At 74.4% G+C, this 115,343-nt stretch carries 82 protein-coding genes, 2 tRNA genes and 5 pseudogenes (2 of these 89 only partly in view); 42 read left to right on the plus strand and 47 right to left on the minus strand.

Translation table 11 applies throughout. The features are described from left to right. Both VSR01_RS11915 and proB read right to left on the minus strand, forming a co-directional pair. Nucleotides 1-498, minus strand: partial view of a hypothetical protein gene (locus VSR01_RS11915; protein ID WP_326449228.1) — the 5' portion only. 15 nt of this gene lie to the left of the window's left edge; 498 of the gene's 513 nt are visible here — the first part of the coding sequence; the start codon lies at nt 496-498; the stop codon falls past the left edge of the window. Between the two features lie 181 nt (nt 499-679). Then, nucleotides 680-1,780, minus strand: coding sequence for a glutamate 5-kinase (gene proB / locus VSR01_RS11920; protein ID WP_326453605.1), 1,101 nt, complete (start codon nt 1,778-1,780; stop codon nt 680-682). 425 nt (nt 1,781-2,205) lie between these two features. Here proB and VSR01_RS11925 point away from each other — a divergent pair, with 425 nt between their 5' ends. Further along, nucleotides 2,206-3,138 (plus strand): UTP--glucose-1-phosphate uridylyltransferase, encoded by a 933-nt coding sequence (locus VSR01_RS11925; protein WP_326449229.1) that lies wholly within the window; start codon nt 2,206-2,208, stop codon nt 3,136-3,138. 68 nt (nt 3,139-3,206) lie between these two features. Here the strand turns inward: VSR01_RS11925 and galE are convergent, their stop codons facing one another. Further along, nucleotides 3,207-4,169 (minus strand): UDP-glucose 4-epimerase GalE, encoded by a 963-nt coding sequence (gene galE, locus VSR01_RS11930; protein WP_326449230.1) that lies wholly within the window; start codon nt 4,167-4,169, stop codon nt 3,207-3,209. Nucleotides 4,170-4,441: 272 nt separating this feature from the next. Between galE and VSR01_RS11935 the strand changes: the two genes are divergently transcribed. Together VSR01_RS11935 and VSR01_RS11940 are read left to right on the plus strand one after the other, a co-directional pair. Continuing rightward, nucleotides 4,442-7,339 carry a bifunctional glycosyltransferase/CDP-glycerol:glycerophosphate glycerophosphotransferase gene (locus VSR01_RS11935; RefSeq protein WP_326449231.1) on the plus strand — a complete coding sequence of 966 codons (2,898 nt, stop codon included), beginning with the start codon at nt 4,442-4,444 and terminating at the stop codon, nt 7,337-7,339. After that, entirely contained in the window at nt 7,336-8,484 is a 1,149-nt protein-coding gene (locus VSR01_RS11940) for a glycosyltransferase family 4 protein (RefSeq protein WP_326449232.1), read from the plus strand. Before VSR01_RS11935 ends, VSR01_RS11940 begins: the two co-directional genes overlap by 4 nt. 91 nt (nt 8,485-8,575) lie before the next feature. On the opposite strand, the gene VSR01_RS11945 is transcribed toward VSR01_RS11940, so the two are convergent. Both VSR01_RS11945 and VSR01_RS11950 read right to left on the minus strand, forming a co-directional pair. Then, nucleotides 8,576-9,766 (minus strand): acyltransferase family protein, encoded by a 1,191-nt coding sequence (locus tag VSR01_RS11945; protein WP_326449233.1) that lies wholly within the window; start codon nt 9,764-9,766, stop codon nt 8,576-8,578. 243 nt (nt 9,767-10,009) lie between these two features. Continuing rightward, nucleotides 10,010-11,596 (minus strand): glycosyltransferase family 2 protein, encoded by a 1,587-nt coding sequence (locus VSR01_RS11950; protein WP_326449234.1) that lies wholly within the window; start codon nt 11,594-11,596, stop codon nt 10,010-10,012. Nucleotides 11,597-11,854: 258 nt separating this feature from the next. Here VSR01_RS11950 and VSR01_RS11955 point away from each other — a divergent pair, with 258 nt between their 5' ends. Both VSR01_RS11955 and VSR01_RS11960 read left to right on the plus strand, forming a co-directional pair. Further along, entirely contained in the window at nt 11,855-12,910 is a 1,056-nt protein-coding gene (locus VSR01_RS11955) for a glycosyltransferase family 2 protein (protein ID WP_326449235.1), read from the plus strand. A gap of 80 nt (nt 12,911-12,990) precedes the next feature. Further along, complete coding sequence (locus VSR01_RS11960) at nt 12,991-13,350, plus strand: GtrA family protein (protein ID WP_326453606.1); 360 nt, start codon at nt 12,991-12,993, stop codon at nt 13,348-13,350. A 34-nt stretch (nt 13,351-13,384) separates the two neighbouring features. On the opposite strand, the gene obgE is transcribed toward VSR01_RS11960, so the two are convergent. The 8 genes and pseudogenes from obgE to VSR01_RS12005 all read right to left on the minus strand — a co-directional run bounded on the left by obgE (nt 13,385) and on the right by VSR01_RS12005 (nt 23,943). Next, on the minus strand, nt 13,385-14,827 hold the full coding sequence (obgE, locus tag VSR01_RS11965) for a GTPase ObgE (protein WP_326449236.1): 1,443 nt from the start codon (nt 14,825-14,827) through the stop codon (nt 13,385-13,387). Between the two features lie 114 nt (nt 14,828-14,941). Further along, the gene (gene rpmA / locus VSR01_RS11970; protein ID WP_031514533.1) at nt 14,942-15,196 is read right to left on the minus strand and encodes a 50S ribosomal protein L27; all 255 of its coding nucleotides are present in this window, start codon (nt 15,194-15,196) and stop codon (nt 14,942-14,944) included. A 22-nt stretch (nt 15,197-15,218) separates the two neighbouring features. Next, a complete protein-coding gene (rplU, locus tag VSR01_RS11975; protein ID WP_326449237.1) occupies nt 15,219-15,539 on the minus strand; it encodes a 50S ribosomal protein L21 in 321 nt (106 codons plus the stop codon). A 292-nt stretch (nt 15,540-15,831) separates the two neighbouring features. Further along, nucleotides 15,832-19,771 (minus strand): annotated as a pseudogene (locus VSR01_RS37720) (Rne/Rng family ribonuclease). 808 nt (nt 19,772-20,579) lie between these two features. After that, nucleotides 20,580-21,404, minus strand: a complete 825-nt coding sequence (locus tag VSR01_RS11990; RefSeq protein WP_326449239.1) for a TIGR03936 family radical SAM-associated protein — start codon at nt 21,402-21,404, stop codon at nt 20,580-20,582. A gap of 363 nt (nt 21,405-21,767) precedes the next feature. Then, nucleotides 21,768-22,502 carry a hypothetical protein gene (locus VSR01_RS11995; protein WP_326449240.1) on the minus strand — a complete coding sequence of 245 codons (735 nt, stop codon included), beginning with the start codon at nt 22,500-22,502 and terminating at the stop codon, nt 21,768-21,770. A gap of 164 nt (nt 22,503-22,666) precedes the next feature. Further along, complete coding sequence (locus tag VSR01_RS12000; RefSeq protein WP_326449241.1) at nt 22,667-23,089, minus strand: hypothetical protein; 423 nt, start codon at nt 23,087-23,089, stop codon at nt 22,667-22,669. Between the two features lie 113 nt (nt 23,090-23,202). Further along, the gene (locus VSR01_RS12005; RefSeq protein WP_326449242.1) at nt 23,203-23,943 is read right to left on the minus strand and encodes a TetR/AcrR family transcriptional regulator; all 741 of its coding nucleotides are present in this window, start codon (nt 23,941-23,943) and stop codon (nt 23,203-23,205) included. 85 nt (nt 23,944-24,028) lie between these two features. Here VSR01_RS12005 and VSR01_RS12010 point away from each other — a divergent pair, with 85 nt between their 5' ends. Beyond that, entirely contained in the window at nt 24,029-24,496 is a 468-nt protein-coding gene (locus tag VSR01_RS12010; protein WP_326449243.1) for an SRPBCC family protein, read from the plus strand. Nucleotides 24,497-24,617: 121 nt separating this feature from the next. Here the strand turns inward: VSR01_RS12010 and VSR01_RS12015 are convergent, their stop codons facing one another. Together VSR01_RS12015 and VSR01_RS12020 are read right to left on the minus strand one after the other, a co-directional pair. After that, a complete protein-coding gene (locus tag VSR01_RS12015; RefSeq protein WP_326449244.1) occupies nt 24,618-25,127 on the minus strand; it encodes an arsenate reductase ArsC in 510 nt (169 codons plus the stop codon). Next, nucleotides 25,124-25,597, minus strand: a complete 474-nt coding sequence (locus VSR01_RS12020; protein ID WP_326449245.1) for an ArsR/SmtB family transcription factor — start codon at nt 25,595-25,597, stop codon at nt 25,124-25,126. Before VSR01_RS12020 ends, VSR01_RS12015 begins: the two co-directional genes overlap by 4 nt. 45 nt (nt 25,598-25,642) lie before the next feature. On the opposite strand from VSR01_RS12020, the gene arsM reads away from it, so the two are divergent. After that, the gene (gene arsM / locus VSR01_RS12025; protein WP_326449246.1) at nt 25,643-26,479 is read left to right on the plus strand and encodes an arsenite methyltransferase; all 837 of its coding nucleotides are present in this window, start codon (nt 25,643-25,645) and stop codon (nt 26,477-26,479) included. Between the two features lie 165 nt (nt 26,480-26,644). On the opposite strand, the gene VSR01_RS12030 is transcribed toward arsM, so the two are convergent. Both VSR01_RS12030 and VSR01_RS12035 read right to left on the minus strand, forming a co-directional pair. Continuing rightward, on the minus strand, nt 26,645-27,187 hold the full coding sequence (locus tag VSR01_RS12030) for a carboxymuconolactone decarboxylase family protein (RefSeq protein ID WP_326449247.1): 543 nt from the start codon (nt 27,185-27,187) through the stop codon (nt 26,645-26,647). 239 nt (nt 27,188-27,426) lie between these two features. Next, the gene (locus tag VSR01_RS12035; RefSeq protein ID WP_326449248.1) at nt 27,427-27,828 is read right to left on the minus strand and encodes a winged helix-turn-helix transcriptional regulator; all 402 of its coding nucleotides are present in this window, start codon (nt 27,826-27,828) and stop codon (nt 27,427-27,429) included. 122 nt (nt 27,829-27,950) lie between these two features. On the opposite strand from VSR01_RS12035, the gene VSR01_RS12040 reads away from it, so the two are divergent. Both VSR01_RS12040 and VSR01_RS12045 read left to right on the plus strand, forming a co-directional pair. Beyond that, nucleotides 27,951-28,838, plus strand: a complete 888-nt coding sequence (locus tag VSR01_RS12040) for an NmrA family NAD(P)-binding protein (protein WP_326449249.1) — start codon at nt 27,951-27,953, stop codon at nt 28,836-28,838. Nucleotides 28,839-29,033: 195 nt separating this feature from the next. Continuing rightward, the gene (locus VSR01_RS12045) at nt 29,034-30,518 is read left to right on the plus strand and encodes a recombinase family protein (protein WP_326449250.1); all 1,485 of its coding nucleotides are present in this window, start codon (nt 29,034-29,036) and stop codon (nt 30,516-30,518) included. Nucleotides 30,519-30,554: 36 nt separating this feature from the next. On the opposite strand, the gene VSR01_RS12050 is transcribed toward VSR01_RS12045, so the two are convergent. From VSR01_RS12050 to VSR01_RS12100, 11 genes are all read right to left on the minus strand, one after another. Continuing rightward, nucleotides 30,555-32,501 carry a TIGR03960 family B12-binding radical SAM protein gene (locus VSR01_RS12050; RefSeq protein ID WP_326449251.1) on the minus strand — a complete coding sequence of 649 codons (1,947 nt, stop codon included), beginning with the start codon at nt 32,499-32,501 and terminating at the stop codon, nt 30,555-30,557. A 127-nt stretch (nt 32,502-32,628) separates the two neighbouring features. Beyond that, nucleotides 32,629-34,341 (minus strand): CYTH and CHAD domain-containing protein, encoded by a 1,713-nt coding sequence (locus VSR01_RS12055; RefSeq protein ID WP_326449252.1) that lies wholly within the window; start codon nt 34,339-34,341, stop codon nt 32,629-32,631. 110 nt (nt 34,342-34,451) lie between these two features. Further along, complete coding sequence (gene rodA / locus VSR01_RS12060) at nt 34,452-35,648, minus strand: rod shape-determining protein RodA (protein WP_326449253.1); 1,197 nt, start codon at nt 35,646-35,648, stop codon at nt 34,452-34,454. After that, a complete protein-coding gene (mrdA, locus tag VSR01_RS12065) occupies nt 35,645-37,885 on the minus strand; it encodes a penicillin-binding protein 2 (RefSeq protein ID WP_326449254.1) in 2,241 nt (746 codons plus the stop codon). Before mrdA ends, rodA begins: the two co-directional genes overlap by 4 nt. Before the next feature lie 22 nt (nt 37,886-37,907). Beyond that, nucleotides 37,908-38,687, minus strand: a complete 780-nt coding sequence (gene mreD / locus VSR01_RS12070) for a rod shape-determining protein MreD (protein WP_326449255.1) — start codon at nt 38,685-38,687, stop codon at nt 37,908-37,910. Between the two features lie 5 nt (nt 38,688-38,692). Beyond that, nucleotides 38,693-39,784 (minus strand): rod shape-determining protein MreC, encoded by a 1,092-nt coding sequence (gene mreC / locus VSR01_RS12075; RefSeq protein ID WP_326449256.1) that lies wholly within the window; start codon nt 39,782-39,784, stop codon nt 38,693-38,695. Between the two features lie 118 nt (nt 39,785-39,902). Beyond that, the gene (locus VSR01_RS12080; RefSeq protein WP_326453607.1) at nt 39,903-40,925 is read right to left on the minus strand and encodes a rod shape-determining protein; all 1,023 of its coding nucleotides are present in this window, start codon (nt 40,923-40,925) and stop codon (nt 39,903-39,905) included. A 174-nt stretch (nt 40,926-41,099) separates the two neighbouring features. Further along, nucleotides 41,100-41,513, minus strand: a complete 414-nt coding sequence (gene ndk, locus VSR01_RS12085) for a nucleoside-diphosphate kinase (RefSeq protein ID WP_326449257.1) — start codon at nt 41,511-41,513, stop codon at nt 41,100-41,102. Nucleotides 41,514-41,673: 160 nt separating this feature from the next. Further along, nucleotides 41,674-42,009, minus strand: a complete 336-nt coding sequence (locus tag VSR01_RS12090; RefSeq protein WP_326449258.1) for a DUF4233 domain-containing protein — start codon at nt 42,007-42,009, stop codon at nt 41,674-41,676. Nucleotides 42,010-42,038: 29 nt separating this feature from the next. Next, nucleotides 42,039-43,673: a bifunctional tetrahydrofolate synthase/dihydrofolate synthase gene (gene folC, locus VSR01_RS12095; RefSeq protein ID WP_442785440.1), complete on the minus strand. Its 1,635-nt coding sequence runs from the start codon at nt 43,671-43,673 to the stop codon at nt 42,039-42,041. A gap of 90 nt (nt 43,674-43,763) precedes the next feature. Further along, on the minus strand, nt 43,764-46,430 hold the full coding sequence (locus VSR01_RS12100; protein ID WP_326449259.1) for a valine--tRNA ligase: 2,667 nt from the start codon (nt 46,428-46,430) through the stop codon (nt 43,764-43,766). A gap of 282 nt (nt 46,431-46,712) precedes the next feature. Here VSR01_RS12100 and VSR01_RS12105 point away from each other — a divergent pair, with 282 nt between their 5' ends. From VSR01_RS12105 to VSR01_RS12120, 4 genes are all read left to right on the plus strand, one after another. Next, nucleotides 46,713-47,126: a sortase-dependent protein gene (locus tag VSR01_RS12105; RefSeq protein WP_326449260.1), complete on the plus strand. Its 414-nt coding sequence runs from the start codon at nt 46,713-46,715 to the stop codon at nt 47,124-47,126. A 238-nt stretch (nt 47,127-47,364) separates the two neighbouring features. Further along, on the plus strand, nt 47,365-47,853 hold the full coding sequence (locus tag VSR01_RS12110) for an RNA polymerase sigma factor (RefSeq protein ID WP_326449261.1): 489 nt from the start codon (nt 47,365-47,367) through the stop codon (nt 47,851-47,853). Then, the gene (locus VSR01_RS12115; RefSeq protein ID WP_326449262.1) at nt 47,837-48,562 is read left to right on the plus strand and encodes a hypothetical protein; all 726 of its coding nucleotides are present in this window, start codon (nt 47,837-47,839) and stop codon (nt 48,560-48,562) included. The genes VSR01_RS12110 and VSR01_RS12115 overlap by 17 nt, the downstream gene beginning before the upstream one ends. 250 nt (nt 48,563-48,812) lie before the next feature. Further along, nucleotides 48,813-49,778, plus strand: coding sequence for a hypothetical protein (locus tag VSR01_RS12120; protein WP_326449263.1), 966 nt, complete (start codon nt 48,813-48,815; stop codon nt 49,776-49,778). 96 nt (nt 49,779-49,874) lie between these two features. Here VSR01_RS12120 and clpX read toward each other — a convergent pair whose 3' ends face one another. The 5 genes from clpX to VSR01_RS12145 all read right to left on the minus strand — a co-directional run bounded on the left by clpX (nt 49,875) and on the right by VSR01_RS12145 (nt 54,744). Continuing rightward, nucleotides 49,875-51,158, minus strand: coding sequence for an ATP-dependent Clp protease ATP-binding subunit ClpX (gene clpX / locus VSR01_RS12125; RefSeq protein ID WP_326449264.1), 1,284 nt, complete (start codon nt 51,156-51,158; stop codon nt 49,875-49,877). A gap of 163 nt (nt 51,159-51,321) precedes the next feature. Then, complete coding sequence (locus tag VSR01_RS12130) at nt 51,322-52,005, minus strand: ATP-dependent Clp protease proteolytic subunit (RefSeq protein WP_326449265.1); 684 nt, start codon at nt 52,003-52,005, stop codon at nt 51,322-51,324. Between the two features lie 103 nt (nt 52,006-52,108). Then, nucleotides 52,109-52,729 (minus strand): ATP-dependent Clp protease proteolytic subunit, encoded by a 621-nt coding sequence (locus tag VSR01_RS12135; protein ID WP_326453609.1) that lies wholly within the window; start codon nt 52,727-52,729, stop codon nt 52,109-52,111. Between the two features lie 366 nt (nt 52,730-53,095). After that, on the minus strand, nt 53,096-54,517 hold the full coding sequence (gene tig, locus VSR01_RS12140) for a trigger factor (protein ID WP_326449266.1): 1,422 nt from the start codon (nt 54,515-54,517) through the stop codon (nt 53,096-53,098). 150 nt (nt 54,518-54,667) lie between these two features. After that, a tRNA-Pro gene (locus VSR01_RS12145) sits at nt 54,668-54,744 on the minus strand. A gap of 111 nt (nt 54,745-54,855) precedes the next feature. On the opposite strand from VSR01_RS12145, the gene VSR01_RS12150 reads away from it, so the two are divergent. Next, nucleotides 54,856-54,926, plus strand: a tRNA-Gly gene (locus tag VSR01_RS12150). Between the two features lie 121 nt (nt 54,927-55,047). On the opposite strand, the gene VSR01_RS12155 is transcribed toward VSR01_RS12150, so the two are convergent. Beyond that, nucleotides 55,048-55,500, minus strand: coding sequence for an Lrp/AsnC family transcriptional regulator (locus tag VSR01_RS12155; RefSeq protein ID WP_326449267.1), 453 nt, complete (start codon nt 55,498-55,500; stop codon nt 55,048-55,050). A gap of 131 nt (nt 55,501-55,631) precedes the next feature. On the opposite strand from VSR01_RS12155, the gene VSR01_RS12160 reads away from it, so the two are divergent. Continuing rightward, nucleotides 55,632-56,798, plus strand: coding sequence for an asparaginase (locus tag VSR01_RS12160; protein ID WP_326449268.1), 1,167 nt, complete (start codon nt 55,632-55,634; stop codon nt 56,796-56,798). Here the strand turns inward: VSR01_RS12160 and VSR01_RS12165 are convergent. Beyond that, nucleotides 56,763-56,957 (minus strand): hypothetical protein, encoded by a 195-nt coding sequence (locus tag VSR01_RS12165; RefSeq protein WP_326449269.1) that lies wholly within the window; start codon nt 56,955-56,957, stop codon nt 56,763-56,765. The genes VSR01_RS12160 and VSR01_RS12165 overlap by 36 nt on opposite strands. A gap of 135 nt (nt 56,958-57,092) precedes the next feature. Next, nucleotides 57,093-58,234: pseudogene (locus VSR01_RS12170) on the minus strand (PP2C family protein-serine/threonine phosphatase). A gap of 119 nt (nt 58,235-58,353) precedes the next feature. Between VSR01_RS12170 and VSR01_RS12175 the strand changes: the two are divergent. After that, nucleotides 58,354-59,579: pseudogene (locus VSR01_RS12175) on the plus strand (GNAT family N-acetyltransferase). On the opposite strand, the gene VSR01_RS12180 reads toward VSR01_RS12175, so the two are convergent. The 3 genes and pseudogenes from VSR01_RS12180 to pepN (VSR01_RS12190) all read right to left on the minus strand — a co-directional run bounded on the left by VSR01_RS12180 (nt 59,542) and on the right by pepN (VSR01_RS12190) (nt 63,625). Beyond that, nucleotides 59,542-60,399, minus strand: coding sequence for an Fpg/Nei family DNA glycosylase (locus VSR01_RS12180; RefSeq protein WP_326449270.1), 858 nt, complete (start codon nt 60,397-60,399; stop codon nt 59,542-59,544). The pseudogene VSR01_RS12175 and the gene VSR01_RS12180 overlap by 38 nt on opposite strands. An 8-nt stretch (nt 60,400-60,407) precedes the next feature. Next, nucleotides 60,408-60,895: pseudogene (locus tag VSR01_RS12185) on the minus strand (ribose-5-phosphate isomerase). Between the two features lie 135 nt (nt 60,896-61,030). Further along, nucleotides 61,031-63,625: an aminopeptidase N gene (pepN, locus tag VSR01_RS12190; RefSeq protein WP_326449271.1), complete on the minus strand. Its 2,595-nt coding sequence runs from the start codon at nt 63,623-63,625 to the stop codon at nt 61,031-61,033. Nucleotides 63,626-63,882: 257 nt separating this feature from the next. Between pepN (VSR01_RS12190) and VSR01_RS12195 the strand changes: the two genes are divergently transcribed. Both VSR01_RS12195 and VSR01_RS12200 read left to right on the plus strand, forming a co-directional pair. Then, on the plus strand, nt 63,883-64,572 hold the full coding sequence (locus VSR01_RS12195; RefSeq protein WP_326449272.1) for a mycothiol-dependent nitroreductase Rv2466c family protein: 690 nt from the start codon (nt 63,883-63,885) through the stop codon (nt 64,570-64,572). Nucleotides 64,573-65,053: 481 nt separating this feature from the next. Next, nucleotides 65,054-65,641, plus strand: coding sequence for a biotin transporter BioY (locus VSR01_RS12200; protein ID WP_326449273.1), 588 nt, complete (start codon nt 65,054-65,056; stop codon nt 65,639-65,641). Between the two features lie 150 nt (nt 65,642-65,791). Here VSR01_RS12200 and VSR01_RS12205 read toward each other — a convergent pair whose 3' ends face one another. Together VSR01_RS12205 and VSR01_RS12210 are read right to left on the minus strand one after the other, a co-directional pair. Continuing rightward, on the minus strand, nt 65,792-66,592 hold the full coding sequence (locus VSR01_RS12205; RefSeq protein ID WP_326449274.1) for a zinc-dependent metalloprotease: 801 nt from the start codon (nt 66,590-66,592) through the stop codon (nt 65,792-65,794). A gap of 7 nt (nt 66,593-66,599) precedes the next feature. Continuing rightward, nucleotides 66,600-67,013 carry an ATP-binding protein gene (locus tag VSR01_RS12210; protein WP_326449275.1) on the minus strand — a complete coding sequence of 138 codons (414 nt, stop codon included), beginning with the start codon at nt 67,011-67,013 and terminating at the stop codon, nt 66,600-66,602. A 305-nt stretch (nt 67,014-67,318) separates the two neighbouring features. On the opposite strand from VSR01_RS12210, the gene VSR01_RS12215 reads away from it, so the two are divergent. The 3 genes and pseudogenes from VSR01_RS12215 to VSR01_RS12225 all read left to right on the plus strand — a co-directional run bounded on the left by VSR01_RS12215 (nt 67,319) and on the right by VSR01_RS12225 (nt 72,907). Further along, complete coding sequence (locus VSR01_RS12215; protein ID WP_326449276.1) at nt 67,319-68,086, plus strand: helix-turn-helix domain-containing protein; 768 nt, start codon at nt 67,319-67,321, stop codon at nt 68,084-68,086. 198 nt (nt 68,087-68,284) lie between these two features. Then, nucleotides 68,285-69,286: a hypothetical protein gene (locus VSR01_RS12220; RefSeq protein ID WP_442785666.1), complete on the plus strand. Its 1,002-nt coding sequence runs from the start codon at nt 68,285-68,287 to the stop codon at nt 69,284-69,286. Between the two features lie 208 nt (nt 69,287-69,494). Beyond that, nucleotides 69,495-72,907: pseudogene (locus tag VSR01_RS12225) on the plus strand (S8 family serine peptidase). A 114-nt stretch (nt 72,908-73,021) separates the two neighbouring features. Here VSR01_RS12225 and VSR01_RS12230 read toward each other — a convergent pair. Together VSR01_RS12230 and VSR01_RS12235 are read right to left on the minus strand one after the other, a co-directional pair. Further along, nucleotides 73,022-75,964, minus strand: coding sequence for an ABC transporter permease (locus VSR01_RS12230; RefSeq protein ID WP_326449278.1), 2,943 nt, complete (start codon nt 75,962-75,964; stop codon nt 73,022-73,024). After that, entirely contained in the window at nt 75,961-76,713 is a 753-nt protein-coding gene (locus tag VSR01_RS12235; protein ID WP_326449279.1) for an ABC transporter ATP-binding protein, read from the minus strand. The genes VSR01_RS12230 and VSR01_RS12235 overlap by 4 nt, the downstream gene beginning before the upstream one ends. Before the next feature lie 267 nt (nt 76,714-76,980). Between VSR01_RS12235 and malQ the strand changes: the two genes are divergently transcribed. Then, a complete protein-coding gene (gene malQ, locus VSR01_RS12240; RefSeq protein WP_326449280.1) occupies nt 76,981-79,077 on the plus strand; it encodes a 4-alpha-glucanotransferase in 2,097 nt (698 codons plus the stop codon). 128 nt (nt 79,078-79,205) lie between these two features. Beyond that, nucleotides 79,206-79,445, plus strand: coding sequence for a hypothetical protein (locus tag VSR01_RS12245; protein ID WP_326449281.1), 240 nt, complete (start codon nt 79,206-79,208; stop codon nt 79,443-79,445). Between the two features lie 81 nt (nt 79,446-79,526). On the opposite strand, the gene VSR01_RS12250 is transcribed toward VSR01_RS12245, so the two are convergent. Together VSR01_RS12250 and pepN (VSR01_RS12255) are read right to left on the minus strand one after the other, a co-directional pair. Then, the gene (locus VSR01_RS12250) at nt 79,527-80,954 is read right to left on the minus strand and encodes an alkaline phosphatase family protein (protein ID WP_326449282.1); all 1,428 of its coding nucleotides are present in this window, start codon (nt 80,952-80,954) and stop codon (nt 79,527-79,529) included. A 122-nt stretch (nt 80,955-81,076) separates the two neighbouring features. Continuing rightward, nucleotides 81,077-83,653 carry an aminopeptidase N gene (gene pepN, locus VSR01_RS12255; RefSeq protein ID WP_326449283.1) on the minus strand — a complete coding sequence of 859 codons (2,577 nt, stop codon included), beginning with the start codon at nt 83,651-83,653 and terminating at the stop codon, nt 81,077-81,079. 229 nt (nt 83,654-83,882) lie between these two features. Between pepN (VSR01_RS12255) and VSR01_RS12260 the strand changes: the two genes are divergently transcribed. After that, nucleotides 83,883-87,668, plus strand: a complete 3,786-nt coding sequence (locus VSR01_RS12260; protein ID WP_326449284.1) for a beta-N-acetylglucosaminidase domain-containing protein — start codon at nt 83,883-83,885, stop codon at nt 87,666-87,668. A 168-nt stretch (nt 87,669-87,836) separates the two neighbouring features. On the opposite strand, the gene VSR01_RS12265 is transcribed toward VSR01_RS12260, so the two are convergent. Next, on the minus strand, nt 87,837-88,373 hold the full coding sequence (locus VSR01_RS12265) for an HNH endonuclease (RefSeq protein WP_093785391.1): 537 nt from the start codon (nt 88,371-88,373) through the stop codon (nt 87,837-87,839). Nucleotides 88,374-88,644: 271 nt separating this feature from the next. On the opposite strand from VSR01_RS12265, the gene VSR01_RS12270 reads away from it, so the two are divergent. The 15 genes from VSR01_RS12270 (at nt 88,645) to VSR01_RS12340 (ending at nt 109,156) form a co-directional block, all read left to right on the plus strand. Further along, nucleotides 88,645-89,847, plus strand: a complete 1,203-nt coding sequence (locus VSR01_RS12270; protein ID WP_326449285.1) for a mechanosensitive ion channel family protein — start codon at nt 88,645-88,647, stop codon at nt 89,845-89,847. A 104-nt stretch (nt 89,848-89,951) separates the two neighbouring features. After that, entirely contained in the window at nt 89,952-91,241 is a 1,290-nt protein-coding gene (locus VSR01_RS12275) for an ROK family transcriptional regulator (protein WP_326449286.1), read from the plus strand. A gap of 230 nt (nt 91,242-91,471) precedes the next feature. Continuing rightward, nucleotides 91,472-92,803: an ABC transporter substrate-binding protein gene (locus VSR01_RS12280; protein WP_326449287.1), complete on the plus strand. Its 1,332-nt coding sequence runs from the start codon at nt 91,472-91,474 to the stop codon at nt 92,801-92,803. Next, nucleotides 92,803-93,753 (plus strand): carbohydrate ABC transporter permease, encoded by a 951-nt coding sequence (locus tag VSR01_RS12285; protein ID WP_326449288.1) that lies wholly within the window; start codon nt 92,803-92,805, stop codon nt 93,751-93,753. The genes VSR01_RS12280 and VSR01_RS12285 overlap by 1 nt, the downstream gene beginning before the upstream one ends. A 5-nt stretch (nt 93,754-93,758) precedes the next feature. Then, nucleotides 93,759-94,667 (plus strand): carbohydrate ABC transporter permease, encoded by a 909-nt coding sequence (locus VSR01_RS12290; RefSeq protein WP_326449289.1) that lies wholly within the window; start codon nt 93,759-93,761, stop codon nt 94,665-94,667. Next, complete coding sequence (locus VSR01_RS12295; RefSeq protein WP_326449290.1) at nt 94,664-95,941, plus strand: 6-phospho-beta-glucosidase; 1,278 nt, start codon at nt 94,664-94,666, stop codon at nt 95,939-95,941. Before VSR01_RS12290 ends, VSR01_RS12295 begins: the two co-directional genes overlap by 4 nt. Beyond that, the gene (locus tag VSR01_RS12300) at nt 95,938-96,975 is read left to right on the plus strand and encodes an N-acetylglucosamine kinase (RefSeq protein WP_326453610.1); all 1,038 of its coding nucleotides are present in this window, start codon (nt 95,938-95,940) and stop codon (nt 96,973-96,975) included. Before VSR01_RS12295 ends, VSR01_RS12300 begins: the two co-directional genes overlap by 4 nt. Before the next feature lie 177 nt (nt 96,976-97,152). Further along, complete coding sequence (locus VSR01_RS12305; protein ID WP_326449291.1) at nt 97,153-98,616, plus strand: hypothetical protein; 1,464 nt, start codon at nt 97,153-97,155, stop codon at nt 98,614-98,616. After that, nucleotides 98,613-99,791, plus strand: a complete 1,179-nt coding sequence (locus tag VSR01_RS12310; protein WP_326449292.1) for a glutamate ABC transporter substrate-binding protein — start codon at nt 98,613-98,615, stop codon at nt 99,789-99,791. The genes VSR01_RS12305 and VSR01_RS12310 overlap by 4 nt, the downstream gene beginning before the upstream one ends. Nucleotides 99,792-99,852: 61 nt before the next feature. After that, nucleotides 99,853-101,139 carry a hypothetical protein gene (locus VSR01_RS12315; protein ID WP_326449293.1) on the plus strand — a complete coding sequence of 429 codons (1,287 nt, stop codon included), beginning with the start codon at nt 99,853-99,855 and terminating at the stop codon, nt 101,137-101,139. Nucleotides 101,140-101,283: 144 nt separating this feature from the next. Beyond that, nucleotides 101,284-103,872: a serine/threonine-protein kinase gene (locus VSR01_RS12320; RefSeq protein ID WP_326453611.1), complete on the plus strand. Its 2,589-nt coding sequence runs from the start codon at nt 101,284-101,286 to the stop codon at nt 103,870-103,872. A 710-nt stretch (nt 103,873-104,582) separates the two neighbouring features. Then, nucleotides 104,583-105,467 (plus strand): PP2C family protein-serine/threonine phosphatase, encoded by an 885-nt coding sequence (locus VSR01_RS12325; RefSeq protein WP_326449294.1) that lies wholly within the window; start codon nt 104,583-104,585, stop codon nt 105,465-105,467. A gap of 93 nt (nt 105,468-105,560) precedes the next feature. Further along, the gene (locus VSR01_RS12330) at nt 105,561-106,910 is read left to right on the plus strand and encodes a vWA domain-containing protein (RefSeq protein ID WP_326449295.1); all 1,350 of its coding nucleotides are present in this window, start codon (nt 105,561-105,563) and stop codon (nt 106,908-106,910) included. A 657-nt stretch (nt 106,911-107,567) separates the two neighbouring features. Next, nucleotides 107,568-108,335, plus strand: coding sequence for an FHA domain-containing protein (locus tag VSR01_RS12335; RefSeq protein WP_326449296.1), 768 nt, complete (start codon nt 107,568-107,570; stop codon nt 108,333-108,335). Nucleotides 108,336-108,475: 140 nt separating this feature from the next. Then, on the plus strand, nt 108,476-109,156 hold the full coding sequence (locus VSR01_RS12340) for an MBL fold metallo-hydrolase (protein ID WP_442785667.1): 681 nt from the start codon (nt 108,476-108,478) through the stop codon (nt 109,154-109,156). Nucleotides 109,157-109,195: 39 nt separating this feature from the next. Here VSR01_RS12340 and VSR01_RS12345 read toward each other — a convergent pair whose 3' ends face one another. Next, entirely contained in the window at nt 109,196-110,290 is a 1,095-nt protein-coding gene (locus VSR01_RS12345; RefSeq protein WP_442785441.1) for a methyltransferase domain-containing protein, read from the minus strand. 73 nt (nt 110,291-110,363) lie between these two features. Between VSR01_RS12345 and VSR01_RS12350 the strand changes: the two genes are divergently transcribed. The 3 genes from VSR01_RS12350 to VSR01_RS12360 all read left to right on the plus strand — a co-directional run. Further along, nucleotides 110,364-110,768 (plus strand): globin, encoded by a 405-nt coding sequence (locus VSR01_RS12350; protein ID WP_326449297.1) that lies wholly within the window; start codon nt 110,364-110,366, stop codon nt 110,766-110,768. A 285-nt stretch (nt 110,769-111,053) separates the two neighbouring features. Next, on the plus strand, nt 111,054-114,485 hold the full coding sequence (locus VSR01_RS12355) for an ABC transporter permease (protein ID WP_326449298.1): 3,432 nt from the start codon (nt 111,054-111,056) through the stop codon (nt 114,483-114,485). 46 nt (nt 114,486-114,531) lie between these two features. Beyond that, on the plus strand, nt 114,532-115,343 hold the start of the coding sequence (locus tag VSR01_RS12360) for a hypothetical protein (RefSeq protein ID WP_326449299.1). It continues 1,156 nt past the right edge of the window; the window shows 812 of its 1,968 coding nt (coding positions 1-812); it begins with the start codon at nt 114,532-114,534; the stop codon falls past the right edge of the window.

A 115,343-nucleotide genomic window follows, 5' to 3' on the forward strand; every position in this document is an offset into this window, starting at 1 on the left:
GCCCACCGGGACCGCGGGCGGCGGGCCGTATCCCTCGGCGAGGCGCTGGTGGTACGTCGCCCGGTCGATGACCTCCAGGCCGACCGTCTCCCACGGCGGCAGTCCCGCGGTCGAGCGGTGCTCGCCCCACAGCCGCAGTGCGAGCGCCGCCGCGTCGTGCAGGTCGCGGGCCTCCTCCCAGTACCGGATCTCGGCGTGGTCGGTGGCGTATCTGCTGGTCAGCAGGAAGGGGTGGTCGTGGGCGAGCTGTTCGAGGCCGCGTCTGACCTCGGCCAGCGGGGCGCGGCCGCCGGAGACGCTGAGGGTGACGTGCCAGAGCCGGGCGCCCGGCTCCTCATGGCTCGTGTCGCGCGGCCCTTCCTGTCCCCTGACCTGTCCCGCGGCCTGGCCGCCGGCCGGTCCCCCGGCCTCGGTCGTCCGCTCGGTGCCGCTGTCGACGCTGACCAGCGTGCGCTCGGCACGTTCGCCGGTCAGCGACCCGGGGCGCCCTCGTTTCACCGGTGGCCTCCCTGTGGGTGGTGGTCCGTTGCGCCGCCCGCGGCCTCCGGTCCGGGACGGCCCCCCGCGTTTCGCGTCCTCCCCAGTTGACCAGGATCGGGCGTGCGGCGGGGGCGTTTTCCACAAGAAGCACCGTAAGTGCACGTCCGGCACACCCGCCGGACCGGGCCGGCCGGGCGGCTCAGGGGCGCAGCAGCACCAGGTCGTCCCGGTGCACGACCTCGCGCTCGTAGGCCGGGCCCAGCTCCCTGGCCAGGTCGCGGGTGGAGCGGCCGAGCAGCCGCGGCAGCTCGGTGGCGTCGAAGTTGACCAGGCCGCGGGCCACCGCGTGGCCCGACTCGTCCACCAGGTCGACGGGGTCGCCGGCCACGAAGGCGCCCTCGACCGCGGTGAGCCCGGCGGGCAGCAGCGAGCTGCCGCGCTCGGTGACCGCGCGGACCGCGCCCGCGTCCAGCCGCAGCGCGCCGCGCGGAGTGGAGGCGTGCGCCAGCCACAGCAGCCGGTCGGCGCCGCGCTTGCCGGTGCGGTGGAAGTAGGTGCCGGTGGGGCGTCCGGCGAGCGCGTCCGCGGCGTGCACGGCGGAGGTCAGCACCACGGGCACGCCCGCGCCCGCGGCGATCCCCGCGGCCTCGACCTTGGTGACCATGCCGCCGGTGCCGACGCCGGCCCGCCCGGCGCTGCCGATCGACACCCCGTCCAGGTCGGCCGGGCCCCTGACCTCGGCGATCCGGCGGGCGCCGGGGGTGCGCGGGTCGCCGTCGTACAGGCCGTCGACGTCGGAGAGCAGCACCAGCAGGTCGGCGCGGACCAGGTGGGCGACGAGGGCGGCGAGGCGGTCGTTGTCGCCGAAGCGGATCTCGTCGGTGGCCACCGTGTCGTTCTCGTTGACCACCGGCAGCGCGCCCATCGACAGCAGCTGGTCCAGGGTGCGGTAGGCGTTGCGGTAGTGGGCGCGGCGGCTGACGTCGTCGGAGGTGAGCAGCACCTGGCCGACGCGGATGCCGTAGCGGGCGAAGGAGGCGGTGTAGCGGGCCACCAGCAGGCCCTGGCCGACGCTGGCGGCGGCCTGCTGCCTGGCCAGGTCCCGGGGCCTGCGGTCCAGGCCGAGCGGGGCGAGTCCGGCGGCGATGGCGCCGGAGGAAACGAGCACGACCTCGCGGGCGCCGCGGGCCTTGGCCAGCACGTCGACCAGGGCGTCCACCCGGTCCGCGTCGAGGCCGCCGGCCGCCGTGGTCAGCGAGGAGGAGCCGACCTTGACCACGACGCGGCGGGCCGCGACCACGTCGGGGCGCGAGTCGTCCCCGGGGGCGGACGGCGCCTCGCCCCGGTCCGAGCCCCTGTCCGCACCCCGGACCCGGTCCGGGTGCCGATCCCGGTCCGCGTCCCCTGCCGCGTCCTGCCGTGCCGCCGCTGCCACCGCGCTCGTCTCGTCCCCTCGCGTCGCGTCCCGGCGCGCGCCCCGGGCGCGGCCGTCCCTCTGCGCCCGAATCTACGCGACGTCGCGGGGCCGCCGCCGCGCCGTCCACAGTGCGGTCGGCGCGAGGACGGTGCTCAGGGCGCGCGGGACGCCGCTGCGCGGCGGGCGGCGGGCGGCGGACCCGCGTCCACGACACGGACGGCCCCGTGCTCAGGGGGCGATTCGCCCGCTCACACGTGCGCGCGGTAGCGTCCAGACGCCCGCGCCGCGCCGTCCCACGAGGAAGCCCCATGTCACAGCAGTCCCAGCCGCCCCAGCGTCCCACCCCTGGGCGGATTTCGAAGGCGGTCATTCCCGCGGCGGGGTTGGGGACCCGGTTCCTGCCGGCGACGAAGGCCACGCCCAAGGAGATGCTGCCGGTGGTCGACAAACCGGCCATCCAGTACGTCGTGGAGGAAGCCGTCGCCGCGGGCCTGACCGACGTCCTCATGGTCACCGGCCGCAACAAACGCCCCCTGGAAGACCACTTCGACCGCAACTACGAACTCGAAGAAGCCCTCTCCCGCAAAGGCGACGCCTCCCGCCTGGCCCGCGTCCGCGAATCCTCCGACCTGGCCACCATGCACTACGTCCGCCAGGGCGACCCCCGCGGCCTGGGCCACGCCGTCCTGTGCGCCCAACCCCACATCGGCGACCAGCCCTTCGCCGTCCTGCTCGGCGACGACCTCATCGACCCCCGCGACCCCCTCCTGACCCGCATGACCACCGTCCAGCACCACCACGGCGGCAGCGTCATCGCCCTCATGGAAGTCGACCCCGCCCACATCCACCTCTACGGCAGCGCCGCCATACAACCCACCGACGAACCCGACGTCGTCCGCGTCACCGGCCTGGTCGAAAAACCCGAACCCGGCCAGGCCCCCTCCCACTACGCCGTCATCGGCCGCTACGTCCTCGACCCCGCCGTCTTCACCGTCCTGGCCCACACCCCACCCGGACGCGGCAACGAGATCCAGCTCACCGACGCCCTCAAAACCCTCGCCACCCCCGACCACCCCGGCGGACCCGTCCACGGCGTCGTCTTCACCGGACGCCGCTACGACACCGGCGACCGCGCCGACTACCTCCGCGCCATCGTCCGCCTCGCCTGCGAACGCGACGACCTCGGCCCCGACTTCCGCACCTGGCTGAAGGCGTACGTGAACGGGGAGATGGACCAGTAGACGAACGGGGAGACCGGCGGGGAGACCGGCGCCTGAACCCCCGGCGCCGAACCCCCCGCCCCGGCCCGTCAGTGGCGCAGCCGCCAGCCCTCCCACGCCGAGGCGACCATCTCCTCCAGGTCGTAACGGGCGGTCCAGCCCAGCTCCTTGGTGATCAGCTCGGCGGAGGCCACCACGCGGGCCGGGTCGCCGGGGCGGCGGGCCACGACCTCCGGCGCGATGTCCCGGCCGGTGACCCGGCGGATCGTGTCGATGACCTCGGTGACCGACGCGCCCTGCCCGGTGCCGATGTTGAGCACCAGACGGGCCTGCGGGTCGGCGGTCAGCCGGCGGGCGGCGGCCAGGTGCGCGGAGGCGATGTCGGCGACGTGGATGTAGTCGCGGACGCAGGTGCCGTCGGGCGTGGGGTAGTCGTCGCCGAAGACGCGCGGCGGCTGCCCGGCCTCCAGCCGCTCGAAGACCATCGGGACGAGGTTGAACACGCCGGGGTCGCCCAGTTCGGGGGCGGCGGCGCCGGCCACGTTGAAGTACCGCAGCGCGGCGGTGGCCATGCCGTGCGCCCGGCCGGCCGCGGCGACCAGCCACTCGCCGGCCAGCTTGGTCTCGCCGTACGGGCTCATCGGCGCGCAGGGGGTCTGCTCGGTGACCAGGTCGACGTCCGGCATGCCGTAGACGGAGGCCGAGGAGGAGAAGAGGAACTGCCGCACCCCGGTGGCCGCGGCGGCCTCCAGCACACTGCGCAGGCCGTCGAGGTTCTCCCGGTAGTAGTACAGGGGGCGCTCCACGGACTCGCCGACCTGCTTCTTGGCCGCGATGTGCAGCACGCCCGTGACGTGGTGGCGGCGCAGCACGTCCTCGACGAACGGCCCGTCGAGCACGGTGCCGCGCTCCAGCGGGACGCCCTCGGGCAGCCGGGAGGGGTCACCGGTGCTCAGGTCGTCGAGCACGACCACCTGCTCGCCGCCGCCGACCAGTTCCCTGGTCACATGTGAACCGATGTATCCCGCACCGCCGGTGATCAACCACGTCATGGCGGTCATCGTACCCAAGGCCCCCGCGCGCCCCGGTCCGCGCGGGCGGGCCCCCGCGGGCCCCGCGCGACGCGGCCCCCGGTCCGCACACCCCGCGCCACCCCGCCGCGTCCCGCCGCGTCCCGCCGCGTCCCGCTCCGGCCCTACGCACACCCGTGCGGCCGTTCGCTGAACAAGCTGTGACAGGCTCCCGAACGGGCCGTGACAGCACATGAGATAAGCTGTGCAGTCATCGCAGACCGTAATGTCGACCAGAGGTGGCTGTGTCAAGAATGACCAACGCGGCTGAGGAGGTGTCCGGCTCCACTCCGGACATCAGCGTTGTCGTTATCGTGTACAACGACGCGGCCCGACTTCCGACGGCGGTCCAGTCGGTCCTCGACCAGTCACTGCGCAATGTGGAGGTCGTCGTCGCCGACGACTGCTCCACCGACGACTCCTTCCAGGTCGCCCAGCGGCTCGCGGCCGCCGAACCGGAGCGGGTGCGCGCGATCCGGCTGCCGGAGAACAGCGGCGGCTGCGGCGAACCCCGCAACCAGGGCATCAAGGTGGCCCGCGGCCGGTACGTGATGTTCCTCGACAGCGACGACGTGCTGGACCCGCACGCCTGCCGCAACATGCTGGAGGCGGCCGACCGCACCGGCGCCGACCTGGTGTCGGGCAAGTGCGTGCGGGTGCACGTGGACAACCGCAACAAAAAGCGGGCCGACTGGTACCCGTGGCTCTACCGCTCCACCCGGACGCTGGACAGCATCGCGGAACTCCCCGACCTCTTCGTCTTCGACACCCTTTCCACCAACAAATGCTATCGGCGTGAATTCCTCGCGGAAAAGGAGCTGACCTTTCCGCGCGGCATTCATTACGAGGACCTGCTCTTCTCGGCGCAGGCATATCTCGCGGCGGAGAAGATCACGCTGATTCCGCAGACGGTCTACCACTGGAACGTGGTGGAGAAGGCCGAGGCGAAGTCGATCAGCAACCGGCGGCACGAGATCAACAACTTCGCCGACCGGCTGGAGATCCACCGCAGGGTCGACGCGATCCTCAAGCAGCGCGGCCTGGAGGACCTGCGGCTGCACAAAAACATCAAGTTCCTCAAGCACGACCTGGTCCTCTACCTGCGCGACCTGCCGTTCCTCGACGACGACTACCGGCACCGCTTCGCCGAGATGGCCAACGAGTACACCAAGGAGTTCCCGGCCGAGGCGTTCGACTCGCTGGACCCGATCCACGCGATCTGCGCCTACCTCCTGCTCAAGGAGGACTGGACCAACCTCATGCCGGCGATCGACACCCTGATCAACCGGAACAAGGTGTCCTCGCCGCTGGCGGAGGTCGACGGCCGGGTCTACTGGTGCGCGGACCACCTGGACGACCCGCGCGCCCGGGCCATACTCGACGTCACCGACCGCGGCTACCACAGCGCCCCGCTCAACGCGCTGCACCTGCGCCACCAGCTCACCGGCTACCAGGAGGACCCGTCCGGCGTGGTGCTGGACGGCCGGACGGTCAACCCGCTGGGCGTGGTGCGGCCGGACGCCTCGATCAAGGCCGAGCTGGAGATCAAGGCCCGCCGCAAGTCGCTGCGCACCTACCGGCTGCCGGTGCAGCAGCTGCGGCACGACGGCGAGTGGCTGACCTGGCACGCGGAGCTGCCGCTGCGCCAGGAGCTGCGGCCGCTGGGCGTCATCGACGAGGTGTGGGACATCCGGCTGCGGCTGACCGCGGACGGGAAGACCACCGCGGGCAAGATCACCACCGGCAACACGGACCTGGAGGACACCGGCGCGATCGTGGTCCGCCCGATGCTGACCCGGGCCACCGCGGACCGGCTGAAGCCGGAGGTGTCCGCCAAGGGCCACCTGGCCTTCGTGCTCTCCCAGCACAGCAAAACCGCGCAGGTCGGCCACGCGCTGATCGAGCGGAACCTCCAGGGCCCGCCGGCCCGCGCCGCCAAGTCGGTGCTGAAGAAGGCCCGCGACGCGCGCCGCCGGCTGGACTCCGGGCCGCGCAAGATCCAGGGCTACCACCAGATGATCAAGGTGCTGCCGGTCCGCAAGGGCACCGTGGTCTTCGAGAGCCACCTGGGCAAGCAGTACAGCGACAGCCCGCGGGCGATCTACGAGGAGCTGCGCCGCCGCGGCGCCCCGATCCACGCGATCTGGTCCCACGAGGGCAAGAACCCGCCGAAGGACTACCCGGAGGGCGTGGAGCTGGTCCAGCGGTGGTCGTGGAAGTATCTGCGGGCGCTGGCGCAGGCGGAGTTCTGGATCGACAACCAGGGCTACCCGCTGAAGCTGTCCAAGCGGCCGGAGACCACGTACATCCAGACCTGGCACGGCTCGGCGCTGAAGCGGATGGGCTTCGACGAGCCGAAGTACCGGGTGATGTCCGAGGGCGACCAGGAGAACTACCAGAAGGCGCTGGACCGCTGGGACCACTTCGTGGTGCGCTCCGAGCACGACGTGCGCACGCTGGCCCGCGCCTACCGGCTGCCGGAGGAGAAGCTGCTGCGGGTGGGCTACCCGCGCAACGACGCGCTGGTGCGGGCCCGCGACAGCGCCGAGCGGCCGGCCGCGGCCCGCGAGCTGGCCGAGCAGCTGGGGCTGCGCCCGGAGCTGCCGGTGGTGCTCTACGCGCCGACCTTCCGGGCCGGCGCGGACGGCCGGGTGCGCGGCTTCGAGGCGCCGTTCGACGTGGACGCGTTCGCCGACCGGTTCGGCGAACGCTTCACGCTGCTGGTGCGCTCGCACTACCTGAACAAGGTGACGCTGCCGCCGTCGGTGGCGGGCCGGATCGTCGACGTCACGAGCGTCCCGGACATCACCCCGCTGCTGCTGCTCGCCGACGCGCTGGTCACGGACTACTCGTCGGTGATGTTCGACTACGCGCTGACCCACCGGCCGATCGTCTTCTACGCCTACGACTGGGAGGAGTACGCGCACGACATCCGCGGCACGTACTTCAACCTCCTGGAGGAGGCCCCCGGCCCGGTCGCGCGGACCGAGGAGGAACTCCTCTCGACGCTCTCCGACCTCGACGCCGTGCGGGCCAAGTACGGCGACCAGGTCAAGGACTTCGTGGCCAGATACGGGGAGTACGACCGCGGTGACGCGGCGGCCCGGATCGCGGACCGCTTCTTCGGCCCGGTAGGGGGAACCACCCGATGAGCAAGCAGCGCGACGTCTTCTTCGTCGCCAACGAGGTGAACGAGCTGGGCGGCGTGGCCCGCTGGCAGGCGCAGATGGCCGGCCTGCTGGCCGAGCGCGGCCACAAGGTGACCATCGTCGGCATCGCGCCGCCCGAGGTGCCGATGGACCTGGGCGCCAACCCGCCGTTCGACACGGTCACGCTCTACGAGGTGCGGCCGCCCGGCAAGTGGCGGCCGAAGGGGCTGCTGGACCGGGCCAACCTGGCCGCGCGGCGCCAGGAGTCCTCCCGCGACAAGGGCGTGCGGCGCAGCACCGAGAAGCTGTCCGCGCTGTTCCGGGCGGCCCGGCCGGGCGCGATGATCGTCGTCACCCAGGTGTGGGCGATGGAGTGGGTGGCGCTGGCCGACACCGCGGGCCACCCGGTGATCGGGATGAGCCACGAGTCGTACGAGTACTCCAAGCAGTCCTCGCGCTTCCAGCGGGTGGAGAAGTTCTACAAGGACGTGGACCGGCTGCTGCTGCTGACGCAGGAGGACGCCGACCTGTGGGCCGGGCGGGGCCTGAACAACGTCGGCTTCATGCCCAACCCGCTGCCGATGATGCCCGAGACGCCGTCGCCGCGGACCGAGAAGGTCGTCGCCAGCGTGGGCCGGCTCAGCCACCAGAAGGGCATCGACATGCTGCTGGACGCCTGGGCGGAGGCCGCGCCGCGGCAGCCCGGGTGGCGGCTGAAGATCTACGGCGCGGGTGAGCTGGAGGCGCCGCTGAAGGCGCAGTGCACCGCGCTGGGCCTGGACGACTCGGTGGAGTGGGTCGGGCAGACCTCGGACGTGCCGGCGGCGCTGCGCGGCGCCTCGGTGTTCGTGCAGTCCTCGCGCGGCGAGGGCTTCCCGCTGGCGCTGCTGGAGGCGATGGCGTGCGGGCTGCCGTGCGCGGCCTTCGACTGCGCGCCGGGCGTGCACGAGATCATCGACGACGGCGTGGACGGCCTGCTGGCCCGCCCCGGCAACACCTCGGAGCTGGCCCGGCAGCTGGTGAAGCTGATGGCGGACGCGGAACTGCGCGACCGGATGGGCGACTTGGCGCGGGAGAACGTGCAGCGCTACACGCCGGAGTCCATCACGCGGCGCTGGGAGGACCTCTTCGACTTCCTGGAGCGCTGAGCCTCCTCGGGGAGCGCCGAGCCTCCTCGGAGCGCTGAACGAACGTAAGGCCCGCCCTCCTGGAGGGCGGGCCTTACGCGTTGTCGGGGTGTCAGCCCGGGATGCTCTCGGTCTCCGGCCGGCGCGGCGCGGGTATGGTCACCGCGGGCTTCTCACCGCGGTTCAGCCAGCGCTTGGGGGTGCGCTTGCGCCACCACTTCTCGGCCGGCTCCTCGACGAAGGTGAACAGCGCCCACGCCATCACGTTGACCACCACGCCGAACCCGAGCAGCGTGAACAGCACGCCGTTGTTGTCGGGCATCCGGCCCCACTGGTAGATCGCGATGCGGGTGATCGAGTGGTGGAGCAGGTAGAAGCAGTACGACCACAGGCCGAGCAGCACCAGTGGCTTGGTGTTGAGCAGGCCGCGCAGACCGCGCACCTCGCGCTGCACGAACGCCAGGATCACCAGCGCGGACAGGATCGCGACGATCGGCCGCACGGTGTAGTCGAGTTGGGCCACCGTCGGGGCGGACAGCCGCGCCCTGCCCTGGTAGTAGCAGTAGACGTAGGCGGCCAGCAGGGCGATCGGGACCACCGGGCGCAGCGGCAGCCGCCAGCCGCGCTTGATGGCCAGCGCCATCGTCATGCCGAGCATGAACTGCGGCAGGTAGACCGCCGGGTGGCGCATCACCCAGCCGGCGTGCGCCGGCGAGTAGTGCGCGGTGGCGAACCAGTCGACCGCCCACATGCCGGCCAGGCCGACCGCGGTGGCCGCGGCGAGCCAGCGGGTGCGCAGCCGCACCGCGATCCGGCCGAGCAGCGGGAACAGCGCGTAGAAGAGCAGCTCGACGCTGAGCGTCCAGGTGACCTCGTTGCCCGGCAGCGTCGGGGTGACGTTCGGCGACCAGGTCTGCACCAGGAAGGCCGAGGCGATCAGGCTCGGCCAGTTGATCTTCAGGTGGGCGGCGATGTAGTAGGCGTAGATGCCCAGCACCAGCGCCACCAGGTGCGCGGGCCAGATGCGCCCGACGCGGCGCCAGTAGAAGACGCCGGGGTGCTCCTTGGGCTTGAACACCCACATCATCAGGAAGCCCGAGAGCACGAAGAAGAAGGTGACGCCGTGGCCGCCGATCATCGAGTACGGGTAGATCAGCGGGGAGCGCCCGAGCCCGGTCTTGCCGCCGAACCCCGTGAAGTGGTGGGTGAACACCGCGAACGCCGCGAAGAACCTCAGGCTGGTGAGGGAGTCCAGGCGCTTCGGCAGGGTGGTCACACCGGACCGGATGCCTCGTATGGCCATGAGTATGCGATCAACTTCTCAGAGAAAACGGACAGACGTCGTGCGATCGTCCGATGAACACTAGGTGAACCGCACACCCACTGTCCAGATCGATCAGATCATCTCATCTGCCGTTCATATGCATAGCTGTTGCACAGCTTCGCTCAGGTCCCGCCGGACCCCGCGCGGGCCCCGCGACGGCCTCCCACGGGCTGTTGAGGGGCCGCGCGGGAGCCGCCGGGCTCCGGGCCGGGGCCCGGCGGTTCAGCGGCCGAGCAGCCGGCGCAGCCGTCCGCCGGCGACCCTGCGGGCCCCCTGCACGCCGTCGGCCACGCGCAGGATCAGCGCGCGGCCCGCGGTGATGTGCGTCTGCACCAGCAGCACCTGCCCGGTGGGCCGGACCACGGCGCTGCGCCGGGCCTCCTGGCCGTCCGCGGCGCGCACTTCGACCGGGGTGCGCTGCGCGGTGCCGGCGTAGCGGATCTCGGCCCGCACGTGCCACACCGCGAGCCGCCCGCCGCGGGCCAGGTCGGCGGTGCGCAGCCGCAGCGCGGCGGTCCAGCCGGCGCCGCCCTCGTCCACCAGCGGTGTGTCCATGCTGACGCCGGGTCCCGCGGTGCCGCGCTCGGTGAGCGTGACCCGCAGGCCCACCGGGTGCAGCGCGGCCAGCCGCCCGTACAGGTCGTGCACCCGCAGGGCCAGGCGGGTGGTGCTGCCGGTCTGCACCCGGGCCTCGACGGCGACCGGCAGCTCGCGCGGCTCGAGTTCGGCCAGCTCCAGCGGCGCGGTGTCGCCGTAGGGCGGGATCAGCCGCGGCGGCCGGGCGGCCAGCTCCACCAGGCGGCCCAGGCCCGCCGCGCCCGGCTCCGGCTCGTCCGCGCCCGGCGCGGTCAGCGCCCGCACCGTCCAGCGGGCCGGCACGCTCGCCAGCGCGAGGCCCTCGCGGTCGAAGCCGGCCACGTAGTCGCGGGTGACGCGCCACCAGTCGGCGACGTACCCGGCCGGGCGCTGCGGCAGTTCGCGCACGTACATCGGCAGGTCGTAGTCGAGGAACTTCGCCTGCGCGGCCTCGGCCAGGCCGAAGGCGCCGGCGTCCCGGAAGGTGTCGACGACGCCGCGGTGGGCGGCGATGCGGTGCCGCCAGTTGGCGATGTCCGCGCGGCGCAGCGAGATCGACAGCCGGGCCGCCTGCCGGCGCACGTTCCAGACGTAGACCGGCGCGTCGGTGAAGGCGATCCGCGGCCGGGCGGCGTACAGCCGGGCGGTGAAGACGAAGTCCTCGTAGTGGAAGGCGCCGTCGGGGAAGGTCAGCCGCCGGTCGCGCAGGAAGGCCGTGCGGTAGAGCTTGTTGACCGACAGGGTGTCCCAGAGCAGCTCGGGGTGCTCGGCGACGCCCTGCACGACGGCGCCGGGCAGGGTGGCGCCGGCGGCGGTGTCGTAGATGCGCGGCGCCCACACGGTCTCCCGGCCCTCGGGCAGTTCGCGGCGGACCGCCCGCCCGGCGGTGACGTCCGCGTCGTGCTTGTCGGCCAGCGGCAGCAGCGCGTCGACCGCGCCCGGCGCCAGCACGTCGTCGCTGTCGAGGAAGAGCAGGTACGGGAAGGAGGCGGCGGCGACGCCGTCGTTGCGCGGGGTGCCGCAGCCGCCGCTGTTGGTGGTGCGCGGCAGCAGTCGCAGCCGCGGCTCCTGCTCGGCGAGCGCCTGGAGGACCTGCGCGGTGTCGTCGGTGGAGCAGTCGTCGACCACCAGCACCTCGCCGACCTCGTCGCCCTGCGCCAGCGCCGACCGCACGGCCGCGGTCACGTGCGCCGCGTCGTTGTACGTGATCACGACGACGCTGACGCGTGCCATCGATGCCCTCGTTTCTCGGTTGTTTTCCGCTCGCACCACACTGATCCACTTCCGGGCCAGAGTAGTATTTGCCGCTTTGGGTTGCCTACACCAGGGTTAATTCTCAAGGGTCCCGTTCGGACGGCTTGCTGAACTTTCCCGCATCCGGCGGCAGGCTCCCCGGAAGCCGGGATTCCGCGTCCTACGCTGACCGAAGAGCTGCGGTACGTGCCCGACACCGTACGCTCCGTCCCCGCGTACGGCGCCGGAAGTGACCAGATGCGATTGTCGATCGTAGTGCCCTGCTTCAACGAGGAGGCCGTCATCGGCCTCTTCGACCAGCGGATCCGCGAGACCCTGGACGCCCTGACCGTCGACTACGAGCTGTGCTACGTCGACGACGGCAGCGCCGACGGCACCCTGGACGCGCTGCGCGCGCTGGCCCGCGGCCGGGAGGCGAGCACCCGCTACGTCTCCTTCAGCCGCAACTTCGGCAAGGAGGCCGGCATCCTGGCCGGTCTGAAGGAGGCCACCGGGGACGCGGTGGTCGTCATGGACGCGGACCTCCAGCACCCGCCGGAGCTGCTCGGGCGGATGCTGGAGCTGTTCCGGGCCGGCCACGACCAGGTGATCGCCCGCCGCACCCGGGAGGGCGACCGGCCGCTGCGCAGCGCGCTGAGCCGGTTGTACTACCGGGTGGTGAACAACTGGGTGGACGTCGAACTCACCGACGGCGTAGGGGACTTCCGGCTGCTGTCGCGGCGGGCGGTGGACGCGCTGCTGGCCATGCCGGAGTACAACCGCTTCTCCAAGGGCCTGTTCTCCTGGATCGGCTTCGACACGGTCACCTTCGACTACCGCAACGCCGCGCGGGAGGCCGGCGAGACCAAGTGGCGGTTCGGCGCGCTGGTCAACTACGGCATCGACGGGCTGATCTCCTTCAACGACCGGCCGCTGCGGCTGGCGATCTACCTCGGCATGACGATGGCCGCGGTCGCCGCGGTGTACGCGGTGGTGGTCACCGTGCTGGCGATGATCGAGGGGCCGGACGTGCCCGGCTATGTGACGCTGATGGTGGCGGTGGTCGGGCTCGGCGGGCTGCAGATGCTGATGCTGGGGCTGATCGGCGAGTACATCGGGCGGATCTACTACGAGACCAAGCGGCGGCCGCACTTCCTGGTCAAGGAGACGAACGCGGCGCGGGCCTTCGCGGTGGCCCGGCAGGGCGGCGTGCCGGCTGCCGCCGGGGCGGGCGGTCCCGTGGTGGCCGGGCCCGGCGCGGCGAGCGCGCAGGCGGAGGCAGCCGCGCCGGCGACCCGGCCCGCGGTCCGTTGAGCGCGCCGGACGCCGCGCGCGGGACGGGCGGCCCCGCGCGGGCGGCGCGCGGGGCGTGGCCGCAGGTCGCGCGGTTCGCGATGGTCGGCGTGGTCAACACCGGGACCTTCTACGGCTGCTACCTGGCGCTGCGGCCCTGGCTGCCGTACTTCGCCGCGTACACCGCGGCGTTCGTGCTGAGCATGACCGGGTCGTTCTTCCTCAACACCTACTTCACCTACCGCACCCGGCCGACCTGGCGGAAGTTCCTGCTCTTCCCGCTGACCAACCTCACCAACTACGTGGTGACCGGCGCGGGCGTCTACGTGCTGGTGGAGTGGGCGCACGTGAACGACCGCGTCGCCCCGCTGGCCGCGGCGGTCGCCGCGATCCCCTTCACCTACGTCCTCTCCCGCCGCATCCTGACCCGGCCGGGCCCGCAGCCCGAGCCGTCCGCGTGAGCCGCGGCCGGCCGGATCCCCGGGCCCGGACGGCTCACGCGAACGGGTCGAACCCGCGGTATTCCTGCTCGGCCTCGTCGCGCTCGGCCTGGCGGTCGCGGCGACGGGTGACGGCCGGGCGGGGCGCCTCGAAACGGTGGTCCTCGCCGCGTCGGCCGAGCATCTCCGCGCCGGCGGCGATCGTGGGCTCCCAGTCGAAGACGACCGCGTCGTCCTCGGGGCCGATGGCGACGCCGTCGCCGGGGCGGGCGCCGGCCTTGAGGAGCTCGTCCTCGACGCCCAGGCGGTTGAGCCGGTCGGCGAGGTAGCCGACCGCCTCGTCGTTGGAGAAGTCGGTCTGCACCACCCAGCGTTCGGGCTTCTCGCCGCGCACCCGGTACAGGCTGTCGCCCTCGCGGGTGACGGTGAACCCGGCGTCGTCGACCGCCTGCGGGCGGATCACCACGCGGGTGGGCTCCTCCGCGGGCTGCGCCGCGCGGGTGTCGGCGACGATCCTGGCCAGCGCGAACGACAGCTCCCGCAGCCCCTCGTGGGAGACCGCGGAGACCTCGAAGACCTGGTAGCCGCGGGCCTGGAGGTCCGGGCGGATCATCTCGGCCAGCTCCCGGCCGTCGGGCACGTCCACCTTGTTGAGCACCACGACGCGCGGCCGGTCCTCCAGGCCCGCGCCGTAGGCCCGCAGCTCCTCCTCGATCACGTCGAGGTCGGTGGCCGGGTCGCGGTCGGACTCCAGCGTCGCGGTGTCCAGCACGTGCACCAGCACCGAGCAGCGCTCGACGTGCCGCAGGAACTCCAGGCCCAGGCCGCGCCCCTGGCTCGCGCCGGGGATCAGGCCCGGCACGTCGGCGATGGTGTAGACGGTCGCGCCCGCGGTGACCACGCCGAGGTTGGGCACCAGCGTGGTGAAGGGGTAGTCGGCGATCTTCGGCTTGGCCGCGGACAGCACCGAGATGAGCGAGGACTTGCCAGCGCTGGGATAGCCGACCAGCGCCACGTCGGCGACCGTCTTCAGCTCCAGCACGATGTCCTGGGCCGTGCCGGGCTCGCCGAGCAGCGCGAAGCCGGGGGCCTTGCGGCGGGCCGAGGCCAGCGCCGCGTTGCCCAGGCCGCCGCGGCCGCCCTGGCCGGCCACGAACCGGGTGCCCTGGCCGACCAGGTCGGCCAGCACGTTGCCGTCCCGGTCCAGCACCACGGTGCCGTCGGGCACCGGCAGCACCAGGTCCGTGCCGTCCTTGCCGGAGCGGTGGCCGCCCTCGCCGGGCTTGCCGTTGGTGGCCTTGCGGTGCGGGCTGTGGTGGTAGTCCAGCAGCGTCGTGACGTCCTGGTCGACCACCAGGACGACATCGCCGCCGCGGCCGCCGTTGCCGCCGTCCGGGCCGCCCAGCGGCTTGAACTTCTCCCGGTGCACGGAGGCGCAGCCGTGGCCTCCGTTACCCGCGGCGACATGCAGCTCGACGCGGTCCACGAAGGTGGTCATGGTGCTTCCTCCATCTGCGTGACGGTTCTTCGAACAGACCGAGGGCGGCCCCGCGTCCCGTTGCCGGGAGCGGAGTCCGCCCTCGAAGATCCTCGGCTGTGCCCGACCCGGGGGTCAGGCCGCCGGGACGATGTTCACGACGCGACGGCCGCGCTTCGTGCCGAACTCGACCGCACCGGCGGACAGCGCGAACAGCGTGTCGTCCTTGCCGATGCCGACGCCGGAGCCCGGGTGGAAGTGGGTGCCGCGCTGGCGGACGATGATCTCACCGGCGTTGACGACCTGGCCGCCGAAGCGCTTGACGCCGAGCCGCTGAGCGTTGGAGTCGCGGCCGTTCCGGGTGGACGACGCGCCCTTCTTGTGTGCCATCTCGAAAGTCTCCTGTAGTCCGTTACTTCGCGGCCGCGGGGATGCCGGTGATCTTCAGCGCCGTGTACTGCTGGCGGTGACCCTGACGGCGGCGGTAGCCGGTCTTGTTCTTGTAGCGCAGGATGTCGATCTTCTGGCCCTTGTGGTGATCGACGATCTCGGCCTCGACCTTGATGCCGGCCAGCACCCAGGGGTCGCTCGTGACGGCCTCGCCGTCCACGACGAGCAGCGTCGACAGCTCGACGGCGTCGCCGACCTTGCCGGTGGGAATCTTGTCGACCTCGACGATGTCGCCGACGGCCACCTTGTGCTGGCGGCCACCGCTACGCACGATCGCGTACACGCGGAACTCACTCTCTGCTCGATGCGGACCCCTGATGCCAGCGCCCGCTTCGTGTGCGGTGCCGCACATGACCGGGGGCCTCTCCCGTCCGACTCCGCCGCTCGGGCCGCGGTCTGCGGGAGGAAGGTGCTCAGGCGTATAGGCGCACAAACGCCGGAGGTCAAGACTACGGACTGCGTCCACCCCCGGTCAAATCGCCCGGGAGCGGCACGGGGAGGCCGCCGCGGGCGCCGCGTCCGATGTTGTCGGGCGCGGCGCCCGCCGCGGGATCACCGCGCGGCCTGGCGCCGGGTCACTCCGCGGGGGCGGCGGACTTCTGCGCCGCGGCCTTCTTCGTCGTGGCCTTCTTGGCGGTCTTCTTCGCGGTCGTCTTCTTGGCCGCGACCTTCTTCGCGGCGACCTTCTTGGCCGCCGTCTTCTTCGCGGTCTTGCGCGCGGCCCGCTTGGCGGCCGGGGCCGCCTCGGCCTCGGAACCCTCGGAACCCTCGGAACCCTCGGTGCCCTCGGACGCGGCCGGGCCCTCGGCGGCCGTGGAGCCGTCGGCCGCGGGCGCGGCCGGGACGACCACGACGGCCGGCTCGTCCGCGGCGGGGGCCGCGACCTCGCGGGTGACGCGGCGGCGGGCCCGGACCGGCGGCTCGGTGGAGACCGCGGCCGCGGGCGCGGCGACGTCGGGGACCGGGGTGGCGGGCGCGTCGGCCGGGACGACGACGACCGCGGCTTCCTGCGCGGCCGGCGGCGATCCGGCGGGGGCGGTCGCCTTGCGGGTCGCGCGCCGCCGGGTGCGGGCGGGCGGCTCCGAGGAGACCGCGGGCGCCGCCGGCGCCGCGACCGGCTCGGCCGGCTCCGCCGCCACGGTCGCCTCGCCCGCCTCGACGTCCGGCTCGCTGACCGGCACGACCACCACGGCGGGCTCGGGCTCGCGGCCAGGCCGGCGGCGCCGGCCGGTGCGGTGGCCTTGCGGGCGCCGCGGCGCCGGCCGCGGCCCCGCGCGGTCGCGGCGGCCTCGGCCTCCGCGGCACTGCCGAACCACTCCTCCTCCGGGTCGCCCACCGACGGCACCAGGTCGGACTCGCCGACCTCGATCGGCTCCAGCTCGGGCAGCTGCTCGACCTCCGGCACCTCGGCCGCCGCGGGCTCGGCGGCCTCGACCGCCTCCGCGGGGGCGGCCTCCACGTGCTCGTGGCCCTCGGCGCCGCCGCCCCGGCCGCCGCGCCGCTTGCGCTTGCCGCCGCCGCCGGACGTCGTCGCCTGGTCCATGTGGACGATCACGCCGCGCCCGTTGCAGTGCACGCAGGTCTCGGAGAAGGACTCCAGCAGGCCCTGGCCGACCCGCTTGCGGGTCATCTGCACCAGGCCGAGCGAGGTCACCTCGGCCACCTGGTGCTTGGTCCGGTCCCGGCCCAGGCACTCCAGCAGCCGGCGCATCACCAGGTCGCGGTTGGACTCCAGCACCATGTCGATGAAGTCGATCACGACGATGCCGCCGAGGTCCCGCAGCCGCAGCTGGCGGACGATCTCCTCGGCCGCCTCCAGGTTGTTGCGGGTGACCGTCTCCTCCAGGTTGCCGCCCTGGCCGGTGAACTTGCCGGTGTTGACGTCGATGACCACCATGGCCTCGGTCTTGTCGATCACCAGCGAGCCGCCGGACGGCAGCCACACCTTGCGGTCCAGCGCCTTCAGCAGCTGCTCGTCGATCCGGTACGACGCGAAGACGTCCACCTCGGAGGTCCACCGCGACAGCCGCTCCACCAGGTCGGGCGCGACGTGCGAGACGTACTCGTGGATGGTCTGCCAGGCCTCGTCGCCGCTGACAATGACCTTGGAGAAGTCCTCGTTGAAGATGTCCCGGACCACCCGCACGGTCATGTCGGGCTCGCCGTAGAGCAGCGTGGGGGCGTTGCCGCTGCCGTTCTTGGACTTCTTCCTGATGTCCTCCCACTGCGCCTGCAGCCGGGCCACGTCGCGGCGCAGCTCGTCCTCGCTGGCGCCCTCGGCGGCGGTGCGCACGATGACGCCCGCGTCCTCGGGGACGATCTTCTTCAGGATGGTCTTCAGCCGGGCCCGCTCGGTGTCCGGCAGCTTGCGGCTGATGCCGGTCATCGAGCCCTCGGGCACGTAGACCAGATAGCGGCCGGGCAGTGAGACCTGGCTGGTCAGGCGGGCGCCCTTGTGGCCGATCGGGTCCTTGGTGACCTGGACGAGCACCGGCTGGCCGGACTTGAGCGCGGACTCGATGCGGCGCGGGCCGCCGGAGACGCCCAGCGCCTCGAAGTTGACCTCGCCGGCGTACAGGACCGCGTTGCGACCCTTGCCGATGTCGACGAACGCCGCCTCCATGGAGGGCAGCACGTTCTGCACCTTGCCCAGGTAGACGTTGCCGACGTAGGAGGTGGACTGCTCCTTGTTGACGTAGTGCTCGACGAGGACGCCGTCCTCCAGCACGCCGATCTGGGTGCGCTCGCCGTTCTGCCGGACCACCATCACGCGCTCGACGGCCTCGCGACGGGCCAGGAACTCGGCCTCGGTGATGATCGGCACCCGGCGGCGGCCCTGCTCGCGGCCCTCGCGGCGGCGCTGCTTCTTGGCCTCCAGCCGGGTGGAGCCCTTGATGGACTGCACCTCGTCGGCGCCGGTGCCCTCGGACTTCGGACGCGGCTCGCGGACCTTGGTGACGGTGCGCTCGGGGTCGTCCGCGGCGCTGTCGTCGGAGCCGGCGTCGGAACCGCGGCGACGGCGGCGGCGCCGGCGCCTGCTGCTGGAGCTGGAGCCGGAGGGGCCGTTGCCGTCCTCGGCGTCCTCGCCGTCCTGGTCCCGGTCGTCCTCGTCGCGGGTCTCGTCCTCGTCCTCGGCGGACTCGTCCTGCTCGTGGTCGGCGGACTCGCCCCGGCGGCGGCGACGGCCGCCGCGGCGACGGCGGCGCGACGGGCGCTCGTCGCCGGACTCCTCGGTGTCGTCCTGGCCGTCGTGTCCGTCCTGATCCTCGTGCTCGGCGCTGTCGTCGGCGTCGGCGGTCTCGACCTCGGGCTCGTCGGCGGCAGCAGCGGCCTGCTCGGGCGCCGCGCCGCGACGGCGGCGACGGCGGCGCGAGCCGCGGCCCTCCTCCGCCTGGGCCTCGTCGCCGTCGGGGCCGTCGGGGCCGTCGTGCTGCTGGTCGCGGTCCTGCTGGTCCTGGGCGTGGTCCTGCTCGCCGGCGGCGTCCGCGGCGGCGGGCCGACCGGGCTCGGGGGCCTGGAAGACCGGCGGCTGGAAGACGGCGACCGCGGGGCGGGTGGCCCGGCGGCGGCCGCGCGCCGGGCGGGGCTCCTCCTCCGCGCCCTCGGTGCGCACGTCGAGCCGGACGGAGGCGGCGGGCACGCCGAACGCGTCGGCGATCGCGGTCACCGCCTCGGCGGTCGCGTCCTCCGGCGTCTCGCCGTAGCCGCGGATCTCGTACGCGTCGTCGATCTCGACGCCCCAGCCGTCGCCGTCCCGGAAGGCGCGGCCGGTGTACGTGCGCTCCTCCTCGGCCGCGGCGTCCGTGTCGCCGGTGTCGCCGGTGTCGTCCTTGGGCGCGAGGGAGCCGGGGCGCAGGCGGCGCGAGCCGTCCCCCGCGGAGAACGTCGGGATCGCTGCGCCCCTGCGGCTGCGGCCGCGCCGCGAGCCGGACCCGGTCTCCTCGGCGGCGGACTCGGCCTGCCGGCTCTGCCGCGGCTGCCTGGTCTGCTTGGTCTCCTCGGCCGCGGTACGGCCGCGGGCCGGGGCGTCGGCCTCGGCGGCGGGGCCGGCGCGGGCGTCTCCTGCGCGGCGGGCGCCGGGGCTCCGGCGGGCGCGGTCGCCTTGCGCGTCGCGCGACGGCGCTTCGGCGCGGCCGGCTCGGCGGCCTCCGCGACGGGCTCGGCGGGCGCGACGTCGGGGGTCGCGGGCGCCTCGGCGGCGGGCTGCGCGGGCGTCTCCTGCGCGGCGGGCGCCGGTGCTCCGGCGGGCGCGGTCGCCTTACGGGTCGCACGACGGCGCTTCGGCGCGGCCGGCTCGGCGGTCTCCGCGACGGGCTCGACGGGCTCGGCGGGCGCGACGCTCTCGGCGGCGCCGCCGGTCTCCACCACGACCTCGGCGGCCTCGGCGGCAGCCGGTGAACCGGCCGGCGCGGTCGCCTTGCGCGTGGCGCGACGGCGCTTCGGCGCGGCCGGCTCCGCGGCCTCGGAGGCATCGCCGGCGGGTGCGACCTCGGCGGGCGCGGCGCTCTCGCTCACGGCGGCGGATTCGACGACGACCTCGGCGGCCTCCGCCGCGGCCGGCGAACCGGCGGGCGCGGTGGCCTTACGGGTGGCGCGGCGACGCTTCGGCGCGGCCGGCTCCGCGGCCTCGGTGGCCGCGTCCGCGCTCTCCGCGGCGACCGGCTGCGACTCGGGGGCCGACGCGGCGGTCTTGCGGGTCGCGCGGCGCCGGGGCGCGGGCGCCGGGGCCTGCTCGGCGGCCTCCGCGTCCGGCGCGGGAACGGCCTCGGCGGCGGGCGCGGTCGCCTTGCGCGTCGCCCGGCGACGGGTGGGCGCGGCGGGCTCCTCCGGCGTCTCCGCGGTCACGGCGGCGTCGGCGGCTTCCGCGGCCGGCGCGGCGGTCTTGCGGGTCGCGCGGCGACGCTTCGGCGCTGCGGCCTCGGGCTCGGCCCCGGCGGCCTCGGTCTCGGCCGCGGTGCTCGGCGCGGCGTCGGCCGCGGTCTCCGCGGGGGAGCCGGCCGGGCGGGAAGCGGCCCGCCGCCTGCGGCGCGGGGCCGCGGAGTCCTCGGCGGCGTTCTGCTGGGTGTTCGGTTCGGTGGGGGTGTCGGTGGGTTCGGTCTGGTCCGGCATTCGGGCAGTGCTCCCGTCGTGCTCCCGGGCGCCGCGCCCTGTTCGGGCCGGCAGCCGCTTGGGTCGCGGGGCCGGCCTCCGGGGCGCGGGCGCCGCACGGGAGCTTGTCGTGTCGCTCGCCGGCCCGCCCGCAGGGGCCGGCGAAAGTCTCATGTGGTCAGCGCCGCCGGCCCCGGGTGGCTCCCGGTCCCTCGGCGACGCGTCGACGCCGTACCTAGGCGGAACCGGCAGGCACCGCCACGGCGTCGCGATCGGGCGCGAGCGGGTCGGTGACCGTGCCGGACTCCTCGTCGAGCGGCCCCTGCGCCAGCCTGGTCACCGCTGCGGGGACCGGCGGCGCGAGGTCGGCCGCCGCGCGGAGGCCGGACAGTACGTCGTCGGGCCGTACGGCAGGTGTCAGATGCCGCACAACCAGCCGCAGTATCGCACAAGCAGCGCGCCCGGGCCCATCGGCACCCGTTTCCGGTGCGTCGGCGGCCCCGCCGGCGACTCCGGCGGCGGGCACGCCGGCGCCGGCGCCGACCGCGTCCACCGCCTGCTCCGGGTCGTCATCGACCCACAGGCGGGTGACGGCGGTGCGGCAGTCGAAGGCGCGGACACCGTTCTTCGTGGTGCGCGTGACCTCGACGGCGTCCGCGGCCATGAACACCGCGACCGCTCGCCGGGCCTCCTCGGGGGCGACGCCGTCCAGCCTCAGCTGCCACACCGACGCCTCCAGGCGCTCGGCGAGCCCGGAGGTCCGGGCCTCGACCGCCTCGATCACGTCCAGGCCGGGCGGCAGCGACTCGTCCAGCGCGCGCCGCAGTTCCTCGGGGTCGCGGAACCGGGCGAGGGCGATCTCCAGATACTCGGCCTCGCTGCCGACGCCGGTGGGAGCGGCGTTGGCGTACGACACCTTCGGGTGCGGGGTGAAGCCCGCCGAGTACGCCATGGGCACCTCGGCGCGGCGCAGGGCCCGCTCGAATGCGCGCTGGAAGTCGCGATGGCTGGTGAACCGGAGGCGGCCGCGCTTGGTGTAGCGCAGGCGGATGCGCTGCACCGCCGGTGCCGGCGGCGGGCCTTCGGGCTGTCGCTTGCCCAGTGTCGTTCAGTCCCTCGGTCGTGCCTCTGTCCGGGGCGTCCGTGCGCGGCGCACGGCTGCTCGTCTTCGGCCTTCTTCTGTCGTCGTCTTCTCTTCGCCGTCGCGGTCCCGGGGACGTCGTGCGAGTGGCTGGTGCCACCCTCCGGTGCCGCATGCGCCGGCGTCGCGCGGGCGGTGGCTCACCGGATGTGGGCCCTACCGCCGCGTCATGTCCAAGGTTACGCCGCCTCGCGTGTCGTACGGGACGCCGCGTTGCCAGCCTGTGGAAAACTCCCCCGGCCCAGTCGCGCGTCGGGTTCCGCGGTCCTCCCCGGACGTTCCTCAGCGTCCGAACAGCGCGCGCCGCGCGTCCGCGAGCGCGGCTCGCACGGGGTGCAGGACCTCCCGCCGCACCCAGCGCAGCGCGACGCCGAGCGCGCGGAAGAAGGGGGCGCCGGTGTACCGCCAGACGAACGCCACCGGGACCGCGACCAGCACCCGGAACAGCCGCGCGAGACCGCGCCCGACCGCCCGGCTCACCGCGGCGCCGACCCGCCACGCCGCCGCGACCGCCGCTGCCGCCTCACGCAGCACCGGCAGCAGCGCCCTGCGCCACAGGAACCGCAGCGGCACCACGACCACCGCGTTCAGCAGCAGGCCGAGCCCGCGGACCAGCGGCCTCAGCACGTGCTCCCACAGCGCGGCGAGCGGCCGGACCAGCAGCCACCGGGCCAGGAAGCCGGCCGCCGCGCCGATCCCGCGCAGCACCGGACGCAGCACGTACCGCCAGAGCCAGACCGCCGGTACGACGATCAGCACGCGACCGGCGGGCGCGAGGACGTACCGCCACAGCGCGGTGAGCAGCCGGTCCAGCGCACGCAGCAGCGGCAGCAGCACGTATCGGCCGATCAGCCGCGCGACGGCGACCAGCGCGTCCCAGAGCAGCCGCAACGGCAGCACGACCGCGAACGCCACAATGCGGACGGGTACGCGTACGACGGCGACCAGGCAGCCGTCGCCGCCCGCGCCCGGGCCGCCGCCCGCCCCCTTCGGCCCTTGCGGCCACCCACCAGCCATGGACCGAGAACCTAGCGGAGCAGCGTCTCACCCCGCGCCGGGGGACCCGCGCCGAGGGCTCCGGGGCGGCCGGGACGCGAGCAGCCGACCCAGCTCAGCCCCGGCTCAACACCGGCCAGCGCCGGCTCAGCCCGCGGCGGGCGCCGCAGCCGACGCCGGGAACCTCACTCCTCGCCGCAGCCGGACACGATCCCGTCCACCACGAGCCCGATGCCGATGCCGAGCATCCAGGAGTCCTTGGCGATCGCGGTGCCCTCCTGCGTGGGCCACACGCTGCCGGGCTCGCGCATGCCCGGGGTGCGGGCGTAGAGGCCGAGGAGTCCGCCGGAGAAACCGGTGAGGGCCGCGCCCGCGAGGGCGCCCGGCACGACCGGGGTGAGCAGCAGCGCGCCGAGGGTGATCTCGCCGGCCGCGAGCAGCCGCAGGAACTGCCGCGGCTGGAGCTTCTTCAGGAACGGGTACGCGCCCGCGGCGAACCCGTGCATCATCTGCGCGGTCGCCTCGTCGCCCTTCCACTTCTGCAGCCCCGAGTGCAGGATGAACGCCCCCGTAGCGGCCCGGGGCGGGACTTCGCGCAACTTCATCATGACCGGCTCCTCACCGTCCGAGTGCGGTGTCCCCCTCGCTCAGCATGCCTGCCCGCGTCCGGCCGCGCCCACTCACCGCCGCCGAACGCGCACGCACGCCGCCGCGCCCCCGGTCACGCGCCCCCGCCGAAGGACGCGAGGCCCGCGTCGAGGAGCCGGGCGGCCCGGCGGACGTCGGCGGTCACGGCCGCGTGCACCTCGTCGGGCGCGCGGACGCCGTCGAGGTGCCTGCCCAGGCTCTGGAACTGCACCGGCCACAGCCCGAGCAGCGCGCTCGCGGCGATCTGCGGCTCGGGGTCGCCCGGCTCCATGCCCGCGCGGGCGGCCAGCGTCTGCGCGGCGGCGGCGACGAGCCGGTCGGTCATGTCGCGGTGGTACGCGCGCAGGGACGGCGTGGAGCGGGTCAGCGCGCCGAAGCGGCGGACCCGTTCGGCGGCCGCGGCGGGGTCCTCCTGTGCGGCGATCCACGAGGTCAGCGCGCCCAACTCGGCGGACAGGATGCGCAAGGCCGCCTCCACCGGGCTGCGGCCGGGGTCGGCGAGGCCCTCGACCAGGGCGGCCCTCGTGGCGTCGCCGAGGTCGAGGACGAGGGCCTCCTTGGTCGGGAAGTAGTTGAAGACCGTCTTCTCCGAGACCCTGCAGGCGCGCGCGATCTCCGCGACGCGCACGGCGTCGAAGCCGCGTTCCAGGAACATCTCGGTCGCCGTGTCCGACAGGCGCTGCCGCGTCTCCCGCTTCTTGCGCTCCCGCAGCCCTTCGCCGGCCCCGGCGGGGTCCGCGCCGGGGGCCGCCCCGGGCTCCGCCGCGGCTTGCGCGCCGCGCAGCCGCCACGCCGACCAGTCCACCGTGCTCATGCGGGCCAGCGTAGCCGGACCGAGAGAAAGTTACTGCTACAGTAATTTTTCAGTGACAGTATTTTTCTCCAGCCCGGGAGCCCTCATGAGCGCCATCCACATCGTCTGCGACTATCCGCACCCGCCCGCCGAGGTGTGGCGCGCGGTCACCGATCCGGAGCTGGTCCCGCGGTGGACGGCGACCGGCGCCGGGGCGCGGCCGGAGGGGTTCGCCCCCGTCACCGGGACCCGGTTCCGGTTCGTCGCCAGGCCCAGGCCGGGCTGGAGCGGCATCGTCGACTGCGTCGTCCTGGAGGTCGACGCGCCGCGCCTGCTGCGCTACTCGTGGACCGACCACGGCGGCGGCGCGACCACCGAGGTCACATACCGCGTCGAGCCCCTGGACGCCCTCCCGGGCGGCGGCAGCGGCACCCGGTTCACCTACGACCACACCGGGTTCACCGGAGCGTCGGGCCTGTTCATGGCGCGGTTCCTCGGCCGGGTACGCCGCAGGATGCTGCGCGACGGGCTGCCGGCCCTGCTGGACGAACTCGCCGCGCGGGGCCGGGCGTAGGACAGGACGTAGGGCAGGACGTAGGGCAGGGCGCACGACAGCACGCAGGGCAGGACGCGGCGCACCGCGCGGAGTACGGCCGGGACCCCGGGCCGGGCCCCGGCCCGGAGGGGCCCGCAGGTCAGCTCGGAGCGATCTCCGCGACGAGCGCGCGGACGAGGCGCTCGATCCGGTCGCGGATCGGGCGGACCGCGTCGATGCCGCGCCCGGCGGGGTCGGGCAGCTGCCAGTCGCGGTACGCCGTGCCCGGGAAGACCGGGCAGGCGTCGCCGCAGCCCATGGTGACCACGACGTCGGCCGCCCGCACGGCCTCGGCGGTGAGGCGCTCGGGCACCGCGGCGGAGATGTCGACGCCGATCTCGGCCATCGCCGCGACGACCGCGGGGTTGACCCGCTCGGCGGGCTCCGAGCCGGCCGAGCGGACGTCGACCCGGTCGCCGGCCAGCCGGGCGAGGAAGGCCGCGGCCATCTGGGAGCGCCCGGCGTTGTGCACGCAGACGAACAAGACGGACGGAACGGAGGGGACGGAGGCAGCGGAGGGGACGCCGGCAGCGGGCTCCGGCGCCTCGGCTGCGGGCCCGGGGCGCGCGGACGCGTCCGCGACGCTGCCGTCCGCAGGGCCGCCGGTCATGCCGTCACCCCGGCGCGCCGCGGCGCCCCGGCGCGCGGGACCCGATCCGGCGGCGCGCCGAGCACCGACGCGAGCCGTTCCAGCGCCGCGGGCAGCGCCCAGTAGTACACCCACGTGCCACGCCGCTCGCAGTCGATCAGGCCGGCCTGGCGCAGCAGTTTGAGGTGGTGGGAGATCGTCGGCTGCGCCAGGTCGAAGGCCGGCGTCAGCTCGCACACGCACACCTCGCCGCCCTCGCGCGAGGCGATCATCGACAGCAGCCGCAGCCGCACCGGGTCGCCCAGCGCCTTGAAGACCTTCGCGAGGTCCGCGGCCCGCTCCTCGTCCAGCGGCGCGGAGGCGATCGCGGGGCAGCACGCGGCGGTCCCGCCTCCCCCGCCTCCCTCGTCGTCCGCACCGAGCAGCGGAAGCGTCCGCGGCGGCTTCGCGGACGCACCCGGGCGGACGGTCCGGCTCTGCTGATTCGACATACGTCTATCTTGACGTTCTTCGATACAGGACGCAAGGTTGCATTCATGAATATCGATACAGCCGGGCACGACCCGGCGGACCTACGGGAAGCCGTCCGCAGCAGGTACGCGGCGGCGGCGCTGAAGGCGGCCGCGGGCGGCGGAGGTTGCTGCGGGCCTGCGGACGACGACGGCTGCTGCGGAGGCGGTTCGGGCGCCGCCGGCACGGCCGGCACGGCCGGCGCGGATGCCGTGGACGCCGTGGACGAGACCTTCGGCGCCGCCCTCTACGCCGCCGACGAACGCGACGCGCTGCCCGCCGCGGCCGTCGCCGCCTCGCTGGGCTGCGGCAACCCCACCGCCGTCGCCGAACTGCGCGCGGGCGAGCGCGTCCTGGACCTCGGCTCGGGCGGCGGCATCGACGTCCTGCTGTCGGCGCGCCGGGTCGGCCCGACCGGCCGGGCGTACGGCCTGGACATGACCGACGAGATGCTCGCGCTCGCCCGGGAGAACCAGCGCAAGGCGGGGGCAGACAACGTCGAGTTCCTCAAAGGGACGATCGAGGCGATCCCGCTGCCCGCGGAGGCGGTCGACGTCGTCATCTCCAACTGCGTGATCAATCTGTCCACCGACAAGGCGGCGGTGTTCGCGGAGACGTACCGCGTCCTGGCGCCCGGCGGGCGCGTCGGCGTCTCCGACGTGGTGGCCGACGACGCGCTCACGCCCGAACAGCGCGCCGAGCGCGGCGCGTGGGCCGGCTGCATCGCCGGGGCGCTGTCGTTCACCGAGTACCGGGAGGCGCTGACGGCGGCGGGGTTCACGGGCGTCGAGATCACGGCCACGCATCCCGTGGCGGACGGGCTGCACGCGGCTGTCGTGCGGGCCGTCAAACCGGCCGGATAGACGGGGCGGAGCGGGCGCGCCCTCGGGTGGAGGCCGCCCGAGCGGGCGGGCGCTCCGGCGGGCCGCGCGGCCCGGGAGGGGTGGGCCGCGCGGCCGGCGAGCCGTCGTCGTGGAGGTGCGGGGAGGCCCAAGAGGCCCTGGAGGCTCCGGAGGCTCCGGAGGCGATCAGGTGAGCGTCGCGGCGTAGCCCTTGCCGAGGATGCCCTTGGCGGCGTGCTCGTAGTAGCCGGGCGACTCGGGCAGGTCGGTGTCCAGGCAGGTCACGTAGCGGTTGATCATGCAGAACGCCGCCGCGACCAGCACCGTGTCGTGGATCTCGGCGTCATCGGCGCCGGCCTCGCGCGCCGCGGCGACCACGTCGTCCGGGAGGACGGCCACCGGGCCCTGCACCTCCGCCGCGATCCGGATCAGCGCCCGCAGCCGCGGCGTGAGCGGCGCGGTCCAAGGGTCCACCAGCACCGCCTGGACGAGCTCCTTGCCGCCGTCGAGCTGCGCGGCGGCGAACGCGCTGTGCGAATTCGCGCAGAACGGCGTCTCGTTGCGCTCCGAGGTGTACGCGGCGATCAGCTCGCGCTCCCCCGGCGTGAGCGACAGCGGCCCGCGGAGCAGGGCGTCCGCCATCGTGTTGATCAACGCCCCGGTGTCGGGACGCTGCCGGATGAGTCCGGCGATGCCGGGCAGGTCGTTGTCGAGCTGGATGTGAGGCACGTGGAGGGTCCTTCCCCGTGAGGATGCGACAGCGTGCGGTCGCCCTCAGCCTGTGCCACCCGCCGCGCCCGGCGTTTCTCCCAGGTTGCCTGGCCCCCCGGTCCCGGGAATTCGGCGGAATCCGATCCCCGCCGGGCTGCGCGGCCGGGAGGACGGCGTCGCGCCGGTCACGCGTCGTGCAGAGGTCACGCGTCGCGCGCCGCGCGCGCGCCGTGCGGAGGGCCGGCGTCGTAAGGCGGTCACACGTCGTGCGGAGCACCGGCGTCGTAAGGCGGACGCGCGTCGTACGCCGCGCGGGACGCGTGGACGCGGGAGGCGTTGACCTTGGACCAGTCCGCGATCGCCGTGGTGAGCGCGCCGGCCTCGCGCCCCAGCGCGGTGAGGCGGTACTCGACGCGCGGCGGGATCGTCGGGTGGACGGTACGGCCGACCAGCCCGTCGCGCTCCAGATTGCGGAGCGCCTGCGTGAGGGACTTCTGCGTCACGCCCTCGACGTGGCGGCGCAGTTCGGTGAAGCGCAGCGGCCGCTCGTACCGCCGCAGCACGGCCAGGACGTAGAGCGTCCACTTGTTGGCCAGCACGCTGAGCACCGTACGCGACGGGCAGTCCTTCGCGTACGCGATCGGAGAGTCGGTATCCATACGGTACCTATATACCCGATCGGTGCCTTCTTCCTCTTCGATACCGCCGACGGGCAGGCTGGTTGCCGAGACGGCGCCCGGCGGCCTGGCCGGGCGCGCGCACCACCCGGAGGAAGACCGTCATGATCCTGGTCACCGGCGCGACCGGCACCATCGGCTCGGCGACCGTCGCGCGACTGGCCGCGCGCGGCGTGCCCACGCGGGCCCTGGTCCGCGACCCGTCACGCGCGCCCGGCGCAACCCCCGTACCCGCCGCACCCGGTGCACCCGCCGCACCCGATCGGCCCGGGACCGAGATCGCCGTCGGCGACTTCGACCGGCCGGAGACGCTCGACGCCGCCCTGCGCGGCATCGACACCGTCGTGCTCATCAGCCCCGCCGTGCCGGCCCAGGAGATCGCGGTCGTCGACAGCGCGGTACGCCAGGGCGTCCGGCACATCGTGAAGATCACCAACCACAAGGCCACGCCGGACTCGCCGGTCGACCGGCGGCGCGACCACGCCCGCGTCGAGGCGCACCTGCGGGCCAGCGGACTCGCGTACACCCTCCTCGCCCCGAACCTGCTGATGCAGAATCTCCTCTTCGCCGCGCCCTCAATCCGGCGGACGCGGAGCTTCACGATGTCCGCGGGCGACGGCCGGTTCGGCATGGTCGACGCGCACGACGTCGCCGCGTCGGCCGCGGCGGTCGCCGCCGCGCCCTCGCCCCACGCGGGCCGCGGCTACCTGCTGACCGGCCCGGAGCTGATCAGCTACGCCGATGTCGCCCGCGAACTGACCCGCGTCCTCGGCCACCCGGTCGCCTACCGCCGGCTCTCCCCCGCCGACCACCGCGCGGCGATGATCGAGGAGGGCGTCCCCGAGCCCGTGGCGACGTCCAACGCCCAGGTCTTCGACCTCATCGCCCACGGCGACGCGGCCTGGCTCTCCGCCGACGTCGAAGCCCTCACCGCCGAGCCGCCCCGGCCTCTCGCGGCCTTCCTCACCGCCCACGCGTCGGCGTTCGCGTGACCGCGGGGCGACCGAAAGCGCCGTCCACGAAGCCGCCGCCCGAGCCGCCGCCCCTCACTCAGGAGGAGGCGCCGCCCGGAGAAGCGGAGCCGACCACGGACAGCGGCAGCAGCTTGCGCCCGGTGGGTCCGACCTGGATGTGCGTGCCCGACTACAGACGGAGTGGACACGGACACAACCGGTAACCTGCCGGTCATGGCGACGACGATCAAGCGAGCAAGAGCAGCCGCGCGGGGCGCACACGACGTCGGGGTCGAATGGGCACCGGCGGACCTGGCCCTACTGGAGGAGTTGAAGAAGGCAGAGGCCCTGCTCCCCGAGGACGCCCCCCGAGCCCTGCTCTCGGTCCGCCTGTCCGTGTTCACCGACGACACGACGTCGCACGTTCGGCAGGAGCTCGATCTCCGCCTACACGCCAGAGAGAAGGGGTACCGGGTCGTCGGGGTCGCATCGGACCTGAACGTCTCCGCAACGAAGGTTCCGCCGTGGAAGCGCAAGAGTCTCGGCGAGTGGCTGAACGACCGAGCACCGGAGTTCGATGCTCTGCTTTTCTGGAAGCTGGACCGCCTCATCCGCAACATGTCTGACCTCTCGGTCATGATCCAGTGGGCGGAACGGTACGGGAAGAACCTCGTGTCGAAGAACGACCCGATCGACCTGTCCACGGCCCTCGGCACGTTTCTCGTCACGGTCATCGGTGGTATCGCGGAGATCGAGGCGCGCAACACGTCGACTCGTGTCAAGTCCCTGTGGGAGTACACCAAGGCTCAGGATGCGTGGCTCGTCGGCAAGCCCGCGTATGGCTACGTCACGGAAGAGGGAAGGGATGGGCGCCCCCGGCTGGCCGTCGACCCCGACGCGCGCACGGCCCTGCGCTGGGCTCGGCGCATGGCTCTGCGCGGTCGGTCGGCTCGCTTCATGGTCAGGTGCATGATTCGTTCGGGACTCATGGGCGAGGGGCTTACGACGACGACTCTCCTCCGCCGTCTCCGCAACCCCGCCACGCTCGGCTACCGCACCGAGGAGCACAAGAACGGAGGAGTGCGCCGCTCTCGGTTGGTGCTCGACAGGCGGGGCAAGCCGATACCGGTCGCTCCGCAGATCTTCACCCAGGAGGAGTTCGACTCTCTTCAGGCGGTGCTCGACGCCCGGTCGAGGAAACAGCCGACGCGGCGGCCGGGAGGGGCGACCCGCTTCCTGGGAGTCATCGTGTGCGCGGACTGCAAAGGGCACATGCTGGTCAAGAAGACCTCGAACAAGGGGCGCTCGTACTCCTACATGCGGTGCACCGCATGTAGGAGCGGAGGGCTCGGCATCCCAGCCCCCGATGCCCTCTACCTCGCTGTCTCGCAACGTCTTCTGAAGGCACTCGGCAGCTTCCCCGTGCAGGTACGCGAGTACACCGGGGCGTCGCGGGCGCGGTCGGATGCCGTCGACCCTGCGACCCTTCAGGACAGATGGGAGAACGTCCACAACGGCGAGACGTGGCGCGAGCGCTGGGAGTCGGGAGGGCTCCAAGCGCTGGAGGAGGACACCCGTCGAGTCGGCATCAAGTGCGAGGTGACCCGCACGAAGGTGGAGGGGCAGCGTGCCCCGGACGTGAGCCTTCGAATCCTCCTCCCCAAGGATGCGCGAGACCGGCTCGTCATCAAGCAGGACGCGTTCACCACAGGTCTGTGAGGCTCTGGCGCCGAGGCAGCGGCCTCTCTGGCCGGCTTACTTCCCTTCCCTGCCGGTGTTGATGGGGGTGAGCGGGAGCAGACTCTTGCCGGCCGTGGGGCTCAGTTGCGGCCATGTGTCGAACTGCGGGCAGACCCCACAGTCGAAGCACGGCGTCCAGCGGCAGTCGTCCACCTCGGTCTCGTCGAGGGCGTCCTGCCAGTCGTCCCAGAGCCAGTCCTTGTCCAGGCCGGAGTCGAGGTGGTCCCAGGGCAGGACCTCCTCGACCGTGCGCTCGCGGGTGGTGTACCAGGCGAGGTCGACGCCCTGGGCGGGCAGCACGCGCTCGCACTGGGTGATCCAGCGGTCGTAGGAGAAGTGCTCGCGCCAGCCGTCGAACCGGCCGCCGTCCTCGTAGACCGCGCGGATCACCGCGCCGACCCTGCGGTCGCCGCGGGAGAGCAGGCCCTCGATGATGCCGGGCTTGCCGTCGTGGTAGCGGAAGCCGATGTTGCGGGCGTACTTGCGGTCGCCGCGGATCGCGTCGCGCAGCTTCTCCAGCCGCGCGTCGGTCTCCTCGACGCCCAGCTGCGGCGCCCACTGGAACGGCGTGTGCGGCTTGGGCACGAACCCGCCGATGGAGACCGTGCAGCGGATGTCGTTCTGGCCGGTGACCTCGCGGCCCTTGGCGATGACGCGCTTGGCCATCTCGGCGATCTGCAGCACGTCCTCGTCGGTCTCGGTGGGCAGGCCGCACATGAAGTACAGCTTCACCTGCCGCCAGCCGTTGCCGTAGGCGGTGGCGACGGTACGGATCAGGTCCTCTTCGGAGACCATCTTGTTGATGACCTTGCGGATGCGCTCGGAGCCGCCCTCGGGGGCGAAGGTCAGGCCGGAGCGGCGGCCGTTGCGGGTCAGCTCGTCGGCCAGGTCGATGTTGAACGCGTCCACGCGGGTGGACGGCAGCGACAGGCCGATCTTGTCGTCCTCGTAGCGGTCGGCGAGGCCCTTGGCGATGTCGGCGATCTCGCTGTGGTCGGCCGAGGACAGCGACAGCAGGCCGACCTCCTCGAAGCCGGTGGCCTTCAGGCCCTTGTCGACCATCTCGCCGATGCCGGTGATGGAGCGCTCGCGAACCGGGCGGGTGATCATGCCGGCCTGGCAGAACCGGCAGCCGCGGGTGCAGCCGCGGAAGATCTCCACCGACATCCGCTCGTGCACGGTCTCGGCGAGCGGGACCAGCGGCTGCTTGGGGTACGGCCACTCGTCGAGGTCCATGACGGTGTGCTTGGACACCCGCCAGGGCACGCCGGAGCGGTTGGGCACCACGCGCGCGATCCGGCCGTCGGGGAGGTACTCCACGTCGTAGAAGCGCGGCACGTACACCCCGCCGGTGCGCGCCAGGCGCAGCAGCACCTCGTCCCGGCCGCCGGGGCGGCCCTCGGCCTTCCAGGCGCGGACGACCTCGGTGATCTCCAGGACGGCCTGCTCGCCGTCGCCGATCACCGCGGCGTCGATGAACTCGGCGATCGGCTCGGGGTTGAACGCGGCGTGGCCGCCGGCCAGCACGATCGGGTCGTCCAGGGTGCGGTCGGCGGCGGACAGCGGGATGCCGGCCAGGTCGAGCGCGGCGAGCATGTTGGTGTAGCCCAGTTCGGTGGAGAAGCTGAGGCCGAACAGGTCGAAGGCGCGGACCGGGCGGTGGCTGTCCACGGTGAACTGCGGCACGCCGTGTTCGCGCATCAGCGCTTCGAGGTCCGGCCAGACGCTGTAGGTGCGCTCGGCGAGGACGCCCTCGCGTTCGTTGAGCACCTCGTAGAGGATCATGACGCCCTGGTTGGGCAGGCCCACCTCGTACGCGTCGGGGTACATCAGCGCCCATCGCACGTCGGCGCCGTCCCAGTCCTTGACGGTGGAGTTCAGCTCACCGCCGACGTACTGGATGGGCTTCTGGACATGCGGGAGAAGTGCTTCCAGGCGGGGGAAGACCGTCTCGACAGGCATCTCGGGGACTCTCATCAACGGGTGCGAGGGAAGGTGACCCTCAAGGGTACCCGAGCCGCCGCGGAGCCCGGGGCGGCGGCGGGGGCGGGCGGCTCGGGGGCGGCAGGGGGCGGCGGGCGCGTCCGGCTCAGGGCGCCTGGCGCGCGGCTTGCCAGACCTCGGGCAGGCGGGCCTCGGCGTCGGCCGCGAGCGCGCGTTCGCGGCGGATGATCGCGTCGTACGGCGCCGGGTCCTCCCCCGCCGCGACGGCGGCGGCGCGCAGGGCGGCGACGGCGGTGCGGCACATCACGCTGTCCTGGTGCTCGCCGAGGAGTTGCTGCACCTGCTTCATCCGGGTGGTGTGGGCGGCGGCTTCGGCGCCGAGCACGGCCTCGGCGGCCTCGGCGGAGTACCGCGCGCGCTTGGCCTCCTTGCGGGCTTCGTGCAGCGCGGTGTCGCGCGCGTCGCCCGGGTCCGTCGCGAGGGCTTCCTCGACGCCGAGCCGCAGCCGCGCGTGGTCGCGCCGCAGGACGGCCGCGGCGGCGGGCGCGGCGGGTGCCGCGGCGGCGCGCAGGTAGGGCGGGGCGGCGAGCAGCGCCTGGAAGGCGTCGAGCAGGGCGAAGTAGCGGGCGCCGGCCATCTCGGGCGGTGCGCCGGCGGTGGCGCTCGCGTTCGCGTTCGCGCGAGGCGTGCGGGCGGGGGCCGTACGGTCCGGCGTCGCGTACGTGCCGATACGGCGGCGGGCGGCGTCGGCGGCAGCGGCCGTGAGCGGCGAGGACTGTGAGTCGGATTCGGCGTGGGGTCCGGCGTGGGGTCCGGCGTGGGGTCCGGCGTCGGATGCGGCGTGCAGTTCGGCGTCGAGTTCGGCGAGCCTGCGGTGCAGGCGCTCGGCGAGGACCTCGCGGTCGCGTTCGCCGCCGAGCGCGGCGGCGCACCACTTCAGCTCGGCGCCCAGCGGGTTCGTGGCGGTGCGGTCCAGTTCCCGGCGGAAGCTCTTGAGCGCGCTGCGGGCGCGGCGGGTGGCGACGCGCATGCGGTGCACCGCGTCCTCCTCGGCGCGGCGCACCGCGGGGTCGAGGGCGAGCAGCGCGGCGTACTGGGCGTGCAGGTACGCGAGCGCGACGTCGCCGGCGGTCCGCAGGGCGCGCGGCGGGCGCGGGGCCGGGGTGACGCGGTCGCCGAGGGCGCGGGCGAGTTTGGAGCGGGACGCGGAGGGGCGGGCGCCGGCGGCGAGCAGGCGTTCCTCGATCGCGTCGAGCAACGCGGGGTCGCCGCGGCCGAGTTCGACCTCGATCTCGGCCCAGCGCTGGGCGCCGGGGTCAGCGGTGACCTCGTCGTAGGCGATCTCGGCGAGGGCGCCCGCTCCGGCGCCGGCGTCGATATCGGCGGCGATGTCGGCGCTGCTGCCGGCGCTGGCGCTCGCGTCGAGGAGGAGGACCCGGCGGCGGGTGGTGCGCAGGCGGACGACGGGGGTCAGGGGGCGGCCCCTGATCAGCGCGGCGACCTCCGCGCGGAGTTCGGCGGGCGGGGCGTCGGGGTCGCCGGCCCCGTCCGCTTCCGCGTCCCCGAGCGGGGCGTGCACCTCGGTGCGGGCGTCGGCGGTCGCGGTGGGGAGCTTCAGGTGCCAGCCGGCGTCGTCTCCGCCGGTCCGGCGGCGCAGGGTGACGCGGTGGGCGGCGAGGTCCAGCGCGGGCGTGTCGTAGTACACGGCGTCCAGCCGGACGGGGGCTTCCTCGCGGGTGTCCGCGACGCCGGCCAGATCCAGCCGCTCGTACGTCGCGTCGGCGTCCGCGACATCCGCGACATCCGCGGCGTCCGCGATGTCGTACTTCCGTTCCGTCTCCGTGAACCTGCGGCCCATGCTCGACCGTAACACCTCCCCCTCCCCCTGACGCCGGGCGTGACCTGCTCAGGGGCGCGGGGAACCGCGCGAGCGACCGCGGCGCGGGGCCGGTTGCCGCGCGGGAGGCGTCACGCCGACATGGGCCGCTGCATCTTCACCGACTGCAGCAGCCCTATGGCGATGCAGTTCGCGAACATGGAGGACCCTCCGTAGGAGACGAAGGGCAAGGGGATGCCGGTGACCGGCATGATGCCGAGGGTCATGCCGATGTTCTCGAAGGACTGGAACGCGAACCACGCCACCACCCCGGCGGCGACGATCGTGCCGTAGAGGTCCGTCGCGTTGCGCGCGATCGCGCAGCCGCGCCAGAGGATGACGCCGATCAGCGCGATGATGAACACCGCGCCGACGAAGCCGAGTTCCTCGCCGGCCACGGAGAACACGAAGTCCGTCTGCTGCTCGGGCACGAACTGCCCGGTGGTCTGGCTGCCGTGGAACAGTCCCTTGCCGAGCAGCCCGCCGGAGCCGATCGCGATCCGCGCCTGGCTGGTGTTGTAGCCGACGCCCGAGGGGTCCAGCGCCGGGTTGGCGAACGCGGCGAACCGGTCGATCTGGTACTTGTCGAGGATGCCGAGCTGCCAGACCAGCAGCGACCCGACGATGCCCGCGCCGATGAGGCCGAACACCCAGCGGTTGGACGCGCCGGAGGCGAGCAGCACGCCGAGGATGATGACGGCGAGCACCATCACCGAGCCGAGGTCCGGCATCATCAGGATGATCACCACCGGCACCGCGGCCAGGCCCAGCGCCTGGAGCACCGTGCGGTGGTCGGGGTGCGCCTTGTCGCCCGCGTCGACCCGCGCCGAGAGCACCATCGCCATGCCGATGATCAGCGAGACCTTCACGAACTCCGAGGGCTGCAGGGAGAAGCCGCCGCCGATGACGATCCAGGAGTGGGCGCCGTTGACGGTGGAGCCCAGCGGGCTGAGCACGGCGAGCAGGCCCAGCAGCGAGAGCCCGTAGAGGAACGGCACGATGCTGCGCATCCGCCGGTGCCCTATGGCGACCGCGCCGGCGCCCAGGCCCAGGCCGATGCCGGCGTTCATCAGGTGCCGGATCAGGAAGTAGTACTGGTCGCCGTGGGTGAGGCTGGTGCGGTTGCGGGTCGCGGAGTAGACCAGCAGCGTGCCGATGCCGCACAGCACCAGGGACGCGAACAGCAGCAGCCAGTCCATCCGGCGCACCAGGGAGTCGCGCGCGAACAGCTTGCCGAGCGCGGACTTCTCCGGCGAGAACCGGCGGACGGAGTAGGTGTGCGCGCTCATGCCGTGTACTTCCTGCCGTACAGCAGCTTCTCGGTGCGGGTCGGGGTGAGCGCGGCGAGGGCCGGCCCGGCGTCGCCCGCGGTGTGCTGCGGGGCGTCGGGCAGCAGCACCAGCGGCGGGGCGGGCAGGGCGGCGGAGGCGTGTTCGACGACGCCGTCGCCGGAGATCTTCGGCAGCGAGGTGACCGGCTTGGGCATCAGGCCCTTGCTCGGGTCGATCTCGCCGGTGTCCTTCTTGATGCCGTACATCGCCTCGTAGATGCGGCGCACGGCCTCGCCGGAGCCGCCGGAGCCGGTGCCGCCCTGGGAGATCGTCATGACGATCGTGTAGTCCTTGGTGTAGGTGTCGAACCAGGACGTGGTCTGCTTGCCGGCGACCTCGGCGGTGCCGGTCTTGGCGTGCAGCGGGATCTTGTCCTGCGGCCAGCCGCCGAACTTCCAGTCGGCGGTGCCCTCGGTGACCACGCCGGCCAGCGCCTTGTCGATGTACTTCAGGGTGGACTTGCTGTCCGGGAGCTTGCCCGACACCTTCGGCTTGATGGGGGTGACGGTCTTGCCGTCGGCGCTTATCACGGCCTTGCCGATGCTGGGCTGGTAGAGGGTGCCGCCGTTGGCCAGCGCGGCGTAGATGCGGGCCATCTGGACGGGGGTGACCAGGGTGTCGCCCTGGCCGATGGCGTAGTTGACCGAGTCACCGGCGCGGACGACGTAGCCGTCGGGGCAGTTCTCGACGGCGATCTGGACGTCGAGGCTGGGGTCCTTGTCGTTCTTGTGGGCCTTGGCGGTACGGCACCAGTAGTCCTTCATCTGGTCGTAGTACTCGCGCTTCCACTTGCGGTCCGGGACCCGGCCGGTGACCTCGCCGGGCAGGTCGATGCCGGTCTTGGCGCCGAGGCCGAACTGGTGGGCGGTCTTGAAGAACCAGTCCTTGGGGTGCTTGGGGTCGGTGCCGCCGTCCTTCTTCCACTGGTCGTAGGCGATGCCGTAGAAGACGGTGTCGCAGGAGACCTCCAGGGCCCGGCCGAGCGAGATGTCGCCGAAGCTCTCGTTCTCGAAGTTCTTGAAGACGCGGTTGCCGATGGTCATCGAGGAGGTGCAGGGGTAGCCGCCGTCCTCGGGGTAGCCGGCGTTGATCGCGGCCGAGGTGGAGATCACCTTGAAGGTGGAGCCGGGCGCGGACTGGCCCTGGATGGCCCGGTTGAGCAGCGGGTAGTCCGACTTGGTGTCGGTGAGCGCCGCGTAGTCCTTGGCGGAGATGCCGCCGACCCACTCGTTGGGGTCGTAGGTGGGCAGGCTCGCCATGGCGATGATCTGACCGGTGTGGTTGTCCATCACGACCGCGGCGCCGGAGTCGGCCTTGTAGTTCTCGCCGCTGACGGTGTCGAAGGTCTTGCGGGCGGCCACCATCGCGTCGTTCAGCTCTTTCTCGGTCACCGCCTGGACGCGGGCGTCGATGCTGGTGACGAGGTTGCTGCCGGGCTGCGCGGGGGTGTCGCCGGCGGAGCCGATGACCCGGCCGAGGTTGTCGACCTGGTAGCGGGTGACACCGGCCTTGCCGCGCAGTTGCCGGTCGTAGACGCTCTCCAGGCCGGAGCGGCCGATCTGGTCGGCGCGCAGCAGCGGGGTGTCGGTCTTCTCCGACGCGGCGACCTCCTCGTCGGTGACCGGGCCGAGGTAGCCGAGGACCTGCGCGGTATTGGACTTGTCGGGGCCGGGGTAGCGGCGGACCGCGGTGGGTTCGGCGGTGATGCCGGGGAAGTCCTCGCGGCGCTCCATGATCTGCAGCGCCTGCTGGGTGGTGGCGGCGTCGGTGATCGGGATGGGCTGGTACGGGGAACCGTTCCAGCACGGCTTGGGGGTCTTGGCGTCGCACAGCCGGACCTTGTCCAGCACGTCCTGCGGCTTCATGCCGAGCACGCCGGCCAGCCGGGTGAGCACGGCCTTGCCGTCGTCGGCCTGCTTGAGCAGGTCGGTGCGGCTGGCCGAGACCACCAGGCGGGTCTCGTTGTCGGCGAGCGGCACGCCGTGGTCGTCGAAGATCGCGCCGCGCACGGCGGGGGTGACGACCTGCTGGATGTGGTTGCTCGCGGCCTTCTCGTCGTACTCCTGGCCGTTGCGGATCTGGAGGTACCACAGCCGGCCGCCGAGGGTGAGCAGCAGCGAGACGACCAGGACCTGGAGGATGACCAGCCGGATGGTGACGCGGGTGGTGCGCCCGGTCTCCGGGATGTTGCTCACCGTCGTGCTCCCTTGGGCATCGTCACCGGCTTGGCCGACCGGCCGAACATGCCGCGCGGCGCGGCGACCCCGTCGGAGCCGCGCAGCCGGCCCCGCTCCGGCCGGCGCCGGCGGTCCGGCCGAACCGGCCCGCCCGTCCGAGCCGTCCGACGCCCACGGGTCCGCCGCCCAGGCGTCCCCCGCCCAGCCGTCCGCTGCCGAGCCGGCTGCCGCCGCTCCTGCCGCCGAAGCGCCCGCCCCGGCCGCCGCGTCCGCCCCGGCTGCCGCCGAAGCCGCCGGCGGCGTCCTCGGCGAGCGGGTCGTGGTCGAACCTGCGGGCCAGCGCCATCACCAGCGGCACCACGAAGGGCGCGAGCAGCAGGTCGTAGAGCGCGGCGGTGAAGACCAGCTTGGCCAGGCCCACATGGGCGCCGGCGGTGTCGCCGACCAGGCTGCCGACGCCGGCGTAGAGCAGGGTGGTGCCGATCGCGGCGCCGATGACGACCATCATCGGTCCGGCGGCGGTGCGCAGTTGGCCGCTCTCGGGCTTGGCGAGGCCGGCCGCGTAGCCGATCACGCAGAGCACCAGGGCGTAGCGGCCCACGGCGTGGTCGGCCGGCGGGGCGATGTCGGCGAGCAGTCCGGCGAAGAAGCCGACCAGGCTGCCGCCGACGTGGCCGTAGGCGATGGCCAGGCCGAGCACGGTGAGCAGCAGCAGGTCGGGCACCGCGCCGGGCAGGTGCAGCCGGGCCAGCACGCTGACCTGGACGACCATGGCGATGACCACCAGGACGGTGGACAGGACGATTCGGTTGAGGCGCATGGGTTTCAGTCCCCGCTGCTGTTCGTCGGGGTGGGTTCGAGGCCGGGGGTGGTCCCCTGCCCGGCGGCGTCCGGTTGCTCGCCGTCCTGCTGGGTGCCGGGCTGGTTGCCGCCGGTCGCTGAGGTGTCGCCGGTCGCTGAGGTGTCGCCGGTCGGCGTGGCGCCGCCGCTGGGCGTGGCGCCGCCGCTGGGCGTGGCGCCGCCGGTCGGCTTGGGCTTGGCCGGCGGCGGGGTGGTCGGCCGCGGCGGCAGGACGCTGTCGCGCGGGTCGGTGCGCGGCCCGACCACGACGACGCCCACCACGTCCAGCCGGGTGAAGCCGACGAACGGCTGCACCTGCACGGTCTTGGTGAGGTTGCCCGCGGACGGCTGGATGCCGATCACCTTGCCGACCGGCACGCCGGGCACGAACGGCTTGTCCGCCTCGGAGCCGAAGGTGACCAGGCGGTCGCCCTTGTGCACGTCGGCCTTGCCGTTGAGCAGCTGGACCTGCATCGGCCGGTTGCCCTGGCCGGTGGCGAAGCCCAGCTCCATGGACTTCTCCAGCCGGGTGCCGACGGTGAAGTCGGGGTCGTTGGCCAGCAGCACGGTGGAGGTGGCGGGACCGACGGTGGTGACGCGGCCGACCAGGCCGTCGCCGTTGATGACCGTCATGTCGCGGCTGATGCCGTCGTGGCTGCCCGCGTCGATGGTGACGGTCCAGGAGAAGCCCTGGGCCGCTCCTATGGCGATGACCTGCGCGGCCTTGATGGTGTACTGCCCGGCGCCGGCGGTCTTCAGCAGCTTGTCCAGCTCCTGGGCCCGGTTGCGGGTGACGTCCTTGCTGCCGAGCTGCTGCTTGAGCGCCTCGTTCTCCCGCTGGAGCCGGGTGATGGTGCTGCTGCGGTCGCCGGAGTCGCGTACCGCGTCTATGGCGTTGCCGACCGGGTCGACCGCGCCGGCCACCGAGTTCTCCACCGGGCCGAAGACGGACTGCGCCGCTTGCCGGGGACGGTCCATCGGCGAGTTCTCCCCGCCGCGGATGTCCACGGTGATCAGCGCGAACGCCACCACCACCAGCAGCACCAGCAGAAGCCGGCTCTCCTTTGTGTCCCTCACGGGCGCCAGTCCGTGCCTTCCTGTCGGACCCGCCGCCGCTGAGGGCCGCGGCCGGTCGGAGCTACTGTGCGGGGTGCTGCGGGGTGTCGCGGGGCGTCGCCGGCGGCTGCCGGTGCGGTCATCTGCGGGGCGCGGCGTCGAGGACCTGCTGCAGCGCCTCGAACTCCTCGACGCACTTGCCGGCGCCGAGGGCGACGCAGTCCAGCGGCGTCTCCGCGATGTGGATGGGCATGCCCGTCTCGTCCTTGAGCCGCTCGTCCAGGCCGCGCAGCAGCGCGCCGCCGCCGGCCAGGACGATGCCGCGGTCCATGATGTCGCCGGACAGCTCGGGCGGGCACTTGTCGAGCGTGGTCTTCACCGCGTCCACGATCGCGTTGACGGGCTCCTCGATGGCCTTGCGGACCTCGCCCGCGGAGATCACCACGGTCTTGGGCAGTCCGCTGACCAGGTCGCGGCCGCGGATCTCGGTGTGCTCGTCGTCGCCCTTGGAGGCGAACGCCGAGCCGATGGTCAGCTTGATCTGCTCGGCGGTGCGCTCGCCGAGCAGCAGGCTGTACTCCTTCTTGACGTGCTGGATGATCGCGTTGTCCAGCTCGTCGCCGGCCACCCGGATGGACTGCGCGGTGACAATGCCGCCGAGGCTGATGACGGCGACCTCGGTGGTGCCGCCGCCGATGTCGACCACCATGTTGCCGGTGGCCTCGTGCACCGGGAGCCCGGCGCCGATCGCGGCGGCCATCGGCTCCTCGATGATGTGCACGGTGCGCGCGCCGGCCTGCGTCGCGGCCTCGATGACCGCGCGGCGCTCCACGCCGGTGATGCCCGAGGGCACGCAGATCACCACACGCGGGCGGACCATGTAGCGGCGGCGGTGGATCTTGAGGATGAAGTACCGCAGCATCCGCTCGGTGATCTCGAAGTCGGCGATGACGCCGTCCTTCAGCGGACGCACCGCGACGATGTTGCCGGGGGTGCGGCCGATCATCTTCTTGGCCTCGGCGCCGACCGCGAGAATGCCGCCGGTGTTGGTGTTGACCGCCACGACCGACGGCTCGTTCAGTACGATCCCGCGGCCCCTGACGTACACCAGCGTGTTGGCGGTCCCGAGGTCGACAGCCATGTCACGGCCGATGAACGACATGTTGTTAGCCATGGGGATACGTCTGGCCTTCCCGAGCGTGAGCGGAGGTTCCATCGTAGTCGCGCCCGGACGGACGCGGTGTCGGGGTTCCGACGCCATTGTCATCAGAACACACAGCGGACCTCAGTAATGGTGACGCCGTGTCGGTGTGTTTGGTTCCCGAAGCACGCGTCGTTACGCCAGTCCGGGGAAGAAGATCTTGATCTCGCGCTCGGCGGACTCCTCGGAGTCCGAGGCGTGGATGAGGTTCTCCCGCACGATGGTGCCGAAGTCGCCGCGCACCGATCCGGGCGGCGCGGCGATCGGGTCGGTCGGGCCGGCCAGCGTGCGCACGCCCTCGATCACCCGCTCGCCCTCGACCACCAGGGCGACGGACGGGCCGGAGGACATGAACTCCATCAGCGGCTCGTAGAACGGGCGGCCGACGTGCTCGGCGTAGTGCTGCTCCAAGGTGGCGCGGTCCAGGGTGCGCAGCTCCAGTGCACTCACCGTCCAGCCGGCCTTGCGCTCGATCCGGCCGAGGACCTCGCCGATCAGGCCGCGTCGCACGGCGTCGGGCTTGAGGAGGACAAGGGTGCGCTGGGACACGGTACGGCTCCAGGGTGTCTGCGGTGCGTGGAAGCGGTGGAAGCTCTGAGGAGGTGAAGCTGAGGAGTGAAGCGGCGGTGCTCGGGATCGCTCTCGCGGAATTCCCCGGACGGCGTCCAGAACCGCCCGGGAAAAGTACGAAGAGCCTACAAGAATCGCTTTACGCGGCCGACGCCGCGTCACGCGCCTTGATCTCGTCGACCTTGCGCCCGTAGTGGATGGACGCCCACCACAGCGCGGCGAAGACGACTCCGAGGAAGAACATCGTACCGACGACGAATCCGCTGGCGATCAGGCCCGCCTGGAGCACCCAGCCCAGTGCGAGGCCGCCGGGGCGCGAGAGCATCCCGCACAGCAGCACGCACACCGCCATGGCGATGCCGCACACGGTCCACACCGTGCCCATCGTCAGGTCGGGGTGCTTCATCGCGACCAGCCCGGCGAAGCCGATGACGAAGAACTCGCCGATCAGCGTGCTCGAACACAGCGTCCGCATGGCCCGGTACCCCTCAGTCCCTCAAGTCCTCAAGCGTTCTTCTTGCCCTGCGGCCCGAGCAGCAGCCGGGCCTCCCCGACGGTGATGACCGATCCGGTGACGAGTACGCCGGCGCCGGCGTACTCCCCCTCCTCCTCGGCCAGCGCGACGGCCGCCTCCAGCGCGTCGTCCAGCCGCGGCTCCACCTGCACCCGCTCCTCGCCGAACACCTCGACGGCCAGCGCCGCCAGCTCGTCCACGTCCATCGCCCGGGTGGTGGAGTTGCGGGTCACCACGACCTCGGCGAAGACCGGCTCGAACGCCTCCAGCAGGCCGCGCACGTCCTTGTCGCCGCTGGGCCCGACCACGCCGACCAGCCGGCTGAAGCCGAACGCCTCGCCGAGCGCCGCCGCGGTGACCTGCGCGCCGGCCGGGTTGTGCGCGGCGTCCAGCACCACGGTCGGGCTGCGCCTGACCACTTCGAGCCGGCCGGGCGAGGTGACCGCGGCGAACGCGGCGCGCACCGTGTCCTGGTCCAGGGTGCGCAGGTGCAGGCTGCCGATGCCGAAGAACGCCTCGACCGCGGCGAGCGCGACCGCCGCGTTGCTCGCCTGGTGGGCGCCGTGCAGCGGCAGGAACACCTGCTCGTACTCACCGCCCAGGCCCTTGAGGGTGAGCAGCTGCCCGCCGACCGCCACTTCGCGGTGCACCACGCCGAACTCCGCGCCCTCGCGGGCGACCGTCGCGCCGGTGTCGGCGGCGCGCGCCAGCAGGGTGCGGGCGGCGTCGGCGGGCTGGGCGGCGAGCACCGCGGTGGCGTCCTTCTTGATGATCCCGGACTTCTCGACCGCGATCTCGCCGGGCGTGCCGCCGAGCCGGTCGGTGTGGTCCAGGGCGATCGGGGTGACCACGGCGACCTGGCCGTCCACCACGTTCGTCGCGTCCCAGCCGCCGCCCATGCCGACCTCGACCACGGCGACGTCCACCGGCGCGTCGGCGAACGCCGCGTAGGCCATGCCGGTGAGCACCTCGAAGAACGACATCCGGTGCGGCTGCGCGGCGTCGACCATGGCGATGTACGGCTGAAGGTCGCGGTAGGTCTCGACGAACCGCTCCGGGGCGATCGGCCGGCCGTCCAGGCTGATCCGCTCGGTCATCGACTGCACGTGCGGGCTGGTGTAGCGGCCGGTGCGCAGCTCGAAGGCGAGCAGCAGCCGCTCGATCATCCGGGCGGTGCTGGTCTTGCCGTTGGTGCCGGTGATGTGGATCGCCGGGTAGGTGCGCTGCGGCTCGCCGAGGATGTCCATCAGCGCGGTCATCCGGTCCAGCGAGGGTTCCAGCCGGGTCTCGGGCCAGCGGCCGAGCAGCTCCTCCTCGACCGCGCGCAGCGCGCGGTCGACCTCCGGGTCGGCCGGGCGGGCCGGGACGTCGTCCTCGGGCGCGGGCGGGGCGACGTCGGCGCGCAGGGTCCGGCTGCCGGCCTCGATCACCGCCATGTCCACGTCGCGGATCTCGCGGTCGCGGGTCCCCCGGCCCGCGTCGTCGCCGCCGTCGCCGTCGACACCGCCGTCGAAGCTCTCGCCGTCGAAGCTCTCGCCGTCGAACGGGTCGCGGCCGTAGGAGTCGCCGTCGCCGGCCGGGTCGTCGACGGGGTCGCGGGGGTCGTGCGGGGGAACCTGGCTCACGGCGTCCAGTCTACGCAGCGGGCCGGGGCCTTCCGGCCCCGGCCCGCTGTGTGCGCGGCGCCCCCGGCGGCGGCGCCGCGGGCGTCCGCGCTACGCCTGCGGCAGCCCGGCGAGCTGCGCGGTGATGCGGGCGATGTCCGCCTCGGCCGCCGCCAGACGGGTGCGGATCTTGGCGACGACCGGCTCGGGCGCCTTGGCGAGGAACGCCTCGTTGCCGAGCTTCTTCGTGGTGTCCGCCTTCTCCTTCTCGGCCGCCGCGAGGTCCTTGGCCAGCCGCTTGCGCTCGGCGGCCACGTCGATGGTGCCGGACAGGTCCAGCTCGACGCTCGCGCCGGCCACCGGCAGCGTCGCGGTGGCGTGGAAGCCCTCGCCGGCCGGCTGGAGCCGCAGCAGCTGCCGGATGGCGTCCTCGTGCGGGGCCAGGCCGGTGCCGTCCAGGGTGAGCCGGGCCGGCACCCGCTGGCCCGGCTGCAGGCCCTGGTCGGAGCGGAACCTGCGGACCTCGGTGACCACCCGTTGCACCTCGGCGATCTCCGCCTCGGCCGCCGCGTCGCGGAAGCCGCCCGCCCGGGCGCCCTCCTCCCCCGCACCGGGGACCACCGCCGCCCGCGGCCAGTCGGCGATCACCACGGACTCGCCGCCGGTCAGCGCGGTCCACAGCGTCTCGGTGACGAACGGCACGACCGGGTGCAGCAGCCGCAGCGTCACGTCGAGGACCTCGCCGAGCACCCGGCCGGAGACCCGCGCGGCCTCGCCGCCGGCCTGGAAGACGGTCTTGGACAGCTCGACGTACCAGTCGAAGACCTCGTCCCAGGCGAAGTGGTACAGCGCGTCGGACAGCTTGGCGAACTGGTAGTCGTCGTAGTACGCGTCGACGTCGGCGAGCACCGCGTTCAGCCGGGACAGGATCCAGCGGTCGGCCGCCGACATCCGCGCGGCGTCCGGCAGCGGGCCCTGCACGGTGGCGCCGTTCATCAGGGCGAACCGGGTGGCGTTCCAGATCTTGTTGGCGAAGTTCCGGGACGCCTGGACCCAGTCCTCGCCGATGGGCACGTCGATGCCCGGGTTGGCGCCGCGGGCGAGCGTGAACCGCACCGCGTCCGAGCCGTACGTGTCCATCCAGTCCAGCGGGTTGACCGCGTTCCCGAAGGACTTGGACATCTTCTTGCCGTGCTCGTCGCGGACCATGCCGTGGAAGGCGATGGTGCCGAACGGCTCGACGCCGTCCATCGCGTACAGGCCGAACATCATCATCCGCGCGACCCAGAAGAACATCAGGTCGTAGCCGGTCACCATGGCCGCGTTCGGGTAGAACTTCGCCAGGTCCTGGGTCTGCTCCGGCCAGCCGAGCGTGGAGAACGGCCACAGGGCGGAGGAGAACCAGGTGTCCAGGACGTCGGTGTCCTGGCTCCAGCCGTCCCCGGCCGGCGGCTCCTCGTCCGGGCCGACGCACACCATCTCGCCGTTCGGACCGTGCCAGACGGGGATGCGGTGGCCCCACCACAACTGGCGCGAGATGCACCAGTCGTTGAGGTTGTCGACCCAGTCGAAGTACCGCTGCGACAGGTCGGCGGGATGGATGGCGACCCGTCCGTCGCGCACCGCGTCGCCCGCGGCCTTCGCCAGCGTCTCGACCTTGACCCACCACTGCAGCGACAGCCGGGGCTCCAGCGTGGTGCCGCAGCGCGAGCAGTGGCCGACCGAGTGGACGTACGGCCGCTTCTCGGCGACGACCCGGCCCTGTTCGCGCAGCGCGGCGACGATCGCCGACCTGGCCTCGAACCGGTCGAGGCCCTGGAACGGCCCCGGCGCGGTGATGACCGCGCGCTCGTCCATGATCGTCAGCGACTCCAGGCCGTGCCGCTGGCCGATGGCGAAGTCGTTCGGGTCGTGCGCGGGCGTCACCTTGACCGCGCCGGTGCCGAACTCCGGGTCCACGTGGGCGTCGGCGACCACCGGGATGGTGCGGTCGGTCAGCGGCAGCTTGATCCGCTTGCCGACCAGGTGGCGGTAGCGCTCGTCGTCGGGGTGGACGGCGACCGCGGTGTCACCGAGCATCGTCTCGACGCGGGTGGTGGCGACGACCAGGCTCTCGTCGCCGTCGCCGTAGCGCAGCGAGACCAGCTCGCCGTCGTCGTCCTGGTAGTCGACCTCGATGTCGGAGATCGCGGTCAGACACCGCGGACACCAGTTGATGATCCGCTCGGCGCGGTAGATCAGGCCGTCGTCGTAGAGCTTCTTGAAGATGCTGCGGACGGCGCGCGACAGGCCCTCGTCCATCGTGAAGCGGTCGCGGCTCCACGCCACGCCGTCGCCCAGGCGGCGCATCTGGCCGGCGATCTGGCCGCCGGACTCCGCCTTCCACTGCCACACGCGCTCGACGAACGCCTCGCGGCCGAGGTCGTGGCGCGACCTGCCCTCCTTGGCCAGTTCGCGCTCCACCACGTTCTGCGTGGCGATACCGGCGTGGTCCATGCCGGGCTGCCAGAGGGTTTCGTACCCCTGCATGCGCTTGCGGCGGGTCAGCGCGTCGATCAGCGTGTGCTCGAAGGCGTGCCCGAGGTGGAGGCTCCCGGTGACGTTCGGCGGCGGGATGACGATGGCGTACGCGGGCTTGTCGCTCTTGGCGTCGGCCTCGAAGTAACCGCGCTCCACCCAGCGCTCGTACAGCGCCCCCTCTACCTCGGCCGGCGTGTACTGGGTCGGCAGTTCGGGGGTGCGGTTCGGCCCGTCGGGGCGCTGAGTGTTGTCGGTCACGCGGCCAATTCTAGGGGCCCCGGTCCACTGCCCTCGCCTGGTTATCCACAGGGTCGGCTCGCGGGTCCGGCGGGGGCCGCTCGCGGGTCCGGCGGGGGGTCGCGTGCGGGTGCCGCGGGGGCGCGTGCGGGTGCCGGGCGGGCCGCGTGCGGGCGTTGGGCGGGACCGCGCCCGCATCCCCGCAGGGCTTTGCCCGCTCTTTACAATGCGCGCCGCCGCTGCCTCGTCTCTCCTCGCGATCCGTCACCCAGCACCAGCTGAGAACCAGAAGGAGAACGACCCATGCGTCGAACCCTCTTCAGCGCCATGGCACTTGCCGGCGCCGCCGTACTGGCCGGGGCCGGGGCCGTGCCCGCGTTCGCCGACGGGGGCAGTCCGACCGCCGCTCCCTCGCAGAGCGCCGCACCGACCGCGGCCCCCAGCCGCGACGCCACCCCGGCGCCAGCCCCCACGCGCAGCGCCGGCGCCGCGCCGACCGCGGCGCCCAGGGACGCCACGCCCGCGACCACCGCCCGGCCGGTGCCGAGCCAGGTCGCCCGGCTGCCCAAGGGCGCGCCGGACACCGGCGTCCCGCCGGTCTCGGCCGGTTCCGGCTCCTCCTCCGGCGCGCTGATCGGCGGCGGCGCGGCGGCGGCCTGCGCGGTCGCCGGCGCGGCGGTGGTCGTCGTACAGCGCCGGCGCGCGGCGGCCGCCTGACCGCACGCCCGCGGGTCCGCCCGCCGTACCCCGGCGCGCGGACCGGCCCGGCGCCGTACGCGGCCGGACCCGGTCGGCCGTACGTGCGACCGGTCCGGCCGTACGGCCCCTGCCCCCCACGATCCGCCTCGGATCCCCGCCTCGCGGGGGTCCGGGCTCAGCCCTGCGAGTGCCCCGAGTGCCCCGAGTACCCCGAGTGCAGCCACGACAGCCACGCCAGCCACGGCCCTGGAGAGCGGTGAGCCGGGCCCGCGAGCAGGCGGCGTCCGAGCTGTTCGCCGCCGTGTACCCGCGCCTGGCCGGCTGGTGCCGCCGGCTGGTCGACGACGAGACCGCGCACGAGATCGCGTCGGAGGCGTTCACCCGGCTGTGGGCCCGCTGGACGGCCGTGGACGAGCCGCGGGGGTTCCTCTACGTCACCGCGGCGAACCTGGTGCGCGACCACTGGCGCAAGCAGGAGCGCGAGCGGCGGGCGGTGCGCCGGGCGGGCGTCGAGGCGGCGGTGCGACCGCAGGAGCAGGAGGCCGACCCGTCGGTGCGGATGCTGGTGCAGGCGCTGCCCGAGCGGCTGCGCGTGCCGATCCTGCTGCACTACTACGCCGACATGCCGATCCGGGAGGTGTCCCTGCTGACCGGGCGCAAGGAGGGCACCGTCATGTCCGACCTGCACGCGGCCCGTGAGCTGCTCCGCGCGCACTTGAGGAGGAGCCTTGACCACACACTCTGACGGCGGGGACGGCGGCGCGGGCGGCGGGCGCGACGGCCTGGACCCGTGGCACGGCGGCGAAATCGGGGGCGGCGACGGCGGAATCAGCGGCGAGGACGGCGGCGACGTGCTCGCGGTGCTGCTGCGGCCGACCGGCGACTTCTTCCCCGCGCCGCCCGGCCGCTACGCCGCGATCCGCCGCGGCGCGGCCCGCCGCCGACTGCTGCGCGCCGCCGCGGGTGCGGCGGTGACCTGCGCGGTGGCCGTGCTGGTCGCGCTGCCGCTGCGGCACGCCGTCGCCGGGCGCGGCGGCGACCGGCCGCTCGTGCCGCCGGCCGCGCCCGCCTCGCGCGCCGAACCGCCGGCCCGGCAGGACCCGACGCCGTACCCGCGGCCGACCGCCACGCCGCGTCCCGGGTCGCACGGAACCGGGCCCGCCGACAGCTCCCGCGGCCCCGACCGGCCCACCGGCGGCCCGACCGCGCAGGCCCCGTCCGCCGTCCGCCGCTCGGCCTCCCCCACCCCCACCGCGGACCCGGTGCGGCGCGTGGTGCCGCGTTCGGACGTCTCCCGGTCGCCGACCACCGCGCCGACCACCGATCCGACCACCGACCCGACCCGGGCGCCGGGCGCCGACCCGTCCACCGCCCCGTCCACCGCCCCGTCCACCGGGCGGCCCACCGACCCGGTCCGCGCCTCCCCGGCCCAGACCGCGCTGCGGTCCGGCTGATCCGGCGGCGCCCCCCGACCGGGCCGACGCGGCACCCCAAGCTGTCGACGCCCGCGGCCGATACGCGCCGCCGGTGCGTGCGGCCGGTGCCCGCGGCCGGTGTGTGCGGCCGCCCTGACCGGCCGGTCCGCGCAGGCGCCGGCGTGCGGGGGCGGACGAGGCTGTTACGAACCAGTTGCGCACCCGATGTAAGGAACGGCTAAGTCATCCGGGAGGATGGGGCGGACTCGTTAACGGAGGGGACGATCCCATGAGCTACAACCAGCCGCCGCCGAACCCGTACGGCCAGCAGCCGCAGGGCGGTGGCTACGGACAGCCGCAGCAGCCGGGCGGTTACGGCCAGCCCCAGCCGCCGCAGCAGCCGTACGGCCAGCCGCCCCAGCCCGGTTACGGCTACCCGCAGCAGCCCCCGCAGCCGCAGCAGCCGTACGGCCAGCCCCCGCAGCCCGGTTACGGCCAGCAGCCGCCGTACGGCCAGGTGCCGCAGCAGGGGTACGGCTACCCGCCGCAGCCCCCGCAGGGCGGCGGCAGCGGCAAGCGCACCGGTCTCATCGTCGGCGTCGTGGTGGCGCTGGTCGCGATCGGCGCGGGCGTCTTCTTCGTCACCAAGGGCGGCGACGACAGCAGCAGCAGTTCGCTGAAGAACGACGGCAAGAAGTACAAGCTGACCACTCCCGAGACGGTCGCCACCGACTACAAGAAGAACACCGAGCTGGGCGGCGGCGACGGCCTGCAGGACAGCGAGGTCGACAAGCTCAAGTCGGCCGGCGTCAGCAACCCGACGCAGGTCGGCGCGGGTTACGCCACCGACAGCAGCCTCACCGGCGGCAAGCTGCTGGAGTACGACGGCCTCTACGGCCAGGTGAAGGACCCCGGCGCGGTCGTCGACAAGATGTTCAGCATGCTCAAGGAGGGCGACTCCGGCGACGGCTCCAAGGTCGAGGCCCAGGGCAGCCCGCAGCAGGTCCACCCGGCCGGCATGAAGAGCGACGCCGTCGTCAAGTGCCAGACGGTCAAGGAGAGCCAGAAGGACTCCGGCCAGACCGTCACGATCAACACGACCGTGTGCGTGTGGGCCGACTACAGCACCGTGGCGTACGTCATCCCGCTGGACTCGGCCGCGTTCACCGGCGGCAAGACCGACCCGCCGTCGATCAGCGAGGCGGCCGACCTGACCGCCAAGGTCCGCAACGACGTCGAGGTCGAGGTCGGCTGACACCGACCGACCGCGCGCCAGCGCACGACGAAGGGGGGCGCCCCGGCCGTCCGGCCGGGGCGCCCCCCTTCCGCGCGCCTGAGCCGGCGCGCCGCGCTACGCGCTCTTCTGCTCGCCCTTGCCGACGATCCGCGGCTCGCGCGGCACCAGCGTGGGGTTGACGTTGGAGCGGACCACGTCGGGGGTGATGACGACGCGGGCCACGTCCTGGCGGGAGGGCACTTCGTACATCACCGACTGGAGGACCTCCTCCATGATGGCCCGCAGGCCGCGCGCGCCGGTCTGCCGCAAGATCGCCTGGTCGGCGATGGCCTCCAGCGCGCCGCGCTCGAACTCCAGCTCCACGCCGTCGAGTTCGAAGAGCTTCTGGTACTGCTTGACCAGGGCGTTGCGCGGCTCCACCAGGATCTGCAGCAGCGCCTCGCGGTCGAGGTTGTGCACGCTGGTGATGACCGGCAGCCGGCCGATGAACTCGGGGATCATGCCGAACTTGACCAGGTCCTCCGGCATGATCTCGGAGAACCGGTCGGCCATGTCCAGCTCCCGCTTGGAGCGGATGGTCGCGCCGAAGCCGATGCCCTTGGCGCCGGCCCGCGACTCGATGATCTTCTCCAGACCGGCGAACGCGCCGCCCACGATGAACAGCACGTTCGTGGTGTCGATCTGGATGAACTCCTGGTGCGGATGCTTGCGTCCGCCCTGCGGCGGCACGCTCGCGGTGGTGCCCTCCAGGATCTTCAGCAGCGCCTGCTGCACGCCCTCGCCGGAGACGTCCCGGGTGATCGAGGGGTTCTCGCTCTTGCGGGCGACCTTGTCGATCTCGTCGATGTAGATGATCCCCGTCTCGGCCTTCTTGACGTCGTAGTCGGCCGCCTGGATCAGCTTCAGCAGGATGTTCTCGACGTCCTCGCCGACGTAGCCCGCCTCGGTCAGGGCGGTGGCGTCGGCGATGGCGAACGGCACGTTGAGCATCCGGGCCAGGGTCTGGGCCAGCAGCGTCTTGCCGGAGCCGGTGGGGCCCAGCAGCAGGATGTTGGACTTCGCCAGCTCGATGGCGTCGTCGTGGCCGGCCCGGCCGTTCTCACCCGCCTGGACGCGCTTGTAGTGGTTGTAGACCGCCACCGACAGCGCCTTCTTGGCCGGCGTCTGCCCGACCACGTAGCTCTCCAGGAACTCGTAGATCTCCCGGGGCTTGGGCAGGTCCTCCCAGCGCACCTCGGAGGACTCGGCGAGCTCCTCCTCGATGATCTCGTTGCAGAGGTCGATGCACTCGTCGCAGATGTACACACCGGGGCCTGCGATGAGCTTCTTCACCTGCTTCTGGCTCTTTCCGCAGAACGAGCACTTCAGCAGGTCTCCGCCGTCACCGATGCGTGCCACGAGGTCTTTCCCCTTCGCCTGGGTTCCGCCGACCTTCAACGGAGCCTGGTGCTTCTCTCACGACGGTACCTTGCCGCGCCCCCCGTGTGGGCCCCCCTTGGCGGTACTGGCGTACCGAGTCCTGCGGGGAGCCCCACCCGCGGGGGCGCGGCGGGGGCGGCCGTCAGACGTTCACGGAACTCTTGCGGGTGGAGACGATCTGGTCGATCAGGCCGTAGGAGAGCGACTCCTCGGCGGTCAGGATCTTGTCCCGCTCGATGTCGTCGCGGATCTGCTCGATCGGGGTGGTGGAGTGCTTGGCCAGCATCTCCTCCAGCTGCTGGCGCATCCGGATGATCTCGTTGGCCGCGATCTCCAGGTCGGACACCTGGCCGCGCCCGGTCTCGCTGTACGGCTGGTGGATCAGCACGCGGGCGTTGGGCAGCGCCATCCGCTTGCCGGCGCTGCCGGCCGCGAGCAGCACGGCCGCGGCGGAGGCCGCCTGGCCCATGCACACGGTCTGGATGTCCGGCTTCACGAACTGCATGGTGTCGTAGATCGCGGTCAGCGCGGTGAAGGAGCCGCCGGGGCTGTTGATGTAGACGGAGATGTCCCGGTCGGGGTCCATCGACTCCAGGCAGAGCAGCTGGGCCATCACGTCGTTGGCCGAGGCGTCGTCGATCTGCACGCCGAGGAAGATCACCCGCTCCTCGAAGAGCTTGGCGTACGGGTCGTACTCGCGCACGCCCTGCGAGGTGCGCTCGACGAAGCGCGGGATGACGTAGCGGGCCTCGGCGCCGAAGACGCCCGGGCGCTCGGCCTCGGTGCGCTCGTACAGGCCGCGGCCGGGGAAGTTCAGGGAGTTCATGGGGTTCAGACCACCGTCCTGGTGAGGGGCTTCGAGAAGGGTCCGCGGGGGGCCGGGGCCGGCGCCGCCCGCGCGGGGCGGGCCGCCGGTCCGGCCGGCCGGTTCAGCTCGCGGCGGGGCCGCCGGCGCCGGTGCCGCCGCCGCCCGGGACGTGCGCGGCGGAGAGCATCACGCCGTCCAGCAGGCCGTACTCCTTGGCCTCCTCGGCGGAGAACCAGCGGTCGCGGTCGGAGTCCTTGGTGATCTGCTCGAAGGTCTGGCCGGAGTGCTGGGCGATCAGCTCGGCCATCCGGCGCTTGGTGTGCAGCAGCTGCTCGGCCTGGATCTTGATGTCGGTGGCCGAGCCGCCGAGGCCCGCGGAGGGCTGGTGCATCAGGATGCGGGTGTTCGGCAGCGCGAACCGCTTGCCGGGGGTGCCCGCGGTCAGCAGGAACTGACCCATCGAGGCGGCCATGCCCATGGCGATCGTGACGACGTCGTTCTTGATGAACTGCATCGTGTCGTAGATGGCCATGCCGGCGGTCACGGAGCCGCCGGGGCTGTTGATGTAGAGGTAGACGTCCTTGTCGGGGTCGGCCGCGAGGAGGAGGAGCTGCGCGGTGATCTTGTTCGCGATCTCGTCGTCGACCGCCTGGCCGAGGAAGATGATGCGCTCGCCGAGCAGTCGGTTGTAGACCTGGTCGCCGAGGCCACCGAGATTCGGCTCGCCGGCGGCGGAAGGCATCGGAGTAGTCACGTATCCACCTGCTCGTTGTCGGACGGTAGACAGACCGTCACAGGGTCTTCTTCGCTCTTAACTGTGGACCCTAACGCGCAGGTGGGGCCCAGCAATCCCCTACGCGGAACTGTTCGCTGTGAGCGCAGGGTGGCATGAAATCGGCCGGAGAACGCCCCCGGGCCCGGACGCGAGCGGCGTCCGGGCCCGGGGGCGGGTGGGCACGGGTGCGTGTGGATGCACACGGGTGGGTGCGTGCGGGCACGGGTGCGTGCGGGTGGGCGCGGGGCGTGCGGGTACGCGCCGGGTGGCGCGGGTGCGCGAGCGCACGCGTGCGGTCGGGCGGCACGCGTGCGCTCGGGCGGCGCGGAGGGGTCAGCCCTTCGCGGGAGCGTCCTCGGAGGCGTCCTCGACGGCGTCCGCGGGCTCGGCGCTCTCGGCGGCGGCCTCGGACGTCTCGCCGGACGCGTCCTCCTCGTCCTCCTCGTCGTCGGACAGGTCGACCACGTCGCCGTTGGTGTCGACGACCTTGGACGCCTCGACCACGACGGCCAGCGCCTTGCCGCGGGCGACCTCGCCGACCAGGACCGGCACCTGGCCGCCCTCGACGACGGCCTGGGCGAACTGGTCGGGGGTCATGCCGGAGGTGGCGGCGCGGCGCATGAGGTGCTCGGTGAGCTCCTCCTGGTTGACCGACAGCTTCTCCTTGTTGACCAGCTCGTCCAGGATGAACTGGGTCTTGATGCCCTTGACGGACTGGGCCTCCAGCTCGGCGTCGTACTCCTCGCGGGTCTTGCCCTCGCGCTCCAGGAACGCTTCCCAGGTCAGGCCCAGCTGCGGGAACTGGTGGTGCTCCAGGTTGTGCACCCGGCTCTCGATCTCGTCCTTCAGCAGCTTCTCCGGGATCGGCACCTCGGTCAGCTCGATCAGGGCGTCCAGGACCTTCTCCTGGGCCTGGGTGGCCTGGTCGTAGGACTTGACCCGCTCCAGCCGCTTGCGGCTGTCGGCGCGCAGCTCCTCCAGGGTGTCGAACTCGGAGGCGAGCTGGGCGAAGTCGTCGTCCAGCGCGGGCAGTTCGCGCTCCTGGACGTCGGAGACCTCGACCTTGACGACGGCCTCGCGGCCGGCCGCGGAGCCGCCCTTGAGCTCGGAGGTGAAGGTGGCGGAGCCGCCCTTCTCCAGGCCGGTGACGGCCTCGTCGATGCCGTCGAGGAGCTGGCCGGAGCCGATGGTGTAGCTGACGCCGGTGGCGACGCCGTCCTCCAGCACCTCGCCGTCGACCGAGGCCTCCAGGTCGACCACCACGACGTCGCCCTCGGCGGCGGGGCGGTCCACCGCGGAGGTGGAGGCGAAGCGGTCGCGCAGCTGCTCGATGGAGGCGTCGACGTCCTCCTCGGTGACCTCCACCGCGTCCACGGTGACCTCGATGCCGGAGTAGTCCGGGATCTCGATCGTCGGGCGGATGTCCACCTCGGCGGTGAACTTCAGCTCGTCGCCGTCGTTGAACTCGGTGATGTCCACGTCGGGCTGGCCGAGCACGTTCAGCTCACCCTCGTTGACGGCGTCCGTGTAGAACTTCGGCAGCGCGTCGTTGATGGCCTCTTCGAGGACCGCGCCGCGGCCGAACCGCTGGTCGATGACGCGCGCGGGGATCTTGCCCTTGCGGAAGCCCGGCACGGTGACCTGCTGGTTGATCTTCTTGTACGCCGCGTCGAGGCTGGGCTTGAGCTCCTCGAAGGGCACCTCGACAGTGAGTCGAACCCGGGTCGGGTTCAGAGTCTCGACGGCGCTCTTCACGGTTGGGTCTCCTTGGGGGCTTTACGTTGATGGAGGCGACTCACCGGCTGCGGACCACACCGCGGCATCGGTCACCAGCGGCCCATCCTACCGGTACGCCAAAGGTCCCGGACGGGCTCGGCCCGTCTCCGGGAATTCTGGAAGAACTCCTGGTCGGGGTGGCCGGATTCGAACCGACGGCCTTCCGCTCCCAAAGCGGACGCGCTACCAAGCTGCGCCACACCCCGCTGGTGCGACACGTAGAGTACATGGCCCCGTACCCGTGGGCAGCCGGTATCGCGCCCGCCGCCGCACCCGTTCGACCGGCTACTATGCGATGTGCCAGAATCACAGGCGCTGCGGGCGTAGCTCAATGGTAGAGCCCTAGTCTTCCAAACTAGCTACGCGGGTTCGATTCCCGTCGCCCGCTCGGTACGGCGCACGGCCCGGTCCGCGGTTGGTCCGCGGGGCGGGCCGTGCGCGTTCTGCGCGCAGGGCGGGGGCGGGCGCAGGGGCCGCGATGCCGGGGGCGGGCGCCGGGGCCGGGGCGGTCAGTCGACCGGGAGGCTCTGGGGGGACTTGATGCGCTTCATGATCATCTGGGAGTTGACGTCGGTGACCCCGGGGAGGGCGATCAGGCGCTCGGTCCAGAAGCGCTCGTACGCGTCGGAGTCGGCCACGGCGATCCGCAGGAGGCTGCCGGGGGCGCCGTAGAGGCGGTAGGCCTCGACCACGTCGGGGGTCGACTGCAGCTCGGCCTCGAAGGCGGCGACGGACTCGCGGTCGCGGCGGACCTCGACGGAGGCGAAGACCTCGAAGCCGCGGCCGACCGCCGCCGGGTCGACCACCGCGCGGTAGGAGCGGATCACCCCGTCGTCCTCCAGTTGGCGGACCCGGCGCAGGCACGGGGACGGGGTCAGGCCGACCCGGGCGGCCAGCTCCTGGTTGGTCAGCCGGCCGTCGGCCTGCAACTCGCGCAAGATACTTCTGTCGATAGCGTCCATGACGCCATCTTCTCCCACGATCCGACGGGATTCAGCTCCGTATTGGCAATCGTGTGGCGAGTCTACGCGCATATCATTGTGTACAGGTGTGTGCTCTGTCCGGGGAAGCGCAGAAAAGAGGCGAAGGCATCGTGCGACACGTCGTGGTCATCAGCACCGGAGGCACCATAGCCAGCCGCTGGCAGGGGGACGGCTACGCCGCGCAGGCCCAGGGCCGCGAGGTGCTCGCCGCCGGCGCGGTCCCCGAGGACGTCGAGGTCAGCGTCGTCGACCTGTTCACGGTGAACAGCTCCCGGCTGACCACCGCCCACCAGCTGAGCCTGCTGCACGCCGTGCACGACGCGCTGGCCGACCCCGCCGTGGACGGGGTGGTCGTCACCCACGGCACGGACACCCTGGAGGAGTCCGCCTTCTTCCTCGACCTCTTCCACGACGACCCCCGCCCGGTGGTCCTCACCGGCGCGCAGAAGCCGCTGGACGCCGAGGACGGCGACGCCGCGGGCAACCTCTACGACGCGCTGCTGACCGCCGCGACCGGCCGGGAGACCGGCGCCGTGATCGTCTTCGCCGGCCAGGTGCACGCCGCGCGCGGCACCGTGAAGACGCACACCCTGGACGCCCGCGCCTTCGGCGACCCGGACGGGCTGCCGCTGGGCCGGGTGGAGTTCGGCCGCGTCACCTGGGGACGGCGCCGCCCGCGCCCCGCGGCCCTGCCGCTGCCGCCGCGCGACGCCGCCGCGCCTCGGGTGGACATCGTGATGCACCACAGCGACGGCGACACGGTGCTGCTCGACGCCGCGCTCGCGGCCGGCGCCCGCGGCCTGGTGCTGGTCGGGACCGGCGCGGGCAACGCGACCCCGCAGATCGCCGAGGCGGTCGCCGGCGCGGTGCGCGGCGGGGTGCTGGTCGCGCTGAGCACCCGGGTGGCCGCCGGGGCGGTGGCCCCGATCTACACCGGCGGCGGGGCGGTCGACCTCGCGGCGGCCGGCGCGCACCTGGCCGGGACTCTGCGGCCGGGACAGGCGAGGATCGCGGTGCTGGCGGCGCTGCTGGCCGCCGACGCGCAGGACGCGGCCGTCACGGGAACGCCGGACGCCGCCGAGCGGAGCGGCCCGGACGCCGGCCGGAGCCGCCCGGACGTCGGCCGGGGCCGCCCGGACGCCGGGTACACCGACCGCGGGGCGCACAGCGGCCGGCCGGCCGCCGACCGCCTGCTGGAGCGTGTCCTCGCCGCCGCCCCGCAGGCCGCGCCGGCCGCGCCCTCAGATCTTTATCTGGTTGATCGTGTCGGCCAGTGAGGTCAGGAAGCGGTTGACCGACGGCGCCATGTTCGTCGACGCGAGGAAGAAGCCGAAGAGGGCGGCCACGATCGCCGGGCCCACCTTGATGGACTTGCTACGGATCATGACGACCAGCACGATCGCCAGCAACAGCACGGCGGACAGGGAGATAACCACAGCGGATCACTTCCTCTTTCGGTCTCCAAGCCGATCCGGGGACCGTGCCGCCGCCCCCGCCTCGCCCTGTACCCATGGTGCCATCAAGCCACTGTGGGTTGATGCGTCAGTGACCCATAGTCCCATTCCCATGGGCTAGTTGCGGCACACCACGAGCAACGCGCGGTCGTCGTTGACGTCCTTGGCGACGGCCTCGATCAACCGCCAGGCCGAGCCGCGGAATCCGGTCGCCACGAAGCGGTCCGCCTCCCCCATCAGCCGGTCCATGCCCTCCGACAGGTCGCGGCCCGGGGCCTCCACCATCCCGTCGGAGAACAGCAGCAGCACGTCCCCGGTCCGCAACGTCCCCTTGACGCCGTGGAATTCGGCGCCGTCGTAGATCCCCAGCAGCGGGCCCTCGGCGGCCTTCTCCTCCCACCTTCCGGTGCCCGCGTGCAGTTGGACGCCGGGCAGGTGGCCGGCGGACAGCAGTTCGTAGTCGCCGCTCTCCAGGTCCAGGACGAGGTGCACCGACGTCGCGAAGCCCTCCTCCCAGTTCTGCCGCAGCAGGTAGCCGTTGGCGGCGGCGAGGAAGGCGTGCGGGGGCAGCGAGCCGAGCAGCCCGCCGAACGCGCCGGACAGCAGCAGCGAGCGGGAGGCGGCGTCCATGCCCTTGCCGGAGACGTCGGTGAGCACCGCCTCCAGCACCCGGCCGCCCGAACTGCGGGTGGCCACCACGAAGTCGCCGGAGAAGGACTGCCGCCGGCCGGCCGCAGCGCCATCTCGGCGTGCCAGCCGCCGGGCAGCCGGGGCAGCCGGCTCTGCACCCGGATGCGTTCGCGCAGGTCGAAGAGCATGGTGTGGCCGCGCCGCCAGGGCACGCCGACCCGCGAGCGGAACTGCGCGATGATCAGCCCGGTCAGCGCCACCGCGGTGACCACCAGGACGCTGCCGGGGGTGACCCGGGCGGGCCCCTCACGGTACGGGCCGAGCGCCGCGGACTCCGCGACCAGCGCGACCGCGGAGGCGGCGTAGAGCAGCAGCAGGCTGGCCGGGCGCAGCAGCAGGCCGCCGGCCAGGATGGGCAGCGCCAGCGCGCTGGGCGGGCACCACACCGGCGTGGCCACCGTGGTCCAGGCCAGCAGCGGGATGGTCAGCGCGATCACCGCGAGGCCCGCCCAGTCGGAGGCGTCGCCGCGGAAGTAGTCGACGGCGGACTTGCGCACGCCGAGCCGGGCCCGGTGCAGCCTCCTGCTCCACCTGAGCCGCAGTTCCTCACCCACCGCGCCCTTAGCCATGTCCCGGCGACGACCCTACCGAGACAGCGGCCCGGTGTGCAGGCCGGACGGGTTCCGGTACGGACGCGGGTGCGGAAATGCGTTCGCCCGTCCGCCGCCCGGGCTGGTAGGCAGGAGGCATGACGACCGAACTGCGCGTACTCGAACCCGACCAGTGGGACACGATGTTCGACCGGGTCGAACGCGCCTTCGGCGGCGCCCCCGAGTCGCCCGCGGAGCGCGCCCAGTGGCGCCGGGTCAACGAGCCGGGCCGCTCGATCGCCGCCTGGGACGGCGACGAACTCGTGGGCACCGCGGGCGCGTTCTCCTTCCGCATGACGGTGCCGGGCGGCGCCGGCGCCGAGGTCTCCGGCGTGACCATGGTCAGCGTGCAGCCCACCCACCGCAGGCGGGGCGTGCTGACGTCGATGATGCGCAGGCAGCTGGACGACTTCCACGGACGCGGCGAGCCGTTCGCGGTGCTGACCGCCTCCGAGCCGGTGATCTACGGCCGGTTCGGCTACGGGATCGCCACCTGGCAGCTGAGCGCCTCGGTGGACACCACGCGGGTGTCGCTGCACCGGCCCGAGGCGGCCGAGGGGGTGCGGCTGCGCCTGGTGTCGCCGTCCGACGCGCTGGCCGACTGCGAGCGGGTGTACGCCGCGCTGGTGCCGCGCCGGGCCGGGATGCTGGCCCGCCGCAAGGGCTGGGAGTCGCAGGCGCTGCTGCCGGCCGCCTCGCCGGCCCCTCGGGCCCGCTGCTGTGCGTACTGGCCGAGACCGACGAGGGGGTACGCGGCTACGCGCGCTACTCCACCGTCGCCAAGTGGACGCCGGGCGGCGCGGACGGCGTCGTCAACCTGCGGGACGTGGAAGCACTCGATCCGGTGGCGTACGCGGCGCTGTGGGACTACCTCGCGGGCATCGACCTCACGTCCTCGATCGCCTTCCGCAACCGCCCGGTCGACGACCCGCTGCTGCACCTGGTCTCGGACATCCGCCGCTGCACGCCGTCGGTCCGGGACGGCGTGCACCTGCGGCTGGTCGACGTCGGGGCGGCGCTGTCCGCGCGCACCTACGCGGCGCCGGTGGACGTGGTCATCGACGTCGAGGACGACTTCTGCCCGTGGAACGCGGGACGCTGGCGGCTGACCGGCGACGCGAAGGGCGCGAGCTGCGAACGCACCTCGGACGCGGCCGAGCTGGCGGTGCCGGTGGCCCGTCTGGGCGCGGCCTACCTCGGCGGCGCGTCACTGCGGGCGATGGCGGGCGCGGGACTGGTGCGGGAGCTGCACCCGGGCGCGCTGGCCGAGGCGTCGACGGCGTTCCTCACCGACCCGGCGCCCTGGCTGCCGCACGGCTTCTGACGCCGGGAGGGGTGTGCGGCGGCTGGCAGCCGGGGCACCAGAAGAGGTTGCGGGCGGCCAGCGGCTGGGTGCGCACGGGGGTGCCGCACACCAGGCACGGCAGGCCGGTGCGCCGGTAGACGTACACCTCGCCGCCGTGGTCGTCGCGGCGCGGCGGGCGGCCCATGGCGGCCGGCTCGTGCTCGGGCCGCACGGTGTCGATCCGGTTGTCCGCCACGCCCTGCCGCATCAGGACGACCAGGTCGTCCCACAGCGCCCGCCACAGCGCGGGGTCGACCGCGCGGCCGGGCAGGAACGGGTCCACGCCGTGCCGGAAGAGCACCTCGGCCCGGTAGACGTTGCCGACGCCGGCCAGCACCTTCTGGTCCATCAGCAGCGGGGCGAGCGGCATCCGGGACCGGCTGATCCGGGCCAGCGCCCGTTCCGGGTCGTCGCCGGGCCGCAGCGGGTCGGGCCCGAGCCGGTCGTGTATCGCCTGCTTCTCCGGCTCGGTGATCAGTTCGCAGGCGGCCGGGCCGCGCAGGTCCATCGTGCGGGCGCCGTCGCGGCCCCCGGTCAGCCGCAGCCGCACCGTGTCGCTGACCGGGCCGTCGAAGGCGACCTTGCCGATCAGGCCGAGGTGGATGTGCACCCAGCCGGCGTCCCCGAAGCCGAGGAACAGGTGCTTGCCGTGGGCGTCGACCGCCTCCAGCACGGCGCCGTCCAGCAGCGCCGCGCTGTCGGAGAACTTGCCCTGCGGGCTGCTCGCCCGCACCGGCCGCCCGGCGAACGCCCGCAGGGCGTCCCCGGCCAGCCGGTGGATCGTGTGCCCCTCCGGCATCGTCCGGCTCAGTCCTGCCGCGGGTGGTGGGCCGGGACCGGCGGCAGTTCGCCGGTGGTCTCGTACGCGCTGAGCATGTCGATACGCCGCTGGTGGCGCTCCTCGTGCGAGTACGGGGTGGCGAGGAAGATCTCGACGAACTTGGTGGCCTCCTCGCGGGTGTGCATCCGGCCGCCGATGCTCAGCACGTTGGCGTCGTTGTGCTCGCGGGCCAGCGAGGCGGTCTGCTCGCTCCACGCCAGCGCGGCGCGCACGCCGCGGACCTTGTTGGCGGCGATCTGCTCGCCGTTGCCCGAGCCGCCGATCACGATGCCGAGGGCGTCCGGGTCGGCGGCCGTGCGGACCGCCGCGCGCAGGCAGAAGGGGGGTAGTCGTCCACGGCGTCGTAGATGTGCGGGCCGCAGTCCACGGGCTCGTGGCCGTTTGCTGTCAGCCAGTCGACGAGGTGGTTCTTGAGTTCGTATCCGGCGTGGTCGGAACCGAGGTAGACGCGCATGCGCCAATCCTCCCACCCCGCCCCGGCGCCCCTCACGCTGGGCGCGAGCCATCAGGGGCAGCGGGCCGCCCGGGCAGGGCGGCCCCGGTGCCGGGCAGCGGGGGGAGGGCCGCCCCCGGAGGGCGGCGCCCGGCGTCAGGCGAGCGCCTGGGCGCGGAGGCTGCGGGCGAGGTCGTCGCGGGACTCCAAGACCAGCCGGCGCAGCGCGGGCGCGGCGTCGGGGTGCGCGTCGAGCCACGCGTCCGCCGCGTCGAGCGTCGCCGGGTCGTCCTGGAGGTCGGGGAAGAGCCCGCGCACCACGGCCATGCCGATCTCGATCGACCGCGTCGCCCAGATCTCCTCCAGCACCGCGAAGTACGGCCGCGCGTAGGGCGCGACCAACTCGCGCTGACCGGGCTGCGCGAAGCCCGCGATGGTCGCCTCGACCAGCGCGTTGGACAGCCGGTCGGACTCCACGACCTGCGCCCACGCCTCCGCCTTGACCTGCGCCGACGGCCGCGCCGCCAGGCAGCGCACCTCGTGCCGGTGGCCGGACGCGGTGTCGTCCCTGGCCCGCTCGGCCGCGACCGCCGCCGCGTCGGCCGCGCCCTGCGCGACCAGCGTCTCCAGGAACGTCCAGCGCAGCTCCTGGTCCACCTCCAGGCCGTCGATCTTCGCCGAGCCGTCCAGCAGGCCGTGCAGCAGCTGGAGGTCGGCCGGGGAGGCGGCCACCGCCGCGAAGAACCGCGCCCAGGCCAGCTGGTGGCCGCTGCCCGGCTCGGCGAGCCGCAGCTCGCGCAGCGCGCCCTCGGCCAGCGCGCGGCCGGCCTCCTCGCGCCCGCCGGGCGCCACGTAGTGGGTCAGCGCGGTGCGCGCCTGCTGGTGCAGCGACTGCAGGACGCCGATGTCGGTCTCCCGGCCGCCGAAGCGCAGCACCAGGTCCAGGTAGTCACGGGCCGGCATCAGCGCGTCCCTGGTCAGGTTCCACACCGCGGCCCACGACAGCGCGCGGGCCATCGGGTCGGTCAGGTCGCCCAGGTGCGCCCGCAGGGTCTCCAGCGAGGTGTCGTCGAACCGGATCTTGCAGTACGTCAGGTCGTCGTCGTTGACCAGGATCAGGTCGGGGCGCTCCTGGCCGGCCAGCTCCGCGATCACCGTCGAGGGGCCCGCGACGTCCGCCTCGGCCCGCGCGTAGCGCTCCAGCGCGCCGCCCGCGCCGCGCCGGTACAGGCCCACCGCGACGCGGTGCGGCCGCAGTTCGGGGTGCGGGCCGTCCGCGGTCTGCAGCACGGTCAGCTCGGTGACGCGGTCCTGCGCGTCGTAGACCGCCTGCGGGGTCAGCGAGTTGACGCCCGAGGTCTCCAGCCAGGAGCGCGACCAGGCGGCCATGTCGCGGCCGGAGGTCTCGGCCAGCACCGTCAGCAGGTCGTCCAGCGTGGTGTTGCCGTACGCGTGCCGCTTGAAGTACCGGCGGGCCGCCTCCAGGAACGCGTCCCGGCCCACGTACGCCACCAGCTGCTTGAGCACCGCGGCGCCCTTGGAGTACGTGATGCCGTCGAAGTTGAGCTTGGCGTCCTCCAGGTCGCGGATGTCGGCGACCACCGGGTGGGTGGAGGGCAGCTGGTCCGCGCGGTACGCCCACGCCTTGCGGCGGTTGGCGAAGGTGATCCAGCCCTCGGCGTACCGGGTGGCCTCCACCAGCGAGAAGGAGCCCATGAAGTCCGCGAAGGACTCCTTCAGCCACAGGTCGTCCCACCAGCGCATGGTCACCAGGTCGCCGAACCACATGTGCGACATCTCGTGCAGCACCACGTTCGCCCGGCCCTCGTACGCCGCCCGGGTCACCTTGCCGCGGTAGATGAACTCCTCCCGGAAGGTGACGCATCCGGGGTTCTCCATCGCGCCCAGGTTGTACTCCGGCACGAACGCCTGGTCGTACTTCCCGAACGGGTAGGGGTAGTCGAAGTGGTCGTGGAAGAAGTCCAGCCCCTGCTTGGTGACGTCGAAGATCTCGTCGGCGTCGAAGTACCGCGCCAGCGACTTGCGGCACAGCGCGGACAGCGGGATGTCGAGCACCGCGGCGCCGTCCAGGGTGCGCGCGTAGTGGTCGCGCTCCACGTGGTACGGCCCGGCCACGACCGCGGTGATGTACGTCGAGATCGGCTGCGTCGGCACGAAGCGCACGACCTGCCCGCCGCCCTCGGCCGGCTGCGGCTCGCCGTCCGCGGCGCCGTTGCTCAGCACCGTCCAGCCCTCGGGCGCGGTCACCTGGAAGGTGAAGGGCGCCTTCAGGTCGGGCTGCTCGAAGTTCGCGAACACCCGCCGGGAGTCGGCCGGTTCGTACTGCGTGTAGAGGTAGACCTCGCCGTCCTCGGGGTCCTCGAAGCGGTGCAGGCCCTCGCCGGTCCTGCTGTACGCGCAGTCCGCGTCGACCACCAGGGTGTTGCGCGCCTCCAGGTTCTCCAGCGCGATGCGGGCGCCGTCGAAGACCGCCGCGGGGTCCAGGTCGCGGCCGTTGAGGCGGACCGCGGTCACCGAGGGCGCGATCAGGTCGGCGAAGGTCGACGCGCCGGGCCGGGAGCAGCGGAAGTCGATCACCGTGGTGGAGCGGAAGGTACGCGGCCCGGCGCCGTCGCCGGCCGCGGCGGGCCCCACGGCCGAGCGGACGTCGAGCGCCACGTCGTAGCGGTCGACGGACAGGATCGCGGCCCGCTCGCGGGCCTCCTCACGGCTGAGGTTCTCGCCGGGCACGGGCGGACTCCTTTGTCTTCCTGCGTCGCCCCTGGACCTCTTCGTCCCTGGACGTCTTCCGAAACGTCGGGCCCGGCGTCCGCGGGGCGGGTCGCCCCCGGCCGCGGGCACGGGCGCCGCCGGTGGGCGGCCCTGGCATCCTCCCACGCGGCGGGACGGGGGCAGCGGGGAATGCGGGGGTGACCTGTCCGGTTGGGGCGTTGTGGGGGACGGCCGGCGACCGATCGGGCCGCCTGAGAGAACGCGAGGAGCACACCGTGAGCGCCACCGCTGCCGGACACGAGACCGGACACCAGCCCGCCGCACCCGGGGCCGCCGGAGAGGCGAGGACGACGGCCGACTTCTGGTTCGACCCGCTGTGCCCGTGGGCCTGGATGACCTCCCGCTGGATGCTGGAGGTGGAGAAGCTGCGGCCCGTCGACGTCCGCTGGCACGTGATGAGCCTCGCGGTGCTCAACGAGAACAAGCTCGACACCCTCCCCGCGTCCTACGCGGACTTCCTGCGCGACGCCTGGGGCCCGGTCCGCGTGGTGATCGCGGCGCAGCAGGAGCACGGCGACCAGGTGCTCGGCCCGCTCTACACCGCGCTCGGCACCCGCTTCCACAACCAGGCGCTGCCCAGGACCCGCGAGACGCTGGTCGCCGCGCTGGAGGAGGCCGGCCTGCCCGCGTCCCTCGCCGACTACGCGGACTCCGACGCGTACGACACCGAGCTGCGCGCCTCCCACAAGGAGGGCATCGACAAGGTCGGCCAGGACGTCGGCACCCCGGTGATCGCCGTGCCGGGCCCGGACGGCGAGGAGATCGCCTTCTTCGGCCCGGTGGTCACGCCCGCGCCCCGCGGCGAGCAGGCCGCGCGGCTGTGGGACGGCACGCTCGCGGTCGCCTCGGTCCCCGGCTTCTACGAGATCAAGCGCACCCGGACGGCCGGCCCGGTCTTCGACTGACGGCTGCCCGCCGGGGGTTCGGCCGCCCGCGGGCCCGGACCGGTCCGCGGGGGAGCCGGCCGCCCGGCTCCGACGCGCCGTCGCGATCGGCGTCAAGCGGCGGGAATTGGCGGGAGTCGACAGGAAGCGGCGGCCGTTCGGGCGGCGGCGGGCGGCCGTCGTCGGCCGCCCGCCGGGGGCGCCCCCGGCGGGCGGCCGTCGTCGGCCGCCCGCCGGGGGCGCCCCCGTGGTGTTCCCGCTCGGCCGCGCGCCGGCGACGGACGTGACGCAGCTCACGCGACCTGCCGGGATGTCCGCGCGGGGCGTGCGCCGCGGGTCCGCCGCGGCGCTCCGGCTCGCGTACGGCCCGGACGGCGCGCGGGCGCGGAAGGCTCCAAGGCACGCGGCGCGGCTTTGTACGGGTCGCACGATGTTCGGCCGGTACGGGCTGGGTTAGCGTCACGGTGTCCCGGTCCGCCCTTCTCACCCCCGCGGAGTCCCGATGAGCCTCGCCGCCCCCGCCGCTCCGGCCGTCCTGGCCGACCTGCTGCCCGCGTCCACCACCGCCCGCGCCCGGCTGCGCGACGTCGCGCTGGTGCTCGGCGGCGCCGCGCTGACCGGACTGGCCGCGCAGATCTCGGTGCCGGTGCCCGGGTCCCCGGTGCCGGTCACCGGGCAGACCTTCGCCGCGCTGCTGGTCGGCACGGCGCTCGGCGCCCGCCGCGGCGCCGCCTCGCTCGGCCTCTACGCGGTGGCCGGCGTGGCCGGGCTGCCGTGGTTCGCCGACGGGGCGTCCGGCTGGTCCATGCCCAGCTTCGGCTACATCCTCGGCATGGTCGTGGCCGCGGCGATGGTCGGGGCGCTGGCCCGGCGCGGCGGCGACCGCACCGTGCTGCGGACGGCCGGCGTCATGGTCGTCGGCTCCGCGGTGACCTACGCGGTCGGCGTGCCCTACCTCGCGCACGCGGCGCACCTGTCCGCGGCCGACGCGATCCGTCTCGGGCTGCGCCCCTACCTGCTCGGCGACGCGCTCAAGGCGCTCCTCGCGATGGCCGCGCTGCCCACCGCGTGGCGCTACCTCGACCGCTGATCCCCGAGCCCGCGAGGGGCCGCGCCGTTCGCCGCGGGCCGGGCGCCGGGCGTCGCCCGCAGGGCGCCCCTGTCCGCCGGCGGGGCGCCGGGCGCTGCCCCTGATGGCTCGCGCCCAGCGTGAGGGGCGCCGGGGCGGGAGAGCCGTGGGTCACGGCTGCACGCGGGCGATCCATGCCTCGGGGTCGGCGATCTCGGCCCGGGTCGGCAGCAGCACGGGGTCGGCCCAGGCCAGGTTGAGCGTGTCGGCGCCGGCGAGGGTGACGACGTCGCCTGCCCACACGGCGCCCGCTTCCTGGACCGCCTGGGGTGTCTCGCCGTCCGCGTCGTTGCCCACGACGGTCATGAGCGCCCTCATGTCCGGTGACTCGCGGCCGGTCCGCATGCCGATCCTCCGCCCGACCAGCCTCGTGGTCACCTCTCCGTCCGCCCACCGCGCGTGCCCGTGGAGAGCATGGGCCGTGGCGGCGTCGGCCCACCCCCTTGCCTCCCGGAAGAGCGTCTCGTGTGCCAGAAACGCGCACCCGTCGCTCGCCCGGTGCTGTGCCACCCGCGCCAGGCCGTGCGCGAGGATCCTCAGCAGCCCGTCGTCGTCCGCACCCCATTCGGCCAGGGCGTCCGGCACCAGGAGGATCTCCGGCTGCCAGTCGCCGGTCTCGACGACGCTCCCGTGGACGAGCTGCCACAGGCTCGCCTGCCGGCTCCGTCGTCCCGGCGCCGCGTCGCGGACCGCCTCCCGCGCGGAGTCCGGGAACCCGAAGTCCCGCACGTCGCGGGCGATGACGCGTTCGGTGTACGCGGTGCGGGCGGCGTGCCACGCCTCCGGCGTCACCAGGCGGATCACCGGTGCGGCGCCCATGGGCAAGCGCGTGACCTCCTCCAGGACCGGCAGCACCACGTCCGCGAGGTCGCTCACCGCCGCGCCCAACGGGATCTCACGAGGCGCTTCCACGCGGACATCACACAGCGGCACGGTTCCTCGTTCCCTGCGGCCCACCGGTACGCGACAGGACAGCCCAGACGATCTTCCCCGGCCCTTCGCGGTCCTGCACGCCCCACTGCCCCTCGCAGAGTGCGTCGACCAGGAGGAGCCCGCGCCCCGACTCGGCGTCGTCCGACGCGCTCCGGAGCTGCGGGCGCTGCTCGGCGATGTCGTGCACCTCGATGCGCACGCCGTGCTCCAGCCGCTCGAACCGCGTCGCGATCACATTCCCGTACGGCGGGTGCGCGTGCTTCACGGCGTTGGTCACCAGCTCGGTCAGCACCAACACGGCATCGCCCGCCAGGCTGTCCAGGCCCCACACCTCCAGGTGCCCGAGCAGCAGCCACCGCGCCTTGGCGACCGAACGAGGCGTGGGCGGCCACGTCTTCACGACGTTCCCCGGCCGACGAGAGCGCGCTGCTCGATCGGGTCGCCGGCCGGGTAACACGGCCGAGGGAGAGAACAGTCGGACGATGCGGTGCCTCACGTCGGCGCTCCTTGCGGCGTCGGCCGTGCCCCGGGCCGTTCGCGCCCTGGGTCTCCGGTTGTCACTCACGCGCTCATCGGCAACACTGAGCGTGACAAGAATGTCGCCGGAATGACGCCCTGGCGCGACGACACTGGAGGCGTCATTCCGACGACACACAGGGCGTCATTTCGGTGTCATTACGAGCACCGAAGGGCTAGCGTGGACCTATGAGCACACCAACGCCGAACGGCACTCTGCGAGCGGTCCGGATGGGGCTGCTCATGTCGCAGGACGACTTCGCCCGCGCGCTGCGTGAGGCCGGCGAGCGGGCGGGGGCGCCCAACGACGCCAGCAAGCGACTCGTCCAGCGATGGGAGAGCGGTACGACGGCGGCCCCGCGCGCCGTGTACGCCCGCGCCCTGGAGTCCGTCACGGGGCTGCCCATAGAGTCGCTCGGGTTCGCCGCGCCCGTTCCGGAAGCGCGCCTCGCGAGCGACGGCCACGGCGGGCACGACCTTGAGGCGCGTACCGCCGGGACGACGACCCGAGGGGCCCAGCCCACTGCGAGGGCCTCGACGCCGTCCAACTACAGCGGCGTATGGCTGAGTCGTTACGAGTACTACTCGAGCGGACGCCAGGACACGTTCACCGGCCTTCACCATGTCGTGGTGCTCCAGCACGGGAGCCGCCTCACCGTGCGCAGCATCCCCGGCTCGGCGGACTCGCAGCTCACCATGGACCTGACCGTCGACGGCCCTGTCGTCACGGGCACTTGGGTCGAGCAGACGGCCGACGAGAGCTATTACCGGGGCGCCCGCTATCACGGGGCGATTCAGATGCTCGCCGAACCCACCGGCCGTCGCCTGAGCGGAAAGTGGGTCGGCTTCGGGAAGGAGATGGACGTCAACACCGGCCCCTGGGACCTCGTCTTCCAGGACGCCTCGACCAACAAGGCGACTCTGGCCGCGTACGGTCGTCGCCCGGAGAGCGCGTAGCACGCGGCCACACGCAGCACGGAGCCGGCCACTGTCGACACGCGCACCCGCAAGGTCAGGGCAGCGTATTCACCCGTCCGGACTGGAAGCCGTTATCGGGAACCGAACATATGGACTTTAGCCCGGCGTTGTCCGGATTTGTCGACGAGCCTGTAACAGCGGTTAGGGGCCGGTCGGGTGACGGGAAATCTGACCGGCATGAACGTGAACCACCGCGCCTCCGCGACCGCCGCCCCGCTCCCCCGCTTCGACAGCAGCGTGCTGACCGCGCGCCGGCTGCGCGAGCACGGCCTGACGCCCGCCGCGATCGCCGAACGGTGCCGTCCCGGCGGCCCGTGGCGGCAACTGCTCCCGCAGGTCTACCTGTTGCACCCGGGGCCACCGAGCAGCCGCGAGCGCGTGGAGGCCGCGCTGCTGTACGCGGGGCGTGAACCGGGCGCGCCCGGCCCCGTCGGCGGCGGGCAGGAGGCCATGGTGACCGGTCCCGCCGCGCTGGCCCTGCACCGGTTCTCCTCGGTGCCGCCGCTGCCCGGACTGCCGGTGATCGACGTGCTGGTGGCCGCCCGGCGGCGGCTGCACGACGCCCGCGGGGTGTCGGTGCACCGGGCCGCCCGGCCGCTGCCGCGCCCGCAGGACGTCGACGGGCTGCCCTGCGCGCCGGTGCCGCGGGCGCTGGCCGACGCGGTCGCCGAGATCGACGACGTGGACACCGTACGGCTGCTGCTGTCCGAGGCGGTGCGCGGCGGGCACTGCGACGCCTCCGCGGTGCTGCGGGAACTGGCCGAGGCGGGACTGGCCGAACTGCCGTACGTGACGCCCGCGGTGCGCGAACTGCACGTCGCCGAACGGGAGACGGCCGAGGGCCGGCTGTACGCGATGGTGCGCGACCAGGCGCTGCCCGACCCGGTGTGGAACGTGGAGCTGCGACTGCCGGGCGGTCCGCCGCTGGGCGCGGTGGACGCGTACTGGCCGGAGCACGCCGTCGCGGTGTCGGTGGACGCCGGCCCGCTGGACGACGCGGCGTGGGCGCGCAGGGCCCGGCAGGGCGAGCGGCTGGAGGCGCTGGGCATCACGCTGATCCATCTGACCCCGGCCGCGCTCGCCGCGTCGCCCGAACAGCAGGCGACGGTGGTCAGGACCGCGCTGATGGCGTCCGCGGACCGGACGCCCGCGGCGTACGTGGTGGTGACGCCCCGCTGACCGGCGCCTCCTGCGACCGGCGTACGTCGGCTGCGTCCATATGTCCGGCGCGTGGGTGAAAGTCCCTGGTGGCGGTGGCGGGTTTGCGCCATCCGAACACCAAGTGAAGGTCAACACTCCCCAAAGCGCACCCCATTCGCGCAAGGTGAGCGGTCGTACGACTCCGCACTTCGAACAGCCAGTGCCCGAGACGGAACGTCCGACAGGGATGCCCATGCCACTCGCACACATAGCCGCGACGAGACGCGCGGCCCGTATCGCGCTCGCCGCGGGACTGGTCGCCGCGCTGGCGGCCGGTTCGCCCGCGCTCGCGGCCGCCTCGGCCCCGGCCGCGCCCGGCTCGGCGGCCGGCGCCTCCGGCGCGGCAGGGACGCCCGGCGCTCCCGGCGGGGACGCGCCGGCCAAGGACGCCGCCGACAAGCTGGGCGCCGCCGACGCCCAACTGCTGGCGAAGGCCAAGGCGGACGGCGACAAGAACGTCACGTTCATGGTCGCCGCGGCGCCCGGCAGCACCGGCAAGGTGGCGGCGGAGCTGCGCGGGCGCGGCGCGAGCGTCGGCAGGACGTACGACGCGCTGGGCTACGTGCGCGCGACCGTGCCGACCGCGAAGGCGGACGCGGCGCTGGCCGCGGCCGGCCGGCTCCCCAGGTGCGCGCGATCGACCTCAAGCAGGAGATCGCGCTCGACGACCCGAGGCCGGCGGCGGACACGGACAAGGCCGCGGGCACGGGCACGGGCACGGGCGCGGACAAGGCCGCGAACACGAACAGCGGCAAGAACACCGGCAAGGGCCACGGCAACGGCACGACCTACCCCGGTCCGGGCAAGGACACCCCGGCGAAGAACCCCTACCAGCCGGCCTTCGAGACCGGCGCCGTGGACTTCGTGCAGCACAACCGCACCTACGACGGCCGCGGCGTGACCATCGGCATCCTCGACTCCGGCGTGGACGTCGGCCACCCGGCGCTGCGGCGCACCACCACCGGCGAGCGCAAGATCGTGGACTGGGTGACGTCCACCGACCCGATCATCGACGGGGACGCGACCTGGCGGCCGATGGTCACCGCGGTCGCCGGCCCCTCGTTCACCGCCGCCTCGCGCACCTGGACCGCGCCCGCGGGCTCGTACTACTTCAGCACCTTCGCCGAGGCCGCCACCAAGGGCGGCGACATGGCCGGCGACCTCGACCGCGACGGCGACACCACCGACGTGTGGGGCCTGCTCTACGACCCGGCGGCCGGCACCGTGCGGGTGGACCTGGACAACGACGGCGACTTCACCGACCAGACCGCGATGAAGCCGTACAAGGACGGCTTCCAAATCGGGCACTTCGGCACGGACGACCCGGCGACCGCGATCTCGGAGTCGATCCCGTTCACCGTGGAGATCCGCGAGGACGTGCCCATGGACCCCTACGGCGGGACATGGGTCGGCAAGACCGCGGACTTCGTGAACATCGGCGTGGTGCAGTCCGAGCACGGCACCCACGTCGCGGGCATCACCAGCGCGTACGGGCTGTTCGGCGGCGCGATGAACGGCGCCGCGCCCGGTGCGAAGATCGTCTCCTCGCGGGCCTGCACCTGGTCCGGCGGCTGCACCAGCACCGCGCTGACCGAGGGCATGATCGACCTGGTGGTCAACCGGCACGTGGACGTGGTCAACATGTCCATCGGCGGCCTCGGCGCCCTCAACGACGGCGCCAGCGCCCGCGACCGGCTCTACCAGCAGCTCGTCGACACCTACGGCGTGCAGCTGGTCATCTCGGCCGGCAACGACGGCCCCGGCGTCAACACGATCAGCGACCCGGGTCTGGCCGACCACGTGCTCAGCGTCGGCGCCTCCATCTCCAAGCAGACGTGGGCGGCGAACTACGGCTCGCAGACCACCGCGGCGTACTCGCTGCTCCCCTTCTCCGCCCGCGGCCCGCGCGAGGACGGCGGCCTCGCGCCGGTGATCACCGCGCCCGGCGCGTCCATCAACGCCGTCCCCACCTGGGAGCCCGGCGCACCGGTGAAGGAGGCCGGCTACGGCCTGCCGCCCGGCTACGCGATGCTCCAGGGCACCTCGATGGCCTCCCCGCAGGCGACCGGCGCCGCCGCGCTGCTGCTGTCGGCGGCCAAGGCACGGCATCTGACGGTCACCCCGGCGCAGTTGCGCACCGCCCTGACCAGCACGGCCAAGGACATCCGCGGCTTCCAGACGGTCGACCAGGGCGCCGGCCTGGTGGCCGTCGGCCCCGCCTGGGACCTGCTGCGGCGCGGCGTGTCCGCCGACACCTACACGGTCAAGGCGCCGGTGGACACGGTGCTGTCGGACTACCTGACGACCCCCGGCTACGGCACCGGCGTCTACGACCGTGAGGGCGGCCTGAAGGCCGGCCAGCGGCGCACCTACAGCGTGACCGTGACCCGCACCGGCGGTCCGGCGTACGCCCAGCCGCACACCCTGACCTGGGCGCACAACGACGGCACCTTCCGCGTCGAGGGCTCCCCCGTGGTGCGGCTGCCGCTGAACCAGCCGGTGACGGTACGGATCACCGCGGCGCCGCGGTCGGCCGGCGTGCACAGCGGCCTGCTCACCGTGGACGACCCGCTGACCCGCGGCGCGGACACGCAGATCCCGGCCGCGGTGGTGGTCGCCACGCCGGTCGCCGCGCCCTCGTACACCCTGACCCGCTCCGGCAGCATCCAGCGCGACGTGACCACCTCGTACTTCGTGACCGTGCCGGCCGGCGCGACCGCGCTGGAGGTCGCCATGGACGGTCTGAAGCCGGGCAGCCAGACCCGCTTCCTGACCATGCACCCCTACGGTGTGCCGCTGGACTCGACGCAGACCATCGACTGCTACCCCAACTACGACAACCCGGCGAACACCTGCCGCCCCGACGTGCGGTCCTACGCCGACCCGACGCCGGGCGTGTGGGAGATCTCGGTGGAGGCGCGGCGCACCTCGCCGCAGCTGGACAACCCCTACCGGCTGACCGTCTCGCTGCTCGGCGCGGCCTTCGACCCGGCGGTGCGCACCCTGCCCGAGGCGACGGTCGGCACGCCGGAGCCGGTCGACTGGAGCGTCACCAACGGCTTCGCCGCGATCGACGGCACGCTGGAGGGCGGCCCGCTCGGCTCCGCGCACACCGCGGCGCCCACGATCGCGCAGGGCGACACGCAGACCACCGAACTGGCGCTGCCGGCCGGCGTCTCCCGGCTGGACGTGTCGATCGGCTCCACCTCCGACACCGGCGCCGACCTCGACCTGTACGTCTACCGGGACGGCGTGCTGGTCGCGCAGTCCGCGGACGGCGACGCGGAGGAGTCGGTGAGCCTGACCGCGCCGGCAGCCGGGACGTACACCTTCGAGGTGGACGGCTACGCGGTGCCGGCCGGCACCACCTCCTACGCCTACGAGGACGTCTACTTCGCCGACTCGCTCGGCACGGTGAGCGTCGGCGGCGACCCCCGGATCGACCTGCCGCACGGCGCGACGGCCCGGGTCTCCGCCTCCCTGACCGCCGCGGCGCCCGCGCCGGCGGGACGTCGGCTCTTCGGCGAGGTCCGCCTGCTGGACGCCCGCGGCTCGGTCGCGGGCAAGGGCAGCGTGATCGTCACCTCGACGGCGCCGTAGCGCCGCCACACGCCATTCGGCGGGGAGGACCGCGGGGCGGGCGCTCAGGGGGCGCCCGCCCCGCGGGTCGTTCGCGGCCGGGCGCCGCGCCCGGCCGCGCCGGCAGGCGGCCGGTCACTCGCGGGGCGTGCCCGCCGCGGCCGGCGTGGTGCGCAGCAGGGCCCTGGCGGGCAGCGCGGTCGCCGCCAGGCCCAGGACGACGGTGGCCGCGGCGATGCCGAGGGCGGTGCCCGGCTGCACGTGCGGCGCGCCGCCGGTCAGACCGCGGGCGACGGGGACCAGCGTGACCCACGCGATGGCCCCGCCGATCAGCAGTCCCGCGGCGGACACCAGCAGCGCCTCCCAGCGCATCATCCGCAGCACTTGGCGGCGCGTGGTGCCGGCCAGCCGCAGCAGCGCGACCTCCCGGCGGCGGTCCAGCACCGTCATCACCAGCGTGTTGCCCGCGGCGACGGCCGCGAAGCCGCCGAGCACCGCGGCCATCACCCGGTTGGCCCAGGCGTTCAGCTCCAGGTCCTTGTTCACGCTCGCCCGGTAGCCCGCGCGGTCGGTGACGGTCAGCCCCGGCTCGCCGAGCCCGGCCAGCGCCCGGCCGACGTCCGCGGGGCGCGCGCCGGCCCGGTCGCGCACCAGCACCTGCGTGTCGTACGCGGTGGCGGCGTGCGGGGCGACCGCGGCGCGCGGCAGCAGCAGTTGGCCCAGGCCCAGGCCGCGCCCGTAGACCGCGACGACGCGCGGGCGGATCTGCGTGCCGTCGCCCAGCCACAGCGACAGGCGCCCGCCGACCTTCACCTTCGCGGTGCCGGCGAGCAGCGTGTCGACCGCGACGGTGCGGCCGTCGCCGGTCAGCGCGCCGAGCGAGCCCGACCTCAGATCGAGGTCGAGGACCTTCGGCAGCCGGGCCGGGTCGCCGCCGACGCCGAGGACGTCCGCGGAGTTCAGCGATCCCCCGGCGCGGTAGAGCGCGCCGGTGCGCAGCACCCCGACCGCCGTGTCCACGCCCGGTGCGCGGGCCGCGCGCGGCGCGGCGGAGGCGGGCAGCCCCGGCCCCGACGAGCCCAGCACCTGGTCGGCCACGACCCCCTCGCGGACCTGCCGCTGCGCGGTGTGCGTGATCGAGTCCTGCATGCACAGCAGCGTGCCGCAGAAGGCGGTGACCAGCACGATCGGCGTGATCGCGAAAGCCAGCCGACGGGCGCCCGCGCGGGTGTTGGCGGCGGCGAGCGCGGCGGGCGCGGACCGGGCCGCGCGCAGCGGCAGCCCGAGCACGACCGCGGCGAACCAGGCCACCACGGGACCCAGCAGGGCGACGGCGACCATGAAGCTGAAGACCACGCCGAGGGCGACGGACGCGGCGTCGTCGCCGGTGGTGTACGCGGCGACCGCGGACAGCACGCAGCCGCCGGCCAGCGCGGCCACGCCCAGCACGGTACGGATCACGCCGGGGCGGCGGCGCTCCACCGCGGCCTCGCCCAGCGCCCGGCTGGGCCGGGCCCGGGACGGGCGGCGCGCGGCCAGGTAGCCGGCCAGCAGCGAGGCGAGCAGGCCCGCGCCGATCGCGACGACCATCGGGATCCAGCCGACGGACAGCGTCACGCCGCGCGGCACCGCGTCCCGGTCCACGAGCTGGTCGAACCACCAGCGGGCCAGCGCCAGGCCCGGCAGGATGCCGGCGGCGCCCGCGAGCGGCGCGACGAGCAGCGCCTCGACCGCCACCGTGCGGCGGATCTGCCGCGGCGTCGCGCCGACCGCGCGCAGCAGCGCGATCTCCCGGCCGCGCTGGCCGACCGCGAGGGAGACCGTGCCCATCACCACGAACACCGCGGTCGCGGCGGCGATCCCGCCGAAGGACGCGCCGAGCGCGATCAGCATCTCGCGCGCGGTCGCCAGGTCCGGCGCTTCGGCGGCGCCGCGGTCCTGGCCGGTCCACACCTTCAGGTGCGGCAGGGTCGGGTCCGGCGTCTCGGCCTCGGCCTCGCTCTGGCCATGCGCCTGGGCCTGGGTCTGGGCCTGACCCTGGGTCTGGGTCTGGGTCTGACCCTGGGTCTGGGTCTGGGCTTGGCCCTGGGTCTGGGTCTGGGCTTGGCCCTGGGTCTGGGTCTGGCCCTGGCTCTGGGCTTGGCCCTGGCTCTGGGCTTGGCCCTGGGCCCGGACTTGGCCCTGGGTCTGGGTCTGGGCTTGGCCCTGTGCGCGGGCCTGGGCCTGCCTCTGGGCGTGCGGCGCCTGGCCCTGGTTCGCCAGCGCCTTCCTGACCTGTGCCGCCAGGTCCGGCGTCGCCACGCCGGGCCGCCCGTACACCGCGATCGCGTCCGCCAGCCCCGGGTGCCCGGCGAGTGCCGAGGCGACGGAGTCCGCGACGTAGGCCTCCGGCGCGGACCCCGGCCCCGCCGCCCGTGCCGCCGTGCCGCCGCCGAGCACCCCGGACACCCGGTACGTCGCGGTCCCCGCGGGCGTCGTCAGCGTGATCCGGTCCCCCACCCCGGCCCCGGCCGCCCGCGCGGCCGCGGCGTCCAACACCACCTCGCCGGCGCCAGGGGCGTGAACGGCCGGCCCCGCGCCCGACGGTGCGGCGGACGCCGTATCGGACGCCGCATCCCCCGTGGACGCCGCGTCCCCCGCCGACGCCGCATCCCCCGCCGACGCCGCATCCCCGGCGGACGCCGTCGAGGCGATCGTGTGGGCGGACCAGTCGCGGACCGTCAGGTCCGGCAGGTGCGCGGCCGTGGCCGGGAAGGAGACGTCGGGCACGGCCGCGGCCACCGACGGCAGCGCGGCGACGCGCGTGGCGAGCGCGGCCGGCAGGCGGGGCCGGTCGGTGAGCGGCTCGGACTCGGTGTCCCGGTCGTCGCCGTGGCCGGTGGTGACGCTCGCCTGCGGATCGGCCGCGACGACGACCGGCACATGGGCGTAGCGGGCCGGCGGCACGTGCGCGGTGATGCCGGTCTGCAGCAGCGTGCCGCACGCGGTCACCACGGCCGCGGCGAACAGCAGCGCGACGAACGTGCCGACGAAGGACGCCGGGCGGAACCGCACCGAGGCGCGGGCGAGGCCGTTCACGCCGCGGCCCCCAGCGAGCCGCCGCGCGCGGTCAGCGCGACCATGCGGTCGGCGATCGCGGTCGGGTCGGGCGAGGTGAGCTGTCCGGCCAGCGCGCCGTCGGCGAGGAAGAGCACCCGGTCGGCGTACGAGGCGGCGACCGGGTCGTGGGTGACCATGACGACGGTGGCGCCCATCGCGTCCACCGCGCGCCGCAGCAGCCCGAGCACGTCGCGCGCGGTGCCGGTGTCCAGCGCGCCGGTCGGCTCGTCGGCGAAGACCACCTCGGGCTCGGTGACCAGCGCGCGGGCGATCGCCACCCGCTGCTGCTGTCCGCCGGACAGCTGCCCGGGGCGCCGCCTGCCGTGCCCCTCCAGGCCGACCGAGGCGAGCACCGCCGCCGCCCGCGCGCGGTCCGGGCGGCGCCCGGCCAGGCGCTGCGGCAGCAGGACGTTCTGCTGCACGGTCAGCGACGGCAGCAGGTTGAAGGACTGGAAGACGAAGCCGACGCGGCTGCGCCGCAGCCGGGTCAGCTGGTTCTCGCCGAGCCCGGTGATGTCCTGGCCGCCGAGCAGCACCGCGCCCGAGGTCGGCCGGTCCAGCCCGGCCGCGCACTGCAGGAAGGTGCTCTTGCCGGAGCCGGAGGGTCCCATCACGGCGGTGAAGCTCTGCCGTGGCAGCGCCAGGTCCACGCCGCGCAGCGCGTGCACGGCGGCGTCGCCCTTCCCGTAGGTGCGGCGCACCTCACGCAGTTCGACCGCGTGCTCCATGGCCGTGGGCCCCTTCCGTCCTTGTTCCGTCCTCGGTGGCGTCCTCCGCGGCGCACCCGGCGCCGACCCTCCCGACGCTACGGAGCGCGACGCCGGGCGACCATGGCGCTCGCCGCCGTCCCCGGGGTGGGGACAACCCCCGTGCCGAGGGGATAGAAGCCGCGTGACCGCGGGAAGGGTTCCGGCACACCCCCGCAGCGGCGGCCGCGTCGACGCGGCCGCCGGGAGGGACGGACGGCGGGCGACCGCCGCAGGGACGGAGGCCCGATGACCCGGGAACGGCTCGCCGCGATGTACGGCGTGGACGTCGTGTACCACCCCGCGCCCGGCGTGGAGCAGCGCGTTCCCGCGGACAGCGTCGTCGCCGTGCTGGCCTCGCTGGGCGTGGACGCGAGCACCGACCGCGCGGTGCGCGACGCGCTCGCCGCCGCGGAGCAGCGCCGCACGCACGCGCTGCTGCCGCCGTGCACGGTGGTGCGGGCGCCGCGCGGCGGCGCGGGCCCGTCGCTGCGCGCGGCGTTGCCGGACCTGCCCGAGGGCACCCGGCTGACCGTGCGGACCGCGGCCGGCGAGGAGCTGCCCGACCCGCCGCGCACCCCCGGCCGCTACGCGCTGCGGGCCGCCGCGCCCGACGGCAGGACCGCGCACGGCGACCTGGTCGTGGCCCCCGCCCGGCTGCCCGGCCCGCCCGGCCGCACCTTCGGCTTCATGGCGCAGCTGTACTCGGTGCTGTCCTCGCGGTCGTGGGGCATGGGCGACCTCGGCGACCTGGCCGACCTCGCCGCCTGGTCGGGGCGGACGCTCGGCGCGGGGTTCCTGCAGATCAACCCGCTGCACGCGGCGGTGCCCGGCCGTCCCACCGACCCCTCGCCGTACCGCCCGTCCTCGCGGCGCTTCCCCGATCCGGTCTACCTGCGGATCGAGGAGGTGCCGGAGTACGCCTACCTGCCGGCCGAGGCGCGCGAGGAGGCCGACCGGCTGCTGCGCCGCGCCGCCGCGCTGCGAGACAACGTGCTGCTGAAGGACGCGCTGATCGACCGGGACGCGGTGTGGGAGCTGAAGTCCGCCGCGCTGGAGCTGCTGCGGACGGTGCCGCTGAGCCCGGGGCGCCGGGCCGCCTACGCCGACTTCCTGGCCGCGCAGGGCCAGGCGCTGGACGACCACGCCACCTGGTCGGCGCTGGCCGAGCTGCACGGCCCGGACTGGCACTCCTGGCCGGCGGGGCTGCGCGACCCCCGCTCGCCGCAGGTGGCCAGGGCGCGCGGCGCGCACCTGGACCGGGTGGACTTCCACTGCTGGCTGGCCTGGCTGACCGACACGCAGCTCGGCGCGGCGCAGCGGGCGGCGCGCGAGGCCGGCATGCCGGTGGGCATCGTGCACGACCTGGCGGTGGGCGTGCACCCGGGCGGCTCGGACGCCTGGGCGATGCAGGACGTGCTGGCCGCGGGCATGTCGGTGGGCGCGCCGCCGGACGCCTTCAACGCGCGCGGCCAGGACTGGGGGCTGCCGCCGTGGCGCCCGGACGCGCTGGCCGCCACCGGCTACGCGCCCTACCGCGACCTGGTCGCCCGGCTGCTGCGGCACGCCGGGGGCTTGCGGATGGACCATGTGATGGGCCTGTTCCGGCTGTGGTGGGTGCCCGAGGGCCGGCTGCCGACCGACGGCGCGTACGTCCGCTACGACGCCGAGGCGATGCTCGGGCTGCTGGCCCTGGAGGCGTACGAGGCGGGGGCGGTGGTGATCGGCGAGGATCTGGGCACGGTCGAGCCGGGGGTGCGCGAGGAGCTGGCCGACCGGGGCGTGCTGGGCACCTCGGTGCTGTGGTTCGAGCGCGACTACTCCGGCGCGGACGCCGACCGCAGGCCGCTGCCGCCGGCCGCGTGGCGCGAGTCGTGCCTGGCCACGGCCACCACCCACGACCTGCCGAGCACGGCGGCGCGGCTGACCGGCGAGCACGTCGAGCTGCGGCACCGGCTGGGGCTGCTGACCAGGCCGCTGGCCGAGGAGCAGGCGGCGGACGGCGCGGAGGTCGCCGAGTGGATCGCGCTGCTCGGCCGGCTCGGGCTGCTGCCGGAGGGCACGGGCGACGAGGAGGCGGTGGTCAAGGCCGTGCACCGGTTCCTGGCCAGGACGCCGGCCCGGATGGTCGGGGTGTGGCTGCCGGACGGCGTGGGCGACCGCCGCCCGCAGAACCTTCCGGGCACCTCCGACGAGTACCCCAACTGGCGGCTGCCGGTGGCCGGGCCGGACGGCGTGCCGCTGACGCTGGAGCAGCTGGCGTCCTCGCGCCGCCTGCACGACCTGGCGGAGGAGGTGCGCGGGGCGCTGGCGCGGGACGCGCGGGGGCGGCGCGCGGCGCCGTGACGACGCCCGGCGCCGTGATGACGCCCAGCGCCATGACGACGCGGGAGGGGCGCGCCGCTCGGGCGGCGCGGGGCGCCGTAAGGCACCCCGGGCGCGCGGACCCGGACGGCGGTCACTACATTGAGCGCGTGGACAAGAACACCAAGAAGGCCGTGCGGGCCGGCGTCGTCACCGCCGGTACGACGCTGATCATGCTGATGTCGTCCCCCGCGTTCGCGCTGACCCGCGACGACGGCGACGACCCGGGTTCCGGCCTGAGCGTCATCCAGACGCTGGGCCTGTTCGTGGCGTGCCCGCTGGTGCTCTTCGGCATCATCGCGGGCCTGGTGATGGTGACCGACAAGTCCCGCAAGCAGCAGCGCGGCTGACGCGCGCGGAGCGCGGCGGCGCGCACCGGCCCCCCGTGGCGCACGGCGGCGCGCCGCCGTGCCGTCGGCCGCCGGCCCCGCTCAGACGTGGGGGCGTGAGCCGGGCTCCTGCTGGGGGAAGTCCTGGTCCGCGCCCGGCAGCACCGGCGCGGGGAGCGTCGCCACGTCCTGCTCGGCCCGCGCGAGCTGCTCGGCGGTGTCGTCGGGCAGCGCCGGCGCGGTCGGCCGGGCGTCGGCGAAGCGGAACACCGAGCTGAGGTCGCCGAAGGTGTCGCGCCGCCACTGGCTGATGTTCGGCTCGCGGACGCCGGTGAGGTGCTCCAGCAGCCGCAGCGGCGAGGTGTGGTCGAAGGCCTCGCTGGCCACCCAGCCGCCGACCGTCCACGGCGAGACGACGATCGCCGGCACCCGGAACCCCGCGCCGATCGGCAGGCCCTGCACGAACTCGTCGGGCGTCCCGGCCGGCGGCACCGGCGGCGGCACATGGTCGAACAGCCCGTCGTTCTCGTCGTAGTTGAGGATGAACGCGGTCTTCGCCCACACCTTCGGGTTGGCCGCCACCGCCTCGATCTTGGCGGCCACGAAGTCCGCGCCGGCGGCCGGCAGGAAGTCCGGGTGCTCGGACTGCACGCTGGTCGGGATGATCCACGAGACGGTCGGCAGCCGGTCGTTCCTGGCGTCCTCCTCGAACGCGTCGGCCGGGCCGGGCCGCACCCCCTGCTCGTAGAGCGCGGAGCCGGGCTGCGCGGCGCGGAAGGTCCCGAAGTACTCCAGGACGTTGCAGCCGTAGTCGTCGTCCTGCTGGTAGACCTTCCAGCTCACCCCGGCCGCCTGCAGCCGCTCGGCGTAGGTGGTCCAGGTGTACGGCTTGGGGTCGCTGTTGGAGATCACCGGGCCGCCGCGGGTCCCGGACGGGTCGATCGTGCCGGTCATCCAGTACAGCCGGTTGGGCCAGGTCGGGCCCATCACCGAGCAGAAGTAGTTGTCGCAGATCGTGAACGCCTCGGCCAGCGCGAACTGGAACGGGATGTCCTCGCGGGTGTAGTAACCCATCACATACGGGCCGTTGGCGCCGTCGGCCTTGCGGTGCGCGGGCAGCCACTGGTCCATCCGGCCGCCGTTCCACGCCTGGTGCTGCACCGACCAGGCGTGGCTGGTGGAGGGGATCGCCTGGGCGCTGGTGCTGTGGGTGTCCAGGTGGAACGGCAGCAGGTAGCCGTCCGGGTTCACCTCGTCGGGCTGGTGGAAGACCGAGCGGCCGGTGGACAGCGTCAGCGCGTCGGGGTCGGCGAAGCCTCGGACGCCGGAGAGCGTGCCGAAGTAGTGGTCGAACGAGCGGTTCTCCTGCATCAGCATCACGACGTGCTCGATGTCGGCGAGGGAGCCGCCGCGGACCGGGCCGGCCGCGACCGCCCGCTGCACGCTGGGCGGCAGCAGGGCGAGGGCCGCGGCGCCGCCCATCGCCCCGGCCGCCGATCCGAGGAGCCGGCGGCGGGTCAACTCGGCCATGCGCGTTCCTCCCCGGGGGTGAAGCGGTCGGCCTCACCTTGACGTGGAACGCGCGGGGCGCGCAGGAGGCTCGCCGGGCCGGGCGGGCAGGCCGCCCGCCCGGCGCAGCGATCCGGGGGGCGTCAGCGCGCGGCGCCCGCCGCGGCGTCGGCGGCCTGGGCCCTGAGCGCGCGTTCGACGCCCGCGCGGGCCTCGACGACCAGGCGGCGCAGCGCCGGCGCCGGCTGGGCGGCGGCCAGCCACGCGTCGGTGGCGTCGAGGGTGGCCTGCACGACCTGGAACGAGGGGTAGAGCCCGACCACGATCTGCTGGGCCATCTCGTGGCTGCGCGAGTCCCACACGTCCTTGAGCGCCGCGAAGTACCGCTCGGTGTAGGGCGCGAGCAGCTCGCGCTGGTCGGTCTGGACGAAGCCGCCGATCAGCGCCTCCTGCACCGCGTTCGGCAGCTTGTCGTCCTCCACGACCGAGGCCCACACCTCGGCCTTGGCCTCGGCGACGGGCCGCGCGGCGCGGGCGCCTGCGGCGTGCTGCTCGCCCGCGGAGGTGGGGTCGCGCTTCAGCTCGTCCTCGATCGCCTCCTCGCCGGCCCGGCCGGTCGCGGCCAGCCGGGTCAGCAGCGCCCAGCGCAGCTCGGTGTCGACGGCCAGGCCCTCGTACTCCGTGGTGCCGTCCAGCAGGCCCTGGAGGATGTCGAGCTGCTCGGGGGTGCGGGCCACGTCGGCGAAGGCCCGCGCCCAGGCGAGCTGGTGGTCGCTGCCCGGCGCGGCGGCGGCCAGGTGCTCCAGGGACGCCTCGGTCCAGCGGGCCAGACCGGTCTCGCGCCAGGCCGGGTCCGCGTACAGGTCCAGGGCCAGCTTGAGCTGGCGGTGCAGGGACTGCACCACCCCGATGTCGGACTCCTTGGCGACGCCGTGCAGCACCAGCTCCAGGTAGTCGCGGGTGGCCAGCTCGCCGTCCCGCGTCATGTCCCAGGCGGCGGCCCAGACCAGGGCGCGCGGCAGCGACTCGGTGAAGTCGCCGAGGTGGTCGCGCACGGTGGCCAGGGACTGCTCGTCCAGCCGGACCTTGGCGTACGACAGGTCGTCGTCGTTGAGCAGCACCACGTCGGGGCGGCGCACGCCGGTCAGCTCGGGCACCTCCGTCAGCTCGCCGTCCACGTCCAGCTCCACGCGGGTGGTGCGGACCAGCTTGCCGTCCTGGAGGTCGTAGCCGCCGACGGCGATGCGGTGCGGGCGCAGCACGGCGGAGCCCTTGGCGCCCGCGGGCAGCGCGGGGGCCTCCTGGCGGACCGCGAAGGACGTCACGACGCCGTCGTCGCCGACGGTCAGCTCGGGCCGCAGCACGTTGATGCCGGCGGTCTCCAGCCACGCCTTGGACCACGTCTTCAGATCGCGGCCGGAGGTCTCCTCCAGGGCGCCGAGCAGGTCGGTCAGCCGGGTGTTGCCCCAGGCGTGGCGCTTGAAGTACGCCTGCACGCCGGCGAAGAAAGCGTCCATGCCGACATAGGCGACGAGCTGCTTGAGCACTGAGGCGCCCTTGGCGTACGTGATCCCGTCGAAGTTGACGAGCACGTCGTCCAGGTCGTTGATCTCCGCCATGATCGGGTGGGTGGAGGGCAGCTGGTCCTGGCGGTACGCCCACGTCTTCATCGTGTTGGCGAAGCTGGTCCACGAGTGCGGCCACTTCGAGCCGGGGGCGTGGGCCTGGCAGGCGATGGAGGTGTAGGTGGCGAACGACTCGTTCAGCCACAGGTCGTTCCACCACTCCATGGTGACCAGGTCGCCGAACCACATGTGGGCCAGCTCGTGCAGGATGGTCTCGGCGCGCAGCTCGTAGGCCGAGTCGGTGACCTTGGAGCGGAAGACGTACTGGTCGCGGATGGTGACCGCGCCCGCGTTCTCCATCGCGCCGGCGTTGAACTCCGGGACGAAGAGCTGGTCGTACTTGGCGAACGGGTAGGGGTGGTCGAACTTCTCCTGGAACCAGTCGAAGCCCTGGCGGGTGACCTCGAAGATCGCCTCGGCGTCCAGGTGCTCGGCGAGCGAGGGGCGGCAGTAGATGCCCAGCGGCACGCTGCGGCCATCGCCGTCCCAGCTGCTGTGCACGGCGGTGTAGGGGCCGGCGATCAGCGCGGTGACGTAGGAGGAGATGCGCGGGGTGGGCTCGAAGGCCCACACGCCGTCCGCGGTGGGCTCGGGGGTCGGGGAGTTGGAGACCACCGTCCAGCCGGCCGGGGCCCGCACGGTGAAGGCGAAGGCGGCCTTCAGGTCGGGCTGCTCGAAGCTGGCGAAGACGCGCCGGGCGTCGGGCACCTCGAACTGCGTGTAGAGGTACGCCTGCTTGTCGACGGGGTCGACGAAGCGGTGCAGGCCCTCTCCGGTGTTGGTGTAGGCGCAGTCGGCGACCACGCGCAGTTCGTTCGCCCCCCGGCGCAGGCCGGCCAGCGCGATGCGGGAGTCGGCGAAGACCGCGGCGGGGTCCAGCGCCTCGCCGTTGAGCACCACCTCGCGCACGGCCGGCGCGACGAGGTCGATGAACGTCTCCCCGGCCTCGCGGGCCTCGAACGTCACGGTGGTCGCCGAGCGGAAGGTCCCGCCGTCCTGGGCGCCGCGCAGGTCCAGCTCGACGGCGTAAGCGTCCACGCGCAGCAGGCGCGCCCGCTCCTGCGCCTCCTCACGTGTGAGGTTCGTACCAGCCACAGCGGCCCACTCCTTCTCATCCGTTGAGACGCCCATCCTCACACACCGCCCCGCCACCCCGCGGAACCCCTGTGGACGACTGCGCGTGGCCCGCCGTCCGGGCGGCGAGCCGCCCGTCCCCACCCATGGGGGAACGGGCGTTGACACGTGGGGCGCGGGGGTGATGGGCTCCCGGTTCGGGCGGTGTCATCAGACCCCGGAGGGACGTGTGCTCCGCAGGAGTTCCGCTGTGGCGGTGGTGGCCACCGTGGTGGGTGGCTGGCTCGGGCAGGTCTCGGCGGTGGCCGATCCGGCGGCCGGGGCGGTGCCGAAGGCCGTGGCCGGGGCCGCGTCCGACGCGACGTCCGGGGCCGCTTCGCAGACGGCGTCCGGGGCCGCGCCCGCGGGCGGGGCGAAGGTGACCTCCCCGACGGTTCCCGCTGCCGCGGCGACGTCCGCCCCGGCGAACCTCCGCGCCGCGCGCGGTGCGGTGCGGGTGCGGGCCGCCGGGGTCTGGCCGAGGCCGCAGAGCATGGTCGCCCGGGGGAGGTTCGCCGCCGTCACCGACGTGGTGGTGCTGGTGGCGGGGCCGGACGCCGACCCGTACGCCGTGGACGTGGTCGAGCGGGCGCTGCGCGACGCGGGCGCGCGCCAGGTGGTGCGGACCGCGGCGCCGCCCGTGCCGCCGTTGGGCGGCGGGCTGACCGTGTACGCCGGCCGCGCGGCGCGGGACCCGCTGCACGACCTGGGCGCGCCCGCCGCTGCCGGCCTGCCGTCGGGCGGCTACCGCCTCGCCGTCGACGACCGGGTGGTCGCGCTGGACGGCGTCGGCCCCGACGGCCTCTTCCACGCCGCCCAGACGCTGCGTCAGCTCGTCACCGCCCAGCCGGACGTGACGGGCTTCCGCGCCGTCACCGTGCGGGACTGGCCGGCCGCCCCGGTCCGCGGCACCGCCGAGAGCTTCTACGGCGTCCCGTGGACGCGGGCCCAGCGGCTGGCGCAGCTGGACTTCATGGCCCGCACCAAGCAGAACCTCTACCTCTACGCGCCCGGCGACGACCCGTACCGCCGCGCGCAGTGGAAGGAGCCCTACCCGGCGGCCCAGCGCGCCGACTTCCGCGCGCTGACCGCGCGGGCCGCGCAGGACCACGTCACGGTCGCCTGGGCGGTCGCGCCCGGCCAGTCCATGTGCTTCTCCTCCGACGCCGACCGGCGCGCCCTGGAGCGCAAGCTGGACGCGATGTGGGCGCTGGGCGCGCGGGCGTTCCAGCTCCAGTTCCAGGACGTCGGCTACAGCGAGTGGCACTGCGGCGCCGACGCCGCGCGGTTCGGCGACGGCCCGGCCGCCGCGGCCCGCGCCCAGGCCGCGGTCGCGGGCGCCGTCGCCGCGCACCTGAAGGCGAAGTACGGCGCCGCCGCTCCGCCGCTCTCGCTGCTGCCGACCGAGTTCTACCAGGACGGCGCGACGCCGTACCGCAGCGCGCTCGCCGACGCGCTCGACCCGTCGGTCGCGGTGGCCTGGACGGGCGTGGGCGTGCTGCCCGGCACCATCACCGGCGGGCAGGTGGCCGCGGTGACCGCGGCGCTGGGGCACCCGGTGCTCACCGAGGACAACTACCCGGTCAACGACTTCGCCCCCGACCGCCTCTTCCTCGGCCCCTACACCGGCCGCGACCCGGCCGTCGCGACCGCGACCGCCGGGGTGGTCGCCGCCGGGATGCAGCAGCCGGCGGCCTCGCGCGTACCGCTGTTCACCGCCGCCGACTTCGCCTGGAACCCCGACGCCTACGACCCGCGGGCGTCCTGGCAGGCCGCGATCGACGACCTCGCGGGCCCCGGCACGGCCGCCCGGCAGGCGCTGCGCACGCTGGCCGGCGACGAGCGGTCCTCGGCGCTGGCCGGCAGCGCGTCCGACTCGGCGGACCTGCGCCCGCTGGTCGACGACTTCTGGAGGGCGCGGGCCGCGGCGAGCCCCGAGGGCGTGCCCGACCTGCCCGCGCTGCGCGCCGCGGCGGCCCGGCTGCGCGCGGCCTTCACGGTGATGCGCGGCGCGCCCGGCGCGCTGGGCCCGCTGGCCGGCGGGACCTTCGGCGACGAGGCCGGGCCGTGGCTCACCCGGCTGGCGCAGTACGGCGCGGCGGGCGAGCAGGCCGTGGACATGCTGGTCGCGCAGGCCGAGGGCGACGGCGCGGCGGCGTGGCGGGCCCGCAGGTCGCTGGACACGGCCAGGGAGGCGCTGGCCCAGGACACGGTCACCGTCGGCGACGGCGCCCTGGACGACTTCCTGACCCGGGCCGCGGCGAGCGGCGACGCCTGGCTGGGCCTGCGCGCCGACGGCCGCACCGCGACCACCACGATGGCCTCCGGCCACGGCACCGACCCGGCCGCGATGGTCGACGGCAAGGACGGCACCGCGTGGTCGAGCGCCGCGCCGCCGCAGCCCGACGACTCCTTCGGCGTGGACCTCGGCGCCGAGCGCCCGCTCAGCGCGGTGCGGGTGGCGATGGGCGACGGCAGCGGCTCCGACGACTTCCTGCACGACGCGGTGCTGGAGGTGGCGGGCGACGACGGCACCGGCTGGCGGAAGATCGGCGAGTACCACGACCAGGCGGTGATCAGCGCGACGCTGCCGGAGGGGACCAGGGCCCGCGAGGTGCGGCTGCGGGCGACCGGCGGGCAGCCCGGCGCGGTGACCGTGCGGGAGTTCGCGGTCACGGTCAGCGGGAGCAGGACGCCCACCGCGACCGGCGGCGCGCACGCCTCCGCAGCGGTCGACGGCGACCTGTCCACCGCGGCCGGCGCGGGCCCGCTGACGGTGCGCTTCGACGGCGCGCGCCGGCTGGACACGGTGACCGTCGTCGCCGACCCGCCCCGCTCACCCGGCGGCGACGGCGCCCCCGCCTCGGCCCCACACGGCTCGGGCGCACCCGCGAAGCCGGTCACCGTCGAGGTCCACACCGCGGGCGGCGGCTGGCGCACGATCGGCACGCTGAGCGGCGCTGGGGCGGGGCCGGCGTCGGGTGCGGCGTCCGGTACGGCGTCCGGTACGGGCGGGGGCTCGGGGTCGGGCGCGGGCACGGATGCGCGTACGGCCACTGATCCGCGTACGGGCACGGCCTCACGTACGGGCTCCGGCCCGGGATCGGCGTCCGGCTCCGGAGCAGCCCCGGGCTCCGGCCCGGAATCGGCCCCGCGCTCCGGTCCTGACGCCGGCGGCTCGGGGTGGACCGAGCTGCCCGCCGGCGTCCTCGCCGACGCCGTGCGGCTGAGCGACGGCGCCGGGGTCCGCGAGGTCGTGCCGTGGTTCGCCGAGCCGCCGCGGGTGACGCTGGACCGGCCCGAGGTGGACGCGGAGGCGGGCGGCGCGCCGACCGAGGTGACCGCGGCCGTCGTCTCCGGGCTGCCGCGCGACGCCTCGGTCGCCGTGGCGCCCGCCGCGCCCGGCCCTGACGGCATCCGGGTGACCGCGGCGCACCCGTCGCTGCCGCTCCCCCGGGGCGCCACCGCGCGCGTCGAGCTGCGGGTGGCCGTGCCGGCCGGGACCGCGCCGGGCCGGTACGGCGTGCCGGTGCGCTTCACCGTGGCCGGCCGCACCGTGGAGCGGCGGATCACCGTCACGACGCATCCGCGCACCGGCGGCCCGGACCTGGTCCGCGGCGCGGCGGCCACCTCCTCGGGCGACGAGACGCCGGACTTCCCCGCCTCCGCCGTGGCCGACGGCGACCCGGCCACCCGCTGGTCCTCCCCCGCGCGCGACGACGCCTGGGTCCAGGTCCAGCTGCCCGCGCCGGCCCGGATCGGCCGCGTCGAGCTGGACTGGCAGGACGCCTACGCCTCCCGATACACGCTGCAGACCTCCGCCGACGGCGTCACCTGGCACACCGCCGCCACGGTCGCCGACGGCAGCGGCGGCCACGAGACCGTCTGGCTCGACTCCCCGCAGGACGCCCGCTACCTGCGCGTCCAGGGCGTCCACCGCGCCACCCGCTACGGCTACTCCCTCTTCGCCATCGCCGCGTACGCCGTCACCGGCTGACGCCCCGGGACCGCCAAGGCGCGGCCCGGGCTTCGGGCCGCCGCGGGGGTTCGGGCACGGTGCCGGACCCGGTCGGCGGCCGGGCGCGCCGTACCGGCCTACGACGGTGCCCCCGGCTTGCGAATCCGCTGGTCAGGGGCGCCACCGACAAACACGAAGGCCCGGATCTCAGGCTGAGATGCCGTCGATCCGGGCCAAGGCGTCGTCCGCGCCGAAAGGCTGCAGGTATGGCAGCCAGCGCGGGTCCCTATGACCGGTCCCGATGATCCGCCAGGCCAGGCCCGACGGCGGGGCGGGTTGATGGCGCAGCCGCCAGCCCAGCTCGGCGACGTGCCGGTCCGCCTTGACGTGGTTGCAGCGCCTGCAGGCCGCCACCACGTTGTCCCAGGCGTGCTGTCCGCCGCGGCTGCGCGGGATGACGTGGTCGACGCTGGTGGCGGCGGCCCCGCAGTACGCGCACTTCCCGCCGTCCCGGGCGAACAGGGCCCGGCGGGTCAGGGGCACGGTGCCGCGAAAGGGCACACGCACGAATTTGGTGAGTTTGACGACGCTGGGCGCCGGCAGGGCCTGCGTCTCGCTGTGCAGGTAGGCGCCGGATTCCTCGAGGCACACGGCCTTGTTGTTGAGCACGAGGACGAGCGCGCGGCGGAGCGGTACGACGCCGAGCGGCTCGTACGACGCGTTCAGGACCAGGACATGCGGCACGGATGCCTCCTTTAACGCCGGCGGCGCGTGGCTCGCGCCGGGACGATCTGGCTCAAGTCTCTCCGGAAGGCGGTGCACCGCGCCACCATGCCCGGGTAACGGACCGGGGGTGTTTTGGACCACACCGCTTCGCTGCGGAATCGCACTCATACTCCTTTACTCCCCTGTGCGGAGGCTTTCCGCTCCTCGATCGGGCAACGAGAGCGCAACAGGAGTGCGTCGGCGCTGCGGTTAGATTGGTGCCCTCGCCGCTCCACGGAGGTTCTCGCACGTGTCCACCGGGACGACCCCCGCCGTCCGGCTCGCCCTGCCGCGCACGGCCCACCAGGCCAGCAGCTGGGTGGACGACAATTGGGCCGGATGGCTGCAGGCCGGCCTGCGCATCCTGCTCATCGTGGTGATCGCCGTCGTGCTGCGCCAGGTGGTGCGCCGCGCGATCAGCCGGACCATCGACCGGATGAACCGGGGCGCGGAGGCCGCCGCCGGCACCACGCTGGGCGGCCTGCTGGTCAACGCCGAGCGGCGCAAGCAGCGCAGCGAGGCGATCGGCTCGGTGCTCAGGAGCGTGGCGTCGTTCCTGATCCTGGGCACCGCGGCGCTGACCGTGCTGTCGGTGCTGAAGATCAACCTCGCGCCGCTGCTGGCCAGCGCGGGCGTGGCGGGCGTGGCCATCGGCTTCGGCGCCCGCAACCTGGTCACCGACTTCCTGTCCGGCGTGTTCATGATCCTTGAGGACCAGTACGGCGTCGGCGACGTGATCGACGCGGGCGTGGCCACCGGCACGGTCGTCGAGGTCGGTTTGCGGGTGACCAAGCTGCGCGGCGACGAGGGCGAGATCTGGTACGTGCGCAACGGCGAGGTCAAGCGGATCGGCAACCTCAGCCAGGGCTGGGCGACCGCGATCGTGGACGTGCAGGTCGGCGCGGACCAGGACCTGGACCGCGCGCGGTCGGTGATCGCGGCCACCGCCGAGGAGATGACCGAGGCCAGCCCCTGGGACGAGCGGCTGTGGGAGCCGGTGAAGGTGCTCGGCCTGGCCTCGGTGACCGCGGAGTCGGTGGTCGTGCAGGTCCGGGCCAAGACGATGCCCGGGCAGGCCGCCGAGGTCGCGCGAGAGTTGCGCTGGCGGATCAAGCGGGCCTTCGACAGGGCCGGGATCGCGATCGTCAGCGGCGCGCCGACGGCCGCGGCGGTGGAGCCGCCGGGCACGGCGGAGTTCGCGGAGAACGCGGCGGCCGAGAGCGCGGACGGCGACGCGCCGGGCGGCAACGGGTCCACCGGCAACGGCTCGGGCGGCAACGGCTCGGGCGGCAACGTGCCCCGGCAGTCCGCGGCGGACGCCGACGCCGGCGAGGGACGCGCCCCCACATCGCCCGGGTCGGCCTCCGGCCTCCCCGGCCTCCCGCGCTCCCGAACTCCCGGGCCTCCCCGCGTTCCCGCGCTCCCCGGCTCCACCCTCCCCGCCCGAAGGTAACGACTTGGGCGGGAGGGCGCCGAGCCCCCTTGACGCTCCGCCGACAGCGGGCCTACCTTGACGTTCGCCAATAGGAAAGTTTCCTAACAGTGAACTGAGGGAGGATGGCGCGCATGGCTGGCACCCCTGGTACGCCGCGCGTCCTGCGCGCCATGAACGACCGCGCCGCGCTCGACCTCCTGCTGGAGCACGGCACGCTCTCCCGGACCCGGATCGGCAAGCTGACCGGGCTGTCCAAGCCCACCGCCTCGCAGCTGCTCGCCCGGCTGGAGGCGGCCGGGCTGGTGCTGGCCACCGGCACCACCGCGGGTCGCCCCGGCCCGAACGCCCAGCTGTACTCGGTCAATCCGGCCGCCGCCCACGTCGCCGGGCTGGACGTCACCGCCGAGCGGATCAGGGCGGCGGTCGCCGACATCACCGGGCGCACCGTCGGCGAGTTCCGGCTGCCCACCCCGCAGCACCGCACCGGGAGCACGGTGGAGCAGGTGGTGCGGGCGCTGGACGGCGCGGTGAAGGCGGCCGGGCTGAACCGCGCCGACCTGCACCGGGTGGTGATCGGCACGCCGGGCGCCTTCGACCCCAGCACCGGGCGGCTGCGCTACGCCAGCCACCTGCCCGGCTGGCACGGGTCGACGCTGCTGGACGAGCTGGCCGCGGCGCTGCCGATGCCGCTGGAGTACGACAACGACGTCAACCTCGCCGCCGTCGCCGAGCGGCGGATCGGAGCGGCCCGCGGCCACGAGGACTTCGTGCTGCTGTGGAACGAGGAGGGCCTGGGCGCGGCCATCGTCCTCGGCGGCCGGCTGCACCGGGGCTGGACCGGCGGCGCGGGCGAGGTCGGCTTCCTGCCGGTGCCGGGCACGCCGCTGGTGCGCAACGTCACCAAGGCCAACAACGGCGGCTTTCAGGAGCTGGCCGGCTGCAACGCGGTCGTGCGCACCGCCCGCGAACTCGGCCTGGAGGTCCCGCGCGGCAGCCAGCCGGACGCGGCGGCGGCGCTGCTGCGCGCGGCGGCAGCGGCAGCGGCGAGCGCCGACGAGGACACCGGCGAGGACACCGGCCAGGGCAGCGCCCAAACCACCGGCCGGGACGCCGACCGGGACGCCGACCGGGAGGCGTACGCCGAGCTGCTGGCCCGCTGCGCCACCGGGCACGCGATCGGCCTCGCCTCGGTCGTCGCGCTGCTCGACCCCGAGCTGATCGTGCTGGCGGGCGGCGTGGCCGCGGCCGGCGGCGAGCCGCTGCGCGCGCTGATCCAGTCCGAGCTGGCCGAACTGGCCGTGCCGCGGCCCCGGCTGGTGATGGGCGAGGTCGCCGCGCACCCGGTGCTGACCGGCGCGCTGGAGAGCGCGCTCGCCACCACACGCGACGAGGTGTTCGACACCTCGCGCTGACCCGAGACACACGACCCCAGACACACGACCCGAGACACACGCCCCCAGCCCCCGCGACCCCCGTCCGTCGACCCCGGCCCGCGGACCGGAACCCACCCGACCACCCGCAGCGGAACGGCCCCCGCCGTCCCGTCGGCACCGCACACCCTCACGCACCCGAGACCCGCGCCCCCGACGAGCACCCCGCACACCTCGCGCACCCCGCCACGCACCCCCCGGAGGTAAGAGCAGTGTCCCGTTTGACGAAGGCGACGGCCGCGCTCGCGGCGACCGCCGCGATCACCCTGCTCGCGGCCGCGTGCACCGGGCAGAGCACCGGCTCGGCGAGCGACGACGCGGGCAAGGACGTCACCATCACCTTCTGGCACGGCTGGTCCGCGCCGAACGAGCTGAAGGCGATCGACGACGACGTCGCCCGGTTCGAGAAGGCGCACCCCACCATCCACGTCAAGGTGCAGGGCAACATCACCGACGACAAGATCAACCAGGCGCTGCGGGCCGGCGGCGGCCGGGCGCCGGACGTGGTGTCCTCCTTCACCACCGACAACGTCGGCCAGTTCTGCTCCTCCGGCGCCCTCGCCGACCTCGCGCCGTTCCTGGCCGGGGACCGCATCGACCCCGCGACGACGTTCCCCAAGCCGATGCTGGAGTACACCCAGTACCAGGGCAAGCGCTGCGCCCTGCCGCTGCTCGGCGACGCCTACGGCCTCTACTACAACAAGAAGGCGTTCGCCGCGGCCGGCATCACGCACCCGCCGAGGACGCTCAGCGAGTTCAAGGCCGACGCGGTCGCGCTGACGAAGCCCAAGGGCGATACGTACACGCAGCTCGGCTTCATGCCGGACTTCCACGGCTACGAGTCGACCACCACCCACCTGGCCGCGCAGTGGGGCGTGACGTACTTCGACGCGGACGGCAGGTCCCAGGTCGCCAAGGACCCCGGCTTCGCCGCGATGTTCCGCTGGCAGCAGGACATGGTGGCCGCGCTCGGCGGCTTCGCGAAGCTGGAGCGGTACCGCACCACCTTCGGGGACGAGTTCGGCGCCAAGAACCCGCTGCAGACCGGGCAGGTCGCGATGGGCATCGACGGCGAGTGGCGCCTCGGCATGGCCCGGGACGCCGGGATGGAGGACCTGGGTGTGGCGCCCTTCCCGGTGCCCGACGACCAGGCCGCCACGTACGGCAAGGGCTATCTGTCCGGCACGATCATCGGCATCGCGTCGACCAGCGCGAAGAAGAACGCCGCCTGGCAGCTGGTGAAGTTCATGACCACCGACACCGACGCGGTGGTGTCCTTCGCCGACGCCATCCACAACGTCCCCTCCACGCTGGCCGCGCTCAGGTCGCCGAAGCTGGACCAGGACCCGGGATTTCGCACCTTCATCGCCATCGCGCAGAACCCGCACAGCACCACCACCCCGCCCAGCGTCAACGGCGGCGCCTACCAGTTGACGCTGCAGGACTTCGGCTACGCCTACGAGTCCGGCAGGTCCAAGAACCTCCAGGCCGGCTTGCGGGGCGTCGACGCGCAGGTCGACAAGGACATCGCGCAGGCCCGCTGATGAGCGCCGCCGTCCACCCCCTGCTGCGCGCCAAGCGGCGCCGGAGCGCCCTGCGCACCCTGGCGTTCCTGTCGCCGTGGATCGTCGGGTTCTGCGTCTTCTTCGGCTACCCGCTGGTCTCCACCGTCTACTTCTCGTTCATGCACTACAACGGCATCAACGCGCCGACGTGGACGGGCGGGAAGAACTGGACCTACGTCTTCACCGACTACCCCTTCTTCTGGCCCGCGCTGCGCAACACGCTGTGGCTGGTCGTGGTGACGGTCACGCTGCGGGTGGTCTTCGGACTCGGCATCGGGCTGCTGATCACGAAGGTCAAGACCGGCGCGGGCTTCTTCAGGACCGCCTTCTACCTGCCGTACCTGGCCCCGCCGGTGGCCGCCACCATGGCCTTCGTCTTCCTGCTCAACCCCGGCACCGGGCCGGTCGACCACCTGCTCGGCGGGATCGGGCTGCCGACCCCCGGCTGGTTCACCGACCCGCACTGGGCCAAGCCGGCGCTGACCGTGCTGGCGCTGTGGGGCATCGGCGACCTGATGGTGATCTTCATGGCCGCGCTGCTCGACGTGCCCAGGGAGCAGTACGAGGCGGCCGAGCTGGACGGCGCCGGCGCGTGGCAGCGGTTCCGCTTCGTGACGCTGCCGACCATCTCGCCGATCGTGATGTTCGCGGTGGTCACCGGGGTCATCCAGACCATGCAGTACTACACGCAGCCCATGGTCGCCGGGAAGGTCGCCAGCGGCGTGATCGGCAACTCCGGGCAGCAGTTCGAGCCCGGCTACCCCGACAAGTCGACGCTGACGCTGCCCCAGCTGGTCTACAGCGAAGGCTTCCAGCACTTCGACTACGGCGCCGCGTGCGTCATCGCGCTGGTGCTCTTCGCCCTGTCCATGGCGTTCACCGCGCTGCTCATGCGCCGCCGCAGCGGCTTCCTGTCGGCAGAGGACTGATCGCCATGACCCAGGCCACCCTCACCCGTGACGCCGCCGCGGCCGGACCCGGCTCCGCCGCCGACCCGCGCGCCCGGCGCGCGCTGCGCCGCCGCCGCGCACTGCACTGGATCGGCGTGCACGCGCTCGCCGTCGCCGCCGCCGCGTTCTTCGTCCTGCCCTTCGTGTTCGTGCTGCTGACCGCGCTGATGAGCGACAACCAGGCGCTGACCCGCGACCTGTGGCCGCACCCGTTCCAGTGGTCGAACTTCAGCACCGTGTGGCACACCCCGGGTTTCCTGACCTGGTGGCGCAACACCGTGCTGTACGCGGTCGGCGGGACGGTGCTGACGGTCGTCTCGTCGCTGCCGGTGGCGTACGCGCTGGCCACGTTCCGATTCCGCGGCCGCAACCTGGTCATGGTGCTGGTGATCTCGACGATGATGCTGCCGCCGCAGGTGGTGATCATCCCGATGTACCTGTTCTGGACCAAGCAGATGGGGATGGACGGCACGCTGTGGCCGCTGGTCGTCCCGATGGCCTTCGGCGACGCCTTCACCATCTTCCTGCTGCGTCAGTTCCTGCTGACCGTGCCCAGGGAGTACACCGAGGCCGCCCGCGTCGACGGCTGCGGCGAGCTGCGCACCCTGCTCACCGTGATCGTGCCGATGATCAGGCCGGCCATCGCGGCGGTCGCGCTGTTCCAGTTCTTCTCCTGCTGGAACGACTACTTCGGGCCGCAGATCTACGCCAGCTCCAACCCGGCGGCCTGGACGCTCAGCTACGGCCTGGAGTCGTTCAAGGGCGCCCACCACACCAACTGGAATCTGACCATGGCCGCGACCGTTCTCGTGATGGCCCCGGTGATCGTGGTCTTCTTCTTCGCGCAAAAGGCCTTCATCGAAGGCGTGACCCTGACGGGAGTCAAGGGATGAAACTGGCAGTCGTGGGCGGCGGTTCCACGTACACCCCCGAACTGGTCGACGGGTTCGCGCGGTTGCGCGACACCCTGCCGGTGTCGGAGCTCGCGCTGGTCGACCCGGCCGCGGACCGGCTGGAGCTGGTCGGCGGGCTGGCCCGGCGGATCTTCGCCAAGCAGGGCCACCCCGCGGTCGTGACCACCACCTCCGACCTGGAGGCGGGCGTCGAGGGCGCGGACGCGGTGCTGCTGCAGCTGCGGGTCGGCGGCCAGACGGCCCGCAACCAGGACGAGACGTGGCCGCTGGAGTGCGGTTGCGTCGGCCAGGAGACCACCGGCGCCGGCGGCCTGGCCAAGGCGCTGCGCACCGTGCCCGTCGTGCTCGACATCGCCGAGCGGGTGCGCAGGACCGCGCCCGACGCGTGGATCATCGACTTCACCAACCCGGTCGGCATCGTCACCCGGGCGCTGCTGCAGGCCGGGCACCGCGCGGTCGGCCTGTGCAACGTGGCGATCGGCTTCCAGCGCAAGTTCGCCGCGCTGCTGGACGTGGCGCCCGAGGACCTGCACCTGGACCACGTGGGCCTGAACCACCTGACCTGGGAGCGCGCGGTGCGGCTCGGCGGCCCGGACGGCGAGGACGTGCTGCCGCGGCTGCTGGCCGAGCACGGCGACTCCCTCGCCGACGACCTGCACCTGCCGCGGCGGATCGTGGACCGGCTCGGCGTGGTGCCCTCCTACTACCTGCGCTACTTCTACGCGCACGACGAGGTGGTGCGCGAGCTGGGCAGCAAGCCGTCGCGGGCCGCCGAGGTGGCCGCGATGGAGAAGCAGCTGCTGGAGATGTACGGCGACCCGGCGCTGGAGGAGAAGCCGGAACTGCTGTCCAAGCGCGGCGGCGCCTACTACTCGGAGGCGGCCGTGGCGCTGGCCGCCTCGCTGCTGCGCCCGGCATCCGCGGGCCTCGGCGGCGACGTGCAGGTGGTCAACGCCCACAACAACGGCACGCTGCCCTTCCTGCCGGACGACGCGGTGATCGAGGTGCCCGCCACGGTGGACTCCACCGGTGTGGCGCCGCTGCCGGTCGCGCCGCTGGAGCCGCTGTACGCGGGGCTGGTGGCGAACGTGACCGCGTACGAGGAGCTGGCCCTGGAGGCGGCGCTGCGCGGCGGCCGGGACCGGGTGTTCACCGCACTGCTCGCCCACCCGCTGATCGGGCAGTACGAGTACGCCGAGGGCCTGACCGACCGTCTGATCGCGCACAACCGGGAGCACCTGGCGTGGGCCTGACCTTCCCCGAGGGCCCGCCGCCGACCGGGGGCGCGCAGCCGCTGGTGGCCGGCGGCGTCCTCGCCGTGGACGCGGGCAACAGCAAGACCGACGTGGCGCTGGTCGCCGCCGACGGGACGGTGCTCGGCGCCGCCCGCGGCGGCGGCTTCCAGCCGCCGGTGGTCGGCGTCGCGGCGGCGGTCGGCACGGTCGCGGAGATCGTGGAGCGGGCGGCGGCCGACGCCGGGCTGAAGGTCGAGGGGCCCGGCGGCCGGCCGCTGACCGCGCACACCTCGGCGTGCCTGGCCAACGCCGACCTGCCGGTGGAGGAGCAGAGGCTGGGCGAAGCGCTGCACGCGCTGGGCTGGTCGCGGCGGACCACGATCGCCAACGACACCTTCGCGATCCTGCGGGCCGGCGTGGACGCCCCGCGCGGCGTCGCGGTGGTCTGCGGGGCCGGCATCAACTGCGTGGGGATGCTGCCCGACGGGCGCACCGCGCGCTTCCCGGCGCTCGGCCGGCTCTCCGGCGACTGGGGCGGCGGGGCGGGCCTGGCCGAGGAGGCGCTGTGGTACGCCGCCCGCGCCGAGGACGGCCGCGGGGAGCCGACGGAGCTGGCCCGTACGCTGCCGGCGCACTTCGGCCTGGACTCGATGTACGCGCTGATCGAGGCGCTGCACCTGGAGCGCATCCCGCCCGCCGCACGGCACGAGCTGACACCGGTGCTCTTCGCCACCTGCGACGCGGGCGACCCGGTGGCGCGGCGGGTGCTGGACCGCCAGGCGGAGGAGATCGTGCTGCTGGCCGCGGTCGCGCTCGGGCGGCTCGGCCTGCTGGACGAGGAGGCCGACGTGGTGCTGGGCGGCGGGGTGCTGGCCGCGCGGCACCCGTACCTGATGGACGCGCTCACCCGGCGGCTGGCCGCCCGCGCGCCCAGGGCCCGTCCGCACGTGGTGACCGCTCCCCCGGTGCTGGGCGCGGCGCTGCTGGGCCTGGACCGCACGTCCGCCCCGGCGCGGGCGCACGCGCGGCTGCGCGCCCACTACGGCGCCTGAGCGGCGGCGCCGGCCGGGCCGGTGACGATCCGGTGCCGATCGGGCGGAACCGGCGGGGTCCCGGGCGGCGTGTGGGCTGTCGGGGGCCCGGGGAGGATGATCCCGGGCACGCTGGAGCAGCATGCCCGGCGACAGCCATACTGCTGGTCCACAGCGGTATTCGCAGGGGGAGGGTGCGTGACGCAGACACCGACACGGGCGGCGGGACCGGGCGCCGGCACCGCGGGCGCGGCCGGAGCGGGGGAATCCGGCGCACCGGGCGCGACCGCCGTGTCCGCCGGCTCCCCGGCGCCGCTGCGGCGGCGGACCGACTGGGCCGGGTCGGTGGCGCGGCTGCGCGCCGCGGCCACCACGGAACCGGGCCGGCTGCGCGTCATCGGCGCCGTGCTGGCCGTGCTCGTCGTCGCGTTCGGCGCGGTCACCGCCTGGCAGATCACCGACCGTCAAGCCGCGGCCGGCCATGTGATCCACCGCAGCGCGCCGCTCAGCGCGAAGGCCGCCGAGATCTACCGCTCGCTGGCCGACGCCGACGCCACCGTGACCGGCGGCTTCCTGGTCGGCGGCCAGCAGCCCGCCGCGGTCTCCAAGCGCTACGACGACGACATCGCGCACGCCGCCTCGCTCATCACCGAGGCCGCCGCGAACAGCGGGGACTCCGCCGAGGCACGCACCCAGATCACCGCGCTCAACGAGCAACTGCCGTACTACACCCGGCTGGTGGCCACCGCGCAGGCCGACAACCGGCAGGGGCTGCCGCTGGGCGGCGCCTACCTGCGGTACGCCAACGACCAGATGCGCAAGAAGGGCGGCCTGCTGGACGCCGCCGACAAGCTCTACCGGGCCGAGACCGCGCGCCTGGGCCGCGACTACGGCCACGCCGAGGCGCTGCCGTGGACCGCGTGGGTGCTCGGCGCGCTCGCCCTGGCCGCCCTGGTGTGGGCCCAGCGCCGCCACTTCCGGCGCACCAACCGGGTGTTCAACCGCGGCATGCTCGCCGCCAGCGGCGCCTGCGCGGTGGTGCTGGTCTGGCTGCTGGTCGGGCACACCCTGGCCCGCACCCACCTGGACGACTCCTACGCGCACGGCGCCAAGTCCCTCCAGGTGCTCAACAGCGCCCGGATCTCGGTGCTCCAGGCCCGCGGCGACGAGAATCTGACCCTGGTCGCGCGCGGTTCGGGCGAGGCGTACGACGCCAGCTTCGACTCCGGCATGGCCACCCTGGCCGGCAAGGACCCGGCCGGCGTCGGCGGCGAACTCGCCCAGGCGCTCTCCCTCGCCGACGCGCGGGCCGGCAAGGACCCGGTGAACGCCGCCATCGACGGCGTGCGGACCTGGCGCGGCCGGCACACCGCCGCCCGCAGGAGCGACGACGGCGGCGACTACACGACGGCGGTCGCCGACGTCATCGGCGGCCGGAACAGCGCGGGCCAGGAGGTCACCCAGACCACCGGGCAGTGCTTCGACGCGGTCGATGCGAGCCTCCAGCAGGCCATCGGCCAAGAGACGCGCGAGTTCCAGAAGGCCGCCGGCGACGGCCGCGACGCGCTGTCGCTGCTCCCCTTCGGCGCCGGCCTGCTGGCCGTGCTCGCCGCGGCGGGCGCGCTGGTCGGCATCGGCCGCCGGCTGTCGGAGTACCGGTGAGCGGCGGACCCGGCCGGCCCGGCGCCAGGGCACGGCGGACGACGGCGGCGCTGCGGGGCTGGGGCGGCGTGGCGGCGATGGGCGCGGCCTGCGCGGCGGCCGTCGCGCTCACCCTCACCCCGCTCGGGGACTGCGCCCCGGCGGCCCGGCACGGTGCGGGCGCGGTGCGCGGCGCCGCGCGGGCGGCCACGGTGCCCGGCGCGTTCTCCGACGCCGGAACGACCGCGGCCCGCGCACTCGACGCGTCGTACCCGGCGTCCGGCTCCGTGTCCACCTCCGCGTCCGAGTCGGTGTCCGGCTCCGCGCCCGAGTCGGTGTCCGGCTCCGTGTCCGCCGCGTTCGCCGCGTCCCCGGCCTCCGCCGCCGACGGCGCGTCGAACTGCGCCGCGAGCCTGTCGCCGTCCTCGGGCAGCACCGACGGCGCGGCCGTGCGACGGATCAGGGACCGCGGCCGGCTGATCGTCGGCGTGGACCAGAACAGCTACCTGTGGGGCTTCCGCGACCCGGCGAGCGGCCGGATCGCCGGCTTCGACATCGACATCGTCAAGGCGGTGGCGAAGGACGTCCTGGGCGACGAGAACGCGGTGCAGTACCTGACCGTGCCGACCGCCCAGCGCGTCACGATGATCCGGCGGCACGAGGTCGACATGGTGGTGCGCACCATGACCGTCAACTGCGCGCGGACGCGACAGGTCGCCTTCTCCACCGCCTACTTCGAGGCCGGGCAGCAGATCCTGGCGCCCGTCGGCTCGCCCGTCACCGGCTTCGACGACTCGCTGCGGGGCCGCACGGTGTGCACCGCCGGCGGGTCCACCGGCGAGAGCGAGCTGCGCGCCCACCCGCACGGCGCCCGCATACTGCTGGTGGACAACCAGCTGGACTGCCTGGTCAGGCTGCAACTCGGGCTGGCCGACGCGGTCTTCACCGACAACGCGCTGGCCGCCGGACAGGCCGCCCAGGACCCGACCGTGCACCTGGTCGGGAAGCCGGTCACCGAGGAGCCGTACGGTGTGGCCATGAACCTGGGCGACGATGATCTGGTACGCAGGGTCAACCAGGTTCTGGAGGCGTACCGTTCGGGCGGGGCGGACAGTGCCTGGACGCGGTCCTACCGGCACTGGCTGGCCGCCGACCTGCCGGGTGTCGACGGACCGCCGCAACCGGCGTACAAGTGAGGACCGGCGCCGGCGGGGAGGGCCAGGCGGTGACGGCCAAGTGACGGCGAAAGTAGGGGAGATGGCGTCCGCGGGACCATCTGGACCGGTGATGAGCCGCGAGGACGTGGACCGGGCGCTGGCGCGGCTCGGCACCGAGCACGAGGCGATCGAGTCGTCCCTGCTCGCCCTGCAGGACCATTCCGGCCGCCGGCTGCTGGAGGGCGCGGAGCTGACCGGCGTCACCAAGGAGCGCTGGCAGACCACCGACGCGGCGGTCTCCGCGCTGTGGACGCACTTCGAGGCGTACACCGACGCCCTGAACACCGCGCGCGAGCTGCGGGCCCGCAGACGCTGGCCCACCCAGACCGAACTGGCCCGGCTCACCGAGCTGTTGCGCGGCGACGGCGTGACCGTCACCGGCGCCGCGGTGCCCGACGCGGCCCGCTCGCTGACCGGCCCGGCCCGGCTGACCGAGCGGCTGAGCCTGGCCGAGGTGCTGCGCCGGATGAACGCCTGGTACGACAGCGCCATGGAGACGGTGGCCGCCGCGGACTCGGTGTGGTCCGCGCTGCCGGCCCGGATCGACCTGCTGGCCGCCGAGACCCAGCGGGTCCGCTCGCTCGCCCACTCGGTCGGGGTGCGGCCCGGCGCCCATCCCAGCGGCGACGACCTGGAGGACCTGCTCGCCGAGCTGACCGCGCTGCGCGCCCAGGCCGTCTCCGACCCGCTGGCCTTCTGGCGCGCCGAGCCCGCGCCCGGCCGCCCGGACACCTCGCGCTACGAGGCCGCCGGCCGCCGCCTTGAGGACATCCGCCGCGAGGTCGAGGCCGTGCTGCACGTGCGCGACGACGCCGAACACCGGCTCGGCCGGCTGCGCGACGTGCTGTCGCGGGCCGACCGCACCCTGGCCGAGGCGCGCGCCGCCCGCGTCGAGGTGCTCTCCAAGATCCTCGCCTCCGACGTGCCCGCGGTCAGCGGCCCGTCCTCGGCGCTGCACGAACAGCTGGCCGCCGCCGAGGAGTTCGCCAGGTCCGCGCAGTGGCACCGGCTCTCCCCGCTGCTGGACGGCCTGGAGGAGCAGGCGGACGAGGAACTGCTGCGCGCCCGCGACTCGTTGACCGCGGTGACCGCGCCGCTCGCGGTCCGCGCCGAGCTGCGCGGCCGGCTCGACGCCTACCGCGCCAAGGTCGCCCGGCTGGGGATGGCCGAGGACCCGGTGCTGATCGAGCGCTACGACCAGGCGCGCCGGCTGCTGTGGAGCGCGCCGTGCGACCTGGCCGCGGCCGAGCGCACGGTGCGGCGCTACCAGCAGGCGGTCGCCGAGATCGGGACGCCGCGCACGCCCGCGGACCGCGGGGAACCGTGAGGGGCGGTCCGTGCGTGACCGCAGACGGGGGATCTCCACCGCCATGGGGGTCAGGACAGGGACATCCGGCACCGCAGCGGAAGGTGTGAGGGGGAGATCGTGAGCAAGTGCCAACGGCCCGGCTGCGACGGGACCTTGGAGGACATGGGCGACGGCGGGCTGTACTGCGACACCTGCGGCCTCGCCCCGCTGCCGGCCGCGGCGCCCGCCCAGGCCGCGCCCGGCGGGTCCGGGGGGCCCGGCGGGTCCGGGCCGGCGGCAGCGTCCGGCGGGTCGGCGGCCCCCGGCCGGGCCCCGGCGCCCGGCGCGCCGCCCGCGCCGCCCGCGGTGCCCTCGCCGCGCCCCGGCGCCGAGTCGGGCCGCTCGTCGTCCGCGAGCTCCTCGCGCTCGTCCCGCTCCTCCTCGCAGGCCTCGCGCCGCTCGGTCTCCGGCCGGCTGCCGGCCTCGCTGACCGGCGCCGGGACCGGCCCCTCGGTGTCGGTGCGCAGCGGCCGCACCGGGACCAGCGGCCCGACCCGCGGCAAGCTGGGCGCGGGCCTGGTGTCCGTACCGGCGATCCCGCGGCCCGACCCGGCCGCGGCGGTGCTCGCCGACCCCGAGGTGCCCGAGCGCAAGCGCTACTGCAGCAAGAGCGACTGCGGCGCGCCGGTGGGCCGCAGCCGCGGCGACCGTCCGGGCCGCACCGAGGGCTACTGCACCAAGTGCGGCCACCCGTACTCCTTCACGCCCAAGCTGCGCGCCGGGGACATCGTGCACGGGCAGTACGAGGTGGTGGGCTGCCTGGCGCACGGCGGCCTCGGCTGGATCTACCTGGCGGTGGACCGGGCGGTGTCCGACCGCTGGGTGGTGCTCAAGGGCCTGCTGGACACCGGCGACGAGGACGCGCTGGCCGCGGCCGTCTCCGAGCGGCGCTTCCTCGCCGAGATCGAGCACCCCAACATCGTCCGCATCTACAACTTCGTCGAGCACCTCGACCAGCGCACCGGCACCCTCGACGGCTACATCGTGATGGCCTACGTCGGCGGCAAGTCGCTGAAGGAGATCGCCAACGAGCGGCGCACCCCCGACGGCCGGCGCGAGCCGCTGCCGGTCGCGCAGGCCATCGCCTACGCCATAGAGGCCCTCGACGCGCTCGGCCACCTGCACAGCCGCAACCTGCTGTACTGCGACTTCAAGGTGGACAACGCCATCCAGACCGAGGACCGGCTCGAACTGATCGACATGGGCGCGGTGCGCCGGATGGACGACAACGAGTCGGCGATCTACGGCACGGTCGGCTACCAGGCGCCCGAGGTCGCCGAGGTGGGCCCGTCGGTGGCCTCCGACCTCTACACGGTGGCCCGCACACTGGCCGTGCTGACCTTCGACTTCCAGGGCTACACCAACGTCTTCGCCGACAGCCTGCCCGACCCGGCCAACATCGACGTCTTCACCCGCTACGAGTCCTTCTACCGGCTGCTGGTGCGGGCCACCGACCCCGACCCGGGCAAGCGGTTCGCCTCCGCGGAGGAGATGTCGGACCAACTGATGGGTGTGCTGCGGGAGGTCGTCGCACTGGAGACGGGCCGCCCGCGGCCCGCGCTGTCCACCCTGTTCGGCCCCGAACTGCGGGTGGTCGACACCGAGTTGGTGCCGCCGGTCACCGGCGACACCTCGGCGCTCGGCGCGGACCGCGGGCTGGAGAAGGCGGCGCGGCGCGGCAGGACGGCGCCGGCGCTCCCCGCGCGGGGCGGGCCGTACGCCGCCGGCGCGGGGCCGTCCGTCCCGGCGGTCGCGCACCTGGACCCGGCCGCCGCGGTGCTCGCGCTGCCGGTGCCGCACGTCGACCCCGCCGACCCCAACGCCGGTTTCCTCGCGGGCCTTTCGGCCGCCGCGCCCGCCGAGCTGCTGGCCGCGCTCCAGTCCGCGCCGCAGGACTCGGTGGAGAAGCGGCTGCGGACCGTGCGCGCCCGCCTGGAGCTGGGGCAGACCGCCGACGCGGCGGCGGAGCTGGCCGCGCTGGAGGCCGACGGCGAGGCCACCGCGGACTGGCGGGTGATCTGGCACCGCGGCCTGGCCGCGCTGTGCGCGGGCGACCAGGCCACCGCCGCGCTGAGCTTCGACGCGGTCTACGACGCCTTCCCCGGCGAGCCGGCGCCGAAGCTGGGCCTCGCGGTGTGCGCCGAGGAGCTCGGCCAGCTGGACAACGCCGCGGAGTACTACCGGCTGGTGTGGACCACCGACCAGAGCTACGTCAGCGCGGCGTTCGGCCTGGCCCGGGTGCTGCTGCGGTCGGGCGACCGGCCGGGCGCGGTACGGGCGCTGGAGTCGGTGCCCGAGTCCTCGATCCACTACACCGCGGCCCGGGTCGCGGCGGTCAGGGCCCGGCTGCGCGACCGCTCGCCGCAGGACCCGGCCCTGCTCGGCGACCTGCACGCCGCCGGACGCCAGGTCGAGGACCTCCAGCGGCAGGGCCTCGACTCCCACCGGCGCGAGCAGTTGGCCACCGAGGTGCTGGGCAGCGCGCTGGACTGGGAGCTGTCCGGCCGTGTCGGGGAGGCGGCGGCGGGCGCCGCGGACGTACCGTCGTCGGACGGCGGCCGGTCGCTGCTGGGCGCCGAACTCACCGAGCGAGGGCTGCGGTTCGGCCTGGAACGCTCGTACCGGGTGCTGGCCCGGCTGGCCCAGCAGGGCGGTACGAGGATCGAACTGGTGGAGCGCGCCAACCGCTTCCGCCCCAGGACCTGGGTGTAACACATGCCTCCACTCCCCGAGTCGGCCCCTTCGGCGGGCCGCGCGCCCGCCACGCCGACGCCCCCGCCGCCGTCCTGCCCGGTCTGCGGCGACCCCCGGGACGCCGACGACCGCTTCTGCGGCGGCTGCGGCCACGATCTGGCGCTGCCCGCACCGCCGCCCGCGCCTCCGGTACCGCCGGCGCCGCCCGCGCCTCCGGCGGCGCCCGCGGCGGGCACGGGGCGCGCGGCGGGCGGGACCGGCGCGGGGGACGAGGCGCACGGAGCCGGCGGGGCGGCCGGGCGGCGTCCGGCCCCGGCGGGCGGAGGCACGGCGGAGGAGGCGGCGGCGAGCGCAGGCGCGCCGGGCGCAGGGGGTGCGCCCGGCACGGGGGGTGCGTCCGGCACGGGGGGTGCGCCCGGCACGGACGACGGCACCGGCGACCGCACCGGTGACGCCGGTGACGCCGGTGACGCCGGCGCGCGGACCACCGGCTCCTTCCGGCTCGCGCCCCCGCACGCGTCCGGCGACTCCGACACCCTCGTGCTGACCGGCGCGGCGCGGCCGGCAGACCAGCGCGAGGCCGATCCGCGCGAAGGCGATCCGCGCGAGGCCGATCCCCGCGAAGGCGATCCGCGCGAGGCCGATCCCCGCGAAGGGGACCCCGCCGCCGAGCAGCGGCGCGGCGCCGCCCCGGCCGGCCCGTCTGCGTCGCGTGCGGCGTCGGCGGCGTGGACGACGACGGCTACTGCGAGCGCTGCGGCCACGCCCAGCCGCGCCGGCGCGACCACCAGGAGAAGGAGCTGGAGGGCGTGGCCGCGGTCAGCGACCGCGGGCTGCGCCACCACCGCAACGAGGACGCCTTCGCGCTCGCCACCGCGTCGCTGCCCGACGGCACGCCCGCGGTCGCCGCGGTGGTGTGCGACGGCGTGTCCACCGCCTACCGCCCCGACGACGCCTCCGCCGCGGCGGCCGTCGCGGGCGGCGACGCGCTGCTGGCCGCACTGGAGCGCGGCGCCCCCGTCGAGGAGGCGATGCGCGGCGCGCTGCTCACGGCCTTCGACGCGGTCGCCGCGCTGGCCGAGGAGGAGGCGCCGGACGGCGCCGCGCACCGCAACTCCCCCGCCTGCACCTGTGTGAGCGCCGTCGTCACCGGCGAGGTCTTCACGGTGGGGTGGATCGGCGACAGCCGCGCGTACTGGGTCCCCGACGACCGCGCGCTGCCGGCCGCGCGGCTCACCGAGGACGACTCGTGGGCGGCGGCGATGGTCGCCGCCGGCCTGATGTCGGAGGCCGAGGCGTACGCGGACGAGCGCGCGCACGCGATCACCGGCTGGCTGGGCGCGGACGCGGTGGAGGTGGACCCGCACGTGGCCGCCTTCCGGCCGGAGGGCCCGGGGGTGATCGTGGTGTGCACCGACGGGCTGTGGAACTACGCGGAGTCCGCGGCGGAGATGGCCGTGGCAGTCCCCGCCGACGCCCGCGCCCGCCCGCTGAGCAGCGCCCGCGCCCTGGTGGGCCTGGCGCTGGACGGCGGCGGCCACGACAACGTAACGGTCGCGGTGCTGCCGTTCCCGGCCACCGTGTCACGGGCAGGATCTCCACCCGCCGTCTAGGCCGGCGCGCCCACCGCTTCCGGGGAAGCCGCGGGCGGGCCGGGGACGACGGGGGCCCACGCAGGGTCCATACAGAACGCAGGGGGTTTATCGATGGCCACATTCTCCAAGCCGGACGTGCCGCAGTTCTCCGTCGACGTCTACCAGAACGAGTTCCTCCCGGAGGGCGGGCGCGAGGTCAACGCCGTCGTGACGGTCACCTCGACCGGCGGCGGCACCTCCGGCGGTCGAGGGCCGGCCGGTGCGGGGGCGGCGCCGGGCGCCGCCGCGGGCCCGAGCGCCGGTGTGGTGATCATGGTGGACTGCTCGGGCTCGATGGAGTACCCGCCGACGAAGATGCGCGGCGCCCGGGAGGCCACCGCGGTCGCCGTGGACGCGCTGCGCGACGGCGTGTCCTTCGCCATCGTCGCGGGCACCCACACGGCCCGCGAGATCTACCCCGGCAACGGCGGCCTCGCGGTGGCCGACGCGGCCACCCGCGCGCAGGCCAAGCAGGCGCTGCGCAAGCTGTCCGCGGGCGGCGGCACCGCGATCGGCACCTGGCTGAAGCTGGCCGACCGGCTGCTGTCCGGCGCGGAGGTGTCGATACGCCACGGCATCCTGCTCACCGACGGCCGCAACGAGCACGAGAAGCCGGAGGACCTGCGGGCCGCGCTGGACGCCTGCGCCGGCCGCTTCACCTGCGACGCGCGCGGCGTCGGCACCGACTGGGAGGTCAAGGAGCTGACCGGGATCGCCTCCGCGCTGCTCGGCTCGGTCGACATCGTGGCCGATCCGGGCGGCCTGGCCGCGGACTTCCGGTCCATGATGGAGAACGCGATGGGCAAGGAGGTCGCGGACGTCGCGCTGCGGCTGTGGACCCCGCAGGGCGCCGAGCTCGTCTTCGTCAAGCAGGTCGCGCCGACCGTCGAGGACCTCACCGCCCGCCGTACCGAGGCCGGTCCGCGGGCGGGCGACTACCCGACGGGGTCGTGGGGCGACGAGTCCCGCGACTACCACGTACAGGTGCGGGTGCCGGCCGCCGGCATCGGCCAGGAGATGCTGGCCGCCCGGCTGTCGCTGGTGCTGCCGCGGCCGGACGGCACCTCGCAGGTGCTGGGCCAGGGCCTGATCCGCGCGGTGTGGACCGACGAACTGGCCGTGTCCACCCGGATCAGCCCGCAGGTCGCCCACTACACCGGGCAGGCCGAGCTGGCGCAGGCGATCCAGCAGGGCCTGGAGGCCCGCAAGGCCGGCGACATGGACGCGGCGACCGCCAAGCTGGGCCGCGCGGTGCAGCTGGCGAACGCCTCGGGCAACGCCGACACCGCGAAGCTGCTGGCCAAGGTGGTCGACGTGGTGGACGCGGCCAGCGGTACGGTGCGTCTGAAGGCGAAGGTCGCCGACGCCGACGAGATGACGCTGGAGACGCGGTCGACGAAGACCGTACGCGTGAAGAAGTAGCGTTCGGATACGGAACGGAGCCGACGGGTACGTACGTACCCGACGGAACCCGCGGTGCCGAGGCCGGCACCGCTGACGGCGCCGGCGACGGCGCCGACCACGACGCACCCCGGGGGTGCGTCCCGAACGCCATGGCGAGGACCCGCCGGGTCAGGCGGAGGGGGAGCCGGCAGCATGCCGATGTGTCCGAACGGCCACGAGTCGGAGACCGACGACTGGTGCGAGATCTGCGGGATGCGGATGGCCGCGCCCGCGTCGGCCCGCGGGTCGCGTCCGCCCTCCTCCTCGACCTCGGCGTCGTCCGCGTCGTCGGGGTCGTCGGCGCCGCCGGTCTCGCCGTCGCCGCCGAGCTGGGGCGGGCCGGCCGCCGAGGCGCCCCCGGGCGTCGCCGAGCTGTGCCCGCAGTGCGGGACCCCGCGCGAGGGCGGGGCGCTGTTCTGCGAGGAGTGCCGGTACAACTTTAGGACGCACACGGCCACGGCCGTGCCGGGGACCCGCCCGGCGCCGGGCGCGGGGCCCGGGCCGGGCGCGGGCGCGGGCGCGGGGCAGGGTCTCGGTCCGGGCGCCGGGGCCGGCGCGGGTCCAGGCGCGGGCGCGGGTCCAGGCGCCGGGGCGGGTCGGGGCACGGGCCAGGGCGCGGGTCCTGGCGCCGCGCCGGTGCCGACCGCGCCGGGCTTCCCGCCGTACCAGCGGCACGAGTCGCAGCTCTCGCGCCCCTCGCAGATCAACCGGCCCGCGGAGCCCGTGCCGTCCGAGGGCTTCACATCGGGTTCCGGCGATTTCCTGCTCGACCCGCCGTCGCGCCCCGCGCCCCCGCCGGGCGCCGGGACCGCGGCGGCCGGCGCCCCACCGGTCACGGCGGCGGGCGCGGGCGGCCCGGCGCCGGGCGGCACGGGATTCTCCGGGGCCGCCGGAGCCACCGGGGCCGCCGGGGCCGCCGGGGCCGCCGGGTCTCCCGCTGCTCCCGGCGGCCAGCCGGCCGGGCCGGACGCCGCGGTTCCGTCCGGTCCGGTGGCGCGGACCTCCTGGGTCGCGGTGGTCGCCGCGGACCGCGAGTACTTCACCGCGATGATGGCCCGCAGCGGCCCCGACGCGGAGGGCCTGTACTTCCCGGCGTTCTCGCCGGAGGTCCGGATTCCGCTGACCGGCGAGAAGGTCACCATCGGCCGGCGCCGCCACCGCACCGGCGAGGCGCCCGACATCGACCTGTCCCGCGCCCCCGAGGACCCCGGCGTCTCGCACCAGCACGCCATGCTGGTCAGGGAGGACACGGGCGGCTGGGCGGTGGTCGACCAGGACTCGACCAACGGCACCACCGTCAACCTGGGCGAGGACCCGATCCGCGCCTACACCCCGGTGCCGCTGGCCGACGGCGACCGGGTGCACGTCGGCGCGTGGACGACCATCACCGTCCGCCGGGCGTGAACCGGACACGGGGGACCGGGCGCCCGGGGCCTGACGGCAGCGGTGGACGGAAGGGACCGGGCGCACACCGGCGGGGACCGACAGGGATTCGCAGCGGAGAGGAGCCGCGTTGAGCACGACGACGAGCGGGGCCGGCGCTGCTGCGCCGCCTCGACCTGGGCTGGTTCGTACGACCGGGCAGCGAGACCGCCGACGGGCTGCCGCGGGTGGAGCCCGCGCTCGGCTACCTGCTGCGGTGCGGCGGCGAACTGCTGCTGTTCGACACGGGCATCGGCGCCGCGGACGCCGAGACGGACGCGCACTACCGCCCGCGCCGCCGCCCGGTCCAGGAGGCGCTGGCCACCGCGGGCGTCGCGCCGGCCGAGGTCGGCGCGGTGATCAACTGCCATCTGCACTTCGACCACATCGGCGGCAACCCGCTCTTCGCCGGCACCCCGATCTACGCCCAGGCCGCCGAGCTCGCCCTGGTCCGGGCCGGCGGCCACACCCCCGAGCAGCTCGCCGACTTCCCCGGCGCGCGCTACGAGGAGCTGGCCGGCGAGGCCGAGATCCGCTCCGGCGTGTGGATCGTGCCCACCCCCGGACACACCGCGGGCCACCAGTCGCTGGTGGTCAGACAGCCCGACGGCACGGTCGTGCTGGCCGGGCAGACGCACGCCACCGCCTCGGACTTCGCCGCGGCGCGCCTGGCCGCGACGGCCGCTGCGCAGGGCGCCGGAGCGCCGCTGCCGGAGCCGGACGGCTGGCCCGCGCGGCTGCTGGAGTTCGACCCGCGCAGAGTGCTCTTCGCGCACGACGCGTCGGTGTGGGAGCCGGTCTGACGGCAGGCGCGGGCAGCGCCCCGACGTCTTCCCGGCGGGTTACCGCCCGACCTCCCACACGTCCGGGCCGGCCGGGTCGTCGAGCCAGACCCACTGGCGGTCGCCGTCGACGCTCAGCCCGAAGCGGGTCCGGTCGGGGTGCGGGCCGCGGCCGAACAGCCGCTCGCCCAGGCCGCCGCGGCGCCCGGGCCCGCCCGCCGACGCCCCGCGCAGCGGCACGAAGAACGCGGGCGTCGGCAGGAACCGCCCTTCGGCGCGGCGCGGTCCGTGCACGGTGAGCCGGACCAGCCCGGTCGCGAAGGGCGCGAGGACCAGCCCGCCCGGCCGGGTCTGCTCCAGCCAGGCCGGCGGGATCGCGGGCAGCTCGCAGGTCGCGACGATCCGGTCGTACGGCGCCCCCGCGCGGTGCCCGAGCGCGCCGTCGCCGGTGACGACGGTGACCGAGCGGGCGGCCGGGGTGCCGTACGCGAGCAGGTGCGCGCGGGCCGCCTCGGTGATCTCCGCGTCCAGGTCGACGGTGGTGACCGCGCCCGGGCCGAGCCGGTGCGCGAGCAGCGCGGCGTTGTAGCCGGTGCCCGCGCCGATCTCCAGCACCCGCTGGCCGTCGGCGACCAGCAGCGCCTCGCACATCAGCGCCATCAGCGAGGGCTGGCTGCTGGAGGAGACCAGTTCGCCGTCCCGGACGTGGGTCGCGATCGGCCGGTCCGCGTAGGCCCCGGCCAACTCGCGCAGCCGGGCCCGCGTCGCGCCGCGGCCGTCCGCGTCCTCGCAGCCGGCTTCCGCGCCGAGGCCGCCGTCCGCACCGGAGCCGTCCGCACCCGAGCCGTCCGCACCCGAGCCGGCCCCACCCTCCGTACCGTCCGTGCCGTTCCCGTCGTCCGTGCCGTTCCCGTCGTCCGCGTGGCGCGCGCCGCCCTCGGGGGCGTAGCCCAGCACGAACAGGTGGCGCGGCACCTCGGCGAAGGCCGCCCGCCAGGCCGGGTCGCGCAGGCCGCCGCCGGCCACGATGCGGCGGACCATGCGGGCCCGCAGCGCCCGCGCGGCCAGCCGCGTGCGCTCGTCGGAGCCCGGCCGGCGCGGTCCGCCGCAGGACCCGCCGGCGCCGTACGCCTCCTCGTGCGCGGCACCGCTCACCCTTCCATCGTGCTCCCTGCCCGCGGGTCCTACGACCTGCGTCCTCGGCCGCGGCGTCTGCGACCATGGGAGCGTGACTGAGATCGGGCGCGGGCCGCTGCCGCAGCAGACGTTCTACGAACTGGTCGGCGGGGAGCCGACCTTCCGCCGGCTGGTCCACCGCTTCTACGAGGGCGTCGCGGGCGATCCCGACCTGCGGGCGATGTACCCGGAGGAGGACCTCGGCCCGGCGGAGGAGCGGCTGACGCTCTTCCTCATGCAGTACTGGGGCGGGCCGCGCACGTACAGCGACAACCGCGGCCACCCGCGGCTGCGGATGCGGCACGCGCCGTTCGCCGTGGACAAGGCCGCGCACGACGCGTGGCTGCGCCACATGCGCGCCGCCGTCGACGAGTTGGGGCTCGCGCCTGAGCACGAGCGGCAGCTGTGGGACTACTTGGTGTACGCCGCCGCGTCCATGGTCAACACCCCGGGCTGATACGTCGGCGGCCAGGTCGTCCCCGGCCCCCTCCGTTCCCCGCGTCCCCTCCGGCCTCCTCCGCTTCTCCCGTCCCGCGCGCCCCGACCGCCCCGGCGACACCTGTGATCGACGCAGCGCAGCCGCCCGAGCACGGTGGAGTAAACGTTTCCGACGGTGCGCGGCGCGGTCCGTCACGATCGGATTGCGACCTTCTCCGCCGCGTTCCACCTGCGCGTCCCCGTTTGAGAGCATCCGGACGGCGACGGGAACGGGGGCACGGGGTGACGGGATTCGTACTGCTGCGTGTCCCGCGCCCACCGGCTGCTGCTCGCCGCCGCCCTGCTCACCGTGGTGCTGACCACCGCCGTGCTGGCCACCTTCACCGCGTTCACCGGGGCGATCAGCGACGCGGCGCTGCGCCGCACCCTCCAGCACCAGGCCGCCGACCGGTCGACGGTCGAGGTGCGCGCCGATGTGTCGGGCGCCGCCGCGACCGCGCTGGACACGGCCGTGCGGAGGCGTCTGGCGCACGCGTTCGGCGGCCTGCCCGCCCAGGTCCGCGCCAGCACCAGATCCGGCCCCTACGGCCTGCCCGCCGCCCTGCGCCCGGCGGGCGAGCCCAAGGGCGGCGACCCCGACCTGACGCTGCTCGCCACCTTGGACCGGTCCCGGCTGACCCTGGTCTCCGGGGCGTGGCCGGCGCCTGCCGTCGAGGGAGCGGCCGAGGTGCAGACCGCGCTGCCGCTGACCGCCGCGCAGGCGCTGAAGGTGCGGCCCGGCCGGGTGCTCACGCTCGCCGACCGGCTCGGCGGGCCGCCACTGCGCGTCCGCGTCACCGGCCTGTACCGGCCCACCGACCTCTCGGCGCCGTACTGGCACCTCGACCCGCTGGCCGGCCGCGGCGTGCACACCGTCGCCTTCACCACCTACGGCCCGATGCTGGCCGACCCCGGCAGCTTCGCCTCCGGCCGGGTGCCCGTCGCCGCGATGGCCTGGCAGGCGCAGGGCGACTTCTCCCGCGCCTCCACCGGGCGGATGGACGCGCTGGGGACCAGCGTCGAGCGGACCGTGCGGGACCTCAAGGACGACGCGGCGACCGGCGACGTGCAGCCGGCCAGCGGCCTGCCCGCGCTGCTGGACGCGCTGCGCCGCAGCATGCTGGTGGCCCGCTCGACGCTGCTGATCGGCGCGCTCCAACTGGTCATCCTGGCCGGCTTCGCGCTGCTGCTGGTGGCCCAGCTGCTGGCCGAGGAGCGCGGCGGCGAGACCGCGCTGCTGCGCGCCCGCGGCGGCTCGCGGGCCAGGATCGGCGGGCTCGCCGCCGCCGAGGCGCTGCTGCTCGCGGTGCCCGCGGCGGTCGCCGCGCCGCTGCTGGCGGGGCCGGTCACCCGGCTGCTGTCCGGCACCGGCGCGCTGGCCCGCACCGGCGTCCGCCTGGGCGGCGGCAGCACCGGCACGGCCTGGCTGGTCGCGGTGGGCGCGGCGCTGGCCTGCGCGCTCGCGGTGATCGCGCCCGCGGTGCGCTCGGGCCGGGGCTTGGCGGCCCGCGCCCCGCGGCGCGGCGCGCTGCCCGGCGCGCTCCAGGCCGGCGCGGACGTCGGGCTGCTGGTGGTCGCCGGCCTCGCCTACTGGCAGTTGCAGCGGCGCGCCTCCGGCAGCGGCGCGCTCAGCTCCAGGGCGGGCGGCGGGCTCGGCGTGGACCCGGTGCTGGTCGCGGCGCCCGCGCTGTGCCTGCTGGCCGGGACGGTCCTGGTGCTGCGGCTGCTGCCGCTGGTGGCGCGGCTGGGCGAGCGGCGGGCCGCGCGCGCCCGCGGGCTGCCGCTGGCACTGGCCGGCTGGCAGCTCTCGCGCCGGCCGCGGCGCGGCGCGGGCGCCGCCATGCTGCTGGTGCTCTCCGTCGCCATGGGCATGTTCGCGATCGGCCAGGGCGCCAGCTGGGACCGTTCGCAGCGCGACCAGGCCGAGTTCGCGGTCGGTTCCGACATCCGGGTCACCAGCATGACCACGCCGCCCTTCGGCCAGGCGGGCATCTTCGCCTCGGTGCCCGGGGTCACCGCCGCCGCGCCCGCGACCCGCGAGCAGTTGCTGCTCACCCAGCAGCGGCAGGCCACCGCGCTGGTCATCGACACCCGCAGGGCCGGCGACGCCATGCGGGTGCGGTCCGACCTGACCGACGGCCGGCCGATCGGCGACGTGCTCGCGCCCCTGCGCCCGCGCGCAGTCGCCGACCCGGCCGGCCTCGTCCTGCCCGGGAGCGCCCGCTCGGTCGCCCTCACCGCCACGCTCACCGCGACCGGCAAGGACGGCCGGGTGATCCGCGGCGGCGACGCCGAAGCCGACCATCTCACGGCCACCGTGACCGACGCCGAGGGCGTCACCTACGCCTTCGTGGTCGGCGACCTGCCGCCGGACGGCGTCCCGCACACGCTGCTGCTGGACCTGGCGGCGCAGATCGGCGCGGGCGGCGGCGCACCCGCCGGGCCGCTGCACCTGGTCGGCCTCGACGTGGGCTACTCGCTGCCGTCGGTCAGCCTGCGGCATGTGCTCACCGTCGCGTCGGCCGCGGTCACCTCGGCGGACGGCACGGTGCGCCGCCTCGCGCCGGACACCGCGGAGCCGTGGACCGCGGACTCCTCCTTCGACAACCCGGACCTGGGCGGGCTGCCGGGCGAGGTGCCGCCGGACGCCGATCCGCCGCGCACCTCCGGCGGCGCGCTGCTCTCGGTCGCCTACACCACCGGCTCCGAGACGCTCGACCCGCACGCGTACCAGCCGCAGCCGACCGTCACCGTCCGGCTGCGGGTCCGCGCGCCCGCACTGCCCACGCTCACCGGGGTCGCCACCGACGACTACCTCAAGGCGGTCGGCGCGAAGGTCGGCGGTCTGGTGCAGGTGCAGCTGACCGGGCAGACGCTGCCGGTGCGCATCGTGGCCGCCGTGCACGCGCTGCCCGGCACCGGCACCGGCTCCGGCTCCGGCTCCGGCGCGACGGGAGGCGGCGACGACACCGCGGGCGCGGCGGCCGACGGGGACTCGGACGCCGCCGCGGACGCCGCCGCGGACACCGGCAAGGACGCGGGCGCGCTGCTGCTGGACCTGCGGGCGGTGGACCGGGTGCTGCTGTCGATGGACGCGCAGCCGTTGCAGCCCAGCGAGTGGTGGGTGGCGGTGGCGCCGGGCGGTTCGGCGAAGGCCGCGGCGGCGCTGCGGGCGCGCACCGACGTGGACACCGTCCTCGTACGGCAGGAGGCCGCGGACGACCTGCGGGCCGATCCGCTGGGCGCCGGGCCGCAGTCGGCGCTGCCCGCGGCGGTGGTCGCGGCGGCGGTGCTGGCGGCGGTGGGCTTCGCGGTGTCGGCGGTGGGGGCGGTGCGCGAGCGGGCGGCGGAGTTCGCGGTGCTGCGGGCGCTGGGCGCGCCCCGGCGCGGCCTGGCCCGGATGATCGCGGCCGAGCAGGGGCTGCTGGTGCTCGTGTCGCTGGCGGTCGGCATCGCGCTGGGCGCGCTGCTCACCCGGCTGGTCACGCCGCTGATCGTGCTGACCGCGCAGGCGACGAAGCCGGTGCCTGAGCTGCGGGTCGAACTGCCGCCGGGCCGGCTGGCGGAACTGCTGGCGGTCGTGCTGGTCGTGCCGCTGCTGGTGGTCGTGCTGGTCGTGCCGCTGCTGGTGGTCGTGGCGACGGCCCTGCGCCGCGGCGACCCGGCGTCGGCGCTGCGGCGCCAGGGGGAGGACTGAGATGGCGCGGAAGGGGTCCGGGGCGGGGACGGGCGAGGACGGCGGCGTGACCGGGGGGCCGGCCGAGGGCGCGGGATCGGCCGGGGACGCGGGGCCGGCCGAGGGCGCGGGATCGGCCGTAGGCGCGGAACGGGCGGCCGGGGACGCTGGATCGATTGCAGGCGCTGGATCGACCGCAGGCGCGGAACGGGCGGCCGGGGACGCGGAACGGGCGGCCGGGGACGGCGGCCGGGGGCCGATCCGGCTCGTGTGGGTGCGGGTCAGGCTGCGGACCGCGCCGGGCGCGGCGCTCGCGCTGTGCCTGCTGGTGCTGGCGACCGCGTTCCTGGCCGCGGCACTCCCCCGCGCGGTCGACCGTTACGAGAACGACGCCGTGCACCAGGCGCTGCGTCAGGCCCCGCCCCGCGAGCGCGGCGTCAGCATCGTCGACACGTACCAGCCGGCGACGTCGGACGACCATCCCCTCGGACCGGCCGCCCTGGATCGCGTCGAGAAGACGTTCCAGCAGCACGTGCGCCCGCCGCTGCGGCTGCTGACGGGCCAGACCGCGTACGGGGTGCGGACCGGCGAGGAGGCCGCCGTGCCCGATCCCGGCCTCGCCCACACCACCGAGCACGATCCGGCGGCGGTGCTCGTCGCCCAGGCCGGCTACGCGGCGCGGGTGCGGGTGGTCTCGGGGCGGCTGCCGCACGCGTGGACGGGGACGGCGGAGGACGACGGAGCCGTCGGCGACGGAACCGACGGGACCGGCACGGCGGCCGGCGCCGTAGCCGGCGGCACGGACGGGACGGGTGCCTCCGCCGACGCCGACGGGGAAGTCGACGAGGACGCCGACGGGGACGCCGTCGAGGGCGTCGT

It is taken from the genome of Actinacidiphila sp. DG2A-62 (genome assembly GCF_035825295.1).
Classification (GTDB): domain Bacteria; phylum Actinomycetota; class Actinomycetes; order Streptomycetales; family Streptomycetaceae; genus Actinacidiphila.

Bases quoted from the DNA above. Each gene is read 5' to 3' on its own strand.
- VSR01_RS11925 (WP_326449229.1), top strand. From the start codon at position 2,206: ATGTCACAGCAGTCCCAGCCGCCCCAGCGTCCCACCCCTGGGCGGATT.
- galE (WP_326449230.1), bottom strand. From the start codon at position 4,169: ATGACGTGGTTGATCACCGGCGGTGCGGGATACATCGGTTCACATGTG.
- VSR01_RS11935 (WP_326449231.1), top strand. From the start codon at position 4,442: ATGACCAACGCGGCTGAGGAGGTGTCCGGCTCCACTCCGGACATCAGC.
- VSR01_RS11940 (WP_326449232.1), top strand. From the start codon at position 7,336: ATGAGCAAGCAGCGCGACGTCTTCTTCGTCGCCAACGAGGTGAACGAG.
- VSR01_RS11945 (WP_326449233.1), bottom strand. From the start codon at position 9,766: ATGGCCATACGAGGCATCCGGTCCGGTGTGACCACCCTGCCGAAGCGC.
- VSR01_RS11950 (WP_326449234.1), bottom strand. From the start codon at position 11,596: ATGGCACGCGTCAGCGTCGTCGTGATCACGTACAACGACGCGGCGCAC.
- VSR01_RS11955 (WP_326449235.1), top strand. From the start codon at position 11,855: ATGCGATTGTCGATCGTAGTGCCCTGCTTCAACGAGGAGGCCGTCATC.
- VSR01_RS11960 (WP_326453606.1), top strand. From the start codon at position 12,991: ATGGTCGGCGTGGTCAACACCGGGACCTTCTACGGCTGCTACCTGGCG.
- obgE (WP_326449236.1), bottom strand. From the start codon at position 14,827: ATGACCACCTTCGTGGACCGCGTCGAGCTGCATGTCGCCGCGGGTAAC.
- rpmA (WP_031514533.1), bottom strand. From the start codon at position 15,196: ATGGCACACAAGAAGGGCGCGTCGTCCACCCGGAACGGCCGCGACTCC.
- VSR01_RS11995 (WP_326449240.1), bottom strand. From the start codon at position 22,502: ATGGCTGGTGGGTGGCCGCAAGGGCCGAAGGGGGCGGGCGGCGGCCCG.
- VSR01_RS12000 (WP_326449241.1), bottom strand. From the start codon at position 23,089: ATGATGAAGTTGCGCGAAGTCCCGCCCCGGGCCGCTACGGGGGCGTTC.
- VSR01_RS12005 (WP_326449242.1), bottom strand. From the start codon at position 23,943: ATGAGCACGGTGGACTGGTCGGCGTGGCGGCTGCGCGGCGCGCAAGCC.
- VSR01_RS12010 (WP_326449243.1), top strand. From the start codon at position 24,029: ATGAGCGCCATCCACATCGTCTGCGACTATCCGCACCCGCCCGCCGAG.
- VSR01_RS12015 (WP_326449244.1), bottom strand. From the start codon at position 25,127: ATGACCGGCGGCCCTGCGGACGGCAGCGTCGCGGACGCGTCCGCGCGC.
- VSR01_RS12020 (WP_326449245.1), bottom strand. From the start codon at position 25,597: ATGTCGAATCAGCAGAGCCGGACCGTCCGCCCGGGTGCGTCCGCGAAG.
- arsM (WP_326449246.1), top strand. From the start codon at position 25,643: ATGAATATCGATACAGCCGGGCACGACCCGGCGGACCTACGGGAAGCC.
- VSR01_RS12035 (WP_326449248.1), bottom strand. From the start codon at position 27,828: ATGGATACCGACTCTCCGATCGCGTACGCGAAGGACTGCCCGTCGCGT.
- VSR01_RS12040 (WP_326449249.1), top strand. From the start codon at position 27,951: ATGATCCTGGTCACCGGCGCGACCGGCACCATCGGCTCGGCGACCGTC.
- VSR01_RS12045 (WP_326449250.1), top strand. From the start codon at position 29,034: ATGGCGACGACGATCAAGCGAGCAAGAGCAGCCGCGCGGGGCGCACAC.
- VSR01_RS12050 (WP_326449251.1), bottom strand. From the start codon at position 32,501: ATGCCTGTCGAGACGGTCTTCCCCCGCCTGGAAGCACTTCTCCCGCAT.
- VSR01_RS12055 (WP_326449252.1), bottom strand. From the start codon at position 34,341: ATGGGCCGCAGGTTCACGGAGACGGAACGGAAGTACGACATCGCGGAC.
- rodA (WP_326449253.1), bottom strand. From the start codon at position 35,648: ATGAGCGCGCACACCTACTCCGTCCGCCGGTTCTCGCCGGAGAAGTCC.
- mreD (WP_326449255.1), bottom strand. From the start codon at position 38,687: ATGCGCCTCAACCGAATCGTCCTGTCCACCGTCCTGGTGGTCATCGCC.
- VSR01_RS12080 (WP_326453607.1), bottom strand. From the start codon at position 40,925: ATGTCGTTCATCGGCCGTGACATGGCTGTCGACCTCGGGACCGCCAAC.
- VSR01_RS12090 (WP_326449258.1), bottom strand. From the start codon at position 42,009: ATGCGGACGCTGTGTTCGAGCACGCTGATCGGCGAGTTCTTCGTCATC.
- VSR01_RS12105 (WP_326449260.1), top strand. From the start codon at position 46,713: ATGCGTCGAACCCTCTTCAGCGCCATGGCACTTGCCGGCGCCGCCGTA.
- VSR01_RS12120 (WP_326449263.1), top strand. From the start codon at position 48,813: ATGAGCTACAACCAGCCGCCGCCGAACCCGTACGGCCAGCAGCCGCAG.
- VSR01_RS12130 (WP_326449265.1), bottom strand. From the start codon at position 52,005: ATGAACTCCCTGAACTTCCCCGGCCGCGGCCTGTACGAGCGCACCGAG.
- VSR01_RS12135 (WP_326453609.1), bottom strand. From the start codon at position 52,729: ATGCCTTCCGCCGCCGGCGAGCCGAATCTCGGTGGCCTCGGCGACCAG.
- VSR01_RS12155 (WP_326449267.1), bottom strand. From the start codon at position 55,500: ATGGACGCTATCGACAGAAGTATCTTGCGCGAGTTGCAGGCCGACGGC.
- VSR01_RS12180 (WP_326449270.1), bottom strand. From the start codon at position 60,399: ATGCCGGAGGGGCACACGATCCACCGGCTGGCCGGGGACGCCCTGCGG.
- VSR01_RS12200 (WP_326449273.1), top strand. From the start codon at position 65,054: ATGAGCCTCGCCGCCCCCGCCGCTCCGGCCGTCCTGGCCGACCTGCTG.
- VSR01_RS12215 (WP_326449276.1), top strand. From the start codon at position 67,319: ATGAGCACACCAACGCCGAACGGCACTCTGCGAGCGGTCCGGATGGGG.
- VSR01_RS12220 (WP_442785666.1), top strand. From the start codon at position 68,285: ATGAACGTGAACCACCGCGCCTCCGCGACCGCCGCCCCGCTCCCCCGC.
- VSR01_RS12235 (WP_326449279.1), bottom strand. From the start codon at position 76,713: ATGGAGCACGCGGTCGAACTGCGTGAGGTGCGCCGCACCTACGGGAAG.
- malQ (WP_326449280.1), top strand. From the start codon at position 76,981: ATGACCCGGGAACGGCTCGCCGCGATGTACGGCGTGGACGTCGTGTAC.
- VSR01_RS12250 (WP_326449282.1), bottom strand. From the start codon at position 80,954: ATGGCCGAGTTGACCCGCCGCCGGCTCCTCGGATCGGCGGCCGGGGCG.
- VSR01_RS12275 (WP_326449286.1), top strand. From the start codon at position 89,952: ATGGCGCGCATGGCTGGCACCCCTGGTACGCCGCGCGTCCTGCGCGCC.
- VSR01_RS12285 (WP_326449288.1), top strand. From the start codon at position 92,803: ATGAGCGCCGCCGTCCACCCCCTGCTGCGCGCCAAGCGGCGCCGGAGC.
- VSR01_RS12290 (WP_326449289.1), top strand. From the start codon at position 93,759: ATGACCCAGGCCACCCTCACCCGTGACGCCGCCGCGGCCGGACCCGGC.
- VSR01_RS12295 (WP_326449290.1), top strand. From the start codon at position 94,664: ATGAAACTGGCAGTCGTGGGCGGCGGTTCCACGTACACCCCCGAACTG.
- VSR01_RS12315 (WP_326449293.1), top strand. From the start codon at position 99,853: ATGGCGTCCGCGGGACCATCTGGACCGGTGATGAGCCGCGAGGACGTG.
- VSR01_RS12320 (WP_326453611.1), top strand. From the start codon at position 101,284: ATGGGCGACGGCGGGCTGTACTGCGACACCTGCGGCCTCGCCCCGCTG.
- VSR01_RS12330 (WP_326449295.1), top strand. From the start codon at position 105,561: ATGGCCACATTCTCCAAGCCGGACGTGCCGCAGTTCTCCGTCGACGTC.